General features: G+C 53.6%; 88 protein-coding genes and 1 pseudogene (2 of these 89 only partly in view). 42 read left to right on the top strand and 47 right to left on the bottom strand.

The window, feature by feature from the left end:
* Window positions 1-1,192, bottom strand: the 5' portion of a protein-coding gene (locus HG15A2_RS07020; RefSeq protein ID WP_145059164.1) for a hypothetical protein. The gene continues 461 nt to the left of window position 1, outside the view; only the first 1,192 of its 1,653 coding nucleotides appear in the window; its start codon is at window positions 1,190-1,192; its stop codon lies beyond the left edge, outside the window.
* Between the two features lie 332 nt (window positions 1,193-1,524).
* On the opposite strand from HG15A2_RS07020, the pseudogene HG15A2_RS25065 reads away from it, so the two are divergent.
* Both HG15A2_RS25065 and HG15A2_RS07030 read left to right on the top strand, forming a co-directional pair.
* A pseudogene (locus tag HG15A2_RS25065) lies at window positions 1,525-1,611 on the top strand (hypothetical protein); the annotation flags it as partial.
* Window positions 1,612-1,911: 300 nt separating this feature from the next.
* Window positions 1,912-3,234 (top strand): glucuronyl esterase domain-containing protein, encoded by a 1,323-nt coding sequence (locus HG15A2_RS07030; protein WP_246117902.1) that lies wholly within the window; start codon window positions 1,912-1,914, stop codon window positions 3,232-3,234.
* Window positions 3,235-3,373: 139 nt separating this feature from the next.
* Here the strand turns inward: HG15A2_RS07030 and HG15A2_RS24790 are convergent, their stop codons facing one another.
* Together HG15A2_RS24790 and HG15A2_RS07035 are read right to left on the bottom strand one after the other, a co-directional pair.
* On the bottom strand, window positions 3,374-3,502 hold the full coding sequence (locus tag HG15A2_RS24790) for a hypothetical protein (RefSeq protein WP_261342156.1): 129 nt from the start codon (window positions 3,500-3,502) through the stop codon (window positions 3,374-3,376).
* 82 nt (window positions 3,503-3,584) lie between these two features.
* Window positions 3,585-5,003 carry an alpha-L-fucosidase gene (locus HG15A2_RS07035; protein WP_145059165.1) on the bottom strand — a complete coding sequence of 473 codons (1,419 nt, stop codon included), beginning with the start codon at window positions 5,001-5,003 and terminating at the stop codon, window positions 3,585-3,587.
* Window positions 5,004-5,500: 497 nt separating this feature from the next.
* Between HG15A2_RS07035 and HG15A2_RS07040 the strand changes: the two genes are divergently transcribed.
* A complete protein-coding gene (locus HG15A2_RS07040; protein ID WP_145059167.1) occupies window positions 5,501-5,704 on the top strand; it encodes a hypothetical protein in 204 nt (67 codons plus the stop codon).
* 948 nt (window positions 5,705-6,652) lie between these two features.
* Window positions 6,653-7,423 carry an HpcH/HpaI aldolase family protein gene (locus HG15A2_RS07045; protein ID WP_145059169.1) on the top strand — a complete coding sequence of 257 codons (771 nt, stop codon included), beginning with the start codon at window positions 6,653-6,655 and terminating at the stop codon, window positions 7,421-7,423.
* Window positions 7,424-7,648: 225 nt separating this feature from the next.
* On the opposite strand, the gene HG15A2_RS07050 is transcribed toward HG15A2_RS07045, so the two are convergent.
* The 14 genes from HG15A2_RS07050 to HG15A2_RS07110 all read right to left on the bottom strand — a co-directional run bounded on the left by HG15A2_RS07050 (window position 7,649) and on the right by HG15A2_RS07110 (window position 24,967).
* A complete protein-coding gene (locus HG15A2_RS07050; protein WP_218932377.1) occupies window positions 7,649-9,796 on the bottom strand; it encodes a GDSL-type esterase/lipase family protein in 2,148 nt (715 codons plus the stop codon).
* 175 nt (window positions 9,797-9,971) lie between these two features.
* The gene (locus HG15A2_RS07055; protein WP_145059173.1) at window positions 9,972-11,090 is read right to left on the bottom strand and encodes an amidohydrolase family protein; all 1,119 of its coding nucleotides are present in this window, start codon (window positions 11,088-11,090) and stop codon (window positions 9,972-9,974) included.
* Between the two features lie 36 nt (window positions 11,091-11,126).
* Complete coding sequence (locus HG15A2_RS07060) at window positions 11,127-12,542, bottom strand: xylulokinase (RefSeq protein ID WP_145059175.1); 1,416 nt, start codon at window positions 12,540-12,542, stop codon at window positions 11,127-11,129.
* Between the two features lie 3 nt (window positions 12,543-12,545).
* A complete protein-coding gene (locus HG15A2_RS07065; protein WP_145059177.1) occupies window positions 12,546-13,577 on the bottom strand; it encodes an amidohydrolase family protein in 1,032 nt (343 codons plus the stop codon).
* Between the two features lie 134 nt (window positions 13,578-13,711).
* Entirely contained in the window at window positions 13,712-14,665 is a 954-nt protein-coding gene (locus HG15A2_RS07070; RefSeq protein WP_218932378.1) for a sugar phosphate isomerase family, read from the bottom strand.
* A 93-nt stretch (window positions 14,666-14,758) separates the two neighbouring features.
* On the bottom strand, window positions 14,759-15,568 hold the full coding sequence (locus HG15A2_RS07075; RefSeq protein WP_145059179.1) for a class I fructose-bisphosphate aldolase: 810 nt from the start codon (window positions 15,566-15,568) through the stop codon (window positions 14,759-14,761).
* Between the two features lie 14 nt (window positions 15,569-15,582).
* Window positions 15,583-16,362: a DeoR/GlpR family DNA-binding transcription regulator gene (locus HG15A2_RS07080; protein WP_218932379.1), complete on the bottom strand. Its 780-nt coding sequence runs from the start codon at window positions 16,360-16,362 to the stop codon at window positions 15,583-15,585.
* A 225-nt stretch (window positions 16,363-16,587) separates the two neighbouring features.
* Entirely contained in the window at window positions 16,588-18,984 is a 2,397-nt protein-coding gene (locus HG15A2_RS07085; protein ID WP_145059183.1) for a sodium:solute symporter family transporter, read from the bottom strand.
* Window positions 18,985-19,146: 162 nt separating this feature from the next.
* Entirely contained in the window at window positions 19,147-19,302 is a 156-nt protein-coding gene (locus HG15A2_RS23840; protein ID WP_218932380.1) for a hypothetical protein, read from the bottom strand.
* A 40-nt stretch (window positions 19,303-19,342) separates the two neighbouring features.
* Complete coding sequence (locus tag HG15A2_RS07090; RefSeq protein ID WP_145059185.1) at window positions 19,343-20,179, bottom strand: class I fructose-bisphosphate aldolase; 837 nt, start codon at window positions 20,177-20,179, stop codon at window positions 19,343-19,345.
* Between the two features lie 48 nt (window positions 20,180-20,227).
* The gene (locus tag HG15A2_RS07095) at window positions 20,228-21,619 is read right to left on the bottom strand and encodes an aspartate aminotransferase family protein (protein ID WP_145059187.1); all 1,392 of its coding nucleotides are present in this window, start codon (window positions 21,617-21,619) and stop codon (window positions 20,228-20,230) included.
* Window positions 21,620-22,056: 437 nt separating this feature from the next.
* Window positions 22,057-22,995 carry a sugar phosphate isomerase family gene (locus HG15A2_RS07100; RefSeq protein WP_145059188.1) on the bottom strand — a complete coding sequence of 313 codons (939 nt, stop codon included), beginning with the start codon at window positions 22,993-22,995 and terminating at the stop codon, window positions 22,057-22,059.
* Complete coding sequence (locus HG15A2_RS07105; protein ID WP_145059190.1) at window positions 22,992-24,212, bottom strand: N-acetylglucosamine-6-phosphate deacetylase; 1,221 nt, start codon at window positions 24,210-24,212, stop codon at window positions 22,992-22,994. The genes HG15A2_RS07100 and HG15A2_RS07105 overlap by 4 nt, the downstream gene beginning before the upstream one ends.
* A gap of 5 nt (window positions 24,213-24,217) precedes the next feature.
* Window positions 24,218-24,967, bottom strand: a complete 750-nt coding sequence (locus HG15A2_RS07110; protein ID WP_218932050.1) for a GntR family transcriptional regulator — start codon at window positions 24,965-24,967, stop codon at window positions 24,218-24,220.
* A gap of 110 nt (window positions 24,968-25,077) precedes the next feature.
* Here HG15A2_RS07110 and HG15A2_RS07115 point away from each other — a divergent pair, with 110 nt between their 5' ends.
* From HG15A2_RS07115 to HG15A2_RS07125, 3 genes are all read left to right on the top strand, one after another.
* Window positions 25,078-25,926, top strand: a complete 849-nt coding sequence (locus tag HG15A2_RS07115; RefSeq protein WP_218932381.1) for a neutral/alkaline non-lysosomal ceramidase N-terminal domain-containing protein — start codon at window positions 25,078-25,080, stop codon at window positions 25,924-25,926.
* Window positions 25,927-26,589: 663 nt separating this feature from the next.
* Window positions 26,590-27,069, top strand: coding sequence for a trypsin-like serine protease (locus HG15A2_RS25070; protein ID WP_145059195.1), 480 nt, complete (start codon window positions 26,590-26,592; stop codon window positions 27,067-27,069).
* A gap of 9 nt (window positions 27,070-27,078) precedes the next feature.
* Complete coding sequence (locus HG15A2_RS07125) at window positions 27,079-27,540, top strand: hypothetical protein (protein WP_145059197.1); 462 nt, start codon at window positions 27,079-27,081, stop codon at window positions 27,538-27,540.
* Window positions 27,541-27,573: 33 nt separating this feature from the next.
* Here HG15A2_RS07125 and HG15A2_RS07130 read toward each other — a convergent pair whose 3' ends face one another.
* From HG15A2_RS07130 to HG15A2_RS07140, 3 genes are read right to left on the bottom strand one after another with little or no spacing between them, the layout of a single operon-like run.
* On the bottom strand, window positions 27,574-28,275 hold the full coding sequence (locus HG15A2_RS07130; protein WP_145059199.1) for an ABC transporter ATP-binding protein: 702 nt from the start codon (window positions 28,273-28,275) through the stop codon (window positions 27,574-27,576).
* Between the two features lie 2 nt (window positions 28,276-28,277).
* Window positions 28,278-29,492 carry an ABC transporter permease gene (locus tag HG15A2_RS07135; RefSeq protein WP_145059201.1) on the bottom strand — a complete coding sequence of 405 codons (1,215 nt, stop codon included), beginning with the start codon at window positions 29,490-29,492 and terminating at the stop codon, window positions 28,278-28,280.
* 42 nt (window positions 29,493-29,534) lie between these two features.
* A complete protein-coding gene (locus HG15A2_RS07140) occupies window positions 29,535-30,302 on the bottom strand; it encodes a hypothetical protein (RefSeq protein ID WP_145059202.1) in 768 nt (255 codons plus the stop codon).
* A 280-nt stretch (window positions 30,303-30,582) separates the two neighbouring features.
* Here HG15A2_RS07140 and HG15A2_RS07145 point away from each other — a divergent pair, with 280 nt between their 5' ends.
* The 5 genes from HG15A2_RS07145 to HG15A2_RS07165 all read left to right on the top strand — a co-directional run bounded on the left by HG15A2_RS07145 (window position 30,583) and on the right by HG15A2_RS07165 (window position 34,702).
* Window positions 30,583-30,930 carry an ArsR/SmtB family transcription factor gene (locus HG15A2_RS07145; protein WP_145059204.1) on the top strand — a complete coding sequence of 116 codons (348 nt, stop codon included), beginning with the start codon at window positions 30,583-30,585 and terminating at the stop codon, window positions 30,928-30,930.
* Window positions 30,931-30,989: 59 nt separating this feature from the next.
* Entirely contained in the window at window positions 30,990-31,427 is a 438-nt protein-coding gene (locus HG15A2_RS07150; protein ID WP_145059207.1) for an arsenate reductase ArsC, read from the top strand.
* Entirely contained in the window at window positions 31,420-32,514 is a 1,095-nt protein-coding gene (arsB, locus tag HG15A2_RS07155; protein ID WP_145059209.1) for an ACR3 family arsenite efflux transporter, read from the top strand. The genes HG15A2_RS07150 and arsB overlap by 8 nt, the downstream gene beginning before the upstream one ends.
* 556 nt (window positions 32,515-33,070) lie before the next feature.
* Complete coding sequence (locus HG15A2_RS07160; RefSeq protein WP_145059211.1) at window positions 33,071-34,207, top strand: DUF1559 family PulG-like putative transporter; 1,137 nt, start codon at window positions 33,071-33,073, stop codon at window positions 34,205-34,207.
* 78 nt (window positions 34,208-34,285) lie between these two features.
* Complete coding sequence (locus HG15A2_RS07165; protein ID WP_145059213.1) at window positions 34,286-34,702, top strand: hypothetical protein; 417 nt, start codon at window positions 34,286-34,288, stop codon at window positions 34,700-34,702.
* A gap of 280 nt (window positions 34,703-34,982) precedes the next feature.
* Here HG15A2_RS07165 and HG15A2_RS07170 read toward each other — a convergent pair whose 3' ends face one another.
* The 5 genes from HG15A2_RS07170 to HG15A2_RS07190 form a co-directional block, all read right to left on the bottom strand.
* On the bottom strand, window positions 34,983-37,001 hold the full coding sequence (locus HG15A2_RS07170; RefSeq protein WP_145059215.1) for a formylglycine-generating enzyme family protein: 2,019 nt from the start codon (window positions 36,999-37,001) through the stop codon (window positions 34,983-34,985).
* The gene (locus HG15A2_RS07175) at window positions 36,998-37,546 is read right to left on the bottom strand and encodes a hypothetical protein (protein ID WP_145059217.1); all 549 of its coding nucleotides are present in this window, start codon (window positions 37,544-37,546) and stop codon (window positions 36,998-37,000) included. Before HG15A2_RS07175 ends, HG15A2_RS07170 begins: the two co-directional genes overlap by 4 nt.
* Window positions 37,543-39,333, bottom strand: coding sequence for an OPT family oligopeptide transporter (locus HG15A2_RS07180; protein WP_145059218.1), 1,791 nt, complete (start codon window positions 39,331-39,333; stop codon window positions 37,543-37,545). Before HG15A2_RS07180 ends, HG15A2_RS07175 begins: the two co-directional genes overlap by 4 nt.
* 9 nt (window positions 39,334-39,342) lie before the next feature.
* Window positions 39,343-40,494 carry a M20 family metallopeptidase gene (locus HG15A2_RS07185; protein WP_145059220.1) on the bottom strand — a complete coding sequence of 384 codons (1,152 nt, stop codon included), beginning with the start codon at window positions 40,492-40,494 and terminating at the stop codon, window positions 39,343-39,345.
* A 261-nt stretch (window positions 40,495-40,755) separates the two neighbouring features.
* Window positions 40,756-41,646, bottom strand: a complete 891-nt coding sequence (locus HG15A2_RS07190; RefSeq protein ID WP_218932383.1) for a helix-turn-helix domain-containing protein — start codon at window positions 41,644-41,646, stop codon at window positions 40,756-40,758.
* Between the two features lie 183 nt (window positions 41,647-41,829).
* Between HG15A2_RS07190 and HG15A2_RS07195 the strand changes: the two genes are divergently transcribed.
* The 13 genes from HG15A2_RS07195 (at window position 41,830) to HG15A2_RS07255 (ending at window position 57,380) form a co-directional block, all read left to right on the top strand.
* Window positions 41,830-42,681 carry a hypothetical protein gene (locus HG15A2_RS07195; RefSeq protein WP_145059223.1) on the top strand — a complete coding sequence of 284 codons (852 nt, stop codon included), beginning with the start codon at window positions 41,830-41,832 and terminating at the stop codon, window positions 42,679-42,681.
* Between the two features lie 13 nt (window positions 42,682-42,694).
* Window positions 42,695-43,807: a hypothetical protein gene (locus tag HG15A2_RS07200; protein WP_145059225.1), complete on the top strand. Its 1,113-nt coding sequence runs from the start codon at window positions 42,695-42,697 to the stop codon at window positions 43,805-43,807.
* Window positions 43,804-44,550: a PEP-CTERM sorting domain-containing protein gene (locus HG15A2_RS07205; RefSeq protein ID WP_145059227.1), complete on the top strand. Its 747-nt coding sequence runs from the start codon at window positions 43,804-43,806 to the stop codon at window positions 44,548-44,550. Before HG15A2_RS07200 ends, HG15A2_RS07205 begins: the two co-directional genes overlap by 4 nt.
* A 188-nt stretch (window positions 44,551-44,738) precedes the next feature.
* Window positions 44,739-45,452 carry a hypothetical protein gene (locus HG15A2_RS07210; RefSeq protein WP_145059229.1) on the top strand — a complete coding sequence of 238 codons (714 nt, stop codon included), beginning with the start codon at window positions 44,739-44,741 and terminating at the stop codon, window positions 45,450-45,452.
* 297 nt (window positions 45,453-45,749) lie between these two features.
* On the top strand, window positions 45,750-47,249 hold the full coding sequence (locus HG15A2_RS07215) for a zinc metalloprotease (protein ID WP_145059231.1): 1,500 nt from the start codon (window positions 45,750-45,752) through the stop codon (window positions 47,247-47,249).
* 4 nt (window positions 47,250-47,253) lie between these two features.
* Window positions 47,254-48,795: a PEP-CTERM sorting domain-containing protein gene (locus HG15A2_RS07220; RefSeq protein ID WP_145059233.1), complete on the top strand. Its 1,542-nt coding sequence runs from the start codon at window positions 47,254-47,256 to the stop codon at window positions 48,793-48,795.
* 71 nt (window positions 48,796-48,866) lie between these two features.
* Window positions 48,867-50,246: a PEP-CTERM sorting domain-containing protein gene (locus HG15A2_RS07225; protein ID WP_145059235.1), complete on the top strand. Its 1,380-nt coding sequence runs from the start codon at window positions 48,867-48,869 to the stop codon at window positions 50,244-50,246.
* Between the two features lie 949 nt (window positions 50,247-51,195).
* Entirely contained in the window at window positions 51,196-53,211 is a 2,016-nt protein-coding gene (locus tag HG15A2_RS07230; RefSeq protein ID WP_145059237.1) for a hypothetical protein, read from the top strand.
* Window positions 53,212-53,420: 209 nt separating this feature from the next.
* Window positions 53,421-53,882, top strand: a complete 462-nt coding sequence (locus HG15A2_RS07235; protein ID WP_145059239.1) for a hypothetical protein — start codon at window positions 53,421-53,423, stop codon at window positions 53,880-53,882.
* 37 nt (window positions 53,883-53,919) lie between these two features.
* On the top strand, window positions 53,920-54,930 hold the full coding sequence (locus tag HG15A2_RS07240; protein WP_218932384.1) for a DUF1559 domain-containing protein: 1,011 nt from the start codon (window positions 53,920-53,922) through the stop codon (window positions 54,928-54,930).
* Between the two features lie 174 nt (window positions 54,931-55,104).
* Complete coding sequence (locus tag HG15A2_RS07245) at window positions 55,105-55,308, top strand: hypothetical protein (RefSeq protein WP_145059243.1); 204 nt, start codon at window positions 55,105-55,107, stop codon at window positions 55,306-55,308.
* Between the two features lie 228 nt (window positions 55,309-55,536).
* Window positions 55,537-56,592 (top strand): N-acetylmuramoyl-L-alanine amidase, encoded by a 1,056-nt coding sequence (locus tag HG15A2_RS07250; protein WP_145059245.1) that lies wholly within the window; start codon window positions 55,537-55,539, stop codon window positions 56,590-56,592.
* A gap of 140 nt (window positions 56,593-56,732) precedes the next feature.
* A complete protein-coding gene (locus tag HG15A2_RS07255) occupies window positions 56,733-57,380 on the top strand; it encodes an EF-hand domain-containing protein (RefSeq protein ID WP_145059247.1) in 648 nt (215 codons plus the stop codon).
* A 14-nt stretch (window positions 57,381-57,394) separates the two neighbouring features.
* Here the strand turns inward: HG15A2_RS07255 and HG15A2_RS07260 are convergent, their stop codons facing one another.
* The 5 genes from HG15A2_RS07260 to dapF all read right to left on the bottom strand — a co-directional run bounded on the left by HG15A2_RS07260 (window position 57,395) and on the right by dapF (window position 66,104).
* On the bottom strand, window positions 57,395-58,546 hold the full coding sequence (locus HG15A2_RS07260) for a DUF1559 domain-containing protein (protein ID WP_218932385.1): 1,152 nt from the start codon (window positions 58,544-58,546) through the stop codon (window positions 57,395-57,397).
* Window positions 58,547-58,868: 322 nt separating this feature from the next.
* Window positions 58,869-59,804, bottom strand: coding sequence for a PEP-CTERM sorting domain-containing protein (locus HG15A2_RS07265; protein ID WP_145059251.1), 936 nt, complete (start codon window positions 59,802-59,804; stop codon window positions 58,869-58,871).
* 79 nt (window positions 59,805-59,883) lie between these two features.
* The gene (locus HG15A2_RS07270) at window positions 59,884-61,185 is read right to left on the bottom strand and encodes a PEP-CTERM sorting domain-containing protein (RefSeq protein ID WP_145059253.1); all 1,302 of its coding nucleotides are present in this window, start codon (window positions 61,183-61,185) and stop codon (window positions 59,884-59,886) included.
* Window positions 61,186-61,628: 443 nt separating this feature from the next.
* Window positions 61,629-65,006: a golvesin C-terminal-like domain-containing protein gene (locus HG15A2_RS07275; protein ID WP_145059255.1), complete on the bottom strand. Its 3,378-nt coding sequence runs from the start codon at window positions 65,004-65,006 to the stop codon at window positions 61,629-61,631.
* Between the two features lie 210 nt (window positions 65,007-65,216).
* Complete coding sequence (gene dapF, locus HG15A2_RS07280) at window positions 65,217-66,104, bottom strand: diaminopimelate epimerase (protein ID WP_145059257.1); 888 nt, start codon at window positions 66,102-66,104, stop codon at window positions 65,217-65,219.
* 155 nt (window positions 66,105-66,259) lie between these two features.
* Here dapF and HG15A2_RS07285 point away from each other — a divergent pair, with 155 nt between their 5' ends.
* Complete coding sequence (locus HG15A2_RS07285) at window positions 66,260-68,011, top strand: Na+/H+ antiporter NhaC family protein (RefSeq protein WP_145059259.1); 1,752 nt, start codon at window positions 66,260-66,262, stop codon at window positions 68,009-68,011.
* A gap of 83 nt (window positions 68,012-68,094) precedes the next feature.
* On the opposite strand, the gene HG15A2_RS07290 is transcribed toward HG15A2_RS07285, so the two are convergent.
* Window positions 68,095-69,153 carry a S66 peptidase family protein gene (locus HG15A2_RS07290; protein WP_145059261.1) on the bottom strand — a complete coding sequence of 353 codons (1,059 nt, stop codon included), beginning with the start codon at window positions 69,151-69,153 and terminating at the stop codon, window positions 68,095-68,097.
* Window positions 69,154-69,281: 128 nt separating this feature from the next.
* Here HG15A2_RS07290 and ggt point away from each other — a divergent pair, with 128 nt between their 5' ends.
* The gene (gene ggt, locus HG15A2_RS07295) at window positions 69,282-70,982 is read left to right on the top strand and encodes a gamma-glutamyltransferase (RefSeq protein WP_218932386.1); all 1,701 of its coding nucleotides are present in this window, start codon (window positions 69,282-69,284) and stop codon (window positions 70,980-70,982) included.
* Window positions 70,983-70,993: 11 nt separating this feature from the next.
* Here ggt and HG15A2_RS23845 read toward each other — a convergent pair whose 3' ends face one another.
* From HG15A2_RS23845 to HG15A2_RS07340, 9 genes are all read right to left on the bottom strand, one after another.
* Entirely contained in the window at window positions 70,994-72,694 is a 1,701-nt protein-coding gene (locus HG15A2_RS23845) for a Na+/H+ antiporter NhaC family protein (protein ID WP_218932387.1), read from the bottom strand.
* A gap of 86 nt (window positions 72,695-72,780) precedes the next feature.
* A complete protein-coding gene (locus HG15A2_RS07305; RefSeq protein WP_145059266.1) occupies window positions 72,781-74,823 on the bottom strand; it encodes a serine hydrolase in 2,043 nt (680 codons plus the stop codon).
* Between the two features lie 25 nt (window positions 74,824-74,848).
* Entirely contained in the window at window positions 74,849-75,871 is a 1,023-nt protein-coding gene (locus tag HG15A2_RS07310; RefSeq protein WP_145059268.1) for a dipeptide epimerase, read from the bottom strand.
* A 27-nt stretch (window positions 75,872-75,898) separates the two neighbouring features.
* A complete protein-coding gene (locus tag HG15A2_RS07315) occupies window positions 75,899-76,948 on the bottom strand; it encodes a DUF1611 domain-containing protein (RefSeq protein ID WP_145059270.1) in 1,050 nt (349 codons plus the stop codon).
* Between the two features lie 224 nt (window positions 76,949-77,172).
* Window positions 77,173-77,916 carry a PEP-CTERM sorting domain-containing protein gene (locus HG15A2_RS07320; RefSeq protein ID WP_145059272.1) on the bottom strand — a complete coding sequence of 248 codons (744 nt, stop codon included), beginning with the start codon at window positions 77,914-77,916 and terminating at the stop codon, window positions 77,173-77,175.
* A gap of 185 nt (window positions 77,917-78,101) precedes the next feature.
* Window positions 78,102-78,521 carry a carboxypeptidase regulatory-like domain-containing protein gene (locus HG15A2_RS07325; protein WP_145059274.1) on the bottom strand — a complete coding sequence of 140 codons (420 nt, stop codon included), beginning with the start codon at window positions 78,519-78,521 and terminating at the stop codon, window positions 78,102-78,104.
* Window positions 78,514-79,590, bottom strand: coding sequence for a DUF1559 domain-containing protein (locus HG15A2_RS07330; protein WP_218932538.1), 1,077 nt, complete (start codon window positions 79,588-79,590; stop codon window positions 78,514-78,516). Before HG15A2_RS07330 ends, HG15A2_RS07325 begins: the two co-directional genes overlap by 8 nt.
* Before the next feature lie 185 nt (window positions 79,591-79,775).
* Window positions 79,776-81,053 (bottom strand): hypothetical protein, encoded by a 1,278-nt coding sequence (locus HG15A2_RS07335; RefSeq protein WP_145059278.1) that lies wholly within the window; start codon window positions 81,051-81,053, stop codon window positions 79,776-79,778.
* 267 nt (window positions 81,054-81,320) lie between these two features.
* Window positions 81,321-82,487 (bottom strand): AraC family transcriptional regulator, encoded by a 1,167-nt coding sequence (locus HG15A2_RS07340; RefSeq protein WP_145059280.1) that lies wholly within the window; start codon window positions 82,485-82,487, stop codon window positions 81,321-81,323.
* Between the two features lie 300 nt (window positions 82,488-82,787).
* On the opposite strand from HG15A2_RS07340, the gene HG15A2_RS07345 reads away from it, so the two are divergent.
* Window positions 82,788-83,864 (top strand): anhydro-N-acetylmuramic acid kinase, encoded by a 1,077-nt coding sequence (locus tag HG15A2_RS07345; RefSeq protein ID WP_145059282.1) that lies wholly within the window; start codon window positions 82,788-82,790, stop codon window positions 83,862-83,864.
* 30 nt (window positions 83,865-83,894) lie between these two features.
* Here HG15A2_RS07345 and HG15A2_RS07350 read toward each other — a convergent pair whose 3' ends face one another.
* Both HG15A2_RS07350 and murQ read right to left on the bottom strand, forming a co-directional pair.
* The gene (locus tag HG15A2_RS07350; RefSeq protein ID WP_145059284.1) at window positions 83,895-84,866 is read right to left on the bottom strand and encodes an N-acetylglucosamine kinase; all 972 of its coding nucleotides are present in this window, start codon (window positions 84,864-84,866) and stop codon (window positions 83,895-83,897) included.
* 2 nt (window positions 84,867-84,868) lie between these two features.
* Window positions 84,869-85,768 carry an N-acetylmuramic acid 6-phosphate etherase gene (gene murQ, locus HG15A2_RS07355; RefSeq protein ID WP_145059286.1) on the bottom strand — a complete coding sequence of 300 codons (900 nt, stop codon included), beginning with the start codon at window positions 85,766-85,768 and terminating at the stop codon, window positions 84,869-84,871.
* A gap of 131 nt (window positions 85,769-85,899) precedes the next feature.
* On the opposite strand from murQ, the gene HG15A2_RS07360 reads away from it, so the two are divergent.
* Both HG15A2_RS07360 and HG15A2_RS24505 read left to right on the top strand, forming a co-directional pair.
* On the top strand, window positions 85,900-87,423 hold the full coding sequence (locus HG15A2_RS07360) for a sodium:solute symporter (RefSeq protein ID WP_246117903.1): 1,524 nt from the start codon (window positions 85,900-85,902) through the stop codon (window positions 87,421-87,423).
* Between the two features lie 12 nt (window positions 87,424-87,435).
* The gene (locus HG15A2_RS24505) at window positions 87,436-89,787 is read left to right on the top strand and encodes an exo-beta-N-acetylmuramidase NamZ domain-containing protein (protein ID WP_145059288.1); all 2,352 of its coding nucleotides are present in this window, start codon (window positions 87,436-87,438) and stop codon (window positions 89,785-89,787) included.
* 21 nt (window positions 89,788-89,808) lie between these two features.
* Here the strand turns inward: HG15A2_RS24505 and HG15A2_RS07370 are convergent, their stop codons facing one another.
* Window positions 89,809-91,410, bottom strand: a complete 1,602-nt coding sequence (locus tag HG15A2_RS07370) for a SpoIID/LytB domain-containing protein (protein ID WP_145063962.1) — start codon at window positions 91,408-91,410, stop codon at window positions 89,809-89,811.
* Between the two features lie 806 nt (window positions 91,411-92,216).
* Here HG15A2_RS07370 and HG15A2_RS07375 point away from each other — a divergent pair.
* The 3 genes from HG15A2_RS07375 to secE all read left to right on the top strand — a co-directional run bounded on the left by HG15A2_RS07375 (window position 92,217) and on the right by secE (window position 94,088).
* Window positions 92,217-92,657 (top strand): hypothetical protein, encoded by a 441-nt coding sequence (locus HG15A2_RS07375; RefSeq protein ID WP_145059290.1) that lies wholly within the window; start codon window positions 92,217-92,219, stop codon window positions 92,655-92,657.
* Window positions 92,658-92,832: 175 nt separating this feature from the next.
* Entirely contained in the window at window positions 92,833-93,318 is a 486-nt protein-coding gene (locus HG15A2_RS07380; RefSeq protein ID WP_145059292.1) for a transposase domain-containing protein, read from the top strand.
* Window positions 93,319-93,770: 452 nt separating this feature from the next.
* Window positions 93,771-94,088, top strand: coding sequence for a preprotein translocase subunit SecE (secE, locus tag HG15A2_RS07385; RefSeq protein ID WP_145059294.1), 318 nt, complete (start codon window positions 93,771-93,773; stop codon window positions 94,086-94,088).
* 585 nt (window positions 94,089-94,673) lie between these two features.
* Here the strand turns inward: secE and HG15A2_RS07390 are convergent.
* Window positions 94,674-95,741, bottom strand: a complete 1,068-nt coding sequence (locus tag HG15A2_RS07390; protein ID WP_145059296.1) for an IS110 family RNA-guided transposase — start codon at window positions 95,739-95,741, stop codon at window positions 94,674-94,676.
* Window positions 95,742-97,787: 2,046 nt separating this feature from the next.
* Entirely contained in the window at window positions 97,788-99,209 is a 1,422-nt protein-coding gene (locus HG15A2_RS07395; RefSeq protein WP_145059298.1) for an IS4 family transposase, read from the bottom strand.
* A gap of 525 nt (window positions 99,210-99,734) precedes the next feature.
* Here HG15A2_RS07395 and HG15A2_RS07400 point away from each other — a divergent pair.
* Both HG15A2_RS07400 and HG15A2_RS25075 read left to right on the top strand, forming a co-directional pair.
* A complete protein-coding gene (locus HG15A2_RS07400) occupies window positions 99,735-101,345 on the top strand; it encodes a carbohydrate-binding protein (RefSeq protein ID WP_145059300.1) in 1,611 nt (536 codons plus the stop codon).
* A 267-nt stretch (window positions 101,346-101,612) separates the two neighbouring features.
* Window positions 101,613-101,699, top strand: coding sequence for a PEP-CTERM sorting domain-containing protein (locus HG15A2_RS25075; protein WP_391483920.1), 87 nt, complete (start codon window positions 101,613-101,615; stop codon window positions 101,697-101,699).
* Window positions 101,700-102,031: 332 nt separating this feature from the next.
* On the opposite strand, the gene HG15A2_RS07410 is transcribed toward HG15A2_RS25075, so the two are convergent.
* Complete coding sequence (locus HG15A2_RS07410; protein ID WP_145059302.1) at window positions 102,032-102,397, bottom strand: hypothetical protein; 366 nt, start codon at window positions 102,395-102,397, stop codon at window positions 102,032-102,034.
* A gap of 619 nt (window positions 102,398-103,016) precedes the next feature.
* Here HG15A2_RS07410 and HG15A2_RS07415 point away from each other — a divergent pair.
* On the top strand, window positions 103,017-105,590 hold the full coding sequence (locus tag HG15A2_RS07415) for a glycoside hydrolase family 9 protein (RefSeq protein ID WP_218932388.1): 2,574 nt from the start codon (window positions 103,017-103,019) through the stop codon (window positions 105,588-105,590).
* Here the strand turns inward: HG15A2_RS07415 and HG15A2_RS07420 are convergent.
* Window positions 105,584-107,578 carry a glycoside hydrolase family 10 protein gene (locus tag HG15A2_RS07420; RefSeq protein ID WP_218932389.1) on the bottom strand — a complete coding sequence of 665 codons (1,995 nt, stop codon included), beginning with the start codon at window positions 107,576-107,578 and terminating at the stop codon, window positions 105,584-105,586. The two genes, HG15A2_RS07415 and HG15A2_RS07420, sit on opposite strands and share 7 nt — an antisense overlap.
* 265 nt (window positions 107,579-107,843) lie before the next feature.
* Here HG15A2_RS07420 and HG15A2_RS07425 point away from each other — a divergent pair, with 265 nt between their 5' ends.
* The 6 genes from HG15A2_RS07425 to HG15A2_RS07450 all read left to right on the top strand — a co-directional run.
* Window positions 107,844-108,869 (top strand): DUF1559 domain-containing protein, encoded by a 1,026-nt coding sequence (locus tag HG15A2_RS07425; protein WP_218932390.1) that lies wholly within the window; start codon window positions 107,844-107,846, stop codon window positions 108,867-108,869.
* A 71-nt stretch (window positions 108,870-108,940) separates the two neighbouring features.
* Complete coding sequence (locus HG15A2_RS07430; RefSeq protein ID WP_145059307.1) at window positions 108,941-110,500, top strand: glycoside hydrolase family 10 protein; 1,560 nt, start codon at window positions 108,941-108,943, stop codon at window positions 110,498-110,500.
* A gap of 30 nt (window positions 110,501-110,530) precedes the next feature.
* Window positions 110,531-111,862 (top strand): MFS transporter, encoded by a 1,332-nt coding sequence (locus tag HG15A2_RS07435; protein WP_218932391.1) that lies wholly within the window; start codon window positions 110,531-110,533, stop codon window positions 111,860-111,862.
* Window positions 111,859-112,806, top strand: coding sequence for a GNAT family N-acetyltransferase (locus tag HG15A2_RS07440; protein ID WP_145059309.1), 948 nt, complete (start codon window positions 111,859-111,861; stop codon window positions 112,804-112,806). Before HG15A2_RS07435 ends, HG15A2_RS07440 begins: the two co-directional genes overlap by 4 nt.
* Window positions 112,803-114,362 (top strand): glycoside hydrolase family 3 protein, encoded by a 1,560-nt coding sequence (locus HG15A2_RS07445; protein ID WP_145059310.1) that lies wholly within the window; start codon window positions 112,803-112,805, stop codon window positions 114,360-114,362. Before HG15A2_RS07440 ends, HG15A2_RS07445 begins: the two co-directional genes overlap by 4 nt.
* Before the next feature lie 25 nt (window positions 114,363-114,387).
* Window positions 114,388-115,343: the 5' portion of a dipeptidase gene (locus tag HG15A2_RS07450; RefSeq protein WP_145059312.1), read on the top strand. 319 nt of this gene lie beyond the right edge of the window; the window shows 956 of its 1,275 coding nt (coding positions 1-956); the start codon lies at window positions 114,388-114,390; its stop codon lies beyond the right edge, outside the window.

The following is a 115,343-nucleotide window of genomic DNA, read 5'->3' on the forward strand; positions in this document are numbered from 1 at the left end:
TTCCCATGTACCCCAGGGTCGAGTTGCGGATGGTTGCGTTGGCAACTCCCATGTGTGCGTCGAACCGGGATAAGGTGCAATTGTCATAAAGAAGGTTTTTGCAGTAGTTGGAACCCATGATTCCCCAGAATGTGCGGTCGTTTATGTCGTTTGTCTGGCTGCAGTTCACGAATGATACATTCAGGGCGCGGGTGACCTGAATATCGTAAGTCCCCATACCGACGGGTTTCCCAGCAGGCCCAATAGTGCGATATGTTTTGTGTCCGCTCAGGACCGTGTTCTTTACGGTTACGGTAGAGCAGTCACGTATACTTATAAAGCCGCCATAGGGCGCGCCATGGTCTCGTTCGCCGGTGACGCGATGTTCCAAGTGGTCCACTACGACATTGGAACGCATGATCGCGATATTTCGGCTGTAATAGTCGTACTTCGATTCAGCTCTATTTGCGATTGTGGTGAAGCGCCCTCCGGTAATTGTCAGCGTCCGCTCGTCAATGGGAAGCGCGGTGATTCCCGTGATCTGATCGAAGTCCCAGATGATTGGAGCATCCCTATCCAAATTACCGTTCTTATCGACGACGAAGATATCTGTTTGCGGAGTCCCATTGGTTTGGTTCAGGCCATAGCGTATATAGCGTCTTTTCTTGGAATTGGTGACGGTGATCAGGCAGGGGCCTGGTAGGGGGACGTCAATTTTTTCCTGATTTCGCTTGAGGGACGTTATCCCCTCCAGCTTGAGCGGTTGCAAACTGGATCTGACCATGAAAACAGAAGCTTTGTGATTTTCGACTTTGGTATCGTCAATGACGAAGGCCGCCGTGCCGAAGTCGGTGTCGGTCATAATGATCGCGGTGCGTGCCTTACCACCAATGTAGTATGTGGACTCATCATCGGCTCTCACCAAAAGGCCATGCTGGTTAGCGTAGGCATGGGTCGCAGCGATCGCGTCTATGTCATCAGTTTCACCGTCGCCTTTGGCTCCGAAATCACTGTAGCGAACCAATCCTGCCGCTTTGAATTTCACGGCATCCTGTGGGGATACATTTCCTTCTGATCCCTCGTTTTCATTGGTATCTTCTTGGGAATTCGTACTGTTAGATGTTGTCTTTGGGTTTTCGAGCGGGATTTCAGCCTTCCCTTGTGACGCAATCACAGAGGAGAGAAGCAGAAATAGTATGGGTATATATTTCATTGCGATCGTGTTTTGGTAGGTAAACGGATAGGGATTTGAATTATACGTAGTCTATCAGGACGATCCACTTACACTAGCGATATGGGGTCTATCTGAGCACAGAAGGAACGTCAATGATCGCAAAATATAACTTGATCGCGAAGCTTCTGCACACCGTCCCATGCCGACGCATATCAGTGATGAATAGAGGCTTAACAGGAACGTGTTGATATCGACGTAGGTGATCCTTTACTTGACGTAAGCTGACTTCGATGACTTCACACGAGGGGTGGTGGGTTGTTAGCTGCGTGGGAGGCTGAGCCTAGTCTCCATGTCGTTTTCGTCATTCCGAACCGTCAACTATCATGTTGCTCGCGGGACTGGTGGCCATCTGCCTACTCACCTCACGGAGGTTCAGGCAAATCACTCCTCCGCTATAACGATTTGGTCGCGGCTACAGTTCCTGCCAGGCACTTCGCTGGCTAATTCTTCTTGGTTTGCTCATCCTGACCAAACTGATCACTCGGTTTTCGCAACCTCTTTGGCATATGGTTCCGCAGGTGAGTCAGACTCGCGTGACATGTCGTATTGGTACACCGGTTAGGGGGATGACATCAGCGCACCACAGCCGTAAAATTGTTAGATGTCAAACGAAACGAGAACGCCGCCCCGAAATTCAACAGGCGAACGCTCAATCAATGATGTGGTGCATGCTTCTATTTCTACCCAAGAAACTATTTATGGAACATCTAGTCAGCCGTGCTTTTTGCATCAGTATTTCCGCAATACTCGCTTCGACGACGTTGTCGCAAACTGTATTTGCTGACAAACCCTCCGCCAATTATGACGAAGCGAAGGCGCCATCATATACCCTACCTGATCCACTGATCGACAACAGCGGCAAGAAACTTTCCGACGTCTCCGAATGGAAATCGCGACGGCGGGAAATCCTCAACCTCTTCGAAGATCAAGTCTACGGACGCATTCCGGCTGAAGCGACCACGTGCGATGTTGAGGTGCGTGTCGTCGAACAGACGGACGACGCGTTGCAGGGCAAGGCTCGTCGCATTCAATTTGAAGTGGCGCCGCTCAGAAATGGTAAGCCGCTGTTTCGCATTGGCGTTCTCACCTACCTGCCATTGACCGACCATCCGGCTCCTTGCTTCCTTGCGCTGAATTTTTTCGGCAATCAGTCAGTACATGCCGATCCCGAAATCTTGCTCAACAAGAACTGGATAGGCAACAAGGTAGACGGCGTCGTTGATGGGCGAGTCACCGAAGCCGCCCGCGGAGTTCGGTCCACTAGGTGGGACGTTGAAGAGATTATCGGGCGCGGGTACGGGCTCGTGACAGCCTACTATGGAGACATTGATCCCGACCGCCATGATTTTACCGACGGTGCACATTCCTACTTCTATTCAGAAGGTCAAACTGCTCCGGCGGCGGACGAGTGGGGATCGATTGCCGCTTGGGCTTGGGGACTAAGTAAGATACGCCAAGCGATCGGAGAAAACCCTAAATTGCTTGCTGAAATCGATTCCGAACGCATGATTGTCTTCGGGCATTCGCGACTGGGCAAGACGGCGCTTTGGGCGGGCGCTATTGACCCGAAATTTGCGATGATTATTTCGAATGATTCAGGCTGCGGCGGAGCCGCGCTGTCGAGTCGGGCCTTTGGTGAAACCGTCGGACTAATCAATCGTCAGTTTCCCCATTGGTTCTGCGACAACTTCAACAAGTACAACGAGAATGAATCGGCACTGCCGGTAGATCAGCACGAACTCATCGCCCTTTGCGCGCCGCGTCCCGTCTACGTCGCAAGCGCTCAAGGAGATCGCTGGGCAGACCCACGCGGTGAATTTCTTGCCTGCCTTCATGCCAGCCCAGTCTACGAACTGCTAGGCGTAGCCGGACTTCCGGCTGACAAGATGCCTATGGCTGGAACCACGATGTCCACCGGTCGACTCAATTATCATATTCGCCCAGGCGGGCACGACGTGCAGGCGTTCGATTGGCGAGCCTACCTCACCTTTGCCGATCGACTGCTGCCAGAACGTCGTTAGCAATATGCTGCAATCCATAATACGCATAACTAGAGTCGCCAGACTTCAGCTTCACTTGAACGCGCTGAAAGCTGGCGACTCCAGCTACCCTAAGAGCAACCTACAGCGGACTACATTTGCCTTCCCCACTAACGACATCTCAACGGTGAACGTCCGATATGTTCGATCCGATGTCGACGATCTCCTTCCCAAACCCGTGACCAACAACCATCGGCACACCGGTGGACTTCTCGCCTGCCTGCGATTCTTGCTGGGCAGTTGCTTTCACTCGTGCGAGCTGCTTTCAACTTGATCGAGCAGTTTCCCATGAATATGCTGAGAACTGGTTGGTGATACTCACGTTGCTTTCGCTAATCCGCGGAGCCGTCTAGCTGCAAGCGAATGACTGTGGCGATTGCATCAGGGGCGGCTTTCGGCAGTTCGAGAACGACATCTGCTCCGGATTGAGATGCAGGGATTTCTACGCTATTGCTGAGTAGAGTCGCCTTGGCAACTGCCCCAGGAATTCCCTCGACGGTAAGTTTGCCGTCACTCGGCCAGTTGAAGACGTGTAAGTAAAGCGAGTTGGTCTTCGTGTTTTGGGTGACGCATCCCCAAGAGGGCTTACCAATCGGGCTAGCCGTCGAACCGTAAATCGATTCACCATTGACATCCATCCAGCGGCCCATCGCTGCGAGCCGCTCAACACTCTCCGCGGGCACCGAACCGTCGCCCAAGGGACCGATGTTGAGCAAATAGTTGCCGCCTTTGCTGGCGATATCGATCAACGTACGAATCAGCTTTTCGGGAGATTTCCACTGAGCATCGTAACGGCTGTATCCCCAGGTCGTGTTCATTGTCATGCAGGTTTCCCAATCGACGCCGGGCAGTCCGTTCTCTGGGACGTGTTGTTCAGGCGTAATGAAATCGCCATATTGTGAGTCGAGTTGCGGAATGCTGGCCTGCATGCCCTGACCTTTCCAGCCCGCTTCTGGAATGCGAAACAGTCGGTTGTTCATGATCACCTGCGGCTGCTTGTCGCGGACGTTGGCCATCAGGTCGAAGGCTCTCCATGCTTCATCGCCCTGAAAATCGACTCCACTGTAATCCCACCAGAGGATATCCACCGGGCCGTAATTGCTGACCAGCTCGTCAACCTGCTCGTGCAGATACTCGACGTACCTTCCGTGATCACGTTCGCCGTTCGGATAGGGTTTCGAATTCCCGGGATGAGGTAGCTGTTTCGATTCGAGGTAGCAATACTGGTCATGATGCCAATCGATCACTGAGTGATAGAACCCGACTCGCAAGCCTTCTGCCCGACACGCGTCGACAATCTCCCGAACTAAATCGCGATTGAGCACTGACCCCGCATCGAATTCAGTGACCGCAGAATCATGCAACGCAAAGCCATCGTGATGCTTGGTCGTAAACACGAGATACCGACAGCCTGCCTGCTTGGCGAGTTTTGCCCAAGACTGCGCAAAACCCGGCGTGGGTTTAAACAGCGGCATCGCGCGTTCAGCATAGGTGTCGGTGTCCGCGCGAACGCGAAACTGTAACCACTCCATCCCACCTTCTTCCCCAACCGGCTTGTTCTCCCAGGTTCCGGCCAAGCCTGAATAGAGTCCCCAGTGCACAAACATCCCAAACCGTGCCTCTCGCCACCACTCCATTCGCTCTTCGCGCTCCGGAGAGGTCGACGTCTGAGCCTGTGCGCTACAGCAACTCACAAGCGAAAATAACGCGACACAAACTAGAATGAGTGTTGTTTGCTGCAATTTTTCCATGCTCTTTTCCTACTACAGAAGTGAATGAAGTGTGTAACTCGCCCTGTTTTATAAACTACGCAGAAATCCATGTGACTGCATTTTCTTTTGGACGCAATCGGTCGTTAAAGGTCGAATGTTCGATTGTCTCATATCTCCACGGCGTTCGGACTAAGAGACTCTCCAGCCCGCTAGGCAGAGGAGTCGCCTCCTGCTCAATGAGTAGCTTACCGAGCAGTTTTTCGTCCACAGCATCCATTCCAGCATCGCTACGGAATTTGCCTTGGTATACCTGGAGTCCACCCTAGAACCCCACCCATGCTGGGAGTGGTCCAGGCGAAGGTGAATTGTAACATGGCGAGGTAGTTCGCGGCATTCTTTTCCCAGCGGACATGAAGTCTGAGGAATTAATTGACCCAAAGGTGCGGTCGTTCGACGCCCCAGAGTCGTGCCTTGAAACAGAAGTTCTTCCTCCGCCGTACCACTTCTTGGCTACGCCATTTGAGGTGAGGTTCATAATGGCTTCAGCGGAGGAACTGGCGAACGTTCTTCGAGCGGTAGTCTTTGTCGAGACACACGTGCGGATGCCGATCAGCGGCCGGCTGAGGACGGTCAATGGGAACGCTACCGAAGGTCGCTTTCAACAGAGTGATATCATCCGTGTTTTACCGCTTACCGCCCCCCAAGGACACGCCACGGCCATCGGATTCGGCCGCTGGTAGTTCAGTGTGTCCTTCCACAATTGCGTAAGCCAAGAATGCTTGAAACAGCATTGGTTCTTGAACTTGGCAGTTGCGACCGAGAACATGGAGGCTTGAATAATCGTCTACAATCAAGTTCGGCCGCGCAAGAGTCTGGGTGGTCAGACGCCCATGGAGTACGCAGCTTCAACCCTTTCCACTAGCCAGAGAATTGAAGCCGAGAACTCACACTCCAACTTGACCTATCTTTCTAGATAGAAAATCGAAAAAAGTCTGGGAAGGAAGCAGGGCCTGCTGTCTCTGCTGCGGCGGACGAACTATAATCGCGAGACAGGCTAGGAAGACGTCTACCATGCCGACCGCTAGTGAATCGATCACGAGATACGACATATCCTGGGTAGCAGGGCCATCTGGAGCATCACGCGGCTTCGGTGAGTGATGTTGTGCGGCTCGAAACGTAGGTTCTCACGGCTTTGATGCACCTCACAGGCAAGCAGATCGACTAGGACCGGGCGACATCCACTAAAGCAATTAAGGAGAGATCGATTGCCAACACAAGAGTGGTGAGCAGGTCGGCGAACGAGGAGTTTGCTTTCGGCTGTTACCCCCGACCCTCAAGAGGTTGACAGTTACGGTATCCGTCCTTCGCAGTCAACGATCAGCGAGCGGAACAAGATCGCCACAGGTGTCATTCCCTCGAACTCAATTCTGATGATTTGCTGCTCCTCCTCGAAGCCTAGATGCTGCTTGTAATCATGGGAGCTGACCTTTATGATCGAGCACTGACCGCATTAAGAGGTCATGCCCACTGCGGCGATGGCACGCGTCAAGAGAAGGCTTCACATGCTCCACACGGGGACGCAAGTATCGATAGTGGCCACTTTCAATGCCGAGAGTGTTGCGAGAGCCAATCGAAACTGAAACTTTTGAGTTACTCCATAGAGTGAGAAAGTATATGAGAGAAAGTATATGAGAGAAAGCAAGACTCTTAGTCGTTTGAAAACTGGTAAGGTAGTACGGATTTGCGGCCTAGGACACTTCCTTCCTTCTTTTATTCGCCACGCTGCGCACTTTGGTTTTGACTGTATATGGCTCGACCTGGAGCATCGGTCATTTGATTATCGCGAGGTACAGGCCCTACTGGCATACTGCCACTTGTACGATATCGATTGCCTGATCCGTCCCCCCACTACTCAACCCACACAGCTTTATCGTTACTTGGAAGACGGTGCGGCCGGCTTGATGATTCCCCATGTAGCGACCAGCGAAGAAGCTCGGGAAATTGTAGACGCGATCAAGTTTCCTCCACTAGGTAACCGTGGGGTCGATGGGGCTGGCTTGGACAGTGACTTCATGTTGCATGGCGGCCCTTCTTATCCCGGACGTGCTAATGAGGAAACCTTTCTTTTGGTACAAATAGAATCACCTCAGGCAGTTGATCAGATCGATTCCATCGCTGCAGTAAGTGGTGTTGATGGGTTGTTCATCGGCCCAGGCGATCTAGGATTGCGGCTCGGCAATGAGGACGCTTCCTTGTCTGTTGCCCAAGCTATTGAGGCCGTTGCGGTGGCTGCAACCCAACACAAGAAGGCTTGGGGATGTCCGATGGCAACGGTTGAAGAGATGAGAGCTTTGACCCAACGCGGGGCTCAACTTGTCGCTCATGGTAACGACTTCGTAGGGCTCAAATGCCACTTGGAAGCGATGGCAGGAGATTTTGAGAACGCTGATATCCGTTAGTACTACATGCAGGCAAATGATGATGCGGTCGATGATACTGACGAATTTCTCCAATTTGGGCATGGCCAAAACTACATTCGTCGATGGTAATCTCTTCAGCGAGGTTAGCCAGAACGACCTGGCAATTGGCGTTCGCACCTATCCAGCCGGAAGGGCAGTTTCTTGGGCTCCAGCAGTGCGAACATCGCAACGGAGGAAATACTGGTCCGCCGATTAGGCAGTGCCCTACCTCTTCAGCACGCCCTCAAGTTCCTTCATCCACGTTTCTTGTCCACTACGAGTAATGTGCACTGCATCTTCGCTCATGTTCTGATTGAGAGTGCCATCACCATTTAGAAAGTGTGATCTTAAGTCTAGATACTGGACACTCGGATCTGAAGATAGACGGGCAATTATCCGATGAAGATCATCAACTTCTTCTCGTAGTGGATCGGAGGGCGTTTTTCCAGTTGGAAAGCACCCGCACAGGATGATCTTTGAATTGGGCTTGTGGTCACGCAACCACCTAACAATTTCAATGGTACCTTCTGCCGTTTCTTCTCCGGTATGCCGTGCCGAGTTGATATTGTTGACACCAATCATTAAAACGACAAAGTCGGGAGTAAGCTCCGCAAGCTGACCATTCTGAAGGCGCCAGAGAATGTGTTCGGTCCGATCTCCGGAAAGACCTAAGCACAGAGCTTGTTGGTTTCCTAAGTATCTATCGACGGCTCGTGGTCCGTCGGGCTGAGCCATTCGGAGGTTGTGACCGGTAAGTCCTTGGGTAATTGAGTCTCCAAGCAAAACAACCTTACTATCTGGCTTAGCTGCGGCGACACGTTTCAGATACCTGAAAGCAGTTTGCCAGTCCGATCCCCAGCCGGCCCCTGCCCGATACTCTACGGAGGGAACGGACTCGACGGCGGGGTTTTCCATGAGACACACAGTGCGCATCAAGTAGCGACGGAGAGAATCCGGAGGGTGCAGGCCATGGGGGTGATGCCCGCTTCCGGGCTTTCTCCAAATCTTGACACGCCCACCTAGCTTTCTGTATTCACGGGCCAGCGGGAGCGCATTGTCAGACGGAGGCACAGTTGTATCGGCCATCCCAAGGACGAGCGCAATGGGAACCTTCGCTTTGGCGATCGGTTCAAGGATCTCGGCGTGTCGCGGCTGGGGAAGTTTCTCTGCCTGATCCTCCACCACGCCATATGCCTCCAGGAGTTGCTCCCAATTTTCGCTCGAACGAGTCCCATTTTGTCCGCCTGGCCAGGAGAGACTATTGCACACGGGATTGTCGCCGTAGATTGCGGACACTTTTTCTGGATTTCTGGAAGCCCAGAGGAAGATCGGAAGACCACCTCGTGACATCCCTTCGAGAATAGGCTTGTGAGAAAGGGAGAGTTCATTAGTGGCAAGAGCATAAAATTTGTCCCAGCGAGCAATTGCTTCCTCGGATCCATAAAGATTGGCAACGTCACAGTAAGCAACATGAAACCCTCGGTCGAGCAGCGAAAGGTCTAACTCTGGCTCGTGGCCGAAAAACCTGGCTCGCAAAATCCACTGTCGATTCTTCGCAACCTGATGCGGTGATACCAAATGGCAAGTTGCTTTCCCTAAGGCGAACGTGAATCTCCGAAAACCGTGCCAATGGTCCTCCCGGACAGAGAGGTTCAACGAAGCCAGTTTCGCCTCTAGACCACAGGATTCCTCATAGGCGATTACCAATCGATCGTGGATCTCGTGTGCCAGCGACTCGTGCCCAAAGTTGTCGGGATGAACGCCATCGATGGTTGAGCTAAAGCTCCGAGACAGATCGTGATAAAAGACTTGCGGCTCTTGGAGAGCTAATTGACGATAGACTGCTGCAATCTCTTTGATTCGTGCAGCCCGAACTTTCAGCCGTTCAATTGTCTCATTATCTTCCATGTTGTCGGGGAACACAGGAGGAGGACCAAGTAGATGTACCTTGACTTGTGCATTATTTGCTCGAAAAGATTGAATGAGGCGAAGAACATCACCTTCAAGATCCCCGTGATGTTGCCAGTTGTCCCGAGGCTCCGAGATACTGTCGCTTGTGCCGAGCATGATCACAATGACATCAGGAGCCCAGCTTAGAGCTGCTTGATACTCCGGGGTTGAAATGTAAGGGAGCTCTGCCTTTTCTAAGACACCCACGGAAGAGCGAGCGAAGTTCCGAGTTTCGTATTCTGGAGCTAAGAACTGCGCCAATAGAGCAGAATACACATTCAAATCATTTGGTTTAGCAGCAGCATCAGCAGTAAGGGAGTCACCGATAACCGCAAGTCTGATAGGTTCTGCTGCCCCTATGAGACCGGAAGTTGAAAGTAGAAAGAATGTCGAAAGAACAGTGGCACGAATGAGGATTTGCATGAGATGTAACCTATTCGTATTGTTTTTCATTTGACAATCGATCCCACTCCAATGATGAAAAAGTTGACTGATTTTTGACATGCATAATACCTTGTGTAGATCACCCGAGTTACGAATTCTTGCCTTCAGAAAGGCCTACTTTGACCAGTGTTCCTATAGATGACATACACTGCTTCTATGGCTGACACGAACCGTTTGAAGGCAAATCTCCTGAGCAGCTGCTTCTCAACTCTTTCTTGCAATTGGCTCTAGCTATCAAGGACTCAGCATTCTTAGAAAACATCCTTTCTATCGAAAGTCGATCCAAAGCTAAATCATCGCAGCCAGACTTAAATGCTTTTAAAGCTTCATACATGTAAAGTGTGTAATTCGCTTCAATCTCAGGGGCTTCTCGCTGTTGATTGAAATGAAATGGGTAGTTCGTGTAATTCTTATAAGTTGCTCCCGACCAACTTCGCCTGCCTCGCATATAAAAAATCGGGTTGTCCGTTCCATAAAGAATCCGTTCCGGCTCCACTGTCTCCAAAGCGAATCGTAAGACTGCTGGATTAAGAACGGCCGAAGTATCAAAGTACAACCCGTGGTCGTTTGCTAGTTGAGGCAACGCTTCTTTGGCATGCTCTAAGGTGTAGCACCTCCCGAGATGAGCGATAACTAACGCAATATCAGGGTATTTCTCGCGAATTGTCTGTACTTCACGAATGTTCTTGGGATCACACAACCGACCTGCCCGGGGAACGTGAAGGGTGACCCAAGCTTGCCTCGTATTTAGTAGTTCTAGTTGGTGGTGGGGTAGGAAATCAAAAATACTAGCCTCTAAATGCTTGTCGCGGCTAGTTGGGTCGTGGCTGATTAAAGCGTAGTACGGTTTGGCACCAACAACACTTGGTCGATCCAATTCTTCCGAGAGCTCAGCTGCTGACATCGATGGAAGAGTTACGGCAAGCGATTTCCACCCTCTTTCATCGGCATCGGAAGCAAGTTGTTTATTTCCAGCTTCTACATCAAATTCCAGACTGGGGACACCAAACGCAAGGCATGAAAAACTACGGTCTGGAAAGACTTGCTCGTAGCAACGCTGCGCATCTGCTGCACTTATGGGCTCGAAAACTTCGTTTACCCAATACTGCTTCCGCATGGCATCGGTCATAGAAATGATTCGATGCTGCGGCTCTTGCACATGCGTATGGGCATCGAAGATTCGTTCGGGCAGCCATGCTTCAAGATGTTCTTCCCAGAATTTACGATCGGTGTTGCTGTAGTCCCAGACGTGGTATAGCGGAGTAGCAGTCATGTGATCCCTTGCGTCGGTATCCTAGATAAATGCGATTTAGTTCTTCAGTAATTCTTGGTAGAGCGGAAAGTCTTCATCTCGACGGACTACTATTGATTCGGGGGCTAGTAGTTTGGCGCATGCTTTCAAGTCATCACCTACAACCAAAGACCGTGCCAACACGGCCGCTCCTCGTGCGCTAACAAAAGGTTCTGTTACACAATTGACCGGCATACCTGTCGAATTAGCTATGACCTGCCGTGTAACGGGGCTATGTGCTGCTTCTCCACATAGGACCAATTCTTGAATCAGCATGCCGGCCTCACGGAGTCGCCCTATGTATCGAGCCAATTCCAAAGCCAAACCCTCTACCACAGCGCGAAGTATGTGTTTGAATGAATGGTGCAGCGAGATTCCGGTTAGACTAGCACTGGTATCTTTTCTCTCCGATAAATCAAGCAGCAGTGAAGGCTGGAAACGTAGACCGTCGCTTCCAACGGGCACTTCTGACAAATACTCATCGAGTTGTTCGCGATTTACTGGGCTCTCATTTGACAAGTTCCACGCCCACTCAATGGCAACACCTCCCGTGCCCATAGTGAGCAGTTGTCCGTAGAGTTCCTCAACGAGATGGCGACATACAAACGTACTAGGAATAACTGGCTCAGTAAGCGCTTCGCAATTCGCCAACAAGACCCACGAAGAACCAGTTCCTACAGAGACACTGCCGATTTCAATAGAGCCAGCCCCTAGTGCACTTGCGTATTGGTCGTGAACTGCTGGAGAGACAGGTGTTCCATCGGGTAAGCCTGTCGCCTCTGATGCAGGACCGCTCAGCACCCCTGCGATCGAACTTGCGGGTAAGAGATCTGGGAGTTGTTGCTCGGAGAGAGACAATCGCTGAAGCAGCTCAGGATCGGCAGCCTGAAGCCAAGGGTTGTAGAGCATGGCAATCGCTAGCGAAGTAGCATCGTGTGCTCGCCGACCGCACAATCTCCCGGTAACTACATCGCCTACAAATGCAATATGGTTGTCGCGATTCAACATTACCGGCGAAGTGCTCTGAAGTCGCAAAATTTGTCCTGCGGCCAAGCAGCTCTTTTCGTGGCCAAGCCTTCCAGAAAAAAATTGGCTGCCTAGCTCTTCAGTCAACTGCTGGTCGTAAAGGAATCCACGACTATCGAGCCAGCTGATAACTTTGCCTAATGGCTTCTCAAGAGCATCTAAGACTTGTATCGCAGCACCCTGACTAGAAACGCCTACAGCTTGAATAGTGTCTCCGGCAACTTCACAGGTGGCTTCTCGAATACAATGGCAGGTAGCATCCCAAATCTGCTCAATATCCTGCTCAACACTTCCATTGGTCGACCTCTCTCGATCGACAGGGCAAAGATGGCGAGCTGCGACTTTGCCATCCTCATTGACGACAATCACTTTGACATTCGTTGTACCTAGATCTAGTCCTAAATACATTCGTTAGCTCGTCGGTTCCAAAGTATGACCAAAAAGAAAATCGAGCGTATTGCTATTGGATACCTTGCGGCGTAGAGTCGGTGACAAGGCGTTCAGAGCACCCACTTCATCCTCGTAGCGACCCTTTAATCCAAACTCCTGAAAGATGCCGTCCCCCTGTTGTCTTCGACAATGATAGGTGTAAGCAGGCGCATCTGATCCCCAAAGAATCAAGTCGGGGTACTCTTCGCAAATATTGACCATCACCTCGAGGTGGTCTGAATAGTTGGCTTTTAGCAAGGAGTCTCTGCTTATCATTCCCTCAGCAACACACTGTAACGCTAGGTCAACTTGAATTTTGATGGCTGAAGTATCAACCCAAACATTTGCAGCCGAACTAGCTGCATCTAACATTTGTCGATTGAATATCAGGCAGTGGGCTAGGCAAAAGCGTAACTTTGGCCTTTCGGCTGCGATGTGCAGCAGATCGCTCGCCTGCGAATACTCATCGTTAGGCAAAGTGGTCGCGTGAAAGAGGAACGGAATATTACGCTCCTCAGCAAAATCCAGGAACTTGTTCCCCGTGCTGAGGATTCCTATGGCATGCGACAAACAACCCACGGGATGAATCTTAATTCCATAGATTGGATAATCATGTTCTAAGTTCTTGAGGGCACGGAGTTGGGGCTCCACGTCTCTAACAGGATCCAAGGAGACGAAAGGAATAAAGCGATTTGAAAGTTCGGGGCAAAAATCGAATATCTCACGCATCAACATGAGATTCTCTATCGAGTAGGGCGGATCGGAGAGCGGGCTTTGAACTCGCACTCTTTCACCGTGCTTCATCTTTGCCAAGTCGAAAGAAAGGTCAGGCAGCAAGGGGAAGACAACGTTAACGTCAACCTTGCCAGCTAGCTGGCGGTAATAGAGACTTTCGGCCGACTGAGCATAGGGATACTCTCCGCAAATATAACTGCCGACCCCCACGCCGACATGGGAGTGAACGTCGATGGTCTTGTTTTGCAGGTCTTTTATCTTGAGATGCTTGTTGGCCATTTTAAACCGTCGATCTCGATACCTAAACGGATCGTTGCTTAACAGTGAACCATTGTGTCAAGTAGAAGCGAGAATGGGTCGAGAGAGTAACGCAGCCTGGTAGGTTCACTTGTTGCGCAGGACATCCGTTAGCATTAGATAACCATCTCAGTACGTCTTTCGCTCGTTTCGGTACTGCAATCAGCAGCTACCGAGCCTGACAAAATCAATTCACTGTTAATCACCTGCAAAATACTTGCCGGTACCAAAGGAGTTACCGGGCCATGCGCGGCTAAGCGGGTGATGTATCGTTGCCATACCGACTCACCTGCACCAAAACCATTCCAGAAGCTTACTAGCTTGGAATTCTTGAGGTCTTTGGGGCCAATAGTAGCAGCTTTAGGAGGTACCCAGGACCAGTCTCCCGCGCTACCTGCATCAGCATACAGACTGTTTTGGCACACTGTGATCGGACTCAAATCGACGATCCTACTACCCTGTTCCAAGTAGCCATCCAGATCATCGGCGAATTCACGTCCTAAATGCGGTTCAAAGAATGCGATGTGCCCACACCACCCGATACCACCATAGCAAACGTCTGCACCGCCTTTGTCTTCCAACATCTTGCTATAGTCGTTGACATTCTTGTCATTCGGAAAATGTATCTGCTCGTCAGGCATTCGCAGTTCGGGACGGATTCGGTCGAACAAGTCGTGATACATCCAGTACTGAAAGCCCCCTTTCCAGTTCTTAGGGGCTGTCTTGCCATCTTCGTTGGCATATTCATCCATGTTAAAAGTATGCACATGATGGCAAGGAATATTCAAATCATTGATCATCTTAGCGACGAAGGCATAGTTTGGGTTCGGCGCTGGAAGAATGAGGACATATTGCTTCGAGCCTTCATCCAAGGCTCGCTTTATTCCGGAGACAATGTCCATCAAGAAGCTAAATTGGAAGGCAGTCTCATGCTCTATCACACGGATCTTGAGCTTGTCGGAAGGCGTATTCGTTATATCTTGCCGCTTGATCTGTCGCACACGTTGGCAGACTTCCTTGTCGCGAAACTCTAGATATTGTGACAGCTCATAATCAAACGAATTGGCCATAATGACACTTCATCCCTTTTCTGTTCACTGCTAGTTAATTATTCCGATTTGCTCACGAATTCCCCGTATTGCCGCAACTTCACTACGCCGGCTCTAGGCGAGTTTATGCTTGTTTACGACATCATCTACCTCAGCTGAGTCCTTCACTACCTCACATAAGGCAGCTTGAAATGACATTGGACTCGGGACTTGAATTGCATTTCGACCGAATACCACCCCTCGGGCCCCTGCCTGCACTTCGGAAGCAGCAAGCTCCAAAGCCTCTCGCTGTGTAGAGGTCTTTTCTGCCCCGAGTCCAAAAACCGGAACGGGACAGCTACTCGTCACTTCTTCAAATTTACAAGTATTGAATGTTTTAATAGCATCGGCACCTAGTTCAGCGACAACTCTACTCCCAATCAGAATGTCTTCGTGCAATTCTTCGCTGGACATATTCGCGTGACCTGTAGGGAAATACTCACCTATAACTGGAATTCCTAGTCGGTGACAAGCAGTTGTCAGCGAAGAAAACACTTCAACATTGGCTGCGTCTCTTTCCTCGGATCCGGTCTGCAAGGTTAAGGAAACTAAGGCAATATCCATTCCCTCTCGAAAAGCATCCTCTGGCGAATAAGAATAGACACTCTTGGCGCTGAGGTAGTTGAATTTGAAGCAATAAACGGTATTCCAGTTTAAGCGGACCACCGATAGGGGACGTTTTGGTGAAGCAAAAATGCTGTGGCAGTGCCGCAACATTCCAGGTGCAAGCAATACCGCATCCACTATAGGATTAACGTTTGCAGCAGTCTTTCTTAAATCCTGCATTCCCGGAATGGGGCCATCGAAGAGTCCATGGTCAAAAGCAATGATGACCGCCCGACCATCGCCCAGCATGCGTTGCAACCTAATTTCACGTCCATCCATTTGAGCTATTTCCCTTAAACTTTTTTGATTTTCAAGCCTCGACTCGTCAATTGCCTTGCCACGTTTCGATTAACTTTCTTGTCGGTAATCAAGAGATCGATATCGGACAAAACTGCATATCGTACGGGGCCATTTCGACCTAGCTTTGAACTATCGCATACAACCACGGCGCGATCGGCACACGCCACCATTCGCTCAGCGATACGAGCAGTCTCCAAGTCACCAGCAAAACTGCCTCTAGAGGCACTAACACCATCGCTTCCAAGGAATGCCACGTCCGCAGTTATTTTCTCCAACATCAACTCCGTCAAAGGCCCCGCCAAGTCTGGATTCCCCCCTCTGACTTGACCGCCGAGCAGTTGCAATCTCGTATTTCCTCTCGCCCACAACTCGCTTGCTATGACTAAGCTTGCCGTTACGACTGTTAACTCCATGCTTAGATTTGCTAACACCCGTGCCAATTCAAGTGTCGTGGTGCCTGTATCCAAGAATATCGTTTGGCCCGGTTCGATCTCCTCAACAGCCGCTTTGCCAATACGCTGTTTTTCAACGAGGTGAGAGCGACGATGCTCCTCAAAATCAAATTCAAAAGTAATTCGTCGGGCCACCATCGCCCCCCCATAGCATGGTAGGGCAATGCCTTCCTTCTGAAGCTGCTTCAAGTCACGCCGAACGGTCATTTCACTAACATCCAGCTGAGACGCCAACTCGGAAGTTGAGACATTCTCGTGGTCTTCTAGCAATTTGGCTAGAATTAATCGACGTTTCTGACCATCCGCTGAACTACGAGGCATTGTCCTTGATTCTCCCATTGCTTGCGTTGTGTTCGATTATGGTACAATACAACATTACGTCAAGCCCCCCGCTCGCGCCGTTTTGTTGAATCGCCTAGAGGGCGTTAGTGACAGGAATAAAATGCACTGAAGAAATCCTTCTGCACACCAGCAGTCGAACACATTCGAGTTTGACAGCAAGCCACACCGCATTGAGCGATAGAGGCAAATCAGAATCGAAAGACGTTACTTCTTGTTTCTCGTATCTGGAAGGAGGCTCAGAAGCATTCCTGTGACGATTCCCGCCAAGAGAGAGCCTGGCATGATCCACAGGAATCCTAGGTCAAAGATTCCGTAAAACGCGATGCCGATGGCCGTGGCAGTGCTCGCTCCGGCAGCTAGTAGTGTACCGAGCGACGTAGCCCAGGGAACGAACATGGCCATGAAGAACAACACGAAGAGCGGAGCGACCAGCAAGTTGGCCACCTTGAAAGTGGCCTCCAACAAATTGCCTGGAACGAGGCCGGCGTAGCAACTCAAGACGACGACCGCCGCCCCTACCAGCCAAGAGACATATTTGGCCAATCGCACATGATCGGTCTCCGATTTTTTGTCTCTCCGAAAACGATCGACGAGATCGACGGTGATGACCGAGCAAGACGAGTTTATTCCAGAGGAGAGACTACTCATCGCCGCAGCCAGCAGTGCGGCCACGACAAGACCACTGATACCGACTGGTAGCCCTAGAAGAATGAAGCGAGGCAAGAGCATATCGGCGCTGGACGCAATTGTTTGGCCGTCGGCAAGCATCCATGGACGGCTTTGAAAGTAGGCCAGCAAAGCAAAACCGAGAATCCCCAAGAAGGCGGTAACCAAGCCGCTCGTGCCCACCGAGATGGCGAACATTCGTCGTGCCGCTTTCACGTCCCGTGTCGCAAGATAACGCTGGATCGCCATTTGATCTGAGCCGGCGGTGCAAATGTACCAAGTAAATGAAGCGGTAAAAGCCGCTGCAATGGTAACGCGCGATCCGGGATCGAACCAGAGTTTCGGAGGATCCCAAGTGGCTGCCCACTCGGTTGGCCACCAAGCGTCGACCCCACCGAGATGAACTGTGATGATCACCATCGTCAGTACTGCACCGCCAAACAGGATGAAGGTCTGCACGACGTCGGTCAACACGACGGCCCGAATTCCACCCATCGACGTGTAGATTACGGTCACGACCCCCAGCACGGCGCATGCGTAGGGAATGGCAGACGGATCCCAGCCGAGCAATGGAATCAGCACCTTACTCGTGGTCGCATAGATGATCATCGCCATCCACATGAGCCGTAATGATAGAAAGAAAAACGAGCCGAGGAGACACACACCGGCTCCCAATCGCAGTTCCAGGATTTCGTAGGCGCTGGTGACTTGAAGCTTCATGAAAAAGGGAATCATCAGCCATCCGACAACGAGCACAATAAACGGGTAGGCGGCGAGCTGGGCCAGGATCATCGGTCCGTGCTGAATCATCTCGCCCGGCATGGCTAGATAGGTGAGCGTACTCAGCAGGGTGGCAAAGAGCGACAGGCCGACTGCCCACGGCTTCATAGTCCTTCCACCGAGCAGATAGTCGTCCGTCGTCTTCGTTCGGCGTGAGTAGTACCACCCCACACCGATCATCCCGAGGGCATAGCCCGCAATCACCAACCAGTCGAGCGCGGTGATACTGTGGCCGACTCGACGCCCGATACGCAAAATGGCTGCAGCCGCCGCCACGCGCACATCAGGATCGGTGTCATCCAGTAACTCGACCAATGTGGCCACATCTGCCATCGCCCCCCCGTGGGCCAAGCCATGGCAGACCTCCGCTTTTTCATTTGGCTCCCCCGTTCGAGCGATCTGGATCAGTTCCTCTCGAAAGCCTTCTCTCTCATCCTCTTCCACCGATGCGATGAAAGCAGAGCTAAGTAGGTAAGCCCGAGCGGCTGTACCATTAGGTTCAGCCTTGGTGGCATCGATTAGCTTATTTCGACTATCCGCCAACAGATCGGGCAAGAAACGGAGGGCATAAGCAGCGCTTTGCCGAGAGAGTGCATCCTCTGCCTCAATCCGCTGTACGAGTTCCGCCCGATGCTCGCGGTCAGCCGGAGAACCTGCTAGGGCCCAAAGAGTGCATACGGCCAGCGCCGCATCTTCTGATTGGGTCGCCTCTTCAAAAACAGGTCGCATCTGGGGCTCGACCTGATACCCGAGTTTCCCCAGTGTCTCAGCGGCGTTTACTCGGTCGGGACCTTCCAGATCGAGAAACGCCTCGCGGATTTTGCCAACCCAAGACGGACGTTCCTCTTGTGAACTTGTTTGGGCAAGCACGCGCCAGATACCGATGCGATATCCAGGCTCTACTTTGTTGATCTCTAACTCTTCTTCGAACGCCTCACGAACGCCCTGTGGATAGCCAAGTGTCAATAGGGCTTCGGCCGCATGCACTTTGGCCCAACCACTTTCTCCCTCTAGGCCGATCCGCAGTTGGCCGACCGCCCGCTCTCGCAATTCATCGGAAAGAACCTCCCCTTTAGCCTCTGCTCTACCCACGCAGGGCCAAGTCAAAAAAAGAAGCAACAGGCATGCCAGAAGTATGGATCGTTGTTTACGCATAATTGCCTGTTGCGTCCATTCGCAAATGGTATGCAGGGTAGGTAAAATCGCTCGATGGTGCCGACACGTGATCAGGGGGGCAATCAATAATCCCTCTTAAGCGGCCCGGCGGACAGCGTAGTGCCAGAGAACACTGCACGCGCGGAGCTTTCGTAGTTCGCCTCACTCCAGCAGTTCCTTCCAACTCGTATTCACATGGCGCTGGAGTAACTCTTGTGGGCAATCGAACAGTGCCTCATGAATTCCACCTGCTGGTACAGCTAGGGGCCTTCCGTCATCCACACTCATCGGACGTTCACTGGCAACTACAGTATTCATGTTCGCGACCACATCCATTAAGGCTGCCCCGGCAGGTCTGCTATGCCTGTAAGCAAGCGAATGCTTCTTCCACCGAAGCTTCTTCGTGCAACAAAGCCATGAGTGCTTTGGTGATGCCGGCAGGGTTCTCGTGCTGGATCACGTTGCGGCCGTAGACGATGCCCGACACTCCTTGTTCAAGCAGGCCTTGAGTTCTTTCTAGAATTTCCTTATCCGAAACCTTCCCCCCTCCACGTACAAGGACCGGGATGCCTCCCGCCGCTTCAACCACTTTGTGATAAACTGAGACATCGTCGGTTGGGTCGGCCTTGATGATATCTGCGCCCAGCTCGACGGCTTGGCGAACTAGATGCGTGATCTTTGTTTCATCTCCATCTACCATATAGCCACCCGCCTCATGATTGGGACGAAAGACCAGCGGCTCGACCATCATGGGCATTGCATAGTGGTCGCACTCAACCTTGAGCTGGTTGATATTAGCCACACACTGATGATTCACGTCAGGTGCACCCGGGATGAGAAACAAGTTGACGCAGACGCATACCGCATCAAGCTGCACTGCTTGCAGGGCGGCATTCGCGACGATTTCGCTATAGCGGCAATCAGGAAGTTCGCTCCCATAGATATTGGCTGTGTCGGTCCGCATAACTAACGACGGCTTTTGGCGGCCGGGCATCGACTGCAGATGTCTAGCCTGGCCGATGGTAAGCTGAATCGCATCGGGGGCGGCTTCAACGAGCGTAGGTATCACCTTTCGCATGTCTTCAATGCCGCGGAGAAATCCGGGCTGGTTGAAGAATCCGTGGTCAATCGCGACGTCTAAACAGCGGTTCGACTGGGGGTGAAACAGACGATTCAGTCGGTAGGTCTTTGTCATTGTCTTTTAATAGGGATTGGAGATTGATCGTTCACACTTAACAGGCTGCTACATTCCAAGCTCTCGGGCGGTCTCTCCGATTGATTCGTCAATGATGTCGAGCCCCTTCAATAGAGCGTCGTCATCCATCACGACCGGCGGGCTCATCCTGAGAATGTGCCCGGCTGGAATCCACGCAAGTCCCTTCTTAAACGCCTTCTGGTAGACCATTGCTCCCGCTTCGTTGAACGGTTCTTTCGTCGCTTTGTCTTTGACAAGCTCGATGCCCATCAGGCACCCTTTGGCTCGCACATCTCCAACCATGGCGTGCTCTTCTTTCATGCGCTCCATTCTTTCCAGGGCTAATTCGCCCAAGTACGTTGCACGCTCAAGTAAGTTCTCTTCTTCGATAACTTCGGTGGAAGCGAGAGCGGCAGCACAGGCCATCGGATTGCCTCCGTAGCTGCTAGATGCGGAAATAGCCTCGAACGATTCCTTGTAGGGCTCGCGTACTGCTACGCAGGTCACGGGAAAACCATTGCCAAATCCTTTACCAATGGAGACGATGTCGGGAACAACATCCCAGTGCTCCATGCAAAGCCATTTTCCTGTGCGCCCCCAGCTGGTGAGCACTTCGTCGGCCATCAGGAGAATCTGCTTTTCGTCGCAGTATTGCCTCAGTTTTGGGAAGAAGTCGTCGGGGGGCATGATCGAGCCACCCCATCCCTGAATGGGTTCCAAGACAAAACCAGCCACCGACCCTACCGTTCCTTTGTCGATGTACTGGTCGAAGAACTCGATGTATTTGTCCGTATCGATCGTCCCGTCGCCCTTAACCCACATCGGTCGATACGCATCCGGACGAGGGACCATGTGCATGCCTGGTGCCCGCACGGGTCCGTAGACGGATGAACGGATGTGGCCAAGAGAGACTCCGCCATAGGTCTTGCCATGATAATCGTAGAAACAGGAAAGCATCTCGTGCTTGCCGGTGGCGGCGCGTAGTACCCGTTGCCCTGCTTCGACGGCAGTTGTGCCGGAATCGTAGAACTGAAAACCATTGAGATCCCCAGGTAACACCTCGGCCAGCTTCTCTACCAACCGCGTCTTGATGTCGGTTGTAAAGTCATGGCAATTCATCAGAGTTGCCGCGGCTTTTTGTACCGCTTCGGTCACTTTCGGGTGGCAATGGCCGAGGGTTGTCACGTAGATGCCAGAAGAGAAGTCGATGTATCGGTTGCCATCGACATCGGTCAGCTCGCAGCCTTTTCCTGATTCAAACGCAACGGGAAAAAGCTTGACTTGACCGCTCAAGCCCTTGAAGTATTTCGTGCAGCGTTCGTGCAGCTCTTTGGACTTTGGACCCGGCGGCTCGACATTGATGTGGGGCGTTCGTTCTGGATCGATGGCTGCCCATTGAGAACGATAGGCAGGGCGTGTAGTAGTTTTTAGTTCAGGCATATTCAAACCATAAAGTGTGGTAATCTGTTTCCAACTACTGACGTCATGTCCTGCAGGTCAATAAAGCTAAACATGAATCGATTTCGCGAGGCATCACAAAGAACCTTCTCTTGACTTTCCGAGACTCTGGTAATCTTCATGCGCGTATTGCAGGGCAGTCACTCCCGTCATATATGTGGGATTATGTTACATTACAACATTATGTCAAGTAGCATGACTACGACTCTCCAGTAAGGACCAGCAGGACCGACTTCGATAAGAACACGGAACATGTACTTCTGTAAAGCAGCTAAGCCGAGGGAGTTGGCATAGGTGCAGATGACATTAGTTAACCTTGATTAGTGAAAGAACTTTTGAGCTAAGCCTCTCAGCCTTTTCAGGCTGGCGGTTTGGCTACTGTGCATTTCAGACGACCTTTGATGGCACTGTTCGTTACATCAATATCCTTTGTCCCAATCGGGCTGGATGTCGGCTGCGATGGACTCGCCAATGAAGCAATCGGTGCGCAGTTCTTGGTGAATCGAGGATGGAAGTTTTGGGGTGACTGGACCGTGGTAGCAAAGCCGCGCAATCATGCGTTGCCAGCTAGTTGCTGTGCCATGCACGCCAATGGCAGCGACTTCCCAGCGGTGCTTTGCGGCAATCACTTCTTTGGGGCCGACCGTAGCTGCCATAGGGGGCACGGCTGCTAAGTTTCCACTCATGCCAAAACTGCCGTGCATTGAGTTTTGCGCCAGCGTAAAAGGGCTTAGCGTACAGACTCGAGCTCCCATTTGCTTAAACTCTTCCAGAGAACCAGCAAACTCCGGGGCGTCAGGTTCTACAAAAGCTAAGTGTCCCGTCCAACCAGGGCCCGTATAGCTGATGTCAACACCACCCGCTTCCTGCATGAGGTCGTAGTAATGGTCAATGTTCTGCTTGTTGGGTCCGAACACTTGGTCTCTCAGGGGACGCAGCTGCGAATCTATTTGGTAATAGAGGCTATTGAGCATCGAGTGCATAAAGCCAAGCGGCCACTCTTCAGGCGCTATCTCGCCATGTTCGTTGGCGTATTCATCGAGCGCAAAAAACCAGACGTGTTTGCAGTCCAGGCGAGTAGCGTTGATGAGCTTCGCCAGGGGCTCGTAGAGCGAAGGGCAAGGATTAGGCATCATCATGACGCAAGGGCGACCTTCCTCACCTGCTTGCTTGATTCGGGTATACATGTCCGTTACCCACATGAATCCCAGGTCGCTTTCTTTCACCACGCTGATGCGAAACTCCGAGTTGGGATGCTCTGCAATGTCTTGGCGGCGAATAGCGCGACAGCGATCGATTTCCGCCTTGTCGCGAAAAGGTACGTGCTTGGAAGGGCTGTAGTCAAATACTTCGGTCATTGTGTTTCACCTTCAATCACTGGTTGCACCTTGGCGTCGAAAACACAGTTCCCGGCTACCCAAGTCTTAAGGGGGCTTGGTCCGCTCGCTGAATTCTTCCAAAGTACTAAATCGGCATCAGCACCAACTCGCAGGTCACCCTTGGCTGGCTGATTAGCTACCTTTGCTGGATTCGTGGTGCCCATTGCCCAGACCTGGTATTCCGGAAGATCCAACCACCCCAAGAGATTGCCGATCGCTCGGTCCATCGTTAAAGAGCTACCAGCCAGCATGCCGTGTTTGGGATGATCTGCATCAGCGACTCGCGCAGCCGCAGCATGGCTTACTTCAACCGAGTAGCCCCAGGGCGTTTCGTAAACTCCCTCATCCAGGCCGGCGCCGATGTTAGCATCGGTAATTGCAATAATTTTTTCCCAACCTTTGGCTGCCAGTGCGGCGCTGATTGCCATCGGATGAGCGTGCACACCATCGCAAATAAAATCTACTGAGCAACGACTGTCAGCCAGAATTGTTTCGACGGCACCAACGGGTCTCACGCCAGGATCCGTTTCACCCGGAACAGGAAAAACATCGTAGAAGTGAGTCGCATGGCGGGCTCCTGCCTCGATGGCAGCTTGGGTTTGCTCTACCGAGGCGCAAGTGTGCGTGACGAAGACCGCGATGTTCTGTTCGCAGAGTCTCTCTATGACAGGAATAATGTTCGGCGTGTCGGGACTGATCGACATCGCCACAATTCGCCCCTTGGATGCTGACAGAACTTCTTCGAGCAACACCAAGTCACCCGGAACCGTTTCTGCCCCCGCTCCAGGTAACGCCAAGAAAGGACCTTCTAAATGAAACCCCGGCATCGCCGCTCCAGAAACCAGGGGAAGCTGTTCACTCAATTGCTCTAGATGACTGAGCGACGAACGGTTCATGACCGTATAAAGCGTGGGTAAGACACACGTGGTACCAGTGCTCGGTAAGACCGCTGAGGCGTTTTGAAACTGTTCTGGACTAGCTTCATAGAGATATTGGTGAATTCCATGGCAATGAATGTCCACCAAGCCGGGGGTCAGCAAGGCTCCCATTGCATCAACTCGAACTACGGAGCTGTCAATCTGATCCGCTTTCGGATCAATGGCCTTGATGACGCTATCCTTTATCAGGATGCTACCTGCACGGCTCCAGTGACCTGGGCGTACTAGCTGCGCGTTCTCTATAAGGGTGGCCAACATCGCGTTTACTCCAGCCCATTTTCGCTAGACGACTGAAGGCGAAATGTCGAAGTAAGGCGGAACAAATCGCTGCGATAGTAACTCGTGAAAAGTCCACACGCTTCGCCTGATGCAAGAAACATCGTGCTGACTTCCTTGAGTAGCGGGGCACCGACTTTGCCTTTGAGTCGTTTGCGATGCGCTGTTTCGGCGGCTATTGCTTCCACACTTTGTGTCAAATAGTCAATGTGGATCGACTGGACTTTTTGCCAACGTTCGAGGAATCGGATGTCGCTAAGATCTTGCTTGTCCAATTGATCAGCCACCTGTTCGGGAAGGTAAACTTCGTCGAACGCAACTGGATCATCCTTGAGTAGGTCAATCCGTCGCGCGAACAAGACACGCCCGTCAGATTTCATCTGAAGTGATGTGGCGACGTTGTCTGGAGCAGACTGCCATCGCCAAGTTTCCAGACGTCGCCCAAGCTCAGGCGCATGTGCGGCCACCGAACCACTAAAATCCGTGCCAAGAATCGGAATTCTGCGAGAAGGAGTAGGGCTTACAAAAGTACCACTGCCATGCCGTCGCTGAATGAGCGTTTCATCCGCCAGGATCTGCAAAGCGCGCCGGATCGTGATGCGAGATGCAGAGAAATTGCCACACAGTTCTCGCTCGGTTGGCAGGCGCTCACCAGCCTTGAGTTCGTTGGCTAGAATCCGTCGTCGCAGAATATCCGCTACGCTCTTATAGGCAACTTTTGAACTTGTGGCAGTCAATTGGGGCAATGACCTCGAAAGTGGCAAAAAGGGGCTGCAAACCCATCACGCAAAAGGTTATAACCAATATGGTTTGATTATGACCACCTCGCGCAATGTGTCAATCCCTCATGAGTAGCAATTCCAACTACAACGCCTACCTCCACCGAAAGGCTGGGGCGGCCCAAGTGGATGTGACTCCGGACACTCCGCAATTTCTATTTGGGTATCCGCACTGCGAACGAACTAGCACAAGTGTTCATGATCCACTGCTCGCTTCCGCGATCTATCTGAGTGACGGGCAGAGTGGCACTCTATTCGTGGCCGTGGATGTGATTTTCCTGACAAAGGAGCAAGTGGCTGAAGCGCGCGGTGAAATCAGTCAGCAGACGGGTATGCCGGCTGAGCACATCATGATTACTGCAACGCATACCCACTCCGGTCCGATCACGATGAGTATGCTCAGTAATTCTGAAGATAGGGTAGTCCCTAAGCCCGATCCGACTTACCTAAGAAAGTTGATAAATGGAATCGTCGACGCAGGCACTCAAGCATTCAAGTACGCTCAGCCAGCGGAGGTGGGACTGGTCGTTTCTGAAGTGCACGGACTAGGGACAAATCGCCACAATCCCGCAGGGCCTTCGATCCCTGAACTGCCGGTGCTTGTCGCCCGCTCGACTCAAGACCAAAGCTTGATAGGCCTGATGTGCATCTGCTCCATGCATCCCACCGTCCTGCATGAAGATTCGACATGCATCAGTGGCGACTTTCCGTCTCTTGCAAGACAATATCTACAATCCCAAGAGGGGCTCAACGACTTAGTCGTGGTCTACCATATGGGGGCGGCAGGCAATCAAAGCCCGCGGCACGTCACACGCTCAAATACCCTAGAAGAAGCAACGCGATTAGGAACCATTCTTGCTGTCTGCGTCGCATTTTGCGTCACTTTGGTGAAGTGGGCGTCGGTCGTTTGTAAGTAGTGCTTCGCCACGACAGTGGGACTGTTGCCGATCCAATCGCACAACGTGAATTGGGTAAGTCTCAACCATTTCCGTTTCGCGAGTGCTGCGGAGATTCTTCAAGAGCTTGAGCCACGGTTCTAGGCCTGCACGTATGGTCATTCGACAGAGTTGCGTGCGCAGGTACGTGTTTGTATCGCCGTAGCGACGGAAGAATTCCTGACACCGTTCCGCCTCCGAAGTTGGTTGAAAAGTACCTGTAAATCACGGTTCAGTCCCTGGCAGGAGGGGGAGTCAGAACTACTCAAGACATTTGCTCAAAGGAGTTCGAGTTGGAGGTCACGGACAATCCACTCACAAAGTATATTTTGGTTGGAGGCCTCGACCTCCCTGCACTCCTTGTTGTACCCAAATCTCGACTCCCGACACTATTAAGACTAAAATGTCGGTTTGTACACAAGCCACTCTGGCCTTCTCATGCTGACAATGCCCCGTAGAATCCCGTCATCTATCGGATTTGCCCTTGCAGCGGGAATCCCGTCTTCGTTTGTTTATTCTGCAATTGTCTTATTCACCACATTCGTCTTTACGTCGAAAGCGAATGCTGGGCTGATGCACAACGTTTCGACAACACCGGAGTCTGCATACCTTGAATACGCTGACTTCTTTCCAGAAGTCGGTTGATTGGGAACGGTCGATGGAGGAGTTGCAACTTTTGGTGGAAGTAGTGTCCTCATTAACGAGCACTGGGTATTGACTGCCGCTCACGCATTGATTGCTAACGATGGCAAGCTCAAGAGTTTCTCTGAAGGATATCGCGTAGGTGTTACGGACAATTTCCTTAACGGTCTCGGAGAAAATCAGCACGCTACAGAATGGTTCCTTCACCCAGATTACCTTAGCATTGGGAACGGACCTGATTTAGCACTCCTCTACTTCAGTAATCCATTTACAACTGTTATCTTAACTCAAATGTATGAGGGTAGCGTCCAGGTTGGCAATGCCTTGAGCATGGTTGGCTATGGTCAGCCTGGAACTCCTTCTACAGGGTTGCTACCCATAGACGGCAACCGACGTGCTGGAGTGAATAGTCTATCTGGCATCGATAGACCTATTGGATATATCGAGGCAGAGTTTCGAGGGCCTAGTGAATCGGGGTTTTAAACGCTTGGCATGCTTGGGGCTCCGGGAGATTCGGGCGGCGGATGGTTCGTAGATGTAAGTGGCGTTTTCCAGCTGGCAGCAATAACTTCCTTTGCCAACATCTTTCCAGGCTATGGTTCAGATACGGATGCCACGTTCTTAAGTCCAGACAACCTTAGTTGGATTGAATCAACAATCGCACCTAGGCCAGTTGGCGATTACGATTCCGATGGTGGTGTCGATGGGCAAGATTTTCTCACCTGGCAACAAGACTTCGATATGACCGGTTCAGGCCTAGCCGCTGATGGAAACAAGGATGGCTCTGTAGACGCTGCCGACTACACTATCTGGCGAGATAACTTCGGTATGGGAGTTCCTGCGGCCTTTGCTTCGACTACCGTGCCAGAGGCTGCCAGTTTGGTTTTGTTACTGATGGCACTTGCTTGTTGCAATTCGAGTCGCTCATTCCGTCGAGCGCATCGCCAAAGGTGAACCTCAAGTGTTTCATATCATCGGACTGTCACTTCACGCGACACTAACAGCAGTGTTTTGACTAGCCATATCAGCGTGGACGATATGACCTTCCACAATTCTCACAGTTCGGTGGGCCATCTCAGCAACCGCCGGGTCGTGCGTAACGATGACTACCGTTTTGCCCTCGCGGTTAAACTCTTCGAAGAACTCTAAAATTTGGGTGCGCGTGTCGGGATCAAGATTGCCTGTTGGCTCATCAGCGAGAATGATCTCCGGATCATTTGCCAATGTTCTTGCCAGTGCCACCCGCTGCTGCTGGCCGATGCTCAGTTCGCTTGGCTTGTGGTCCATGCGTTCGGCGAGACCGACGCGTTCGAGCAATTCACTCGCACGACTAACCTGAGCGGGGATAGGTTTGCCCGTCAGCGTCAAAGGGAGCTGAACATTTTGCAGCGCTGTAAGGTACGGGATGAGGTTAAATGTTTGAAACACGAAGCCAATTTTGGATCGCCGTAATTGCGTTCGACGAGCGACGCAGAGGTCGTAAACGGAAGTGTCGTCCACGAGAACACGGCCGGCGGTTGGGGACATCATTGTGCCCAACATAAGTAAGAGGGTGCTCTTGCCACTGCCGCTCGGGCCTGTCAACGAAATGAACTCTCCGCTGTTGATAGTCAGGTCGATGCCGTTGAGGCCGACGACTTCACCTTGGCGGTGGCGGTAATGTTTCGTGACTTGTTCGAGTGTGATCATGACTAAACCTCCTGTAAGCAAATGCATGGGTCAAGATTGGCTGCGCGGCGGGCAGGAAAGTAGCTCGCTGCGAGGGCGATGAGTAGTGAAAGCCCCAAGGCCCATCCCATTAAAACGGGCATCGGAAGTACGGGCACGCCCGCGAAATGTGGGCCTACTTTCATCGCCAGCAAAGTCCCAGCGGCATAACCGGTAAGCCCGCCGACGATTCCTAGCAGCGCTGCTTTGATGAGCAACATCCGCAGCACCTGAGAGGGTGTTGCGCCCAGTGCCATCATAGTGCCGATCTCTCGGCGACGTTCCGACACGTTCGAGTACATGTAGTTTGCGATGCTGGCGCCACCGACAACTACGATAATTCCAATAAAGGCCAGCGAGACTTTGCGAAGCATTTCGTTGATCGTGACCTGTGCCTTCGCGATTTGCGTCACGGTTACGACCTTCGCATCTGGAAGCAAGGTGTTGATACCGTCGACCAAACCGGCGGCAATCTGCTTGCAACAGCCGACGACTTCGATGGCATTGACGACTTCTCCCTTGCCCGACAACTCTTGCACGGTATGCAAGTGCGCAAAGACTCGCGAGTCGTCGACCGTACCCGTTTCGGGCAAGACTGCAATTACCTTAAAGGGCTGGCCAAGCAGTTCTAGCGAGTCCCCTTCGCTGATGAGTGTCGCTGTTGCCACCTCAGCTCCGAGAAGCACTTCGTCAGCTTCTAGGGTCTCGATCACACGTTTGCGAATGAGTGTCTGCTTGTCTTCAGGCTGTTCTTCCAATCCTTCGACAACACCGCATCCCAACGGGCGACCGAAAATACCTGCTCCTGCCCAGGCGGACTTCGCCCGGAACTCACTTTTAGGCAGAATTCCCGTGAGGGTGAAATTTCTGTCGCTGAGTTCTACGGGTACACAGAGTTTGGGCGAGAGGTTGTCGACGCCCTCAATGTCCGACATCGTGAGTCGTAGGACGTACTCCTCGGGAATCACTTCGTCATGAAGATCGGCCGAGTAGTAGTCTTGCAACGTTACCGCTTTAGGCAAGATCAAGACGTTGGCACCGAGCGTGTCGAGTTCGCGTTCAACGGCTCTCTCCGAAAAATAGCTGATGTTCTTAATGGCAACCACAGCGGTAATCCCCAAGAAGATGGCGATGAAGCTCATCATCATCTGACTCTTGCGCTCAAGAATTTCACGCATGACAATATCGTAAATTCGCATGATATTACTCTGCTCTCTTTGGGAGTTAGGGAAGGACGGCTATTATTTGGGGCAGCAACCGTTCGGCCCACACGTACCGCCTGGGCAGCAAGCAGATTTCAAAGCGGTGAGAGTTTTGACAAATTCGGCCTTGGTTGTGCTTCCGACGAATTTGCCGAGCGTGGCCCCCGAAGGTGCTACCATCACCGTTGTGGGCGAACACGTCTGCGGATCGATCTTCAGCTGCTTCAAGAGTGTGCCTTCTTTGGGATCAACTGGATCGACGTGCACTAATTGCGTTACTTTGCGGTAGTTTTTGTCCGCAGCGAACTGCTGCACACCTTCAAAGGCGCCATCTTTGGGGCTGGTTCCCTGGCGATGTACGCAGACGAACACAATCTTGCCGTCCTGCATGCCCTTCAGGCAGTCAGCCGACGCGGGACTCACGATGGCCGCGGCAAGCTTTTTGTCATCGAGAGGGTGCATGATGGCTTCGGTTACCGCCCCATTCGGGGCAACTGTCAATACAAGCGGCATCGGTGCTCGGCTGACTCCGTAGTGCTTGACGAGCTTTTGAGCCGCTGGATCGCCCACGCGGATATCAGAGACGATCAATTGCCCGACTCGTTTCGCAGCAAACGCATCCAGCGTCTGTCTGGCTTGTGACGTTGCGGCGTCTGCCTGTTTCCAAAACAGTAAGAACTGATAGCGGGTTTCACTTGACGTTGGGTCGAGATCAGCCGTGTTGACGGCTAAACAATCGCTCGCCAACATCGCGGTCGCAAGAATGCCCAAAGAGAGAAATCCTAGAGAGGTACTTCGCTTACCCATGATCGTCATACTCCTTCCGTTGAAATGACATGAGGCTGGACTAGATCGGTCTGTTGATTTGTCAATCATTCGACCGCCTTTTCATATTCGTCTATCCAGATATATTGAGATCAGCCGAAGTAGTCAACGGGAACGAGATTAAGAAATGGAGAGGAACTGGAGTGCGTAGTCCGATCATTTGCAAGGCATGGCAACTTTCCGGCATCAAGTTAGAATGCTATGAATCGACTTGACGGCAGTCGTTCTGAGCAGTAAGAATGACATATATGGGAAATCGAATATGACAGCAGCGATAGCAGATTCCACAGAAGTGTTTCAGGCGTTTGCAGATGCCACTCGCTTGAGACTGCTAAACTTGCTTGTAGAGCAGGAGTTGTGTGTTTGTGATCTGTGTGAGTTGCTCGAAGAGGAACAGCCCAAGGTCTCGCGTCATCTGGCCTATCTGCGTCGAGCCGAGCTCGTCACGGTCCGTGACGAAGGGAAATGGAAATATTATCGTGCTACTCGCGGCGCGAATGGACTACGGAAAACGCTATTGCGTTGCGTCAAATCATGCCTGCGAGAAATGGAACCGTTGCAGACGGATCTCCAGCGCCTGACCCAACATGAGTGCGACGAGTGCTGTTAAAGTGACTCTCCCTAGCTCTCAGGTCAATAATAGCGAATCGATCAGGAACCTCGACAACAGTGCTTAAAATACTCTTCCTCTGTACCGGCAATTCATGCCGTAGCCAAATGGCCGAAGGTTGGGCGCGGGAGCTCAAATTAGATGTGATCGAGGCCTATTCGGCGGGAATCGAGACACACGGGCTCAACCCAAATGCAGTGAAAGTCATGGCCGAGGCAGGCATTGACATTACAGGCCAGGAGTCGCAGCACGTCGATGATTTGAAGCTCGTCGACTTCGACTACGTCGTGACCGTGTGTGACAACGCGGCCGAATCGTGCCCTGTTTTTTCTGGCAGTGCTAAAGTGATTCACCAGCCTTTTGATGACCCGCCACGCCTTGCCCGCGATTCCGCGACCGAGGAAGAAGGTCTTGCCCACTACCGACGGGTCCGCGACGAAATCCGTGATTTTGTTGCCTCACTGCCTGCCACGCTGGAGAGTGCCAATCATGGATGACGTCAAAACTGCGGGAAGTGAGTCGCTCGGTTGCCCCAATGGCAGGCTCGGTTTTCTCGATCGTTTTCTCACGCTCTGGATATTTCTGGCCATGGCCGTTGGCGTAGCCGCCGGTTATTTTCTGCCAGGGACCGAAGAATTTATTAATCGATTTCAAGTCGGTACGACAAACATTCCGATCGCCATCGGACTGATTCTGATGATGTATCCGCCCTTGGCAAAGGTGAAGTACGAGGAATTGGGCGACGTATTCCGCAATTGGAAAATCCTCGGACTGTCGCTTGTCCAAAACTGGGTGATCGGCCCCGTGCTGATGTTCGCATTGGCAGTGATGTTTTTACGTGACTACCCCGAGTACATGACGGGTCTGATTCTCATTGGGTTGGCCCGATGCATTGCGATGGTCATCGTGTGGAATGATCTGGCCAAAGGCGACACGGAATATGCCGCTGGACTAGTTGCCTTCAACAGTGTCTTTCAGGTGCTGTTCTATAGTGTCTACGCTTGGTTTTTTATCACATGGCTGCCACCACTATTGGGGCTTAAAGGGAGCGTCGTGATGGTCAGCATGAGGCAGATTGCGGAGAGTGTACTTATCTATCTCGGCATTCCATTCCTTGCAGGAATGCTCACACGTTTCGTGCTCCTCAAGGCGAAGGGCCGCCAGTGGTACGAAGAGATCTTTATCCCGCGAATTAGTCCACTGACTTTGGTGGCGCTCTTATTCACCATTCTAGTGATGTTCAGTCTCAAGGGAGATCAGATTGTACGCATCCCCTTTGACGTACTGCTGATCGCTGTGCCACTACTGATTTACTTCGTCGTGATGTTCTTGGTGAGCTTTTTTATGGGCCAACAGGTCGGAGCGGACTACTCGAAGACCACAACGCTGGCCTTTACGGCGGCGAGCAATAATTTTGAACTGGCGATTGCGGTAGCCATCGCAGTATTTGGTATCAATTCTGGAGTGGCGTTTGCTGCTGTCATTGGTCCTTTGGTGGAGGTCCCGGTGATGATTGGCTTAGTCGGTGTCGCGTTGCGATTTCAGCAGAAGCTGTTTGGTATCTCCCTATCGACATCCGACTAGCATCCCCAAGAAGTCCACGGCGTTGGCGCATCCAGTAGTTCGCGGCAGAATTCTCACCTCAAACCGAAAGGAGGCGAAATATGGAGACTCAAGCACACAAAGCGAATTATGAAACGATGCTTCCCGATGCATTGCATTTCCGCAACAACGAGCCTCAGGTCGGCAAGTTGTTTTTTGTTTGAACTTGATTGCACCGGCGGCATGAGAGCTATTCACTCGGCCCGCAAGTTATCCGCAAACATCGACTAGGTTTTGGGGAGCAGGCCACAATCAAGAGGCGACTAGAAGTGAAACGGACGAGTCTCAACTAATTGGGCAGACGCTCCAACTTTGCTCGGTTTCGCGCTCTGACTGTTTGGTTCAGGTGGACGACTCAAGTCCCCGGGTGGATTGTGGTTAGACTATGGATGTATAGTTTGACAATATTTCCTTGGTGCGTTATTCTGTGTTTAGTCAATCCTGATAGGCCCGAATTGAAGCCTTCTTGGCGAAATTCCGGCTCAAAACGATTTGCCTGACTTTCAAGCTGTAAAGCTTAAGAGGGAGTAGAGTTGTTATGCGTCGCACATCTAGCTTGGCAAGCCGAGCGTTTACTCTCGTTGAACTCTTGGTGGTGATCGCAATCATCGGAGTTCTGGTTGGGTTACTTCTGCCTGCGGTACAGGCTGCTCGCGAAGCGGCTCGAAGGACGCAGTGCGTCAATAACCTGCACAATCTTGGCTTGGCAGTGCATAACTACGCCAGTGCCCGAGAAGCATTGCCACCTGCAGACGTTAGAAGAGGGGATATGAGCATCTCACCCTCGTCGCGCGACGTAAAAAGCGTGCTGAGTTGGGTAACGTTGTTGATGCCCTACATTGAAGAGACCGGTGTGGCTTCTGCAACCGATTGGAGCGTCCCACACTTGGGCCGATTCAATCAGGGGGACAAAGCACACCACCTCACTCTTAATCTGTTCAGCTGTCCTTCGGAAGCGTATCAGCCGGCCGAGATAGGTATTGTCAACGACTTCTATGGTGCACGAGGAAACTATGTAGCCAATGCTGGTCGCGGATTCTATTACGCCCAGGACCTCTCACCGAGTGAAGCATTGAGAGGGTGGGAGGCAGAGGTTGCCGGCAACTCGAGCGCCAATCCGTTGTTAGTTCGAGGCCACCACAACGACGCGGCTGTGCACATGACTTCGCTCGGAGCGTTTGTCGTTGCCGGCTTGCCGTCAGGGGCAGGGGACTCCGATGACAAGCCCATTACCGGAAATATTGAGGGACGGTCTTTCGCTCAGTTTACCGATGGAACGAGCAACACGGCAGCAATCTGTGAGTTGAGATTAGTCCCTGAAACGGATACTCGTGGAGCGATGCACTTTGGGCCGGCTGCCTTGTATATGCACGACTGGCCGCCGAACATGCCATTGCAAGCACGAAACCCGTTTAATCCCGCGTGGAAGATCGAAGATTGGACACGGTATTGCGATCGGAATGCTGCCTCGGAAATTTCTCCCTGCCGAGGAACCTCGGCGGGTAACTGGAGCGGTGTCTGGCAGCAACTCGCGCGCAGCTACCACCCGGGTGGCGTCAACTTGGCCATGGCGGACGCCTCCACTCGCTTCATCAACGATTCGATCGACCGCGACGTATGGCATGCCCTAGCCACCCCTGATGGTGAGGAAATCGCCTCTTCTGGCCAGTTCTAATTTTTTAGCTTGGCAAATGGTCAAAACTTTATGGTGTGCGATAGGCTTCTTCTTTCAGCAAAGTTTCTAACCGTAGTCATGGCCGTTTGTCCGCTGATCGGATGCGGTGGTGACGGTGCCGAGGGTCGGTTTGCCATCAGCGGCAAAGTCACTTTCGACGGCCAGCCGGTAACCAATGGGAACATTGGCTTCGTTTCCACGAAACCTGGCACAGTTGAGCCGGCGGGTACTGATGTTGTCGACGGCCAGTACAGTGTTCCTCAATACGAAGGTCCTACCGAAGGAACTTACAAAGTCGTCATCTACGCCGATCGCCCCAGCGGACGTAAGATCGAGGCCGACGAGGGTAGCACGGAAATGATGGATCAGATGGAGCAGTACATCCCCGAGGTTTACAATGCTCGCTCGACGTTGACGGTAGAAATCTCAGGCGATCGCGATGATCTGGACTTTGATTTGAAGAAACAGAAACAGACAAGACGTCGCCGTCGATAATGGCATTCTTTACCGTGGGGAATCGTAGGTCTGAAGCGATTCCTGGGGTTACTCACGCCAGCGCGGAAAGTGAGGAATCAGCTGCGATGCCGTGGATCGTGAGAAAGCTCACAAGCCCAACGTGTTGGTATTCTTGACGGCACTTGTCGCGGCGTTGGTTATTCGAGCTCACACAGATGCGCCCGTGACAGCTCCTCCTCGACAACAGCCCGACACACATCTGGCCAAAGTCCCCTTGCTGATCTCTTACTGCCTGCAGTGGCTATTGCGGAAGAATGCTCTAACGATCTCCTTGAGAACGTGACAAACGAAATCCTACGTTTGGCAATGCTTGATCTGGACTAACACCCAAGCGGAATGAAGGGGTTGCTGTAGAACGTTCAGTATCCCAGCCCCCCCCTCGAATGACCTTCATCGACCCATCGGAGGGGCCGGTCGGATCATGCAACTCGTTACCCGCTTCGGGGTAACCAGCAAGCCAATCCGTGGTCCACTCCCAGACGTTTCCCGACATGTCGTAGCAACCGACGGGCGACTTGCTTTTAGCAAAAGAGCCAACAGGACATGTCGAAGGCGGAACGTAATTTTCCGAAATATGCCCGCTGTTCATCAACGACGCTTGAACAGTCGACCGGAAGCCTGGCATCGAGAGCCCTGTGCGGAACGGCCGGCTAGTTTCTGCTTCCCACCCCGCGGCCTTTTCCCATTGGGCTTCACTCGGCAGTGATGCGTTGTTGGCTTTCGCCATCGCCATCGCGCCATGCCAGGTAACGTAATTGACGGGATGGTGCTGACGGCCACTTCTCCAGGTGACTCGATTGGCTTCCTGTTGGAGCATGGACAGCACACCTTGAGGCCATAACACACACCAGAGCTTTCCATCGGTTTTGCTAAGTACTCTCGCGTCTCGAATCTCAGCTTGGCCAGTAGCGAGCGATCGATTGACGAACGCAGCGAATTCGCCGCATGTGACCTCGGTTGTCCTCATCTCATAGGCACTCAGATTGACCCAATGTTGCGGTCGTTCGATGCTCCACCCCTCGTCTCCTTCGGGCGCGCCCATAGCAAATTCGCCTGTGGGCACCGTGACCCATTGGTCCGAGTCATTCTCAGCAGCTGCTTCAGGAGGAGTCACGGTTTGTCGACTGAGACTAGCCGTCAGGATGTCATCTCGTATGACTTGCATGAAGTTGCCTAGTACTTGTGATGTCCGAGGTCGAACCGAGGGATTGATTCTCATGGAATCTGGAGACTCAATGTGAATTCCGCGGCTAGCAACATCGCTGGCTAGGACGCCATAAACTCTGGCACCCGAGCCCGAGTAAAAGAAACTCGTTGGAATCCCTGCAACCTCATACTCGCGATCTTCTGGGAGGTTCCCCCAGTAACTTGGTGGAGCAGCATCGCCGTATTCTTCGGACACGCACTGATCAAAAGCCGCTTTGAGCAAACGCACTTCTTCCTGGCTAAAGCCACGGGCCATGCATTCGAAGACATTGCGGTAAATGCTCTCACCCGCATCAGATTTAACGGTAAGGTCGTGTCCGTGAAAGTCGAGGTACAGTTTGAGCGGAACGGTCCCTTCTGCCAGATCTGGTTGCCGGCCGACGCGTAATACGTTTTCCTGAAACTCAGAAAAGATGGATGCGGCTTCGGTAGTCCAGTCTCGGTAGGGCAAGATCCCGAAAGAAGACTCATTCGGTCGACGCTGCAGCGGGCGGTTGACATCGATCCATCGCCCGAGAAAACTATTCCGCGAACCGTAGGCGCAGACTGACGGAACTTTGCGAGATTGGGTTACCGCTTCAACAATTTCACCGGTGTACATGTCACAATCGCCATGGGGTGCCCCCATGGCAATTCCAGGCCACTGTTCTGACGAACCTGCGTGAGCTTCAATGCGGATATCAGTTCTGATGGGCTCTAAGGTGCGTTCGCTTAGATCCAATAGGCGCAGCGAAATGTTTGCTTTGCCCGGTTCGACTCCCAGGCGGTCTCTCAATGATTTCTTGATTGAGACCTGTTCCTTGGCCCGATTGATTGGATAAAGAACCACCTCGATGCGTTTTTCTCCGCGAGACAATTCAGCGGCCTGACCTGGCTGGACCGCTAGGCTCTTGAGTACCTCGGGAGCCACGAGCGCAGCATCCCCTAACTGCAGGGCACTCAAGGGGGCCATTTCAACCGAGTTGAAACTGTGCGAGTCGACGTCCTCTTGCGCCCGCAGAGGTTCTCCCAGCACCAAGCACACGCAGAAGGTAGCAAGCAAGAGAGTTGAGTGAGACTTAATTCGTATCATGTGAGACCTTTGAATCTGTGCAAAGCTGCCAGACAATGCTCCATTCGCTGACTGGCTTGTAGTAAACAGGCTCGAGCTTCTTCGCCGGCACCGTCTGCCGACGCCGAGAGAGTCCGGTTCATTGCTCGCTCGACACTGGCGAAGTGTATCATCAACTCTGCGAAAAATTTGAACCCGTAGGCATCGAGAAGCGATTGCCGAAACCGGAGAAAGTCTCTAGCTGGCGGCTGTGTCGCCGCTTGAACCAAACCGTGGAATCGTGTCATGTCCTCGATGGAAATACACTCGCTGACCGTCTGCTGTAAGGCAAGGTGAAGTGACTTGAGTGCCTCCAAGGCCTGGCGAATTTCTCCGTCGGCCGATCCCGCCAAAGCGTCCTTCCGTGCACTGAGGCGTCGCATCACCACGCCGAAAGTAAGCAGAAGAAGGGCAGCCCCAAAAAGCAATTGGAAAACAAGCGACGTAGCAAGCGGACCTGCCGCTAGGACCAGCGCCAATACGGCACCAACGGTCATCAAAACGTAACTGGCGATTGGTGAGTTCATTCGAGTACTCCCAATACCGTTAACAACGCAAATAATAGTGTTGTTAGTCCATCTCCGACAATGAGTCCCACGGCCAAGGGAATCCCTTTGGCTTCACACCACTCGATTCCCTTCGCTCGTTGAAGCGTCTCTCTGGCAACGGCGCCAACACCGTAAGGAAGAATGATACTGAGCCCTAAGTACATGGAGATGCCGACGATCACTCCAAGACCGGGTAGTCCGCTCAGCGAGAGCAATCCTCCCACCATCGCTCCAGATCCATAGCGGACCCAATCCATTTGCCCGGTACGAACCTGTTCGATAACGGCTCGCAGCGCATCTGCCTGAGGCACAGCGATATCCGTCCCTGGACCAAATCCGCCCTGTCCACCGGGGCCCGTTTTCCAGATCAGCATCATGACACTCATGGCGACAAGCGGACCAAGCCCACAGAAAACAAGTTGCACCAGCTGTTGGCTTGCCGGTCGACTGCCAACCAATTGTCCGGTCTTGAGGTCCTGCATCATATCGGCGCTCAGCGAACAGGCCACACTGATGGCCGCACCTACCACGATAGCAGGCACTACGGATTTTCCCGTCAAGTACAACAGGACGACCACCGCCAGCAGAGCCAATCCAGAAAGCGGAGTCCAGTCAGTCATGCCGGTTGCCTGAGCAATAATGACACCGGAAAACCAGAGCCATAGCGAACCAATAATCGCGACGACGAGCGAGCGAACTATTGCAGCGATCGGATCTTCGCCTAATCCCAATCCTGACAGCGTCACAAAGAATAGTACGACGAGTGCCAATGCGACGGAGGTATATAGCACTCCGATTGGCATTTCTTCACGTTCGCCTGCAACGGCTCCCTCTCTGTCGCCGTTACGCTGCGAGGGTGTGCTCTTCAAACTCGAGAGTGCCGCCTTGATCGCGGGAAACGTCAACACGACGCCCATCAATGCGCCCCCCAGCAACATACCTATCCCAAGTGGGCGTGTCGTCTCAGAGTGAATCATGTCGCCAACCGTAGCTGGATCGAAGGCGCCGCTTGCGGGCCCCCAACCGAAAGCAACGACTAGTGGGGTGATGACCCAATAGGAGACTGCACCCCCGGCAAGAACAAACAGCCCGTTTCGCCCAGCAATAAAACCAATGCCCACTGCAAAAAGCGACAACGACACGGTCATTGCAATGTACGGTGGCAGATGCAACCAGCTTCCAAGATCAACCGTACCGGGCAACGACTTGCTGATGCCGGGGAATTTGTCCATGTTCTTGAGGACAAGAACCAGGGCGGAAAAGAGTGCTCCAAAAAGCATGAGACGTGCTTTGGCAATTCCTTCGGTTGGCGAGCGCAGAATCGTCGCCACGGCCGTGCCACTGGGGAACAGTAGTCGCTCGATGTCGATCATTTGTTTGCGAATGGGGATCACAAATCCGACACCGAGAATTGCTCCAGCCACGCATGCCGCAGTAACTTGCCAGAAATTGAATTCCACATCGGGCAGGAGCAGCAGAACCGGAACGGTGAAGACGACACCGCCCGCTGTCGTGTTGAGACTCGAGGCAATGGTTTGGACAATGTTGTTCTCAACGATCGTTCCGCGACGTAGCAACCCGCGCAAGACTCCCCAGCCAAGAATGGCTGCCACCGTCGAGCCGCTCGTGGAGAATCCCAATGTCATGCCCGCGTACGTAAACGTCGCGGTCATTCCCACTCCGATCAATACACCCGAGACGATCGCGGCCAGCGTCACCTCACGATAGGGTGTGACGGTGTTGGATGACGATGGAGGCTGGAGCATGATTCTTCATCACGGCTGTTCAAGAATGACTGGGGCGGCAAGATCGCTTTCCTGCGCTTCACCAGATTTCTCGGTAATGTATTGGTGCAACGTTTGATACATCGGCTTCAACGCCGTAACGTCCAGCCATTCATTGTCGGTATGGGCTCCGCAGCCGGGCATCCGCAGGATGAGTATTGGGATTCCCAGTGGCGCAAACCACTTGGCGTCGGACGAGCCATTATCGGCGCGGATACCAATAGGTCGCCCCAATTGTCGCTGCCACAGATCGCGAAGATGCAATAGATCGGGATCGCTAGGCGAAAGGTAGACACGTTCCGCATCGACTCTGCCCGTAACTTTGAGCGGTTGAAACGCCTTGCGTGCTAACTCGATGACCTCTGCCCCGGTGTGATCGTCAGCCCAATAAACACGGATCGACGCGCTCGCTTTCCGCGGAGGGAGACTACCATTTTCCTTCGTTTCGACAGATAAAACACAGGCAGTCGAACCCCAGTTGCTTTCTTCGGCGAGCTCATTTTGTTGAGGGCACAGTTGTTGCAAACCTTCACTCACGGTACGCAACAAGACGTCTGCAGCCCCTAAACCGTTCCAAGGAGCGTAACGCAAACCTGGCTCAACGAGTGCCTCGACGGTGAGCTGAATGATCCCTTTTTGCGCAAAGGTGACAGCGTCGCCGTAGCCACCATCTCCATTGATAAGTTGCTCAGCGGACCACCCTTGTTGGACCAAGTGTTTCGCGCCACATCGACCGCCCACCTCCTCGTCGGTGTTGATCATCAAGCCCACGCTTGGAGGATACGGGCTAAGGGCCAAATCACGGATGACATGCATCGCTACGGCCACGAACCCTTTCATGTCCACAGCCCCGCGCCCATGAAGACGTTCGTCGGTGACTTCTGGGCGGAATTGCTCTGGCTTGCCGGGCACCACATCGACGTGGCCGTGCAGCATGATCTTGGGAGACTTCGATGCGCAAGTTGTGATGACGATAGAAGGATATCCGCCAAATTCTTCCTCGTGCACTTCCACGGGAACGTCGTGAAAAAACTCGCGGATTCGTCGCACCACTTCTTGAAGTGCCGCCCGATCTCCGTCGATCGAAGGAACCTCGATCAGAGAATTGCACGTCTGCACAAGTTCGGCTGCCGTGGGTGTCATTAAACTCGCACTCCCCGCCTGGGATTTGTATCGTAGTAGCTTCGCTCGCTGAAGAAGCTTGCTGAAGTAGTCTGGAACCTATACCACTCGATCAATGTCGCCGGTGGTACGACCTTATCTCCAATTGTATTTGAGCGATGATTGTATGGGCAAGCCATATTCTTATGGAGATACCAAGATTCGGATATTGGCCCTCTCCCAGAGCTGCTTTCTCGCCTCTAAGGGAGCAGGTTATTTGCAGTGCTGCTATTCAGGTCCCGACTAGGCTGACGAACCGCACTCGTCGGCAATGGGTACCGAATTGAGCTGCGATCCTGCTTTAGCCAGGGTCTTTTGGAGAAACCGGATGACTTTGCGGCGCTCGTCGAGGGCATCAGGGTGGCTACGGAAGCTCTGGATTTCGCGAATGAAATGCTGCACGAGGTTGGCGTGGCTTTGCCTCATGAAGATATGCCCTAAGTCAAAGACGATGATTTCGCGGTTGAGAATCTCGTAGTTGACAAGAAAGAGCTGTCGCGGGATGAGTGTCAGCTCAAAGCCGATCTGATCCTCCCGAAGCCGCGTGATGATTGCTTCGACAAACTCTTTAATGAGCTCGAAATCCAGTCGATCCCATGGTGGACGCTGGAGGATAAAGTCCTCAACCTCTTCTTTGACAACCACTTCGAGTCGCCGTCGCTCATACTCGTCAATGGCTTGCCGGCGATGAATGAATGCGTCGAGTGAGACGTTGATTTGCTTCTTGGGCAATTCATAGATCCGCTTGAGCACTTGCTCTCGCAAGCCAATCGGCTGGTGAACGATCGAAAACCCGCGCGACACGCTCAGCCGCTCGCCGTTTCCCTGGCTCAGCCAAAACTCCTCGAGGTCGGCATAGCTTTGGCTCTCGTGCCCTAGCTCGGGCCGGAGATAGAAGGAATCGCTCTCGATGTCGAGTAGCCAGTCGACAGACAAATTGAGCACCCGGCAGAGCTGCCGGATCTTATCGAGCGACGGCAGCTGATGGCCATTCAAGATGGAATAGACGGTACTGACGCCAATGCCAGATTGCGCTGCCAGCCACTTGGGGGTCTCGCCTGTTCGGTGGAGAGCACCGCGAATCTTCCTGCCCAGCGATTCGGCATCGATTCCGTCGTCAGATGAGTCGTTCATGCCCATGATTTCCTTGAGAAGATGCCGATTTGATGGCAGGAAGCAATTCGTGGTGCCACCATAACAATATAGTTTGACGGCAGGGGGGCGTCAATGATATCGTGAATGTCAGCGCTAGTATTGTGCCCGTACGGGAACGCTATGTCGCACACGAAAACCTAAGTTGATCAGAGGGATTCAACGATGATTCTTAAGACCGCCGATCTCAAGACCGCCTGGCTGTGCCTAGCGGCGATGCTCACTAGCATGGTGCTGCTCTCGCGTCCTGCTGATGCAGTACTCGTCACTTATACCACTGAATCATCGTGGCTGGCAGCAGTCTCTAGCTCGACTCTGGAAGACTTTGAGAGTGCGGATATCGGCAACGACGGCGACGATAACGGAGGGGCAGAGGATCTAAATTTTGGCTTTTCGGATGTCACATTCGGTGAATTCGATGACCTGATATTTTCCTCAAACGCCGCAAGCTCTGCCGGCAGTGCTGAAATAAACAATGGACAAATTGACGTCCGAGATTTCACTAATGTTAGAGGTGGTATCAACGGAAATGTTGTGGTCGATATCAATTTTCTCAATCATGGTGACGAGTATGTCGAGGTGACTTTTCCAGCTGGAATTTCGGCAGTTTCATTTATTTATCGAAATGGCGATAGTGTCGGTGATCCGACTTTGCTCAGTGTCGATGGTGTTGCCGTTTCTGATTTTGACGCAGAGGACCCACGCTATTTCGACCCCGCCGACTCTAGCAATATCCCAGGAGGCGGTACAGGTACGGGGCCCGGTTTCTTCGGATTGGTGAGCGATACTGGAACGATTTCAACACTCCGTTTTGCGGCAGCTGACGGAACGCTTGAAGCAGGCGGTGGCACTACCTCGTTTGGCTCATTCGACGATGTTCGATACGGCGTCGCCGCAGTCCCTGAGCCCTCCGCGTTCGCTTTTCTGGGCTTAGTATCCACACTGGGCTTAGGTGTAACCGGCCTGCGGCGTAAATGGAATCGCACTGAGCAGCCCCAAACGGGAAATCCCGAGTAAGGGCGGTCTTGTGATGCGGTTCTGGATTCTTAGCGTCACGATTTTGCTCGTGGCGGGGGGGGAGGCTGTTGCGCAGCTGCCGCCTTCAAGCTATTTCACCATCGTGCCGGGCGATGTGCCCATTCTTCTGACGGCGCCGCACGGTGGAACGCTTAGCTATCCGTTCCCTCCGCGATCCTGCACGGGCAGCGAGACTTGCGTGCTCGATACCAATACACGCCTGCTTGCACCGCAGGCAAGTGACGACTTCTTTGCTCTGACGGGTAAGCGACCTTACCTGATCGTTGCCCAAGGGCACCGCGAATACATTGATCTCAATCGAGACAAAGCGGCTAGCCCCAACAATGCTTTTAGCAACCCAGCGGCTGAGCCTTTTTACGACTTCTATCACGATGCCGTCCAGGGGTTTATCGACGATATCCAATCCCAATATGGGCGCGGACTGCTGCTAGATATCCACGGTCAATCCGCGCAGCCGGGTGACATCTTGCGAGGCACGAAGGATGGATTGACAGCCTCTGACTTGATCCAGGAATTCGGCTCTGATCCTTCCTTGAACGGCCCCAATAGCATCCTCGGATCGCTGGATGCACTAGGCTATTCCGTAGATCCGGACGCCAGTATTCCGTTTGCCGATCAAGTCGAGGTTCCAGGGTACAACGGTGGATACACGGTACAAGCGTACGGAAGCCATCAAGCGAGCGGCATGGATGCGATCCAACTGGAGTTCGGAATTGACTATCGAGGTGGGAGCGCTTGGGAGGCCACGGCTGCTGATCTGGCAATCGCGATGAGAGATTTCTACGGGGCCTACCTCGCACAACAGCCGGGCGATTTCAACGGAGACGGCGCAACCGATGGGAGCGATTTCCTCACCTGGCAACGCGGCTTCGGGCTCTCTTCTGGAGCGACAATCACCGATGGCGATGCGAACGGCGACACCCTGGTCAACGGCGATGATCTTCCCATCTGGAAGAACCATTTTGGCAGCTCTGCAAGTGGCTTGGCGAGTGCCGCCGCTGTCCCAGAACCAAGTTCGCTGGTTCTCTTGTTCTGTGGGCTCATTCCCAGCCGGCAGTTCGGGCGAAGGAATTTGCTGCCAAGTAAGCTAGGGAGAGGGAAATGATCTACAAAACGATCATCCGTAAGAGCGTTCCGGCCGCCCTCCTGGCGATTGCGGGAGTCGCGCTATTGGCTATGCCTTCCTATGCCGCGATCGAAACCTTTACCGACTTGGCTGCGTGGCAAGGAGCGGTTTCATCCTCCACGCTGGAAGATTTTGAAGGCGCACCCTCCGATAGTTTGTTTGGACTTGCCTACCTGCCGCGAACCAGCCCCAACGGCGATCTTGGGTTGTTCGCCAACGCCAACTTGCTTGACCAGGCATCGATCGATGCTTCTCCTTTCCTCAGTTCCGGCGCAGGAATCAATGGAAATGTCGTTATCAACATGCGCTCGATCGATAATGGAAAAGGTACCAATTCTCAAGAATCCGTCATTGTGACCTTACCTGCCGGCATCACAGCGTTCGCATTCGAGTACAACAATTACGATTTTCAAGGCGATGGAACGTTCCTTAGCTTTGCTGGAACCAACGGCCAAAGGGTTGTCGATTTTGACTCCTCAGCTGATGGTTTTTTCGGTGTGATCGATACGGGCTCCGAGGCGTCGATAGCATCGTTCTCATTCACGGGCGATCCAGCAACAGGCATCGGGAATAGCGCATTCGGCTCGTTCGACGATGTTCGGTATGGCGTAGCCGCACCGCCAATACCAATTGGCGTGATCCCAGTGCCGGAACCAGCAAGTACTCTACTACTTGGAGCGGTCGGCTTTGCGGCTCTTCACCTGCGAAGAAGGGCCGATTGAAGCCATGCTTTCTCTACCAGCCCTACGGCTCCGCGCAAGATTGTCGGATTGTGGTGTCACCACAGAAATATAGTTTGACAGTAAGAGAGTTCCGTGAAATCATGGCATGTAGGCGGCCGGCATAACTGTACATAGTGATGCGCGTTGCATCGTGAGTTACGTTTTTTTGTGAAAAGGGAGAAAGTCTAATGAAGAAAAGAAATTCGAAGCGAGCAAACGCCCCAGGCGTGCTGCTAGCGATTGCCGTTCTAGCGTCAATGGCGATGCCAACGTCCGCCGCTGTGCTGACATTTACCGATTTGCCTTCTTGGCAGGCAGCAGTCGCCAGTTCGTCACTGGAGGATTTTGAAGGTGCGACAGCTGATGATGACTTCACGTTTACGGCCATAACCAGCCCGAACGGCGATCTTGGGTTGTCTGCTGTTGAGGAATCTACCTTCACAATCAATGCGTTTATCGATGTCGCAGACGGACTCGGAAACTATGAATCTATTGGTGCCGGAATCAACGGAAGCGCCATCGTCAGTATGCGTTTCCTTTCACACACTTCGACTCCACCCGATTCGGTGACGGTCACCTTGCCTGCTGGATTATCGGCATTCGCTTTTGATTACAACAACTACGATACTCAAGGCGATGGGGCAGAGCTTAGCTTTGCAGGAACCAACGGCGCAACAGGGCCAGTATTTAGCACAGGTACCGGCTTCTATGGTGTTGTCGATACCGGCGTTGGAGCGACCATCTCATCGTTCACGCTGACTGGTCACGATGCAGGCGGTGCTGGGACGAGCGCGTTCATGTCATTCGACGATGTTCGATACGGCACAGCAATTCCAGAGCCAACCAGCCTGGCACTGCTTAGCTTGTTTGGACTCACCGTTCTCGGCACGCGACGAAGATGAGTATTGATTTGCTGAGGTCGTTTAGCTGACCTGATGGTGTTCGGGGCAGCAGTCTGGCGGCAACTGCGACATTGCATTGGTCGTAGATAAGCTGATCTCAGGACGATTCCGGGGCTTCGCCCAGTATTGCGAAGCCCCGGACTTTTGACACACATGAATTGTATGACTCGTAGTTTCAAAACCTCTCTCCACCGCCAACAAAGTAATCAGAGCAATGGCCGCTGCTGGTCTCTCCGAACTCCTTCCCAGACGGGGGAAGTTTTGACACAACTGCAGGCCTTTTGGGAAGTTTGTACCATGCGCAGAACTGTCCGTTCTACGTTCCTATTTCTGTTTCTAGCCATACTGCTGGCTGGGCGGGCGACGACTGCCTTTGGCACGTCTCAGTTCCCGGCGTACATCGATGGCGTTCTCGATTTGGGGGACGACACGGCTCAGGCACCCTATGCGCTTGCCGACACCTTCAATCTCGATAGTAGTACCACAGCGTCCAAGACCATCTATCTCGACTTCACCGGCTATCACAGCGTCAGTAACTCGTGGGGACACAACATCGTGTTTCCCGCTTACGATCAGGACGGAGATGACACGGTTTTTTCCGACGGCGAACTCGAAGAGATTCAGAAGATCTTTCAAAACGTTGCCGAAGATTTCCTGCCTTTCAATGTCAATGTGACCACTGAATTTCCTGGCGCTGGAGCGCTGCAGAATTCAGGTGGCGCGGACACCACCTGGGGAGTGCGGGTGGTGATGACCCAACCGACGGCTGGGTTTGGCGTAGGCATTGGTGGCAACTCGGGTTCAGCCGGATTCGACGACGCTGGTGACAATCCTGTGTTTGTCTTTAACAAAGGAAATCGTAAAGCGGGTATGACGGCTTCCCATGAGGCCGCCCACACCTTTGGTCTGACGCATGACGGGATCAGCGGCGGCGCAGACGAAACCTACGACGGCACAGGCTCTGGCTCTACGAGTTGGGGGCCGATTATGGGATCTCCCTTTCAAGCGAACGTCACTCAATGGAGCGATGGCAACTACACCGGAGCGACAAATTTTGCCGACGATATTGACTTTCTTACCAGTCGAGGGTTTGGCTTCCGAAGCGACGACTACCCGACAAGTGTTACAAGCCCTCACGTGTTGAACGAGGTGAATAGTTCGATTTTTGAGTGGGGAATCATCGAACAGCAAACCGACGTGGATTTCTTTCAGTTCACTTCCGCTCCTGGCGAGGTATCGATCGATGTCAGAGGCTTCGGTCAAGATCCAAATCTCGACGTGAAGTTGACGCTTTACGATGGTAGCGGAGCGGTAGTGGCCGTGGTCGATCCGACGGTCACCGTGAACGCTCCACTGAATATGATCCTAGAAGCGGGCAGTTATGTTATCTCGGTCGAAGGAGACGCAGGCCCCGGACATTTTGACGACTATGGCAGTCTTGGCTTCTATACGATCGATATCGAGGTTCCACTGTTTGCAGACCTGAATAATGACAGCCAACTCGACCACCTCGACTGGCAGCAATTCCTGGCTGGCTCAGGAACTGACTTGAGCGGATTGACATCGCTTGAGGCCTACCAAGCAGGCGACCTTGACGGCGATGGTCTGAATAACGCTGCTGACTTCGGCTTGTTTAAAGACGCCTATATCGAGGCATTCGGTTTGGCCGGATTCGAGGCACTGTTCGTACAAGTGCCTGAGCCCACTTCGCTTCTCTTGGCCACCCTAGCTCTGACCGCTTGCCTCAGACGAAACAGATTTATTTTGAATAATCAACCATCTTGTGTTGGAGAATGAGATCATGTGCAGAAAACCTAGCCTAGCGATCATGACACTCGCGGCAGTCGCACTGTTGTCTTGGAGTGCGAAGCCTACCCTCGGCGCCGATTTGGAATCGTTTGAATTCGACGACCCAAATTTCACCGAATTGCTTGATGTGGCTAACACGGCCAATCCGTTTAACCAGTGGTCCATTGGGGAATTCACTGGGGGCGGATTCACGTTGGTCGACTCATTCGTAAACAATGGCGTCTTTGATATCAGGAAGTTCAGTAACTCCTTCGCACCTAGTTACTTGGACGTCGCCGATATCGCAGCGGGCAAACGCTACTTTGTTGCGGAGATGTCGGGTTGGGATATTCGTGCAGCCGATGCAATCAATAATCCTGAACAGATTCGTTTCGGATTTATCGACGAGAATGTTGACGGAAGCACCGTAACCTCGGGAAATGCGGTCACTGCCCAAATGCAAATCACCAGTAGAGATCTGGGGGATGGTCCTATCGTGCAACTTGAGGGAAGTGCCTTAGGGGCCGGCTCAACGAGCTTGGTGCCTGCAGTCACTCTCAATACCGTGCAGACTGACCCGTTCCTTATGGTGCTGGAATTGGACAAGACGAACAACCGATATGAAGTGTTCTACAAGGACGGCACAAACCCATCCCAATCTTTGGCCCAAGGTTTCGTTTCGCCTGATCGCGATGGCAACTCAATCCGGTTTGTCGCCAACTACAACTTTGGATCAAGCAGCTTTGATCAAGAAGGAGTCCCCGTAGCTGATCCAGACGAATTCTTCGCAATCGAACGTCTGGCACTTACGACCACCAATCCGCTAACCGATCTACTGACCGTGGAGGTCGATCGCGACTCAGGTCACATCAAACTGATCAACACATCGGGCGAGGCACTTAGTGGGCTCGAGTCGTATTCCATCACCTCCTCTTTGGGGGCGTTGGATTCCAGTGGCTGGAAACCGATTACCGACAACTACGACAATGTTGCCGGCCCAGGGAATGGATCGGTCGATATGGACGATGATTGGATGATCGACTCTACCTCAACGTCCCTTTTGAGTGAGTCGGTAGTTGCTGGCGATGGCGGTGATTTGAGCATCGGCCAGGAAGTTCTGCTCAGCACCGGCGGTGGGACCTGGATCAAGAGCCCCACCGAAGACCTCGAAGTCGAGTTGAGTTTTGCCGGTGGTGTGACGCGACGTCCCAGCGTTCACTTCGTTGGCAACGGTGGCTCACAGTTCGCCGTCGCGGATCTGGATTTTGATGGTTCGATAACCGTTGACGACTGGACAATATTCGTTGCCGGATTCAACGCGGACCTTTCAGCACTATCGGCTGCCGAAGCTTACCAAATGGGCGATTTGAACTTTGGCGGTGTGAACGGGGTTGCGGACTTCGCAATCTTCAAGGCTGCCTATGAGGCTACGAATCCGCCCTTGTCATTCGAAGCAATGATAGCCGGCGTCCCTGAGCCGGGAACCTGCATGCTGCTAGCCATCAGTTGTTTGGGGCTGGTGTCAGTCCGACACCGTCGCAACACGCCTTGTTAATTTGCATTCAACATACCTTGCCTCATTTAGTTTTTGTCACTTAGGGATTTCCCAAAAAAGAGGAAGCTTCCATGCATTATAGAATTAAACAACTAGCTATTCGTCACGGCCTAGGGACGAAAAAAGAGCGGAATCGAACTAACTCTCGGGTCGCTCTGCTTGCGGTAGCGATAGCCATGCTGATGACGACCCCCTCGTCGGCTGTGATACAAACCTTTACCGATCTGGCGTCGTGGCAAGCAGCGATATCCGGTCCAACTTTCCTGGAAGACTTCGAAGGGCAGGTTGAGGATGATTTTTTTGGTACCGGGTCTGCGACTAGCCCCAATGGTCAGCTGCAGCTGTCAGCGAATGCAAATTTCAATGACAACGCGATCATCGATGTCTCTCCTTTCGTTAGTACGGGTGCTGACATCAACGGAAATGTCGTAGTCAATATGCGTTTCCTCGATGGTGGTGCCGGTGCAAATCCCCAAGAGACAGTGACGGTTGGTTTGCTTCCTGGCATTTCGGCTTTCGCCTTTGAGTTCAACAATTACGATTCTGCCGGCGACGGGTCTTTCCTTAGCTTTGAGGGTACCAATGGCGGTACCGTTCCTGCTTTTGACTCGACGGTCAATGGCTTTTTTGGCGTCGTCGATACAGGTGTTGGAGCGACCATCGACTCGTTTTCCTTCACCGGCGATCCAGCAGTGGGAACCGGATTTAGCGCGTTCAACTCGTTTGACGATGTTCGCTACACGGAGCCTCACTTGCTGAAAGCGCGCATTGATATCGGCACGGGATTAACAGAAATCGTCAACGACTTCGCTACTTCTCAAGACTTCGACTACTACAGTATCGATAGCACAACCGACGATTTGAATTTCGCCAGTTGGAATAGTTTCAGCGACCAAGCGATTGACGCCATCGATGGGCCTGATCCTGACGCCACCGTCGGCAACGGCACGGGTGAAAAGTGGGACGAAGCCGGAGGTGCGGACGACGGTGCCCTATCAGAGTTGTTCTTACTAGGTAGCTCTGTCTTCGGTGCGAATAGAACTGAAACTTTGGGCAACGCGTTCAAAGTTGGAGGTGATACGGATTCGCTCTCATTCGAATATCGCAGGGCGAGCGACGGAGCATTATTTGATGGAGTGATCGAGCTTGTAGGCACTGCAGCAGACGCTGATTTCGACGGCAGCGGCACCGTCGATGGCAATGACTTTCTCACGTGGCAGGACAACTTTGGCCTTGCCGGACAAACAGACAACAGCAATGGCGATGCAGACGGTAGCGGCACCGTGGATGGTCTCGACTTGGACGCCTGGGGAGCGCAGTACGGTAGTCCTTCATCGTTGGCTAGCTCGGTGGCGGCAGCAGCGTCGGTGCCGGAACCGACAACAGGGTGCCTACTTTCCCTGGCGTTGGCCGCCACAATGCTGAATACACGCAGGCGTGTGACTTCGTAGGATGCAATTGAAGACCCTGTTGTACTGCATTTCTTATGCAAACATCCTGTTCGAATAGATTGTCGCATTCATAGAGGATTGATTGTCGTCCTCAATCCACTTCATAGTCTACATGGCATCCGTCGGCGGGTTCGATCCGTCGGCGGGCTAGATCTGTAAAAATATAGAACTAGTGTTTACTCACTTCGGTCGATGTTGCCGAGTGTAGATAAGATTCTTCAACAGAACTGCTTTCATCCGCGAGAGCTCAGTTTCTCATCCGGTTGGGGTATCGATTGCGTTGCGGGTTTAGTGGCACTTTCCGGTCAAGCATTTCCTGAGACCCAATCCATAAAGATCAACCTTCAGCAGTATGTCCAGATCTCGATTCGACGCTACGGATTCCATCTGATGAGGTGATCGCCAAGGCTGGTTGTTGCGCAGAGTAATCCGAAGAGGAGGCAAGGCAACCGAATCGACGTTCTCCATGTCGCCTCGATCGCCGTTCGGTGAGCCTAGCGATTCCTGGTCCCGCTTGCACAACCTCCCGTTCTATAAGCGAGGGCAACCTGTTGACGGCAACCCTAACTTCGCAGCAGCGGAGAAGTTGGGGGAGAGGACCTACCAGCAAGGGCAGACCCTAATAAATGAATGTGCGCAGGCTGGCGGACACTACCACTTACTGCAGTACTTAGCCGAATGTCAAATTTAGCCCGCGGCTGCCTGCATCGCCGCGACTTAGCACGCAGAGAATTCGTTGTTTCCAGCGACGGTGGCAATAGCCTTTTCTGCTCCCTTTTCTACTCTAATACCAAAAAAACAAGTTTATTCCCACATTTCTTCGTAATTGCGGCATAGGAGCACGGATGTCTACTGCGGGAGTAGATCCGTGAAGGCAAAACCGTCGGTGGAGCCAATCAAGCAGTTAGCTCACTATCCTAATGTTCTTATGAAGTAGGGTCCAAAGAATATGTCGACTTCTTTGAAGAGTCTTCACCGCTCACCTTTCACAAGCCGGGCTGTCTACACAATCCTGGCCGTTTTCGCGCTGCTCCTCTCTGGCCGGACCACACCATCCTTCGCACAGTTTGGCATTTGGAGTCCTGATAATGGTGGCGGTGCGGGCTCCGGCACGGGTGATTTCTTAGATCCCAACAACTGGGACAACGGCGTTGTTCCTATTGGTAATAACAGGGCACCGGCGATTCGAGGCGGAGGTACGGTGATTCTTGATGATCCCAACGCTAACATCGATACGGAAGGCTTACACCTTGGTGATGATCCGAATACCTCCGGTACCCTGCAGATTGATAGTGGCTCCCTGACGGTTTATGACGCGGCCAGTTCGGTTCTGGGGCTTAATGCCGGCTCAGAGGGCACGCTGATCCTCAATGGCGGAAATCTTCAGTTCGGCAATGTCGATGGCAATGGGCCAGGATCGGGAGGCGAGAAAGATTTAGTGATCGCTAATGTACCTGGCACGACCGGCAGGCTGGAAATGCACAACGATGCCGTGCTTCGTAGCTTCGCAGGATTTCAATTTGCCAACGGCAGCTCATCCGATGTGGCTCAGGGCACTACGGGTCTGCCTGCGATTACGGTTGTCATGGATGGAACTTCTCAGGTATCCATGGCAGGTGGCATCACTCTCAGAGGGGGTAATATGAGCATGAATCTCTCAAACGATGCGGAGATGACGCTTGGCAATAGTCACGGACCAGCGGACCCGAACGGCCAATTTGCCGTACAGAATGGTCACTTCAATGTCGGCGCTCGGTACGGAGCTACAGCAGATATCGTCGTGGAGGACAATGCAGTCTTCAATTTGGATGCTCTCTACAACGAAAAGTCGGAACTGACACTTACCGTGCGAGACAATGGTGAATTCAATATTTTTAACACGGCTACTGGTGGGACAGAGACAGATTTCGGAATGCAGAGTTATCTGTCGCGTGAAAGTCACGGCACTTTTGGACCGTCCAGCAGCATCGTCACCCTGGAGGGCTCTGGCAAGTTTACGGTTGATAGCCAAGCACAAACGTTTAGTGTACCAGGCAACAAAGATCATGTTTTTCCAAATGGGCATGCTGACTTGATATCTACAGATGGCCTGATCCTATCGGGTGGAGACTTATACCCCATCACGTATTGCGGCCAGGCATGCAACGGGCGATATAGTGGAGGCGAAGCTTTAGTAGATGTTAAGGATAGCGCTGAGTTCTCAGTCGTGCAGACGCTCTGGATAAATTTAGGCTCACGTTCGAGTTCTACTGCCACCTTGAAGATTACAGGACCTGATGCGACGGTTTCGGTTGGTGACTTGGTGATGGGAGAAGCGATTGACCAAGAGGTTGTGGGTGGGCCGACTGGTAGCGTTGTATTTGGCAGCCCTCTGTGGATAACACGCCCCGGCACGGCAACCTTGCATAGTGTCATCACGGGATCGAGCCATTCGATAATCCAGGTGACCGACGAAGCCCGTATTAGCAATGGCGAGCTGGTCATTGAGTTAGATGGCTATAGCCCCGTGTCTGGAGACAGCTTCACACTGTTGCAGACAGGCAACAGCAGCGGTGTTGACGGAGAGTTTAAGGCGGTCGATCTTTCCCTCGCACCATTAGGTAGCGGCTTGTCTTGGGATCTGGCGTACAACGCGGACAGCGTAGTCTTGTCTGTGATCGGTGGCTTGCTGTTTGCGACGGCCGATTTTGACGAGGATGGCGACGTCGACGCAGCCGATTTGGCCGCTTGGGACACCAACTTTGGCCTCACTGGCAGCGCTGCGAAGTCGCAGGGGGATGCCGACCTTGATATGGACGTCAGTGGTTCAGATTTCCTGACTTGGCAACAAGAATTCACAGGACCTGCATCGACAGACGCGAGCATTAACGCCGTGCCTGAGCCAGGGTGTTTCTTGCTCGCTTTGATTGGCGTCCTCGGCGCAGGGAGACGCCACCGCGAGTTACAGGCGGCCATTTCCAGCTAGCTTAGCGTTGCCCAAATGGGCGTGTAACGGTATCCATTGGCTCTGTTCTCCTCTCTTTTCATTGCGAACTAAACGATGTTCATAAGCCTAGATTGAATGTGTATCCGGGAGACCAGATTCCGACTTGCTTCATGAAAATGCGAAAAAATCGTTGCCCTATGCCTCTCGCCTTCTCGTCCAACTCATCAGTTTACCGAGGCCTGTCTATATTGTGCGCCGCCTGTCTGCTAGTTGGTGCTGCAGGATGTGGTTCTGGCACGCGTGGTCTGGCGCCAGTCTCGGGGGTCGTCACTCTCGACGGGGAGCCAGTCACGACGGGACGCATTGAGTTTCATCCCAGTTCAGGTCGACCAGCCAGCGGAGAGATCAAAAGCGATGGCCGCTACCAGTTGACGACATTTCAATCGCACGATGGGGCAAAACCTGGGAAGTATCGAGTGACGATCACTTCGCAACGGATTCCTGAAGTAGGCCCTGTCTACAAGAGTTTTGAAGATGAATTGGCTGGCAACATGGTAGAGTCCGGCCAATCGCAGCAGTCCGGCAAGCAGTCGACTCAGATTACCTGGCTTGTGCCGCAAAAGTTCTCCATTGTGTCCACTTCAGGCTTGGAAGCTGAAGTGGGTGACGACGGTGGAGAGATTGATTTCGAGTTGCAAACGAAGCCCTAACGACCAGCCAGGGCATAACAGTATGGAGAGACATACAATGGTTACTTGGATGAATACAGATCGCGGAGCAGATGCGGTTCGACGTCGGGGGTTCACTCTGGTCGAGCTTCTGGTCGTCATTGCCATTATCGGCGTACTGGTTGGTCTCTTGCTGCCTGCGGTTCAGGCAGCGCGTGAAGCGGCGCGCCGTAGCCAATGCACGAACAACCTCAAGCAAATGGGGCTGGCTCATCTCAACTATGAGGCGGCCACTGGCCACTTCCCCGATGGGATGACCCTCGATTGGGAAGGCGTCTGCAGGTTGATGCCCATAGACGGCTGCCGCGGCTGGAGCAACATTCACCACACACTGGCCTACTACGAACAAGGGGCGGTCTCGCAGCAGATCGACTTTGACTTCGACGGCGGTTGGCTCTATTTCTTTCGGTCGTTGTCTGCTGCTGAACGCGACATAATCGAGAATGCAGAGATCTCCGTGCTCATGTGTCCGAGCGTGGTCAAATGGGAGAAAACCAACCGTAAAGACTACTATGGATGTTTTGGCGGACGCGGGCACAGCGAAGCGCAGCCGCCACTTGGTCAGCCAAATACCGGGGATACTTTGCTCCCGGCCAGGGGCGCCTCCAGGGTCGCTGATGACGGCGTCCTCTACGCCAACAGCAGCACGAAATTTTCGGAGATCACCGACGGCTCCTCCAACACCTTCCTGGCGGGTGAAAGTGTTCACGGGAACCGGATCTCCTCGCCTGGCTACAATACCTGCGAAGGGGGTCAACCCGAGTGGTACGTAGGCGGGCGATCCTGGCGTAACGTCGGGGACTTGTCCTATAGTCGTATCTTACGGAGCACCATCAATCCCATTAATTTCGAGTTCGAGTGCCGGGAGTCAAGGTACGAGAACGAAATCCCATACGGCAGCGAGCACACGGGTGGTTGCAACATGGTGTTTGCCGACGGCCATGTCGATTTCTTGTCCGAGGATATTGATTTCACCCTGTACCAGTCGCTCTCCACGCGGGCGTATGGAGAAGTCGACATAAGTTACTAGGATTTCCACAACGAACTTTTCACCCTGGGCTCCCAGCCTATGTCGGCTTCCTTCAGTGATTTGCTGCTGGGACAGACTTGCAGAGGGGCTCTATGAGCTGTTCGCTCACTATCCTGATGTTCTCATGCCTAAAGTTCTCATGAAAATGGGGTTCCAGTAGTAACTAAGTCTTCTTTGAAGAATCTTCGCCGCTTTCCCTCCACAATCCTTGCCGTTGCCGCGCAGCTTCTCTCTGGCTGGGCCACACCGTCTTTCACCCAGGTGCTTGCTTGGACTGCTGATGATGGTGGCGGTGTGGGTTCCGGTGCGGGGGATTTCTTTGATCCCATTACTGGAGCATCGGCGTTGTACTTATTGGTGATAACACCGCACCGGTGATTCGTGGTGCTGGCGCGGCTTTTGTCACCGCCGCCGGCACAGGAGCTTACCCTGGTGTCCATGCAGCTCTTGGGGTCGGATGTCGTTTGCCGCGTAGTTCAAGCACTCAGATTGTATTCAAGGTTGCTCAATCGCTAAGCCTAGCGAAACTCTTTGCGCGAGGTATATTTGAAGAAGTGGTTGGTAACCTCTGGATGTCCAAGAAACAAAGTGAGTTCGATAATGAAAATGAGCGACGTTCGAAGTCAACTAAGACACAGCCTCCCTAGCGTCAGCCTCACTATCACATTGGCAGTTGCCGCGCTTGCGGCATGGTTACCAGCAACGGCAATCGCCGCTGAAGTTGGTGACAAGCTGGTGCGTACCGGCGATGAGATTATGGTGTGCGGACAGCTCTTTCACACAACAGCTCCCGTGGTGCTGTGGACTGATCCCAAGGGCTACGACGCCTACCGGGTCGAACGGCGATTTAGCGAGTATGAAAGCTCCTCGTGGGAAAAGTCAAAGCTGCAGAATCCTGGGCTCGACACGCCCAATCGCTATAACTTGCGAAAGGACAAGCTCACCAAAGAGCAGATTGAGCAGGTACGCGGCGGAGGTTGGACACTGCCGTTGTTGGAACAGGTGGTCGACCAGTTCGTCATGCATTACGACGTGTGCGGTGTGAGCCAGCAGTGCTTCAAGATTCTGCACGATCATCGTGGGCTGAGCGTGCACTTCATGCTCGATATCGACGGCACCATCTACCAGACGCTCGACCTCAAGGAACGCGCTTGGCACGCGACGATTTCTAATACGAGGTCAATTGGTATCGAGATCGCCAGCATTGGTGCGTATCCCAGGGATAATAAAGCCGTGCTTGACCGCTGGTACTCGCACAAGGCCGAAGGCACGATCCTGCATCCGCCACGTAGCCTGGGGCATCTCGGGCTCCGTAGGGATCCGTTCCAGGGCCAGCCCGATCGCCCTGAACCTGTGGTTGGTACCATTCAAGGAAGGGAGCTTACTCAATACGACTTCACGCCTCAGCAGTACGACTCGCTCATCAAGCTCACAGCAACGCTGTGCCGCATTTTCCCCAAGCTCGACTGCAAGTATCCCACCGACGAGCAAGGCCAGCTGATCCCCCACAAGCTGACTGACGAGCAGTGGCAGGACTTCGGCGGCGTATTAGGGCATTATCACGTGCAACTCAATAAGATCGACCCCGGGCCTGCCTTCAACTGGGAGAAGGTTATCGGCGGGGCCAGCGAGTTATTAGAGAAACAAGTGAGCAAGCAGTAACGCGCTGATCGCATTTAGCATTTCAGGTATAATGCGCGAAACAGAGAACTACCTGCGCTCAGTTCGCTTCCGGCTTGTAGTCCGGTGGGCTAACGTGGAGTAATTCGTCCAAAAAACCGTCATCCTGAGAGAGATCCTTCATGTCACCAACTAGACCATGTGGCTGGTGCTACGCTGTCCTAGCCCCCCTTTCATTAGTCCTGGCTGGCTGTGGCGGCCCGGAAACATTATCGCTACCCAGCTATAGCCCAAGCGGTTCTGCCGCTAAGGCGATGGAACTCTACGACACGAACAGCGATGGATTCGTTGGCAGCGAAGAGCTCGAGAATGCGCCCGGTCTGAGGGCGGCGCTGAGGAACTTGGATCAAGACAAAGATGGGAAGGTGTCGGAGGAAGAAGTGGCTGAGCGGGCGCAGTCGTGGGAAGACATGCGTATCGGCATCATGAGATTCAATGCAACGTTTCTACTAGATGGCAAGCCGCTTGGGAACGCAGACATCGTATTCGAACCTGAGGAGTTCATGCTAGATGCCGTTCAGCCCACGGCCGGACAAACCGATCTAGGGGGTTATATCACCCCGAGGGTTCCTAAAGAGAAGCGGCCCACGCCCGACACGCCTCCTGGGATGCAAGCGGGTATCTACAAGATCAGGGTTTCGAAGGTAGAAGCAGGCAAGGAAACAATCCCAGCTCGCTACAACACGGATACTGTCCTAGGTCAAGAAGTCTCTTCTGACGACTATGCAATCGTGAACAAGAAAGTGATCTTCAAGCTAAAAAGCAAATGACACCCGGGTTGCTTCTACTCGGCAATGACTCTTCCATCGTTGCGGCTTGCTGAGTAGCTATGCGTGAAGGGATCGACATCGTAGCTGATGTTGTGAACCGATCCATCAGCATAGACCATCTGGAAACCACCAGGATGAGCGCTACCAAATAGCTCGGTTGCTGGGTCTCCTATGGTATCACCTTTCGGTTGAAAGTCCTCTTGCGTGCTCTCCGAGCCCCAGCGAAAGCTCCAGGCTACTTTCTGGTTGTCCCACTCGTAACCGCAATAGGCAGCTTGGTTCGTATTCAACGAGAGCTCTGGGTCGCTAGTGCTTGTCCCTCCCGCGTACTCATCGGGATTAATGTGTTTCTCTCCAACCAGATAGGTATTCGAGGTACCATCTTCAATTTGCTGCACTTTAACTTCGCTGCGTACGAATGACATACCATCCTGGCAGCGTTTGATCTTGTTGAGGTGGGACCCACTTGTTGGCACCGAGTCGCAGATATCTATCGGTAATACCGCGATCTTCGATTCGTATCCAGCTTCGGCACCTGAGTAGTCCCCGTTGAGCGCTGATGTCGCACCGCCGAACCAAATGCTACCATCGTAGTAAAATGTTGTTCCGGAGTTCGCTGCGTAGTCGGTACGAAAGAGTCCCTCGGTTTTGCCGAGTGTATCCACCCAACTCCCTAGATTCTTAACCGGACTATTCCAGATAGTGAGCACAAGATTTGGCGTGCCACGGGAAGGACAGAGGTACGCGGGAACTGGCGTCTGCAGCAGTTGAGTCAGCGCAGCCTGTCGCTGACTAGATCCGTAGGGCATACCGCTTCCCAAGTCACGTAAGTTCTGCAATTCCATGTACGGAAGTAGACTGTAAGCCCAGCCAGCTGGTTGGTCTTCTCCAAATCCGCGATCTGGATCCGGTCCCCAATCGAAGGTCCAGCCCCCCGTTGGATAAAAACCATGTGCGCTTTCGTGACTCAGGGCAGCTAAACCCATTTGCTTGAGATTGTTTTGGCATTGAACGCGGCGGGCCGCTTCGCGGGCTGCTTGCACAGCTGGGAGCAACAGGCCTACGAGCACACCAATGATGGCGATCACCACTAGCAGTTCGACGAGGGTAAAACCAGCTCGACGATGTGGTTGGCCAAGAGCTGTTGGAGGGCTGTACTTAGGCACGATGGAACTCGCTGGAAGTGAAGACAATATGGATATTACATCTTTAATATTAGCTGCTACCGGAATATCGGCAATGCACGTAAACGCAACTTTTACTCGGTTTCGCGCACGGTCAATCAGTGTTGTAGCTACAGAGCGAGGTACGCATTCGCTCGGGAGGAATTCTTGACGACGCTACGGGACATCAGGCATGTTTCGATCGAATTCATATTACTACAAGAGTATCAAAAAAAAGCGACTCAGACCGGGCCGAACGCCAGGCCTGAGCCGCCAATGTTGCAACACAATCTTCGGCATCCCATTGGACACCGCCGGTCAAAGATTATCGTCGACGACGCAGGAGTGCGACGCCACTGAGGCTCAAGAGCAGCAAGGAGCTAGGCTCAGGGATGCTAGTGACGAGGACATTGTCGATTAACGTAACATTCAGTAGCGAATTGTTGGGGTCGGACGATGTACTGCTATTCGTATCACTGTGTCCGAACAGGATATTGCTTCCACCAAGCCCAAGGGTCAGCCCATTGGTATCGATCGTGCCCATAGGCAAGCCATCGATTGTCCATGTAGCAACACCACCAACGACATCGATCGTGACCTCTCTCCAGGCAAAGCTGGTTTCACCGCTATCGGTCGTGCCCGTTTGACCTGGGAACAGAGTCAACTGATCTCCGGGGGCAGCTTCACTACCGAACTGGTTGTAGTAAGCGTCGCTGCCATTCTTGCCAGCAAAGTAGTTAGCGCCAGCAGCGTAAGAGCCTGTCGCATCAGGAGAGTAGACACGTACGTCGGATGCCGAACCACCGTCGAGGGTGGTGGCGAACAGCGCGCTATCAATCACGCCTGGGTAGTTGACGGAGCTTCCTGAGGTGCCAATTGCGGCGTACGAAACTTGTGTCGTACCACTGCCTCCAGGCCCAATTGGACCGACGTAGTTTTGCCACATGTTGAAACTTAGTTGATAGTCGCCGGCGAAGCTCTCGCCGGTTGGAGAAACACTCAATCCGCCAAATACACCGTCGGTATTGTTAGCAGTCATCTTCAGGCCAACTGTGCCTGCGCTACCCGGTGCGGCGGGTACTCCAATTGCTGAATAGTCGTAAAAGAAGTCAGCGATCCCATCGGTAGGTCCGGTGTTTACCGTCCAGTTAGCCGTGTTATCGACGTCGAAATCCTCGGAGTACAGGACTCCGGCAAAGGCTGGTTGGCAGACAAGCACTGCGAGCATCGCAGAGGCTGCCAGGGTTAGATGTTTCTTCATTAGTCAAAAACCTTTCCAGTGAAATCCAAGGGTGAAGTGAGTTGTTGGTCCTGAGTTGTAATATCGAAAGCTTTTGAGATTAAATGAGTCGGCTCCGGCGGATACCGGCAAGAGCAGTGAGACCAATCAGAGAAATTACCAACGTGGTTGGCTCAGGCACTGCACCAATAGACGCAGGCACAGGGCCGTACTGGTCTTGCCAAATGGTCAGGTCGTCTCCGTTGACGAATGTATCGCTGTTCGCGTCACCATCGGCGAGCAGGGCATCGACAGCGCCGTCGTTAGCTTGCCACGTGAGGAAGTCGTCGCCATCAACCACGCCACTACCATCGAAGTCAGCATTGTCCGCACCAGCGGTGATTGCATTGACTTCAATGTTGTCGATCAGTGTAAACAGGAAGTCCACTGCTTCGTCGACACCGGAGGAGCCATTATTAACGTCCTGGTGGCCAAAAGAGATATTTCCGCCTCCCAGATCCTCTTTGAAGGGAGCGGTATCAACATCAATTAACTTGAAACCATTGACGTACCATTCGACCAAATCTCCCGTTTTGCGAATCTCATGCTCCTGCCAAGCGAAGCCAGCAGCTCCCGATTGAAGCGGTCCTGGGAGAGCTTCTGCTAGTGGCCATGCGAGAGCAAGTGCATCTTTCATTGCTTGAGGCGCTTCGTTGGCCGTGCCTACAGCTTGTCCATACAATTCACCGGGAGCATTGCGTGTGGGGTCGCCATTGACGTCAACAGCATAGTGGGTTGCATTGGGCTCGGCGGGCACGGGAGGGTCTGACACATTATCGGCCAAATTATAACTATCCGACTGATCGACTGAGTAAGCGCGGTAGTCAGCGCTCGAACCTCCGTCACTCGTGTAACTGAAGAACACGCCGTCCGTATTGAGTACGGCGTTGCTTGAAGTGCCGGCTGTCAGTAAACCAAACGTCGAGAGGTTCGTTCCACCAGAATTTATAGTATTAGACCAAGCATCGAACGTCATCGAATAATCGCCAGTAAGGTTCAGACTGTTTGGCGAAACACTGAAGCCTCCAAAGAGGCCAGTAAAGAGATTAAACTGCAATTTGAGTCCGACAGTCGTCGCGCTAGAGGAGTTGGGAGCCAGAGGAATGCCAACCGTGCTGTAGTCGAATGCGAAGCCCGAAGTATCGTCGGTAACACCATCAACGCCAGTAAATGGTGCCGCGTCAAAGTTCGTATCTATGGGAGTCGCTGCCCCTGCAGCCCCAACTCCTGCATGTGCTGTCCAGCGAGTGGACGCATTGCCATCGTCGAAGTCTTCTGTGTAGAGTTGAGCCGATGCAGTACCGGCTGCCAGAGCGACGAAAAGCGTACAAAGGACGCTGCTTCTGATAATTCTCATACTCATGAGTCTTTCCTTGAGGCGGACGTATGGTTGCTGATTCACGGGAGAGTCCGAAAACGCTCAGCTACGTGTCTCGCCAAGTTGCACAGACTTGCCCGCTCGGTATTCAGCGGCGCAAGTTCTTGTGACTGTTAAGCCATGGCGGTCGTAACGATGAGATTGTTTAGCAGTACCCTCTCACCCTATGTTAATAAGGAAATGCAAAAACGCCAATTGTTGGAGCGCATAAAACCCTCCGATTTGCGCAGGCATTTGCAGTATTAACTCAAGTTTTGAAGCCTGCCTGGGAATCTCCGACTATGTGGCGCAACACAGGTTTTCGTGCAAGAAAAAGCGTTATTACAGCGTCTCTTACACCTCGATACCTGCCACTTCACCCAATAGGAGCCCGCTAGGAATAGTGAACCTAGGCATGCCGCTTCGGTGATCCACACCCTCAGGTTGAGTCAATTTACAAAGAGCGCCGAGGATCGCAAACCCGCTTCAGAGATAAGGTCGAACACCTGGTCAATAATTTCTTCAGGCGAAGAGACTGAAGCTCCAACGCCGTGAATTACCCGGATTGAGGGGGCTTGGCCAGTGGCCGATTCGAACACTTCGCTCTCTCGAGGGTGGCCGTCCTGAAGGGTGGAGTCGGCAAAGAATTCATGGACTGCGATCAATTCATGATGCGAAGCATTACCGGATGAATTGCCAGTTAAGTAAAACTGCGTCGCTGCCTGTGATAAGGCCGATGCATCTGCGGTGGTAAGTTTGCTCGCAGACGAGGGACTCATAGCCGCAGCGACAGCTGCAACTGAGGAGTCGGTAGTGCTGCCATATTGCGTGTTCCAGATGACTAGATCCGCGGCGTCAACAGCTTCATCGGCGTTGGCATCACCCTGCGGTAGGTCGGCCCCCGAGGTAGTGCCGAAGCTTTGCTGCCAGGCAAGGAAATCCAGCCCGTCCACAGCGCTGTCTGAATTGAAATCGGCGTCGTCGGTGGAGGGGGCGGTCAGCACCACTTTGACGGCATCGGCGATGACAACCGATCCGCCGGTACTTGCCGCGGCATCCAGCACCACGGAGTGATTGCCTGCTGTGAAATCGAACGTTCCTAGCGAAACCCAGATGAGGCTATTGCTTGTCTGATCGACACTGGAGGACTCAACGCCGTTGCCGGTGTCGATTTGGAACGATGTATCCGTGGTGCGGTTAGAACTGCTTAGGTACTGGGCAAAGACTTCCCCTTCGCCCGCGTACGGTAGGCTGAAATCCCACTGGGCGGTTGCTGCGGTGCCTGCCACCGCGAAGCGATAGGTGCCGCCGTTGAAACCAGCGCTGCTGGAAGTAGTCCAACTGCCTGTTTCCGAGTAGACCGAAGGGCCGTCGTCGTTGTCGAGGATCAGTTCGACATCGCTGAGAGTTACGTCATATTCGAAGAAATCAAGGACGCGGCCGAAGACGGCATTGCGGGTGGCTTCGTCGACAATAGTCTCAAAAGGAAAGCCAAAGTTCACCACCTTGGTTGAGGCGCCACTATCGTATTGCACCGCTGCCGTGCCGCCGGTTCCGCCGACATAGCTCAAGGCGCTGGTCGCTCCTGCCGAGGGGGCAATGACATCGGGAAAATCGACGTTATAGAACTGCGAGCCGTCGTCGAAGCTCAGCGATAGCCCCTCGAAAATCGAGCCGGTAACCCCCTGAGCATTGTAAGTACCCGCGTCGTCCGATGAGTAGCTGGCACGCAGTGAGTTATTATAAAACGACTCCCCATTGCTTAGGGCGTCGAGATCCCAAGCGACTTCCGAACCAGAGAGGAAGAGTTTGCCCCCGCCAGACAGGAAGCTAGCCACCAGTGATTGTTCTGTCGAGTTGAAGGTGTCGTCGGCAGAAGATTCCTCGCCAAGAATCCAAACGACGCTCTCGTAATCGGTGAGCTGTATGTCGCCGGAAATAATCATCTCGTTGGAGGCGGTATCAACGACCAAACCTTCCGTGTTCGCCTCGATGGCGGCACCGACCTGGGCAGCATAGTCATACGAATTACTTTGGCGCGGTCGCACGCGATCCGCACCAGCTTGTACAGGGTTTTGCGATTTCTCGAGTCGGTCGAAGCCGTTCACGATCAGGATGTTCTTGTCGGTACCGTTAGGCAGCACAGCCACCACTTCGGAGGAAAGTGCTTCTCCCCCCGCATTCACGGCAGCCACTTTGAAATAGTAGGCTCCCTCGTTCGGATCGAGTCCGTGAAAGGTGTGGTTGGTAGTTGCTCCGCCGGCAACGAAGGTACCTCCGTCGAAGCCATAGCCGTTGGTCGAGCCGTAAACCATGTAACCTGTGGGTGCATCGCCATAAGCGTCGCTTACTAACGGAGCGCTCCAGGAGACCGTGGCACTGCCCGAGCCGACTGCCTCGGCACTTAGCTCACTTATTCGACCGGGAAGCATCACGACGGGAGTAGCCCCACCGTCAACGCTATTGAAGTATTTCACCGTGCCCTGATAGGTGGCACGAGCCAGAGCGTCCCGGACCTTGGGGTCACGTAACAGGTCGGCATCCTGGGCATTGTCGTGGAAACCGGTTTCGATGATCGTGGCGTCGAACTCGTTGTTGATGCGTGAGTTGTTGATCTCGCCGAAATCGATATCACTGCGGTCCAGCGTGACAATCGAACCGCGATCGAACCAGTTGTGCTCGAACTCGCCATTCTGATCGACGAGATCGTCGTTCACTTCGCGAGCAAGCGTATCGGCTAGCAGGAACTGGTTGGGAGTCGCTCCTGAGGGGCTGTTGTAGAGTCCTAAAACTCCACGGTTGCTGCCCGATCCGGCATTGGAATGGAAGCTTACAAACACGCGGTCCGAGAGAGAACCGCTCTGCTCGCGATTCATATATTCCGAGTAGCGAGGTGAGAGCGAGACGGTCGCGGTTCGGTCGTCACTGGACGATCGATATTCACTGGAGGAGATCCCTTGGGAATGGTCAACGTGCCACTCAACCCAGTAGAGGCCCGCTTCGTCCGTGCGATCCCGGCCAGTGATGGTACCGCTTTGCTGGACGTCGCCCACACCGTTACCAAAGCGAATCATATCGGCAATCACGACAGTTCCTGCGTCGTCCGACCGGTTGCTGATGTCTACTGAGCCCGCGGTGCCGGCCTCGAAGTGATAGGTTCCCAAGTAGACGGTACCGTTGCCCACGCGTGTGTGGTCTACCGTCACCTCCGTAGTACCGCCGGAGTGATTAATTTTATAGAGAAAATCGCTTGCGCGATCCGATCCATAACGCGTCCAGGAATAGACTGGATAGAAGCCGTCCTCTGGGATGTCGGGCCGGTAGTTGGCCGTGGCGGTTTCGGTGACGGAGGTGCTGGCAAATCGATAAGGCACGTCGCCTGGATCGCCGAAGTAGATCGGGGAGGAACTGTCGCTCCATGCACCTGTGAAAGTGACCTCCGTATCGTCGTTGTCGAGGACAACTTCGTTGGGTTGGTGACCCACAGGCCGCAGCGGTACGACCGTTGCTCCGGCTTGAAACAAGTACTCGCTGAAGAATGTCATCTGATCTTGATTGCCAAGATCTTCGATCATGTTGAGCAGCAGGGGGCGCTGGAAGCTCCAATCCCCCGCATCTGGGTAATCACCGGTGATGCCGTGGCCGCCGTGGGTATAGACGATCTTCCCGGAGAGGGCCCCCTCAGGCTGTGTACCGACATCTACCAAGCCGGCCGCTGACAGCGCAATGCGAGGCTCGAGAGGTTCGTAGGACAGCGATTTGCCGCGGGCCGGGCGCTCCGCGTTTTTACGTGCGGACGGCAGTAGACTTTTCCAAATGCTCTTCATCGGTTCCGTTAAGAATTCGCCGCACGACCAGAATCGTTTCTCGCGAGGAATAACACGCAAGAAACGTCAGCGGCTAGGTATCTGTTCTCATAAGTCGGCCTCTCGACCAACCTCTATTCTACACAGACGGCAACAATTCTAAGTAGACTTTGGCGCGAGTCTGCGCGAGGTAGAGAGCACTCTGCGCGAAACCGATGGAATGCGAGGGTATTAAGGATTGTGGTCTTCCACGACGAGAAATTGCGAGTCTGGGTTCGCCAGCCACTCCAAGCACTCTGCTGCCATCTCACCGTTGCTCACCTTCGTAACAGGACCGGTCATGGTAGCGGCGAAATCTGCATCGAAATCAATCGCCAGCTGCCCACCTGGCATATGCACTGTGATTTTAGAATCGCAAAGACCCAGCCGATGGGCCACTCCTGCAGCGGCCGTGCTGCTGCTCCCCGAAGCAAGCGTGTACTCAGCGCCGCGTTCCCAGATTTCAATGCGAATACTATTGCGATCAATGACTCGCATGAACTGGACATTCGTGCGTGCAGGGAATCGCGAGTCGACTTCAATCAATGGGCCAAAGCGATGAGCCTGTGCAGCGGAGGGGGCCTCTGAAAGAACTACACAGTGCGGGTTACCAACGGTTGCCGCGCAAAACTTGAACGTCGCGCCGTCGATCTCCATTTTCTCGTTGAGCACTTCGCGCGGCGGACCCGAAACAGGTATTGCTTCGCTATCGAAGCGAACCTTCCCCATCTCGACTTGTACGCTCTTGCCCGCACCGCCGACCTGACAAGTAACCATGCCGCCAGCCGTTTCGACGGTAAAAGGCTCTTGCGCTACGAGCTGCTCGTCCCACAGAAATCGGGCGAATATCCGCAGCCCGTTGCCGCTTTTCTCTGCTTCGCTGCCGTCTGGGTTGAATATCTTTAGGCCGAACTGGCAAGAACCGCTTGGTAGGGGACCTAAGAGAATCCCGTCCGAGCCTAACCCGTAGTTGCGATGGCAAATCCGCTGGATACTCTCCGATGTCAATTCCTCGGGCAGGTCCTCGGGGCGAATCACAAGGTAATCGTTGCCGAGGGCATGGTACTTTGAGTAATGCATATCGTGTCCGGGCTAAGGGAATAGCAATTGAAGCCGTTTGAGACGGTGTAGGCGAGCAAAGCTACTTCACGCTAATCTAGCTACTTATCAATGATCGATACAATCGCCCTTTATAACCAGCTGCCACTCAGCAGTGCCAATGAAAGAAACTCGCAATGACCGCTTCCGCCCGAAATCTCAACTTCGGAACGCTATCGGTATTTCTTGTGGCATCTCTCGTCGCCGCGCTAGTTGGCCAGATGTGGGGACCCACTTGGACGGTAGAAACCACCCCACTTGGAGTACAGACCGACGAAGACGGTAAACAAAGCATCACTTTCGACGGCGAACCCCGTTCGCTCGAGGACGCCATCCCGTTGGAAGAGATTCAACTAACCCCAGAGGAGCTCAACGACTCAAAGCTAAGGTGGGAGGCTGAGCCATTGAATCAGTTGGGCTTTGAGGATAACGGAGCGAGCGAACGTAGTTTCTTTCAGATAGAGTCCCAGCGGCATTGGGGCGTGTGGTCGTTCCTGCCCGCAATCATCACAATCGGGCTCTGCTGGGTAACCAAGGAGCCGATTTCCTCATTGCTGGCAGGAATTGTCGTCGGCGCGCTGCTCATGGGGCAATTCGATATCCTTGGCGGCGTTCTGATCCCCTCGATCAGCACGACCACAGCGGCAACGATTCTCATCCTCTACCTATGGCTGCTGGGTGGACTCATGGGAGTTTGGGCAAAAACTGGAGCATCGCAAGCCTTTGCCGAATACATGGCCAAGAACTATGTACGTGGCCCTCGCTCCGCCAAGTTCGTTGCATGGCTACTGGGCGTGATTTTCTTTCAAGGCGGCACGATCAGTTCGGTGCTCGTGGGAACAACGGTCAAGCCGCTGGCCGATAAAGAGCGAGTTTCGCACGAGGAGCTCTCCCTAATTGTCGATGCCACATCTTCACCAATCGCCATATTGTTAGCCTTCAACGCCTGGCCAATTTACATCCAGGCATTCCTGGGTGTTGCCGGAGTGTCCTATCTAGCGACTGAAAAGAGTCGATTAGAGTTCTTCTTCGGTGCCGTGCCGTTGAGCTTTTATGCCGCTTTTTCTGTGTTAGCGACACTGTTACTAGCACTCGACAAGCACCCGCTGATGCCGCGTAAGCTCAAACTGGCTCGACAGCGGGCGCGAGAAACAGGCGAGCTGAACGCTCCGGGCTCTGAACCCCTGGCAAACGAAGCCTTTCAAGAAAGCGACGTAACAATACTTCACCCGGCGACCCCGCTCGATTTCTTTCTCCCGCTGATCGCACTACTAGGGATCGCTATCGGAACGTACAAGGCACTTGGTTCGCCCAACGTATTGTGGGCATTTGGCGCGGCACTTCTTCTAGCTGCGTGTATGGCATGGGTTAAGGGCATGACGCTCAGAACAATAATCGGCGCAGTTTTGGAAGGGCAGAAGAGCGTCATCCTCGGCAGCGTGATTCTCTTGCTTGCCATCACGATAGGAAAGATCTCGCAGGACGTCGGTGCGGGGCACTATTTAGTGTCGTTGCTTGGTGATTTTCCTTGGCATTGGGCACTGCCGGCTGCGGTATTCTTGATTGCCGTGGTCATTGCGTTTTCAACGGGTACGTGCTGGGGCACCTATGCCGTGACTTTCCCGTTGGTTATGCCGCTCGCCTACGCGGTAGCCACAAACCAAGAGCTAACTCACCCCGATCTCTTCATGGCGATCTGTTTCGCCGCTTGTCTCAATGGGGGCGTGTTCGGCGATCAGTGCTCGCCGATCTCCGACACGACGATTCTCAGCTCGATTTCTACCGGGGCTGACCTGATGGATCATGTGACGACACAGATCCCCATCGCCTTGCAAGCCGCGGGACTCGCGCTCGTGCTGTGGACAGGGATGGCGTACTACTGCGCGTAACATGATCTGCCGCTTGCGACTTAGCTGCAGATCTTTGCAGTTCCATCACTCCAAGCAGGTGTTAACTCGCTGCAACCCCGAACTCAAGGTTCAGTTTCCGGCGGCAACACACGCAGCGCAACCGCATCTGCATCAACCTCCACCATCCCGCCCAGTGGCAACGTGCAGTTTGCCCTGTGATGCCCGATCGGAAAATTGATGAGCACGGGAATTCCAAGATCGTCGAAGTACTGATGCAAAACGCCATTCACCGAAAAACGCTTGTCGTCTGTGAGTTGATCCTTCTCGCGATCATAGTTCTCGGTGAACTGCCCTAAGACAGCGCCACGCAGCGTGTCGAGCTTACCCGCCAATTGCAGTTGGCAAAGCATACGGTCGATACGATACGGCGCTTCTCGTGTGTCTTCGATCAAGAGAATGGCATCACGGGTATCAATCTCGTAGGGCGTACCCATCAGTGAAACTACCAGCGAGAGATTGCCGCCCACGAGTTGCCCCTGTGCTTTCCCGCTGCCAATCGGCGCTGGCTGCGGCACGCCATCGGGGACTTCGATGATGTAGCCCTGTTCGGGTTCCTGCTGCTGTTCTACCACGCGGAAGAAATACTTCGCTGCAAACTTGGGGAGGTGCTTCGCGTCGTCCGAGCCCCAAGTGGCATTTGGCGAGTGGAGCGTCACGAGCTGGGCCTTCTTGTTGAGTGCCATATGCAGGCAAGTAATATCGGAATAGCCGGTGACAAGTTTGGGGTTCTTGCGGATGACTTCGTAGTCTAGGAGGTTGAGCATGCGCATTACTCCATAGCCACCACGGGCCGCAAAAATTGCGTCGACCTCAGGGTCTTGGAAGGCCTGCATAAGTTCTTCGGCTCGTCGTTGGTCGCTGCCCGCCAAGTAGCCGAGCTGGCTAAACATATCGTCCCGCATTTTCACTTTGTAGCCGCGCTGCTCAAGTCGTTTCTTGGCGAGCATGATCGAGCTGCGTTGGACCTCACTCGCCGACGCGACAATCTGAATGGTGTCACCAGGCTTGAGTTTTTTTGGCCAGATCATTTCAAGCTCGGCTTTGCGTGCAGCCTCTTTGGCTTGCAATGGCATCAGTGAGAAAGCAAATAAAAAGAGGAATGAGAGCGTATAACGGATCATAACTTGTCACTTTTAGGGGTTCATTGCTTGAAGTTCCACGACAACGATAGTCTATTGGATTTTGCTCACTATAGTGGCAAAAGATACGCAATTTATGTTTCATGGTTTTACGCGAGAGAGTCTTTAAGATGCGCAATCCCTCTTCCTTCAATGCTCTAGTCACTGGGTTACTTTGTGCGTTCATGGCGACACCCACCCTAGCTGAACAGCACAAATGCGTGGTCGCCGCCGTTCAGCCACTTGCCGTTGATGCGGGGGTGCAGGCTTTTGAGAGTGGTGGCAACGCCGTCGATGCGGCGATTGCTACAGCGCTCACTTTGGGCGTGGTCGACAATCATAACTCAGGGCTTGGAGGTGGGTGCTTTATTCTCATCTGCAAGCCTGATGGAACGATTCTTGCCATCGACGGCCGCGAAATGGCACCTGCCGCGGCTACCGCGGACATGTACATATTCGACGGCAAGGTCGACACCCAAGCCAGCATGCGCGGTCCGCTGGCTGTGGGCGTTCCCGGAGCGCTGGCCGCTTACGACAGGGTACTCAAGGAGTGCGGTAAAAAGAAATTGGCTGATCTCGTGCTTCCCGCTGCTGAAATTGCCGAGCACGGCTTCCCGATCGACCGCATCTATGCACGCAAGCTCAAAGACAAAGCGCCCGAGTTGGCGATGTTTCCCGGCAGCAAGGCCGCTTTGCTGAAAAAGGATGGAGCTCCCTACGCGGAAGGAGAAACACTCCGACAGCCCGATTTAGCACGATCCTATCGCAAAATCGCCGAGTACGGGCCGGAGTGGTTCTATCACGGCGAGTTCGCTGAGACCATCGGCAAGTGGATGGCAGAGAACGGAGGGATTCTTACGGCCAATGACTTCGCAAATTATAAGACCGTGCAACGTAATCCGATCGTGACAACTTATCGCGACTGGCAGATAGTCGGGTTCCCGCCACCCAGTTCGGGCGGCGTGCATGTGGCCCAGATGCTTAATATTCTCGAGCCGTTCGATCTCAAGCAGGAGTTTGCGGAAGACGAAACTCGCGGCACGCACATTGTGATCGAAGCGATGAAGCTTGCGTTCGCGGATCGCGCGTTTTGGCTGGGCGATCCCGACTTCGCCAAAGTACCGAGGGGACTCGTGGCGAAAACCTACGGACAAGAACTCTCTTCGAAGATCGATCCCACGAAAGTAACGGAGGTCGCCAAGCACGGAGAGCCACCTGAGGCAAAGGCTTCAGTTTTCCAAAGACACACTACGCATATCGCAGCGGCTGATACCGAGGGCTATTGGGTGGCGATTACCGCGACGGTCAATACGTCGTTCGGTTCGAAAGTTATCGTGCCGGGCACAGGCGTCGTGTTGAACAACGAGATGGACGACTTCTCCAGCGCCCCGGGCGTGGCAAATGCGTTCGGCCTGATCGGCGATGAGAACAATGCCGTCGCCCCGGGTAAACGCCCCCTCTCTAGTATGAGCCCAACTATTGTTCTGGATAAGCAAGGAGAACCCGCGCTAACGGTCGGTGCAGCGGGTGGACCGAAGATCATCACCCAAGTATTGCACGCGCTGATCCGCACGCTTGATCTTGAGCAAGATCTAGCAGCAGCTATTGCCGGGCCACGCTTTCATCATCAGTGGCGGCCTGACTCGGTATTACTTGAATCGGCTATGGACGAGAATGTCATTGATGGTCTCAAGTCGCTGGGGCACAAAATCACGACCGTCGAAGGCAGCGGAATCACCCAGGCGATTGAGCTCGATAAAGACGGGACGCTGCAAGGTGTCCACGATCCGCGAGTGCCGGGCAAAGTGGGCTACGGCCAACGAATCGATTGACTGCGACCCAATCAATCGCCGGTCATGTCTTCTGTCTTCTTACCGAATGTCATAACGATGACGACGAGTGCAACCACTTGTAAAGGCAGTAGCAGCCACACGCTCACACCCCAACCGAGTGGTAAAGTACCGAGCAAGATGCTGAAGCCTCCCGCGACCAGTGCATACGGCATTTGCGTAACCACGTGTGCCATATGATCGCAGACGCACGCCTGGGAAGAGAGGATGGTCGTATCCGAGATCGGCGAACAGTGATCACCGAAGATTGCTCCAGCCAGCACGCCGCCAACGCAGGCGAGTAAGATGGGGTCCGTGGGCGAAGCGGCACCCGCGGCTGCATTGAGTAGCGCATGTGTTAACGGAATAACCATCGGCAGCATAATGCCCATCGTGCCGTAACTCGTTCCCGTGGCAAACGCCAACATGGCTGCCAGTACAAACACAATCGTAGGCATCAGCCGCAGCGTCATCGTTGGCGAAGCGGCCTCTTCCTCTGTCAGTTCCCCTGCCGGAGATTCAACCGAGTTGCCCAGTATTTTACTGGCTAGAAAATCACCTGTGTACAATCGATGGTCTTTGAATTCGTAGGGTGTTTTCGTTGGCTCGCCCTCGACCGACTTACTGCCCGTCATACGCGACAATGAGGACGCGCACCACAGGATCGCAATCGCTGGGAGTACCATCTTGGCTCCCTTGCCGGCAGCCTGTAGGAATTGCGTCCAGCTCATCAGGCGTTGTACCGCCGAGAGCAAACCGGCAACAATCAGTCCGACCAGGGCACCGTACTGCAGACTGAGACTCGAACTAGCCGCACCGAGAATGTTCCGCAAGGGGAACGGCTCCACTGCGCCCGAAGACTTTAGGTTCTGCAGCCCAGTCGAATACATGAGCCAAACCACAACGCCGAGAGTAGCGAAAATCGGCAAAACGGCGTTAAACCAGCGAGCGGGCACATCGGTAGGGAGCGCATCTAAATCGGCCTCTTCGATTGTCTCTTCGGCCTTGGTCTGCTTGAGTCGTCGACGTTCGGCGCGGAGCATCGGACCGAAATCGCGCCCGGAGAATGCGATCAGCGGAACCAACACGAGCGAGGCCAACACGTAGAAGCGATAGGGGATACTTCCCAGAAACAAGTCGATGGCACTCCAGCCTTGTGGATTGTTCAGCGCCTCGATTCCCTGGTTCACGTAGTCGATTTCAATGGCGACCCAGGTGGAGAGCAACGACAAACCGGCCACCGGTGCGGCGGTTGAATCCACCAGGTAGGCCAGCTTCTCTCGCGAAATTTTCAAACGATCGCACAATGGTCGCAGAGTACCTCCGAGCAAGATTGTATTCGCATAATCATCGAAAAAGATCAGCAGCCCCAGCAGCCAGGTGGTGAGCTGTCCTCCGCGGCGTGTGCGTGCCAAGGGCGAGATCAGCCCGATGAAGCCCTGCATTCCACCGCTGCGACAAATGACACCAATCATGGCGCCCATAAGCAGAGTGAAGCTAAACACTCGCAAGCGGCCTTCGTCAACGAAGGTAGGCCACATCTGGACTTCGCAAGTATCGTATGTCGCCTGCAGCAGGCTACCACCTGTTGTGAGTAGCGCGCCACAGAACACACCTGCTAATAGCGAAATTGCTGCCTTGCGTGTGACGATGGCCAGCGCAATAGCTACCACAGGTGGCAACAGGCTCAACCAGCCGTACGGATGTGGTTCCATTGAGCAATTTCCAAAAGAGAATGTGCGGAAGATTCATCAGGTTATGCGCTTTGAAGATACCCAAGGTCAGGATATTCAATAATGGGTCACTCGCCATTCGCCAATTGCTGCCATGCCCAACGATAGAGATTCTTTGAGTCCGCATAGCGGGCGTCGGTACAGCAAGAACCAAGTACGACGACAATGAGCGAGCGACCGTCGCGCGTACCTTGCGACACCAAGCACGAGCCAGCTGCGTTCGTCGTACCAGTCTTCACGCCGCCGTAGCCTTCGATCTTCAGCAGCCGATTCGTGTTTTTCCAGAGCAGATTCCGCTTGTAACCGCCCTCGCCGGTCACGGTGCAGCCGTGCTGCGGCGTGGAAACAACCTTGCGAAACAGCGGTTGCTGCATCGCGCGCGATCCGAGCATTAGCAAGTCGGCAGCCGAGGTATGGTGATTCTCTTCGGTCAAGCCGTGTGTATTCTTAAATTGCGAGTGTTTCATGCCAAGTCGATTGGCTGTCTTGTTCATTGCAGTAATGAAGTGATCGTAAGAATCGCCGTCCTGGGCTTCTGCTAAGCGTTTGCCAAAGTGTTCGGCAAACGCCACTGATGCGTCGTTGCCCGAGGGGAGTAGCAACCCGTACAGCAGTTCATTGATGGTAAGACTTTCTCCCGCACGAATACGCGCTGACGAGCCGCTCGTTTCGTCCGCTCGCTTGGAAAACGTAATCGTCTCATTGAGCACTTCGGGGTGCTTTTCGGCATAGCTAGTGACGAGGAATGCGGTCATGATTTTTGTCGTACTTGCCATATCAAGCGACTTTTCCGCATCGTGACCCCAAAGTAGTTCCCCCGTGGTTGCATCTCCAATAGCCCACGCTTTTGCGGTCACGAAGGGAGGCCCCTGTAGATCGTCTGCGGGTTGCTTCTCAAAGACTTCGGCATTTACGATCTCTGGGTTGGGAACAACCTCTTCCTCGAGAAGTGTCCCAAGCGCCTGCCAAGTCTCTGGACCAACTTGGCCTCGCTCGGTTAGATTGTTGGCCGTCTGAAAAGCAATAATCGCCTTCTGGGTTCCCGGACCGTAGTCTCCATCGACACTAATGCCGACCGAGGGATTGGTCCTCGCATTGAGCGTTCGTTGTAAAGCTTCGACTAACAGGCCGTTGGCACCTTCCTTCAAGACCTTCTGATCGTCCGAGGTCGGCTGCTCATCGGGATTGAAAAGGTCGTAAACTTCCTTGGCAATGTGGGAGCAAAGCATCTCGCCAGCATTGTCGTCGGCCCAGCGTTGGTCCTTATTCTTCTCGGTCAGCACACACAGCGCAATTGGGCCGTGGGGGCTGAGAATGATACCGGCGTCGGTACGAGCCGCGGATACGGAGCCCGTCTTATGAATGAGCTTCACGCCGTCGGGCAATAGTCGCGGAAACTTGGCCTGAGAGCCGATGGCTGACATCTGTTCGCGCATCAGCTTGCTCGCTTCCTGGCTAACCAGTTCGCCGTTTTGCAGCGATTCCAAAAGCTTTACCATCTCCGCTGCCGTTGTGCTGCCAAGCCCATATCTCTGGCTGCGCTCCGGGGCAATCGAGGTATCGCGGCGGAAGACCTTCGCATGAAGCTTGGTATTTGGGCAGCCAAGTGACTCCATTAAATCGTTGGTCGCTTCCAACCCCAATTGGTCGATTACCAAATTGGTAGCCGTGTTATCGGACACGGCCATCATCAGATGAATCGCATTCTTCAAGGGCATCTGCGTACCTGCCTCAAAATGCTCAGTGAGGATGCCGGAACCAGGGACTTTGTCTTCCTCTTGGAGAGTGAGCTTTCGGTCGAGTTTCAAGTCGCCTCGCTCGATGGCCTGGTAAGTGGCGATCATGATCGGGAATTTAATGAGACTCGCCGTCGGCATGGGCTCGTCCACACGGTGGCGAAACTCGACTCCAGTTTTGAGGTCCTTCACCATGACGCCGACCACCCCTTGGTGGGCATCGATGAGCGGCTGCAACTGCGCGGCAAGGGCGGCTGAAACTTGCTCGTTTGCCGGCTCCTTTGCGGTTGTTGGGGAACTGGCGCAAAGTACCGCAATCGTCCCCATAGTTAGCGCAAGAATGGCTAATTGCTTTGAACGTGGGTTGAGAATCATGACAAAGCCTGTTTCGATAGATTGGTTAATTGTTGCCAAGAAGTGTCACGCCATTGCCTGGTACCTTGGGATAATGGCAGACGCCGTCCTCGACGGCCGCTCCCGCAGCAATGTCTTTCGAGAGCAGTGCTGCTCCGTCCATGTCCACGTAATCTAACAGTGGTAGCAACTGGGCGATTGCGGAGATTCCTACCGACGACTCGGTCATACAGCCGACCATGACTTTCATGTTTAGCCGACGTGCATGGTCGATCATGCGGCGGGCTGGGGTGAGTCCCCCGCACTTTACGAGCTTGATGTTGATCCCGTGAAACCTGCCTTTGCACTGGGCAACATCCGCCTCTGAAATACAGCTCTCGTCGGCGATCACTGGCAATGCCGATTCTTGAAAAACCTTGCGGGCTCCCTCGACATCCTCACGGGGGAGTGGCTGCTCGATAAATTCAACACCCAGTTTCTTTAATTCTTGGGAATTTTGGATTGCTTCATCCGCTGTCCAACCGCAATTGGCGTCCACTCGAAAAGTTGCCCGCGTGTGTTTGCGCAGTTGCTTGATGATCTCCAAATCGTGTTCGGTTCCCAACTTGATCTTGTAGATCGGCCAGTCAGGCATTTCCTCGAGCTTCTCGACCATCACATCGATCGAGTCGATCCCAATCGTAAAGTTTGAGTGTGGCACTTCCTTGGTGTTCAGCCCCCACAATTCATAGACCGGCTTGCCCTGCTGCTTGCCCCATAGATCGTAGGCCGCCTGATCGATTGCGCAGAGTGCGAAGGGGCAGTCAGCTAACGCCACAGCGAGCTCTTCCCAGAGGACGCGTGGTTGGAGTTCGCTGGTGTTCTCCACGATTCCGCGTACCGACTCCAGCGCGGCTTGCATGCGATCAAGCGTCATGCCGTAATAGGCATTCGTCGTGGCCTCGCCATAGCCAGAGTGCGTACCGTCTGTCAATTCGACGATCAGTGTAGGCTGAACGTTGGTCGACTCGCGAGATATCGTAAAGGTATGACGCAGCGGTAAGTCGAATGTATGAGCAATTAGCTTCACGAAAATCTCTTATTTCATCAGCTTGAGTTATTGTTTGACCAGTTGCTGTCTGAGATTGATGACAGCCTCAATCAAGTCATCGGGTCCATGTCGAATCACGTCGCACACGGGCACGCCTAGCTCGGCCCGCACGCGTTCACGTTCTTTCTCCGCCTCTTCAGCGGTCACCAAGCGGCTGTTCATTGCTACGCCGATCACTTTGGAAGGCAGCATTAAGCCGGCTACGTGTTCGTAAGTGTCGCGAAGTTCAGCAAGCGACTTGAGCGGCACCTGTTGCATGTGACTTACGGAAGTGCGGCCTACTTCGTAGCACAAGATCATGCCGTGGGGCCGACAGCCGTGCAGAAGTCCTAGTGTGACGGCTGAATAGCGTGGATGCGCGAGACTGCCCTGTCCTTCGATGAACATAACGTCGTGGTGCTGGTTGGCCAGAACGAGCTTTTCAGCTGCTCCGCTGATAAAATCAGAAACAACACAGTCAATCGGACATCCATCCCCTTCGACCAATATGCCCGTCTGTCCCGTGGCTACAAACTTTGAGTCGACTCCTTGACGTTTCATCGCTTGATCGAGCTCGATACACACGACCATTTTTCCCACGCAGCAGTCTTGTCCCACGGCGTGAATGCGCAAGCAATCTTCGCTCACACCTTCCCAGTTAGCCACATCTCGCTCTGAGTTCTGTCGCACATCGATTAGATTTGCGTTGTGCTTCTCTGCTGCCGCAACGAACTCAGCATCGTCGGAGAGGAATTGGTGCAACCCGGAGACCACGTCCATGCCTTTTTCTAAGGCCTCCAGAACAATCTTCCGCCAAGCCTCGGGCAACTTTCCGCCGGCCGGCGCGATGCCTATCATCAGGGCGTCTGCACCTTTCGTCTCTTTAAGACTGGCAACAAAGGGCGTCTTGCCACCGACGGCTAACACTTGGTCGGTGGTCTTACCAACTTGCGTGGAGTCGATCAGCGCGACGACTTCCTCGGGGCGATAGCGCAATACACTTACCGCCGTCTTGGCAGTAATCGGCTCGGATTGCCCCTCAGTGAGGATCACGAGTTTGCGAGTTTCGGTTGCCATATGCTTTTCTTCGCTTCGGAAACTGTGATTGAAGTTTGCGCTAACACGAGTGCATGAACATGTAAGTTCTTTACTCGTCAGTTTATCGTGAACACATTCGCTTGAGAAGTTGAAGCGATCAACTAATCAGTCGCGCCGCCTAAGGAAAAAGCCCCTCGGGAATTGCAAACCGTGTGGGTTCAGCAATTGCCCAAGGGGCTTGGATGGTTTCGTCTAAGAGCTGTCTAGTCAACGCGACGACGTGTTACGGCCAGCGCGCATCCACCTAAGCAAAATAGCAAGAGGGAAGTAGGTTCAGGTACCGCCAATTCCCACATGACGCCGGCGAGGCGTTGGGAGACGAAGGAGTTCACGTTGGCTTCTACCGATACCGTGTAAGTATTCCCAGCAGTGAGGTCGACCGTACCGACCAAGAGCCAAGCATTATTCACACCACCCACGAAGGCGGGACCCGAGTCTAGATCGGCTCCTGTACCACCGCTATTAAAGTTAACCATGGGGGTGATCACGGGGGCACCGTCACCGGTGACCGTAACTCTCGAACCGGCTGCATTCACGTTCAGCGATTCTGGCGCTGTGATGTAGACATTGTAAGTCCCCGAGCCACCACCGACTTGTCCGCTGGCTGTCTCGGTGCCGAAACCGGTCGTTGAACCCAGAAGAGACCCAGCAGCGGGAAAGAAGTTGTCGGCATCAGTGCCTGGCGTATAGGACATTACATATGTGTCGGGAGCTGCAACGCCGTCACCTCCGAAGAGACTATCATGCTCGGGCAGACCTACGGCAAAGCTTTGTCCGCTTTCGCTGGCGGAGGTAGTATCGCCACCGTAGCTAAAATTCGGATTGAGCGATCCAGGAGTGGTGCCGGCTTCAGGATCGAGATCGACCGCTGCGGTGAACGCTGCGTGGGCGCTCCCACTCAGAGAAATCGCCATGCAGGCGACTGTTAAACCAATGATTCGTTTCATGAGACTGAACCCTCCCAAACTTATAGTGAAAAGTTCGCAGGCTACGATCGCGCGCGACAAAAAAACAGAATCTAGGCAACAGAAGCTCAACGAACCCTGCTGCCCTATCCACCTATGTTAAAAAACAGCATTGAGTTTGCCAATGAAATCGGCGCAGAAAAGTGTTGATTCTGCGCAACAAACGCTCATTTCAATTCAAAGTTGACTTCCTGGACTTCCGATTGCTTGGCAATACTAGCCTTGAGGCCCGATTTCTTGTGGAGTTGGTATTTCACAGGCACCGCGTACGGATCGGGCGGAGGGAGTGGGTCTCCTTCTTTAAAACCCTCAGGCAGATTCGAGCTGGACTGCACTGCAACGGTATAGTCGCCCGCTGGAAGATTGGCCTCGTAGTGCCCTTGGTCATCAACGATGCCTGCGATGGGACGACCTCCCGTGGCAGGAAAAAAGTTGACGACACCGCCAGCGATGGGTTTGTCTCGGTAGGATGCTTGCCCTGATACCTGAGTTGTCTCGACCTCTGCTGCGCAGCCTAGCGTGAATACTCCGATTGCCAGAACCAACGTCCAGCGATGCCGATAGTGATCGTGCGTCGCACTATTCATTAACAATCTCGCCCCCATTGCGCGAAGCCAATGCAAGATAAGTATCCGTATCGATTGACTCTTGAAGGTAACTCACACTCGCGTCACCGCGTGCGAAGTTAACTCCTCCTGGGTGTCTGCTGGCAAAAGGAAGATCGTTAACGGAAATGACCTTCGGGGTGGTGTCCGCGATCTCAGGACGATCCCCTTCGGCATTGCTGTGAGCCTGGTAGGCTCCTGCGTGGGGATCGTGGTTGAGCGGGTATAAGTCAGTGACATTCTTGCTAGAAAAATGAGCCGTAGATGGCTGTGGTCCTTGGGGGGGGACAGCCGCTTGTCCACGGACTTGAGGAGGAATCGTACTACCCGTCCAATAAGCACCGATCATCCAAGCACGTATTTGATAGGTTCGCTCGCCTAGTAACAGCGTATTGGTTTGCCCATCGGAGGCTTCTCGCAGCTCAACACCCGAACCTTGAATCATTAGTCCGTCGTAGTTGTTCGGACCGAATAGACCTGTAGTGCTGGTTGCCACACAGTAGTCGTCGGTGTCTCGATTACTTGGGCAAAGTCCTGTACGAGCGAAATAAGATCCTGCCACTCCAGAATAACTCATTCCTTTGCGATCTGCGTTGCCGAACTTCTCTTGCTGATCAGCAAGTTCTGGGTCACTAGGACAGAGGTACATTGGCTGCAGTAGCTTGTTCAAACCGTCCATTGCTGAGCCGTAGGCATCTGGGTCATCACCCTGGTCATCGATAATGGCTAGGGCTTGTTGATTGACAGCGCCTTGTTCAAGGTAAGGTAAAATAAGCACCGGCCAGCCGAGGCCACTACGTTGACTCTTCAGAGCAAGTGTCGAAGAAGGGGGCAGCTCACCTCGTGCGGATTCGTAGTTGAGACACGAGAGTGCAATGTTCTTCAGGTTATTTGTACAGCTCAGTCGGCGTGCCGACTCACGGGCTGCTTGAACGGCCGGCAACAGGAGCCCCACCAGCACACCAATGATGGCGATCACCACGAGTAGTTCGACGAGCGTGAAGCCAGTGGTAGACTTTTGTTTATTTCCTGGCTGACTGGTGAATGCCATGACTGTTCTCCGGCTGAGAAAGCGCTGAGTAGATATTTCCATAGTAGGAATAAGCGGCAGAAAAGCAAAGTAAAAGAAGCGCAGGTTTATCTCCGTGTTGCGCAAAGCTGTGATATGCAAAATGCCGCGTCACGTGCTGCCCCGCAACGTGACACGGCATGGTTTCTCGCGTGTAGTTGCTTGAGCTAGACCACTGGCTTGCTGCTTCGACCGAGCGAGCAAGCACATAGTGCGAATAGCAATCCCAAGACAGCAGTCGAAGGTTCGGGCACCGCTGCGGCACTAGCTACAGCATTGGGGTTGGTGCCGTACTGCGTTTGGAATATCCCAACATCGAGATCATCAATGAACCCATCTCCGTTCGCATCGCCATCGGCGAATAGAGGGTCAGCCGTGCCAAAGTTCTGCTGCAAGGTGAGGAAGTCCTCTCCATCGACGAGGTTGCTTCCATCGAAGTCGGCGTTGTCACCGGCGACGACGAGATCGATCAGATCGATGCTAATATTGTCCACGACCGACTCGTTGTTGCCAGACACACCAGAGGGGCCACCGATTCGTAGGCTGTTGAAGGGATCGTAATCGAAAGCGTCGGTGTCGTTTCCGTCTTGAGGGGCAATGGTCCAAGTAACTGAAGAGTCTACTCCTGGTGTGCCCACACCTTCGGTGGCCTCCGTATTGGCCAAGCCATCGCGAAATAGGTCAAGTTCAAAGGTGACAGTGGTTTCGGTGATCGTCGCCGTGTAGCGATGCCAGCCAACTCCAATGTCGACGGGAGTGACCAAGCCGTCTGGATTGGGCTCTGCTGCCGAATCCTTCGTATCCAAGATGGGATCAAGCGGAAAATACTGCCAATTTGGCGTCTGAATCAGGGGAGCTCCAATACTTGAGCTGTCAAACAAAACCACGCGATACGCGTAGCCGGTCACATCTGAAACAGGAGTTCCATCGGTTGGGTCAGTCATGCTCTCTACTGAATTCCAGTGGCCTAGTTCGATGACGTTAGTTGTGGTTGGGGTGAACACATCGCGATCGTACACGCTACGCAGCCCAATCGAAGCCCGCTTGTTGCCCGCAGTATCGTCGAACATGTCTCCCGACAAACGCACCGCTTGAGTGCTACTGGGGACGATCTCAAACGAGGGTGTTTGAAAGTCATTGTCAGGGTCATGTTCATTGATGTTGTCCAAAATATTGACACCTTGGCCTTGTATTCCCGGTGGGTTGTCATTGGGAGGGTCGATCACTAAAGCCGTATTTGGTACCAACAATCCCTGGGTTGGTAATGTAACTTTTCCCGATCCGTCAGCCGGTCGCCACACCGCTTCAAAGGCTGCCTGATCAGGATCGTTATTTACACCAGTTACATAGCTGTCGAAGTTTTCGCTCAGAATGTTCGTATCCGCTCGCAGGTCTGTGACCAACAAAGTCAAAACAACCAGCAGGGGAGTTAGATAAGATCGCATGGCCTTTTTCCTCAATGTTCGCTAAGTGGTGACTTGCCAATAAGAGGGGCTTCAGCCAAATGGCTTAACAAGCCCAACGCGAGCGCATTCGTTCACTCTGCGTAGGCCTACCCTTCTTTTTCCATCGTAACGAGAGAAAGTCGAATAGCTGCGTAAATAGTGCGCATTATTTTGTCGGTTAAGCGCAGAGAGCGTGGGTCAAAACTGGTGGTTCTGCGCACTTCCCCTTGGACGGAATGGAACGTGCGGTCCTCAACCCAAGGAGGGTCAACCCTCAAACGTCTGCTTGCGATAGGAAAGTGGCGTTTGACCTTCGCGTTTTCGGAACGCCACGCCAAACCTTGTCGCGTTGGCAAACCCGCAAGCCGTGGCGATTTCTCTAATCGACATCGTGGTTTGCGATAGCAATTCTCGCCCCTTCTCTAGTCTTACGCGGCGGATTTCTTCAGCCGGTGAGCGGCCTAGATAGTTTCGGAATTGAATTTCCAGGCAGCGCCGCGAGACGGGAATCTCTCGCAAGATGTCTTTCACGGCAATATCCTGAAACGCGTGAGCGCGAATAAACCTTAACGCTCGCACGACCGTCTCGTCATCGATAGAGAGGATGTCCGTAGATTGCCGGCTGGTGACTCCCTTGGGCGGTATGAGTCGTGGCTCGGGGGAAATTTCCTCCCCCTGGGTGAGTCGATCCAACAGCGCCATCGCCTCGTAGCCAATCCGCTGGCCAGCAACGGCTATCCCCGAGAGCGGCGGCGTGGACACGTCGCACATGAGCTCGTCGTTATCGCCGGCTAGGATTGCGATTTCGTCCGGTACGCGAATCTCTCGCAGGTGACAGATCTCTGCCAGTTGCCGGCCCCGTTGAGCATCTGCCGTGAGGATAGCAACGGGAAATTCCAGAGAATCGAGCCAACTGCTTACACGGCGTTGCTGTTCTTCCCAACCGATCTTGCGTCCTACCCGATAGCCTGGCTTGTACTCCTCGCAGGGGAATCCCGCCTCACGCACAGCCGCGACGAATTCCAGACCGCGTTTCGCAGAGTACACATGGCTAGGAGGTGCGAAATAGGCGAACCTTTCGAAACCGCGATCGCGCAGATGCTCCAGCGCGAGTTGGGCGCGGGCAGCATCGTCGGTTACGACGTCGTAGATACCCTCTTGCTCCTCATAAAGGGTATCCACATTAACAGTGGGCAATTTTCGCTTGCGAATCTGTTCCAGTTGTAGGCGGCTACCGATGCGTGCGATGATGCCATCTCCGGACCAGCGATCAGGCAATGCCGAACGCAGCTCATGGTCGCGAGGGTCGATTAAGAGATGCCAATGGCTGTAGGTCTGTGCGTAATCGGCGATTCCGCGGATCACGCTGGCTTCCCAAGTTCCTTCGGTCTCTATCAGAACGGCAACTTGTCGGACTTGAATTTGATTTGTCATGGCCGTGTCGCATTTCTAGTTTTTATCTTTTACCCGGATGGTGTCCTGATGATGACCTTTTTAGTATAGTCTGGGAATGCGCAATTCCGAGAAGATTTAATGCATTTTTGCCTACCTCTGTTGATTACACTTAGGAAGCTTAGAAATGCTTTAATGCGTAGTTCCCACACATTCCCCCCTGCTTGAGCCGCTATTGCCACGCCGCTATGTTGTGTTGGAGCTGTTGCGCGGACGGTTCAACGAACACACGAATCCCCCCCCCCATTTCTCAGAAAGCTTTAATCCACTGTGAGCGCTAGCATGAAGCGAAAAGTTGCGGTTGGGCTTATGAGCGGAACTTCCGGCGACGGGGTGGATGCGGCCCTGCTGAACACCGATGGCGACAGCAAAATTGAGTTCTATGATGGTCTCACGCATCCCTTTGATGAGGATTTGCGAAGCCGCCTTCTAGAGGCTTCGCACCACGATGTACCGACTTCAGAGCTGCTGCGTCTGGAGAAGGATGTGACTCTGCATCACTCACAAGCGGTGAGAATTCTGTTAGAGCGACACGCCAAGGAAGCCAAGAAGGTGGAGGTTATTGGTTTTCATGGTCATACGATTCGCCACATGCCTGGCGAAGGAATCACGATGCAAATTGGAAATCCCTGGCTGCTGGCCAGAGATTTCGATTTACCTGTCGTCAGCGATTTCCGCCGGTGCGACATGGCTGCCGGAGGCCACGGCGCACCGCTGGTGGCTCTCTTTCACCGGGCGCTGTTCCTGAAAGAACCACATCCGCTAGTTGTTTTGAATATTGGGGGTGTGGCCAATGTAACGTGGCTTGGTGCCAAGGATGAGATCATTGCAGGCGACACGGGCCCCGGATGTGGTTTGCTGGACGAGTGGGCACAAGCCATGGCCGATTTGCCCCATGATCGCGACGGGCAACTCTCGTCATCAGGTACCGTTCACGAAGAGACAGTCGAGAAAGCACTGGCCGCAGATTTCTTTGAGCAGCCGTTGCCCAAGGCGGCCGATCGCTACGACTTCGACCACGTGGATGTTTCGCGATTGAGTATCAACGATGGTGCGGCCACCTTGTGCGCAGTGACCGCCGAGGCAGTTTACCGTGCGGTGAAAAAGCTCCCCAGTATGCCCAAGAAAGTGTGGGCTACAGGGGGAGGTACCCATCATCCGATTCTCATGAAGATGTTAGCCGACCGTTTTGGTGAAATTAGCAACGTCAGTGAGATGGGGCTTAACCCTGACACGCTGGAAGCAGAATGTTTCGCCTGGCTAGCTGTGCGGCATCAACAGGGCTTACCGCTTACGATTCCCGAAGTGACAGGCTGTGAGAAGCCTGTCGTGGGTGGCGTGCTGGCACAATTCAAGTAAGTCCCATCGCAATTGCGATGGCCTAGTACCCTAGCCGAGTTCTTCACAGGCTACCTTCAAGCAGCCAATTGAAGGCTCTTTGACGTACTCAAGCGAATTGGGCTCGATAGCTAACTCACTCAGCCTTTGTGCGAAATCCGTGCGTACGACCTCACTACCGCAAAGCACTCCGCCAGCCAGTGCCAAGGGAAACCCGCTTCCTAAGGAGAGCTTCATTGCGGTTGCTTCGACGAGCTTCGCCAAGTCTTCGCCCGCTTGCTTCGAGATTTGCATGGCGACTTCATCACCAAGCTCTGCTGCGTGAGTGACCTCTTTCGCGAGCTTCGCGATCGCGTATCTCGTGCCGTCGGCTTGTGAAAGAGCCGCTAACAGCCCGCGGGGATCTGTCACTTGCACCTGCTCGAGGAAAACCTGGGTGAGTTGAGTTGTCGGGCCTCGACCATCGGCTGCCTGCGTCACGGCGCGGAGCCCTGCCTGGCCGATGGCGAAGGCACTTCCCTCATCCCCAAACCAGTAACCCCACCCCCCCGTCACCTCAGTCTTGCCCTCGATGTTTCTGCCCATCGTGACCGAACCGGTTCCCGAAACTAACGCCACACCGATACCCTCTGGAGTACCGGCAGCGAGAACCGCTTCCGCGTCGTGAATAAACCGCGGCCGTTGAGCGATCTCTTGCTGGATAGCCCAGTGGGAAATTTGTTCTTGGACTTCGGTGAGCGAGGCTCCTGCCAGGGCAAAGATGGCCGCATCGACTGCTCGGGCAGCTATGCCCGACTTGGCCCAGGCGGCCTGGATGGCTGACTTGAGATTAGTGGTGGCAGTGTCGAACCCGACGGCCATGACATTCGCAGACCCAGAGTGACCCCGCCCGATTATTTCGAAGTCGCTAGGAGAGGTGCAGCGTGCCAGCAGAGCGGCTGTTTTTGTGCCACCACCGTCGATGCCAAGTACCAAGCGATCTAGCGACTTGCCTGCGACAGGTGGTTTCGACTCACTCGGCACAGTTACTTGAGCCCGTTATTTAAGGCATTGCGGAGATGTCCGCGGGCGGCAGCGAGATGCTGGCGCGCGACTTCGGGCTTCTTGTCGAGTCGATAACTCACGATCGCCGTTTTCAATTCCCCATCACATTGAGTGAGCAAATCGTCCGCTTGTTCTGGCGACAGGTCGGTAAGATCGCAGACGATGCGTTTCATGCGTTCAGAGAGCTTGGTGTTAGTCGCTTGCAAATCGACCATGAGATTGCCATAGGTTTTACCCAGGCCAACCATCGCCCCGGTGGTAAGCATATTGAGAACCATCTTTGTGGCGGTTCCCGCCTTCATACGTGTCGAGCCGCTCAGCACTTCTGGTCCTACGACCGGCGTAATGTTCAAGTCGGCTCGTTCGTTGAGTGCAGCGTCAAGATTGCAACTGAGGCCAATGGCATAGGCGCCTTGGCTGCGAGCATAATCAAGCCCGCCAATCACATAGGGGGTTCGCCCGCTGGAAGCAATTCCCACGACGACATCTTTCGCAGTGAGGTCAATGTTCTGCAAATCCTCAGCCGCCAAGGTGGTGGAATCTTCCGCGCCTTCGACCGCTTTGAGCATCGCCCCGGGCCCACCGGCGATGATGCCAACGACTTGTGATGGGTCAGAATTAAATGTCGGCGGACACTCTGCGGCGTCGAGGACGCCCAACCGCCCTGAGGTGCCCGCACCGATGTAAATTAGTCGTCCACCCTCGGACAAGCGGTCGGAAATCACCTCGATAGCCTGCGCGATAGCCGGGGCCTGTTCACCCACGGCGGCAGCAATTTTCGCATCCTCAGCATTGATCAGCTCGACGATCGCAGCCGCGCTGAGACCGTCGAGTCGTTCGGAAGCTGGGTTGCGCGACTCAGTGGTAAGATTTTCCAACATATCTGCATTCTACACGCCATCGTAGCAATAGACAGTTTTGTTGCGCGAAAGAGAGAAACAACTGCGCTGCCCATTTCGGTTGAGAATACCTCTGGAGTCATAGTATAGTTCAGACTCCGGATTTTGGTTTAGTGCTGTTGTGGACACAACTTGCGCGGCCATTCCCCATAAGGAATATTGCTATTCACCCAATCGATTCAGGCATCGTCGTACTTTATCTACTTAGCGCCGTCGGTCTGGGGCTGTGGGTAGGCCGTGGGCAGCAGAGTACCGTCGAGTACTTTTTGGGGGGGCGATCTCTGCCCTGGTGGGCGTTGCTACTTTCGATCGTTGCGACCGAAACAAGTACCGTAACTTTCCTGAGCCTCCCCGGGGTTGTTTTCGCTGCGAATGGCGACATGACCTTTTTGCAGATTACACTCGGCTACGTGGTGGGGCGCGTGTTGGTGGTCTACCTGCTACTCCCGTTATTCTTCCGCGGAGAGTTCTTTACGTCTTACCAAGTGCTGGAAACTCGCTTCGGGGTCACCTCGCGTCGCGCGACTTCGCTGCTGTTTTTAGTCACGCGCAACGTGGGCGACGCCCTCCGGCTTTTTCTCTCGGCACTGGCATTGCAGGAAGCCATCGGGTTGAGCCTTACTACCTGCGTAGTAGGTTTGGGGATTATCACGATTGCCTACACCTATTTTGGTGGCATGAAATCAGTTGTTTGGAACGATTGCATACAGTTCGTTATCTACATGTTAGGTGCCCTTGTCGCACTCGCCGTGATCGTCAATCGCTTGCCCGGCGGCATGGAACAGATCCTGCAGTTTGGTAGCGAAGCAGGCAAGTTTCAGGTATTCGACTTCGATACGAGCCTCACCACATCGTCCATGACCTTCTGGGCCGGACTCGTTGGTGGGCTCTTTCTGACAGCTGCCACTCACGGCACCGATCAGATGATGGTGCAGCGTTATCTCTCGGCCACTTCGCAGCGCTCTGCAGGTTTGGCGATCGTCTTGAGTGGTGTGCTTGTCATGGCCCAATTCGCGATCTTCCTCTTCATCGGCGCGGCATTGGCTTGCTTTTACTCAGAGTTCCCCCTCCCTGAGCATCTAGCCGATAAGGGCAACGACCGCGTGTTCGCCTACTTCATTGTGAATAGTTTGCCCGTGGGTGTCGTCGGACTCACCATTGCCGCGGTGCTTGCTGCCACGATGTCAACACTTTCAAGTTCGTTGAATTCCTCCGCCACCGCGCTCATAAACGACATTTACCTGCCGTTAAGAAAACGCGAGTTGAGTGAAGCGAAGCAGTTTCAATTCAGCCGCATAGCGACCGCCGGCTTCGGCGTACTGCAAATTGCAATCGCCCTGCTGAGCAATCAGTTCGGGGCTAGCACGAGCATCGTGAATAAGGTCCTCGCGGTTGCTGGCTTTGCATTGGGACCTATGCTGGGTCTCTATTTTGTCGCCGTATTGACCCAGCGTGTTTCTCAATTCTCGGCTCTCTGGGGATTTGCCGCTGGAGTTGCAGTACTGACGGTTGTCACAAATACCACGGCCCTGTACTGGCCGTGGTACGCGGCAGTCGGAGCCCTCTCGACATTTGCAATTGCTTGCCTCATGAGTCTTGTGATTGATGTCGAGCCAAACCAATCCCTTGAAGATTAACTGGAGCACCTGATGCCCAATCTGAAGCAGATAACCCTACTGTTTGTACTTGTACTCTTGGTGAGTACGAGCTCGCTAGCCAAGGAAACTCCGTCCACAATAGCGGCACCCTCGCCTAAGCGATTGAAGATGGATGCCAGCCAACTTGAACGCATTGACGAGATAGTCAACCAACAGATTGAAAAGGGGAAACTTCCCGGTTGCGTTGTCGCAATCGGCCGCCGAGACGGCATTGCGTTTGCTAAGGCGTTCGGGAACCGACGACTTGAGCCGTCTAAGGAGAAGATGACGCTCGATACCGTCTTTGATATGGCATCGATCACAAAACCGGTCGCGACGGCGACTAGCATCATGATTCTCGTCGATCGTGGTCTGATCCGCTTGCGTGATCCGGTGGCCGAGTACCTGCCTGAGTTTGGCAAGAACGGCAAAGCGAAGATTACCATCGAGCAACTCCTTACGCACCAAGGAGGGCTCGTTCCTGATAATCCGCTGGGGGACTACCAGCATGGAGTCGAGCAGGCATGGGAGAATATTTGGGAACTCAAGCCGAGCGACGCGCTCGGGAAACGCTTTGTCTACACCGATGTTGGGTTTATCGTACTAGCCAAAGTCGTAGAGAAAGTCACCGGGCAAACCGTCGCAGAGTTTGCAGCTAAGAACACTTTCCAACCCTTAGGCATGAGCGAAACGGGTTATCTCCCCGCCGAGGCTCTCCGCGCACGTGCCGCCACGACCGAGCAACGTGAAGGCCGCTGGATGCGGGGTGAAGTCCACGACCCGCGTGCTTACTTGCTAGGTGGAGTGGCGGGGCACGCCGGGCTGTTCTCTACGGCAAGCGATCTTAGTCGTTACGCACGCATGATGCTCTGCGCTGGTAGCTTCAATGGGTCGAAAATCCTCAGCCCGGCCACTTACCAGGAAATGATCAAGCCGCGCGACATCGCCGGGCAACTTCGCAGTCTGGGCTGGGATAGTCGCAGCAAGTATTCCAGCAACCGCGGCGAGAATTTCAGCGCGCAGGCTTTCGGGCACGGCGGATTCACCGGCAACGCCCTGTGGATCGATCCGCAGTTAGACCTGTTCGTGATTTTCCTTTCCAACCGCGTTCACCCCGACGGCACAGGCAGCGTTAACGGACTCGCTGGGCGCATCGGCACGATTGCCGCCGGATCGATTATTGGTAAGCCCTTAGCAAAGGTACACGGGGAAGTTTCTGCTCGACCAGTGTCGGAGGTGCTCAACGGAATCGATGTACTCGAAAAGAGCGACTTCAAGCAATTGGCCGGGAGTCGAGTAGGACTGATCACGAATCACACCGGATTGAATCGCACAGGGGTGAGAACGATCGACCTGTTGCATGCGGCTGAGAACGTGGAACTGGTTACGATCTTCAGTCCCGAGCATGGACTGCAGGGCAAGCTCGATATCGCGAACATCGACCACACGACTGACTCAGCCACCGGCTTGCCGGTTTACAGTTTGTACGGCGAGTCCCGCAAACCGGCGAAAAGTCAGTTGCAAGAGATCGACACGCTCGTGTTCGATATTCAAGACATTGGTTGCCGATTCTATACCTACATTTCGACGATGGGTCTCGCCATGGAAACGGCGGCAGAACAGGATCTCCGCTTTGTGGTACTCGATCGGCCGAACCCCCTGGGCGGTGTGATTCTGGAAGGACCGCTGCTGGACGAAGGAAAGGAGTCATTCGTCGGGTTCCACACCATACCATTACGCCACGGGATGAGCGCTGGAGAACTGGCAACCATGTTTCGTAAAGAACGTGACTGGGGACTCGATCTTGATGTCATCAAAACCAAGGGCTGGCACCGCCAGGACTACTGGGACCGCACCGGACTGACCTGGGTGAACCCTTCGCCCAACATGCGTAGTCTCACCCAAGCCGTGTTGTACCCCGGTGTGGGATTCTTGGAGACCACAAATGTGTCCGTGGGACGCGGCACCGATACACCTTTCGAAGTGGTCGGTGCGCCCTGGATCGACGGTCAACAACTAAGTCGAAGACTCAACGAAGCACATCTGCCCGGTGTGCGGTTTGTGCCCATCCGGTTCACACCAGACTCAAGTAAACACGCTGGGCAAGAGTGCGAAGGCGTGAATATTATTTGCGTGAATCGCCAGGTATTCCGTTCGGTCCCTGTGGGACTCGAATTGGCCATCGCGTTGCACGAGCTTTACCCTGAAGATTGGGACACAGCTCGACTCGACCATTTGCTCAACAGCGACCGCTTGCTGAATGCCATTCGCGAAGGAAAGAACGCTGCGGAAATTCGCGAGCTCTACCAGGCAGACGAGAAGTCGTTCCGATCGCGCCGTCAGCCGTTCCTGCTTTACCGCTGAGTAGTGGACTCGATTGGTCGCTCAATCGATGAGCCGCTTGCGGCTTAGCAGCGTTGTGCCGGCGAGAAGGATCATCGCCAGCGAACTCGGCTCAGGAACCGCGTTCGACGCTGCTGTGCTCGATGTGAGGGCGTAGTTCTGCTGCCAGATGAGGAAGTCCATGCCATCGGAATCGTCATCGTCGTCTGCGTCCGAATTGCCGTTTACGCCATAGTCGCCTTGCCATTGGGCGAGATCGTCTCCGCCGACGTCGCCATCTGCGTCGAAGTCCCCCGGAGTTGGCGGGACGAAGACTGCCTGGGGATTCCAAAACACATCGTCAAGGAAAATCTGGGCATCACTGGACCCAAAAAACTGAATCGAATCAATCGAGACGTTCTCACCATCGATCTGGCCGTTGCCTCCGGCGATCCATGATTCCCAATCGCTGTCTTCATCGAGAAACCATTCGTACTTGTGCCACAGGTTGTCAGCGATCACGGAGCGTTTGCTGCCCCGATCGGCCGTGGTGGGATCGTCGATAGCGATGCTGACCTGCATGTCAGGGTCGTCCGTCTTGAGCCAGAAGCCGACCGAGCCAATCGATTCGAATTGCAAATTAGCGATCCGCGAAGCGACATTGGTGCTGCCTCCGAAGTCGCTGTATTGGGCCCCCGAGATATGCCGCACAAAGAAATCGGTGCCCGACTCTTCGTCATAGGTGATATCCAATAGTTGCGAATGCCCTCCCGAGTGGGACTCGACATTTGACCGGACAGCTGTCGACCCGCCGACGTTGGCAGACGTACTGCCAGAAAAAGTCGGTGCCCAGCCAAAAGTTCCTTCGTGGCCGGAAAACGTGGTCCCCGAGCGATCGCCGTAGTCGTCGAAGTCCACTAGCGTCTTCGTGCCGAAGGCAATGCCCGTGCCGGTGGTGGTGGCGGTTCGCAATTGGATATCCGCGCCGTAGTAATATTTGAGGATGTCGAGATACGAGGTGCTATTGTCTGACAGATAGTCGGCACCGTTTTGGCTCTTCGCTCCTCGGTTGGGCCAATTGGGGTTACTGACCGTCCCATTAAATCCCAAGGAGGTTCCCGTATTGAACCCATCCACCAGCCCATCGGCGTAGGTATAGGTGACGAACCTTTCGGTATTCGTCGGGTCATTGTCGCCCGGATCCACAATCACCCCAGGATTCGCTGGATTGAACGGCCCCGTGGGGATGGCACCCGCGACATAAAACGAGGCGATCAGCACGTCTCCCTGGGTGGCGCCAATATTGTCGAAGACATAGAGAATTTCCCCTTCGGTCGCTGCTGCCGCCGCCTGTTGGAGTGAGCCGGCGCTGCCTGCACACGAATAGACCTGGTCGCTGGTGCCATCGTTAATGAACCCTTGCAGATCCATCTTGTAGTACGCAAAAGTACGGGCCGCCACAGCCTGGGCCTTCAAAGCCTCGAAGCTGGCTGCCCCATTCTCACAGTTGCACACATTGGGCACGTAATCAGTCTCGGTCGCCACGTTCCCAGAGCCCGTGACATTGATCGTCGACAGAGCCGTGAACTGCGCCCAGGCCGGCGGACCAGCGATGCCCAGGATGATAAGGGAGAAGGCAAGCACTCGTCGTGGTAGGTGGGGCATGTCTTATTCTTGGAAAGGGCAATTTGATTCAGGCATCCTCCCGGTCGCAACGGCGTGCGAGTCTCCCGGGCGGAATACATTATAGACACAATAAACGAATCGCGAGCTGTCCCAGCACGACGATGCGGGTAATTGATGATCAATCAATCTTCATAGTTTGGTTGTGGCTTCTGCCAACCGGCTCTGCCATTGCCGGTCGCTTGGAGGCAGCAGGGGCAAAACGGCCCCTAAAGCCCGCGATGCACTTAGAGAAGTGCCGAGACGGGCCACTCAAAACGAGATGGTCGAACAAAGAACCGTAATTGGTGTGCTGCACGCCACCTGCCTCAAGCAAGCGTTATTTGGAACTCTTCCGCGCCACGGAGGACGAGCTTGTTGAACGTCTACCCAGGAACGAATGAGAAAAGAGCATGCCAACAAGTTACTGACTACTGAGATAAGAATACCACGCTAGTTCAGCTACTCAAACGCAGCCCGCGACTGACTTCCGCTTTTGGGGGTGTTAACAGGACGCATGGCTACCGTCCGTTTCGTTCGGCGGTCAGATGTACCTCCGCATCGAAGCAAAAGCCAGTTACTGCGTGAGGTCATCGACACCGCCGGTAGTAAATCTGCCCAAACCGCAGCCAGTTTCGACGCACAGGACGATGAAGCTGACGCAGTTTCGGGAATTATGCGATATCCAGAAATTAAGCACTCAGTCGCAAGAAATACCATGATGCTTTCCTTGAATTAACGCGACATCGGCAACTAAAATAGGGAGGTCGAAATGTCGTTCAAAGAACAAGTTCCACAAGGGACAGATAATGGGCTGGAAGGCTAGAGTCAAAGAAATTGCTGACCGAAACCCTAACGCGGTACCTCCTGAACTGCTAACGGATTCCTCTAAACATGATTCTCGACGTTGGCCAGAAACGCTGAAGAACGTAGCACGTAACGCAGTCGTCGCGGTGGTATCGATTGCGACTATCTTCTACGGTTTGCACATACTTTCCGTCAGCTATGAGTTGGATGCAGCACAAATACGCTATGCTCTCGCAATAGCTTCATTCTTGTTTGCTAGTCTGTTTTGCCTGATGAGTGAGTCACTAATCGAAGACGGCGTAAAAACAGTACTAGTTTTGGCTATCGGTTTGACTCTCGCTTTCTCGATTCCACTGCCTTGGTGTGTCATGCCTGGGTTTGGTGCTGCCGTGGGTAGCATTGCAAATTGGACGGTCAAAGCGACGATGGGACAGCATTATTAGTCATTCAGTCCGAATTCGCGTCACCATTGCATGCATAGTTGTATGCGTCGGACGATGAATCGAATGGCACGTAGATTTCTGTAAGTGTTTACGCCGAACTGACCTAGGCAAAAAAGGCCTCACTTGCACAGATGGTGTTGTCTAACACAACCATCGCTAGCAAGGAGGCCTTCTGATGGGCAATTTTAACCAAGATCGTTTTCGACAACAGGTCAGTTTTCTGCGACGCCAGTTTCTTCAAGACGGCGACTTGCCTTTCACGAACGTCCTCTCGGAACAGATTGTTTCGCAAGCACTGACAGCGTCCAAGGTCGTTTGGAACGATAGCATCTACCCACCACTAGTAACGCTGTGGGTTTTTTTGAGCCAAGTTTTGAGTGCCGATCATTCCTGCCGTGCAGCCGTCGCGCGCTTACTTACTCATCGCCTGTCTCAAGGTCAAAGCGAATGCTCGCCAGAAACTGGCGCGTACTGCCAAGCGAGAAAACGGTTGCCGGAGGAGTTTTTCTCCGATGTCGCACAAGAGACAGGACAAGCCCTTGATAAGAGTGCTCAATCGGACTGGCTTTGGAAAAACCGTCGCGTGTATTTGTTCGATGGCTCTACGGTAACGATGCCCGATACGCCTGAGAATCAGAATGCTTACCCCCAACACGGTTAGCTTCAAAGGAGCTCTGCAATTCCTTGAAGAGTTTCAACGGCTGATTGATTACCAAGCGTGTCGAGGGGGTGCGCACCGAATGATCCTTTATCAACAGTTGCTGGATTGCGTCGCCAGCCATCGTGTTGCCGATCGACCCGACCGATTCGAGCCACGCCTATTAAAACGAAGGCCCAAGCACTTTGCGTTTCTAAGAAAACCACGTCACGTGATCAAAAGCGAAATGGTGAAAGGAGTTAGGTAAAGCTACGTGCCATTCGCCGATGAAGCTGACGCAGTTTCAGCTGTGCTGTAATTTTTTGGTCCGTGTGTAACACTCCCCATAGTAAAGTGCTGGCTGAAATCAACAGTTTTTGCCAGCACGGACCGGAATAGTTACAATGCGGCCTGTCGGAGAATTGGCGATTTAGCCTGTTTCTCGCATGAAACCTGTTAGACGGTAACAGCTAAAAATGATTCGAATAACTACTTTTGCGATTCTGGCGGTGGTTGTCGCAACGGGACTATTTCTTCTTGCCCATACTGACGGCAGCGTAAACGTGCTGCTATATGCATGCCTACTTACCGCGTGGATAGGTATTTATGATATGTGTGACCGTGGTCGATTCGCAAACTATTTGGGAAAGGTTGACGAGGAAACCAAACAGCTTGCTTGGCCCAATCGTATACAGCTACTTCATGGGGTTAAGATTCTCGTTTCCCTAATGGCGATATTGATTCTTGCATTCGGTTGCATTGACACACTCATCGCGTACCTCCTGGGTATTTGAGGTCATGTGGACCGACCGTCGCAAAGGCGTGAAGTTACGATTCGTCAGAGTAAAGATTCGACGCGTCGAACGATGAAGCCGTTCCTGTAAGAGTCTGTCAAGTTAGAAAAGGAAAAAGCGGTTTCCTCTCAGGTTGCTGCGTACGGGGAGTGGTTTGCGTAGTCGCCTGTTTTGTGACTTCAGTGGTGGTTTCTTGTGAGTAATTGCTTAATTTGATTTGGCTTGGTCGTCGTTGCCGCTACGGAAAGTTGCGATCGTTCTTTTCAAAGGCGATTGCTCCCAACACATTCCTTCGCGTGTTTACCGCTCACGTTCACCGTAAGTGGCTCTGCCCGGTTGTGGCAGACGCTGAATTATCTAGTGCGAATTCCTCGCCGCAAGGCCACTCCATTCAACGCAACGTGCGGGCCGACATGAGCCATGCTCATGTCACCGCATCCACGGGTTTATTCGAGTTGGCTCTAGCGAGAGGGATCTCGAGTTGCCGTAGGCAACTCGGATCGAACAACCTTTGCCGAATCGTGCTCAGGGGTCTCCTGGGTGAAAGTGATTGTTTCTATTCGTTTTCGTCGCCTCAGCGACTACTCAGTCGGTAGCGAATGCTCGACACTCAGCATACGTTTTCTTCTTGGTCAGCATATGCCAGATGAGCGTGGCTAGCTTGCGCATCACCGCCACGCGGGCGATGCTGCTGCCTCGTCGGCGTTTGATTCGCTTGTACCACTCCCGCAACTTCTTGTCCTTCTTCAAGGCCTGGTGAGCCACTTGCGCTAGTAACCAGCGGGCCATGCCGCTGCCCGCTTTGGTGATACTGCCCAAACGTTGGCTCTTCTCACCACTATTGCGACAGCCTGGAGTAAGCCCCCAATAGTTGGCCAGACTTCGGGAGCGAGGGAAACGTTCCACTCGGCCAACCCGGCACGCTAAGGCAGTGCCACTGTAGTAGCCAATGCCTGGCATGGAGACGAGCAACGTAGCTGCTTCGCTCAGGCCGCACCGCTGGGCGAGCTTCTCTTCCAATTCACGCATGCGCTGCTGAGCGTGTTCTAAATCGATGAGTAGGTGATTCATTTCCAACTGATCGATCTCGGGCAAGACCAACTTCTTCAGCCAGGCAATGGCCGCTTGGGTGGGGAACGTCTTGGTTGGCAGCTCCCATTGCAGATTGTGACGCCTGAGCATGTGTTTGATCATGTTGATGATGCGTGTTCGTGCTCGACCGGCGTCTTTGCGGAGTGTGGTCAGTCGTCGGTTTTCTTGATCGCTGGTGGAAGAGATATCGACCTGCCGGAGCCCACGGACCGGCTTGCCTGCCAGCAGGCGATCGCGGTTGACCCAGAGCAGTTCGCTCAGAGCTGCGGCGTCTCGCCGGTCCGTCTTCAGCTTTTTTCGTTCTTCCGGTTGGATCAGAATCACCTTGTGGCAGCGATAGTCGCGGAGCATCTTGATCAACCAATCGTTGAAGCCGCACACTTCCCAAGTAGCGACGAACGATTCGTCGCCACCCAGTCGCTCGCGGGTGAGCCGTTCAAAGAATTCGTTGATCTTCTCCGGCTGCGTCGAAACCTGTCGAGCGAGCACTACGTCGCCCTCGTCGTTACGCAGTGAAATCGTAAGCCGACGTGCATGTTGGTCGATTCCAAGGTACAACATAATCGTGGTTCTCCCGTGGTAGTGGGAAGTGTTGAACAGCATCCCTAAGCGATAGGAGAACCGCTTCTTCTTTTCAAGCCTTCAAGACTCTTTCATAGATATCAACGCGTTTTCGTGCTACGATAATTTCATGCATTCTCATCTCTTGTTTTTGTTGCACAGTGACCGCTCAGCTCGTATTTGGGCAGCCGCGAATATGGCCCTCTTGGCGACTTTCCAATCGGTCGCGATTGTCGCTTTGGTAGGTTGCAACCCAGATTATCAAACCTCTGTTTCGATTGACCACTCACTCAAACGAGGCGTACTTAGAGCAAAGTATGCCGTCCCCAGGGATAGTGAGCTTGGCGACTATAGTGTTCTTGAAACTTGGTGCGAGATAGACAATGAGTCGGGTGAGGAGCAAATAGTCGTTCGACTGAAAGGTCCCCATCACGGTGAAGAGCCTAGAGTCAAAATAATTGAACCTGAAGGAATGCTCTATCGGTCAGTTTGGTCTCAACGCGATGGGCCTCCCTATGAAGTGTGGGCTGCTCCAGTCCCTCTTCCTGACGTACTCAAGTTGCGGAGGGGAAATATGGAAATCGAGTTACTACGTCGCCATGAATAACGCCTTCTAGGTGGCAGCTAGCCTGCGTTCGGAGTGAATCTTCGACGCGTCAGCCGATGAATCTGACGCGTTTTCGTGGTAGGCTGTATTGGCAGTCGGGTGACTCAGTTTCTGACTAGAACCAGCCTGTTACACGCACAGGTTCCGGCACATGAGATTCCAATTCTCCCTACTCCGTCTATTCTTAGCGGTGGCAATGTTCACCGTTCCGCTCGCACTGCTTCGTTCTAATGAAGCTGTCGCATTGATAGTCGCAATTCCGTTCGCAAGCTTGGCATTGACCGCAGATAAGGAACAACTTGGCTCTAATTTGTGGAGCGTCCTTAAAGCCTTGTGCTACCTAATTCCGCCCTCGCTTCTTGCTCTATTTCTATCAGCTGGTTTTCAAAACGCTACACCACCAGGTGGAGTGGCCTGGCCTTACTACGTTTGCATGCTGCCAATACCCATTGCTACCTACTGGTACGCAGTAAACCTGTCTTTTGCAATTTGCTATGGTTTTACCTGCGGTATCTTTCTCGCTCGGCCTATCTTCATTGATGGCCGAACAGGAATGCGAATAGTATACGGGCTGGAGTCCGAAGCAGAACTATTGGCGAAGATTCTTGCATTTGCAGTAGCAATGACGTTGGCATGCATGCTTGGCTATCGCCTTCGTCTGTGGCGAGAACACCGCTTAAGAGAGCATTGCAACAGACCGGCCTCATAGTCTAGACGACTCGGATTGAGTGAATGGAGTTGGATATTTTTAGTAGGGCACATCGACCGACCGAAGAAATGGAGTGAAGCTACGACGCGTCAGCGTGAAACTTTGACGCAGGCTAGGAAGCTAGCGTCAGCCGATGAATTTGAGGGAATTTAGGCATTCAAAGCTTCTTACGTTTCAATCTGAATTGTAGCGATTCCTCAGGTCGACCAGTGAACCAATGAACGCCCCTGTAGCAGCAAAGCAAAGGACCAGTACGAGACCAGCTATAGGAGCCACCATATAGACTCTTGGCCTCGGGTAGTTCAGAAGGACTGCTGGGACTAGGCCTATCACACCCAATGCAATTGCGAGTCTCCGGCAAAACAGATAGCTGCGTGCTACCCGTCTGCAAATAAACTCAGCCGAGATACCCATTGCGAATGGGTAGCATACGAACGCAACAATTAAGAGAATGCTCCTGGTATCCGGTCCAAGCAGCCTGGGAAGAAAGGCTGTAGCCAAGGCAAGCAGCACGCAAATGCCAGTTACCAACAACAGGAGTCCTTTAAGACTAACCTGCGGATTGGATGGCTCAATTGAACCGTTATCGTTGTCTGCCATCCGCTTATTGTACAATAAAATTTGAGCGTTCGATGTCAGTTTCAGGTTACTCCGAACTCCCTTAAGGCTGTCAATCCAGAGGCTGAAAGGCAGATTGCTACGACGCGTCGGCGTGAAACGCGAATGGCACTTACTTTTCTTTAACTCCTTTGAGCATATCGAGTTTGGCCTCGTTCCTTGGTTTGTCGAGGAAGTCGTAGAGCTTGAATCGCCGTTTTCTTTTTCGGGGTTCGAATCGATCGGGTCGATCAGCAACTCGATGGCTGGCAATGCACTGCAGTAGCTGGTCGTAGAGTTCCTGGCGCAATTCTGCATTGCGTCCAACCATGAATTCAATGACCGGTTGAAACGCCTCCAGAGTCTGCATGGCTCCTTTGAAGCTGATTGTTCTCGGCTGAATGTCGTGCTCACTTGCCGCTTGAGCCATGACTGTCCGGATGAGATTGTAGGCCAGCACATGCGTCCAGATCTCTTTACGAACGAGTTCCGGAGTTTTGCAACGCAAGTCGTGCATTTGCATCGTCGATTTGATAGACCTCAGATCGAGCTCATTATTCCACCTCTGGCGGTAGATAAAAGCCAGATCTGGTTTGGTGGTTTGCTCGGGGTCAAGTAAAGTTGTGACGACGATAATACTCTTCGTCCTAAAGCCTCGTGTTAGAACGTGAATGCGCGTCTCTCGCACGGTGATGAAGTCAGGAAGCGACTGATAGGTCGCCCGATCCACCGCTCGAATGGAAGAAGGCTTTTTCCAGCGAACGATATGATCGTCTTTGCCCAGTCGTTCTCCTTTGCGAAAGTCGGCTTTACGGTTGGCTTTGTTGAGCCGGCTAACGAGATCGAGACCACGTTGCTGGAGCATCGCGATGTTGGCCCAATTGGCCATCAGCCGATCACCTAGCAGAATGTCTCCGGGCGACAGGATATCCCAGAGCTTGCGGAGCAAACTGACTTCGCCCTGTCCCTTGCCGGCGTAACGGCATACCCCCAGACCAACAATTGACCCACAAGAAAGAGAAAGGATTGCTCCAACCCTGGCGATCGGAGATCCTAAGCCAGCCCTCTGGGTTGGAATCTGCGGATAGGCCTGTTGGTTCGCTGGCGTATCTGCCATGGTGACCGTCGTCCCATCGAACATATAAACGCGGCGTCCCTTCCAAAGCCACTTCGGATCCACCTGAGAATCTAATACGCGGCCAACCTGGCAAGCCACCGCTGAGAAGAACCTTTCAGGCAAACGCCTTCGGGCTCGGCAGTAGCTGCCGGTAAGAGCCGAGCATTCGCTCTGTCCGTGAGCAAGTCGATGAGCGATGAGTCGAGCAACGGCCCCTCGGCACGAATGGTCTTGGCTGAGCACTTGGCTCAGGAAGACCCAGAGGGTAACCAGCGGCGGGTAGACGCGGTCTTTCCAGGTCACTTCCGCGTCTGTCAGTGCCTGTGAAATGTGCTCCATCGACAAAATATTCGTGAAAGGTAAACCGCCTTCTTGCAGAAACTGTCGCTGCAGAAATCGGACTTGTCGACGAATGCATACTGGATTAGAAAGACACATCGTAAGGCCTCCTTGCTGGTGATGGGTTCTTTGACAAAACCATCTGAGCAAGCGAGGCTTTTTTTGACGACGTCAGTTCAGCAAGGACTAAAGAAAGCACTGCTGCGATAGCGATGCTTAGGAGTTGGGGTGAAAGGACTTAAAGAAAAGTAAGTGCCATTCGCGTGAAACGCCGAGGGGAGTTAAGATGCGCCGGTCTCTTGCTCTCCGCAGTTTAGCGGCCCGCGGTTTCGCCGTCGGGTGATGCAACCGACGGCAGGTCGGTGTTCGTCAGCCGGCTTTCCGATAGCGGGCTGACGGGGGATCGCTTGCCACTGTCCGGCTTGTCCAGTAGAGGACAACAAGTAACCGATTCACCCTGGGTGGACATGCCTTCGCCGCCATCGCCCGCCTGTTACAGAAACCCCCCGTTTTAAATGGCCCCCCTTTCAACGGGCTGCTAGAATAGGACAGCAAGACCACGCACAGCCCAAAGTGTATGCGTGCGGCCTTCTCAGACGTCCTTTAGTTTCAGGTAGTCCCTTGATGTTTGCAGCACCGGTTAGCTATCGAGTTGTGCTATCGCAGCTCATTACGATTGTCGCAACGCTGCTCTTTTGTGGTGCTGTCCAAGCCCAAAGTGTCTATTGCTCGGGTTCCATTCAAAGTTGCATGGATGCAATGTCAGCGGCTGGCGGTGGCAGCGTGATCCTTGAGGACAAGACCTACTTCCTCACCCAATCGATCATTCCCAAGAGTAACGTCAACTTGATCGGACAGGGCACGGATACGGTGATCACTTGGGCCCCGTCGGTAGCAGATTCAATCAATGAGCCAATGATTGTCGACGACGGGAACACCGCCTTGGTGAATATTGGTTTTTCCGATTTTCGGATGTTAGGCACCGTTGACACAAGCGACCCGAATGACCGCGACCGCAGCGACCACATGGCAATCTTCTTCAATGGCCCCGGGGACCCCGCGGTTGCCAGTTCCCTACGACACCATAATATCACAGTCGCTAACCTTGAAGTCAGCCAGTTCGGTGGCACGGGCATTCACATCAAGGGATCGAACAACCTCACGACGTTCGATCTGAATATGTACGATAACGGTTGGTTTCCGACAGACTTATTTCACAATCTCTACCTTCTGCGTGTCCGCAATGTGACAATGATCCAAACAGATTCAGATGCAGGCTTTCGCGAGAGTCCTTCTGGACACGGGCTGCGTATGAGCTCTTTGGAAAACGTCTACTTCGAAGGATTGATCGTTGAAGGTAACGCTGACCATGGCATCCATATGAACAACGTTACCAACATGACGGGTTACGACATCACCTCTGAGGACAACTGCCAGGATCTACTGGGATCGTGTGGCAATGTCAGGTGCTACGGGGACCAGTGCGATTTCGATTTCAATTTGTCTCAGCCCCAAGACCCGTACTACTTCGCTGAAGTGCAAGCGCCTTTCATGGCCCATCAGATCCCAGGGGTGATCGAAGCGGAGGCGTTCGACGTTGGTGGCGACAATTTTGCCTACAGTGATACAAGTAGCGGGAACAGTTTTGGCGACGGCGCTGGGAACCGCAATACCGACGTCGATCTCGTCGAGCTCAACGCAGGCAACTACAAAGTTGGCTTTATAGACGATGGTGAGTGGCTCGAGTATACGACGGATCTTGACGCGGGAAACTATCGCGTTGATTTCCTTGCTTCATCCAACCAAGCGGCAGGCGGTGAAGTCGAGCTCGTGATTGACGGGATCAGCTACGGTACGACCGACATCTCCTCGACGGGAAGTTGGAACAACTTCCAAACGTTTTCCCTAAATGATGTAACGATTGCGAATGACAGCACATCGGTGATTCGTCTCAATATGGGCGGAGACGGTTTTGATCTGGATAGCTTCACCTTTGTGGAAACGTTAGCGGGTGACTATGACCTAGACTTCGACATTGATGGAGCTGACTTCCTCATCTGGCAGAAAGAGCTTGCAACGGAGGAGGGTCTCACTGCATGGCAAGGTGGTTACGGCACCGGAGCACCACTAAGCGCGATTCAAGTGCCTGAGCCCATGAGTGGACTACTGCTTCTGGTAGTGGCAGCTTGGTGCCAATCGGCTCGTATTCCACGAACGGCTACTTGCAGTCGGTGACAACGGCCGACGGCTCGAACCGCACGTCGCAAAGTACATCGCTACCCACACCAGCCGCTAAAACGGAGCAACGCTAAGTCGCACGAGCGTGAGACGCCGAGGGGAGTTAAGGTGCGCCGGTCAATGATGCCGACGTAGATTCGGATTCTCCACATAATGCGTCGGACTGGTACGCGAATGGCACTTACTTTTCATTAAGTCCTTTGTTTCTGCGGGGGGATCACTGGGTATACGAGCCTCTTCGAAAACCGTGCTTGGATTGCGGATATTACCTCAAGCGTCCCGGAACCTTCGTCACTGCTGTTGGCTGGTCTTGCTGGACTACTTTTTGGCTCCCGAAGACGCCGAGTTTAGGTGCGGCGGCGTGCACAGCCGACGCCAGGAACGGACTGAAGCTAACCCGCGTCGGAGTACCAGTCCTTATAGCATCGCCCGTATCTCGGCTTTGTGCGTCTGGCCAGAACGAAAGCCTCTTCGAGGGTCTGTAGTTTTGGCGATGTGCGTTCGGCGAGAAACGCCGAGGCAGATTGGCGACATTAGAAATCACCCGCCAAGTGACAGAGATTGTCCAAACCGCTGTCAAGTAGGGCAGCTAGCCTAGTGCTGGCGATGTTCCCGCCCGACGGTTTGAACCACAGTTAGTAGAATCAGGTCTTGCGACAATAACGATTCGATGGTCAATCGACTCACTTAGAGCGATTGAATGGTAGATTTTGCATGACGAACAGCCGCTGCTCGTCCGTCTCCACCGATTCAAGCTGGTCGCCAAACTCCTGCATGATGCACTGCCAGCGTTCTTCCCGTTCAAACTCCTCTTCTGTCTGAAGAACTTTGGGAAGGCTCTTGCGAAGCTCGACCGCTTCATGGAACAGGTACTCAATCCACGAGTACTTTGCCGTGTCAGCTCCCCAGACGTTTTCTAAGTGCCACCGCCAGCCGCTAGAGCAGTCGGGCGAGTGGCGTGGATTGTTCGCGACGCTCTTTGAGGTTTCTTGGTAGAGTTGCCAGAAACGGCCGCCTGTCTCCAAGTCGTTTGGCTTATAGTCGTCCAATTGGGAGCCTCGTTTCTATGACGCGTTTTGGGGTCGGGCCACGGCTCGGAGGACCGCAGGCGGCAAATCCGAAGACTAGTACTACCGGTTAACACAATTTTCCTCGTAGTCACTCGAAAAGGCAAGCTTTATTGGGGCTGCAATCAGTGAGCCCTGCTTCTCGGCAAGATTGTTTTTCGTACTGTAACCAGACAAAAGCGGCAGATTGCTGGCTTCCTCGGGATTCGCAACAGGCCACAAGACAACGAGGAGCTGTGCTTCTTAGTGTTTGGTAAAGTAGGTCAAAGACTCGCTGCTTGGCAATCTGGCGAATAATGGTTCTCGCTTCAGCGAGCCGCTCCTCCGCATTGGAGTAATTGACAACGATTATGACCTTGTCGAGCAGATAGAAACCTACATAGCTTCCTGACCTCTATCCCCGGCTCGTTTCTTGAAATTCTCTTCGTGCGTAGGGAGTGCCCGACTTGGCCAATAGATACAGCTCCCAAAACCGGGCCAATTCACCGGGTTGCATATCGGGGGGCGTATTTCGACGTAAATTCTTGTCGAAGCCGGTAAGGTCTGCGGTTGCTGTGACGGATTCTGTACCATGGTACGGTTTCACCCTAAGAGGAAAGCGATGACCCAATTTTATAATCTCCACCGCCTCCAATACGTAATCTTTGCCACCCTGTTCTGGGGAACCGCAAACCCCTGCTTGCTCAGGGCCGAAGGCACCGTTCATGTGCGCGCTAATCAAGTGGGATATCACTTGGCGGACAATAAAGTTGCGATTGCCTTTTCCCACGAGCCGGTTGAAGGAAAGTTTTCATTGCTGGAGGTGCCCTCCGGCAAGGTGGTGTTTTCAGGGCGAATTGCTCCCTCGGAAGCACCAAGCTGGGGGACTTTCGAGCATCACTATCAACTCGACTTCAGTAAGTTTTCAACGCCCGGGCGCTATCGCTTGAGAATAGACAATTCGGGTGATACTTCACGCTCCATTACCATCGGTGATGATGCCTACGGAGACTACGTTGAAGACTTGATGCGGTTCATGCGACAACAGCGGTGCGGCTACAACCCTGTACTGGACATGGTCTGTCACAAGCGAGATGGTAGAACTGCTTTTGGACCCAAGCCGGCTGGAACTTTTGTCGATGCCAGCGGAGGATGGCACGACGCGGGCGATCAACTGAAATATTTGCTCACTGGAAGCAATGCCACAGCACGTATGTTGCTGGCGTACAAACTCGAACCGGACAAGTTTGATGATCGCACCGATCGGCTCGGGCATTCCTTACCCAACAACATACCCGATGTGCTCGACGAAGCTCGCTGGGGCTTAGATTGGCTGTTCAAACTGCATCCTGGTCCTGATGAGCTCTATCACCAAGTTGCCGACGACCGCGATCACAACGAGTGGAAGATGCCTGACAGGGATACCTCCGACTACGGTTGGGGCGCTAACAGCTATCGGGTTGTTTATGGTGCCGATGGCAAGCCTCAAGGCTTGCGAGAGTTCAAGAGCGAGTCCACGGGCCTCGCGAACCTCGCTGGTCGATGTGCAGCCTCCATGGCAATGGCCCACCAAGTCTGGAAGCAAGATCTAGACGACCCGACTTTTGCCGAGCAATGTCTTCAGGAGGCTCGAGAATTCTATGCCATGGGAAAAGCGAAAGAAGGCGTCCAGCAAGGCAACTCCTACAAGGCGCCCTATCGCTACGCCGAGACAACATGGGCCGATGACATGGAGTGGGCTGCCGCTGCGCTGTACGACGCTACTGGCGAAGAGTCGTATCTAACCGACGCGATCCGCTATGCTCGCCTTGCGAAAGACACCTCTTGGATGCCTCTGGAAACCGCCGGCCACTACCAATACTACCCATTCGTGAATGTAGGCCACTTTGCTTTGTATCCGCATGTCGACACGGAGTTGCAGCAAGAGTTGACAGGCTACTATCGCAATGGGATTGAAGCCACGATTGCTCGAGCCAAGAAGAATGCGTTCGGTGTTGGAGTTCCATTCATTTGGTGTTCCAACAACCTGACAGTGGCGCTGATCACGCAGATTTTGCTTTACGAGCGGATGACAGGAGACCTGCAATATCACGACCACATGCTGGCTCAGCGAGATTGGATCTTTGGCCGCAATCCTTGGGGTACCACCATGTTCACGGAGATCCCACACGATGGCGAATACCCCGAAGATGTACACACCGCGATCTGGAAACTCACTGGCCGCGCAGTAGCAGGGGGGCTCGTCGATGGCCCAGTCTACACCAAGGTTTACGAGAGCCTGCTAGGTTTGCATCTTGAAAGCGAAGACGAATTCGCCGAATTCCAGAACAAACATGTCGTCTATCACGACGACATCGGCGACTACTCGACCAATGAGCCGACGATGGACGGCACGGCCGATGCTATCTTTATGATGGCCCATTTTGGCGTCGCACCCGACACGATCAGGCAAGTTGCAAGCCGTCGGGTACCCAACCCCTCCGCAGATTTTGAAATCGATGCAGGCGCGATCCGTAGAGCGTCCCTCACTGAAAAGAAGTTAGCTCTCTTGTTTACTGCTGACGAGCATGTCGACGGAGCAGGATCGGTTCTCAATGCGCTGTCCGAGCACAAGGTCCCCGCTGCTTTTTTTCTGACGGGCAAAGCACTTGATGCTCCCAATATGCGTCAGTGGACAAGGCAGGCCGTGGAAGCTGGCCACTATGTCGGACCCCATTCCGACGGCCACCTGCTCTATGCTCCCTGGGAAGATCGCGAGAAATCTTTGGTTTCGCGGGAACGATTCCAAGCCGACTTGTATCGCAACCTGGCCGAGCTTGACGAGTTGGGTGCCAGCCGAAGCAAGCCCATTTATTTTGTGCCTCCCTACGAGTGGCACAACTCGGAGCACACCGCATGGGCCAAAGAACTTGGCTGCCAGATGATTAATTTTACCTCCGGCACAGGTTCCAATCGTGACTATGCACCTGAGGGGCATAAGGCTTTCGTGCCAGCCGAAGAGATCATCCAAGATATTCTACAACACGAACAGAGTTCTGAGTCGGGACTCAACGGGCATCTACTCTTGTTGCACCTAGGCACTATTCGCAAAGACAAAGTCTATTCTAAGCTCAGCGGCTTGATCGAAGAGCTTGTTGCACGCGACTATTTAATCGTTGGCGTTGAAGAACTTCTGAGTAAGAAATCAAATCAATGATTGAATTTCGACCGGCGACAGCGAGGCATGAGCGTGAGCCCAATCAGCAGCGCCAGCGTACTCGGCTCAGGAACTGTGTTCGCAGCGGCTGAACTGGACGCGGGAGCGTAGTTCTGTTGCCAGGTGAGGAAGTCTAGTCCGTCCGAATCGTCATCGTTGTCTGCATCCGAGAGGCCGTTCACGCCGTAGTCGCCTTGCCATTGGGCCAGGTCGTCGGCATCGATGTCGCCATCGGCGTCAAAGTCCCCTGGGCCCGCCGCTGTTAACCCTGCTAGGTAGCCATCCGGGTTATGCGACACGGAATCCAGGTAGATCGTGGCATCCCCTGCACCGAAGAATTGAATCGAGTCAATCGTAACGGTCGAGCCCGTGATGCTGCCCTCTTCCGAGGCCCATGCCTCCCATTGACGGTCATCTTCGAGATTCCACTGGTACAGGTGCCACTCGCCATCGGCCTGCACAGGCTGTAAGAAACCTCGATCCGCTGAGTTGGGATCGTCTAAGGCGATTTGCACGGTAAGGCCTTCGTCTTCAGTCTTCAGCCAGAACCCGATGGAGCCCGTGGACGCGAACTCTTGATTTGCGGCTACTGAGCCTCCGCCGGACAAGTGACGCAGAAACCAGCCACCGTTGCTGCCATCGATGACCAATTCTTGTGAGCCATCACCGGCTTGAGCCTCGGTTGTAACCCGCTGGGCGGTAGCGCCGTTAATTCCCTGGTTCGAGCCAGAGAGCGTAGGCGAGGAGTTGAAGTGTCCTTCATCGGCATCGAAGTTGTCGATGGAGCTACCCGTGGAACTAGCATTGGCGATCTCGTTGAACAAGTCGCGTATCGACTCCCGCTCGGCATTGTTGTAGGCAGGGTTGCTATTGGTGTCGAAGTAAGTCGGGAAATCATAAAAACCCACTCCATCGGCGCCCATGAAGTAAGCCCGTTCGATTTGGCTTCGTGTTAGCGCTGCCCCACCTCCGCCGCTCGCCGCGTGCAAATAGGTAGCGAAGGTTGGCATCACACGTGAATCTGTCGACGTGCGCATCGTATTCAGTAGATTGTCATTGAAATAGGTTCCGTCATTACTCGCACTCAGATAAATCATGGGCATCACAATGTCGAGCAGATCGTTCTCCAACCACGTGCGATAATCTTGCATATAGTCGTTCACCGCGACATCGGGGTCGCGCCAAACGCTGGCTGAGAACTCCATAGCTCTGCCAGTGCTCGTCTCCGCAGCATCGACCGTTTGCCCAACGGAGCCCACTAAATCAGTAATCCGGCTCGCGATGTAATTCTCGTAAGCCGCAGCGTTGGAGGGATTCGATCCGTCTAATCCCGTGGCCGAATTAAACATCGTGTGCGAGAGCGTATCGTGCGGCAGGCGATCGAAATCCGACGTGCCGGGAATGTAACGGATGTAGTCGAGATGGATGCCATCGACCGCATAGTTCGCGGCAACGTCGTTCACTACGTTGTTGATGTGAGTGTGAACCTCCGGGAGGATAGGATTCACGCTCGAGTAGCTACCCCAGCCGTCCTGCGGTTCTAAATTGCCGCTCAACTCTTCGAGGCGGAAGCTGGGATTCGTATTGTTGAAGATGTGGCCACTGGGCGGGTTCAGATTGTTTGTATTCCAAAGCGTTGTCGAATTGAACCAAGCGTGCACCTTGAGACCTCGCGAATGCGCCGCGTCGAGCGCTGTTTGCAACGGATCAAATCCTGGAGTGAGATTGCTGATCGCAGGCTCGAAGTTACTGTTGTACAGGGCATCGCCGCGCCCGCGCACCTGCCACACGATATCTGTGAACCCCTCGTCGGCCGCACTCTGCATCATGCCATTAATCTGGTTGGTCATCGTGCTGATGTTGCCGGAGTAGTTAAAATCATACCGATCGACGAAGATGCTGCGTCGCTCGCTGAATTCCGCCGAAGTGGAATTCGCCAGCGAAAGCGCGAAGATCGCGGAGAGCAAACAAAGGGAAACCTTGAGCATGGGCCAACTTATCTGTTCCAGGAGACGGGGGACGTTTCTCATTCATCATAGGCACGCATTGGTAAGTGAACAACTTGCGGAAGAAGGTATGTTGCCTGACCAGCGGCACTGCGCTAGCGGTTCAACGATAGCGGTACGCAAAAGCGCTACGAGTTTGCGCAAGCCCGAGGTGTCCACTCTCCATCTTCACCTAGAATCGGCTATTGGCGCGGAGGTGCCCATAGAGGGTCATCTCGCAACGGATTCATTCCAGGAGAACCAAGTGATGCAAGTCAGGAAGCAATCGATAGTGAAAAGCAGCGGCTTTACGCTGGTCGAATTACTGGTCGTCATTGCGATCATTGGCGTGTTAGTGGGCCTACTTCTGAGCGCAGTGCAATCGGCTCGTGAAGCATCGCGACGCATGAGTTGCCAGAACAACCTCAAGAATGTATCGCTGGCATGCCTGTCCTACGAATCGGCTCGTGGAGCGTTGCCACCTGGCTCTACGATCAATCGCGTGCAGCAACGCAATGGCCTGAGCTGGCATGTTAGTTTACTCCCCTACGTTGAGAAGAACGCCCTGCTAGGCACGATTGACCGACAGGTGCAACAATTCCGTCGCGACGATGCCCAACACCAGCCTCCAAATATTTATGATCTCGAGCAGGTCAACGAGGTGCGTGTTGAACTCTTTAGCTGCCCGAGTGATGGTGAGGGTGTGGATAATCGCAACGGGATAGACCTTGCCGCCGCCAACTACGCAGGAGTCGCGGGATCAGCAGCCAGCCGAGAAGTCCAGGACCAGTTTGTTGGTGAGGAGGATACGCTGTGTGGAAAGGCCAACTTGGACGGGGTGCTCTTCCCCGGTAGCCGCGTGCAACTACGGCAAGTCGAGGATGGCACGACTTCGACTTTGCTGATCGGTGAGCGGTGGTATCAACTCAGGGCTTGGACGGCCGGAGCATTCGTCCCGGTAGGGACGGATTCTACCCCTGCAAATCAGCCAGTCCCTGATACGTGCATGACCGCGTTGAAAAACGTGAGCGCCGCAACTCCGCTGAATGCTTCGTTCGCAAATGCTGGCTACTATAAAGACCACAAAGTAAACGATCGCCCTGGAGAAGCACCGGCGGAGCTGAAAATAATCAGCTACAATGATCTTCCCTTCGGGAGCTTCCATCCTGGTGGAGCCAACTTCAGTACCGTTGATGGAAGCGTCCACTTCATGAGCAATGACATTGCGATCAAAGTCTATCTGGCAATTGCCTCACGCAATGGTGCTGAGATCAATGATTCGCCTTGGAATTAGATATCCCCAATCTGCGCGGCAGTAAGGCCAAGAGTCATCGGCTGTCAATCGCTTACAAGAACTAGCACGTCATGACGAGCAAGCCAACGTTTATGTCTCAAACCGGATCGCAACTAGTTGCTTCACTGCTATTGATTGCGGCTTTGGCAAACAATGCGTACTGCCAGCAATCAAAATCTGAGACTCCTGCACCGCGTCGTGAATTCCGCGCCGCCTGGATTGCTACCGTCGCAAACATCGACTGGCCCTCGAAACCGGGGCTCAGCACGCGTGAGCAAAAGGAGGAGCTCCTTTCGCTGATCGAACGCGCTGCGGAGTTAAACTTGAACGCTATCGTGTTTCAGGTACGACCCCACTGCGATGCTTTGTACGCCTCGGAATTGGAGCCGTGGTCAGAGTATCTGACAGGCACGCAAGGCAAAGCGCCGGAGCCTTTCTACGATCCGCTGGAGATGGCGATCGAGGAGTGTCACCGTCGGGGCATCGAATTGCACGCCTGGTTCAATCCCTACCGGGCTTCGCACCCCTCGGGCAAGAGCGAGCTCTCCGATAGTCACATTAGTAAAACGGTACCAGAGGCAGTTCGGGAATACGGCAAGCACTTATGGCTCGATCCGGGTGACAAGTCAGCGGCTCGTCACTCGTTGGAGGTGATTCTCGATGTGGTCCGCCGCTACGACGTCGATGGAATTCACTTCGACGACTATTTCTACCCGTATCCTATCAGCGACAAAGAAGGCAAACCGGTCGATTTTCCCGACGATGCCAGCTGGCAAGCAGCCCAGGCCGCGGGAGAGAAGCTCTCGCGAAATGATTGGCGGCGGCAGAATGTCGATCAGTTTATTGCCCAAGTCGGGCAAGAAATCAAAAAAGTGAAGCCGTGGGTGAAGTACGGTATCAGCCCGTTCGGCATTTGGAGACCTGGGCACCCAAAGTCGGTTGTCGGGTTCGATGCATACGAGAAACTGTACGCAGATTCGCTCAAATGGTTTCGCGAGGGAAGCGTCGACTATCTCACACCGCAGTTGTATTGGCGAATGAACAGTAGCGGCCAGTCGTATCCGCGGTTGCTGAATTGGTGGCACGAGCAGAACGAGCAGGGACGCCACCTCTGGCCGGGGCAATACACGTCCAAGCTTTTCGCAGGCGGTTCCGCCCGTTGGCCGGCCGAGGAAATTGTCGCGCAGGTTTGGGCAACCCGCGCTCAAGAAGGCGCCAGCGGCAACGTCCACTTCAGCATGAAAGCTCTTGCCCGCAACAGCGGTGGTATCGCTGACGTGTTGAAAGCGGGCCCCTACCACGAGCCGGCCCTTGTGCCGGCCAGCCCGTGGCTTGCCCCATCAAGTGAGGCGCTGGCAACGCCGGTCGTGTCAGTAAAACAAGATGGCGAACTTGCTGCTATCAGTCTCTCGTCCGACGGTGGGCAACTGCCTTGGCAATGGGCTCTGGCTGCGAAGTATGGCGAGCATTGGCAAATCGATGTCCTTCCCGGGCACGAAAAGAGCACGCAAATTCCGACGACTCTTACTCGTCACGGAGTGACCTACTCGCTGGAGAGCGTTGCCCTTTCCGCAGTCGATCGTCTCGGCCAGCAGAGTGACTACTCAACAACGAACTTTCCCTTTCCGTAGCTCACAAGAGCTCAGCGAAATTTGGCTCCCTTGTCCGAAGCAACCTCAACGACCCCAAGTGAAGTTCCACCTGGTGGCACGGATTCCCGCGGCAAACCTTGGTACTGGGTGCCGAGCCTGTACTTTGCTGAGGGCATTCCCAACGTAATCGTGGTCACCGTTTCGGTGATCATGTTCAAGAAGCTTGGCATTTCAAACACCAAGATCGCGCTCTATACAAGCTGGCTCTATCTGCCGTGGGTAATAAAACCCTTCTGGAGTCCGTTAGTCGAGCTCGTGCGCACCAAGCGTTGGTGGATCGTGTCAATGCAGTTGCTCATCGGCGCAGGTCTAGCAGGAGTAGGCTTGACTTTGCCCAGTGACAACTTCTTGCAATACTCGCTTGTGTTTCTTTGGCTGCTCGCCTTTAGTTCGGCAACGCACGACATTGCGGCAGACGGATTCTACATGCTGGGCCTCTCCGAGCACGACCAAACTTGGTTTGTAGGCATTCGCAGTACTTTCTACCGCGCGGCCATGATCACCGGCCAAGGCTTGTTGGTTATTCTTGCCGGCAATCTCGAAGGACCACTCGGCATCGCGTCTGCTTGGGCGATGACTTTTTACATAGCAGCCGGCTTCTTTCTTGCTTTGGCTGCGTACCATGGGGTCAGTTTGCCAAAGCCTGCGTTAGACCAGCCGAGAAGAACAACTGAAGGGGGCGACTTCCTTTCAGAGTCTCTGGAGACTTTCGCCGCCTTCTTCCGCAAGAAGGAGATCATTTCAATTCTCGCCTTCCTGCTACTATACCGGTTTGCAGAGGCCCAGCTGGCAAAAATGGCGTCGCCCTTTTTACTTGATAAGCGATCACTTGGCGGACTAGAACTCGGAACCACTGAAGTTGGTGTCGTCTACGGAACCGTCGGCATCGCCATGCTTACGCTTGGTGGAATCCTCGGGGGGCTGGCAGCTGCGCAGAAGGGCTTGCGATTCTGGCTCTGGGGAATGGCTTTCGCAATCAATTTGCCCAATGTCGTCTACGTTTTCTTAGCGTACGCACAACCGGAGAGTCTTGCCGCTGTCAATCTGGCGGTAGTCCTTGAGCAGTTCGGCTACGGTTTCGGCTTCACGGCGTACATGCTCTTCTCGCTATACATTTCTAAGGGCAAGCACGAGACGGCCCACTACGCACTTTGCACCGGCTTTATGGCTCTGGGGATGATGTTGCCCGGAATGGCTGCAGGCTGGATTCAGGAACGGCTCGGCTATCAACATTTCTTTCTCTGGGTCATGCTCTGTACGATCCCCAGCTTTGTTGCGTGTTGGTTCATAACAGTTGATGCCTCGTTCGGGCGACGAGAAGATGCGGAGCAGGCTGCGTGATCCGTTTCTCTCCACTTCATCCCAGGGACACTCCCGAGCTACTCGAACTTTGGAATCGCTGTGCTCCGTACGATCCGCTTACCGAGCAACTCATGCGGGAGAAAGTTTGGGGGGACTACGACTTCGATGAAGAATTGTCGCTCCTTGCTTTAAATGGAGATGCTCCGGTCGCGATAGCCCATGCTGTGGTGAGGCAACTTTCCGCCGAACGCCGGGGTTACATGAAACTGCTGGGCGTCGCTCCTGAGTTCCGTCGGCAAGGAGTGGGGCAGGAGATTGTCCTCAAGCTGCACGGAGCGCTAGTTCGCAGAGGGGCCGAAACCATTCGCGTGGGAGAATCGGCCCCCAACTACTTAGTTCCCGGTGTGGACACACGTTATGACTGTGCAGCAAAGTTTTTCGAGTCACTCGGTTATACCAAGATCGGTGAGGCGACCAATCTGACAGCTCCGCTTGCCGGTCGAGACTTCACTACGGACATCTCCGACAGCGCTCTCGGTGCAAACGGGTTGGCTATCCGACGCGCCGATGCAAACGACAGAGAATCACTGGAGAAGTTGCTTAAAACCTACTGGCCCACGTGGAATGCTGAGGTAGCTACCGCCATGTCATGCGATCCACGTGCCGTACATATTGCACTGAAAGGCAACCAGGTGGTTGGCTTTTCCGCCTACGACGGCAACAATCGAGGCACTGGCTGGTTTGGTCCGATGGGCACTCACCCAGAGTTTCGTGGGCTTGGCATCGGTAAAATCCTATTGCGTTGTTGCTTGCACGACTTGCAATCGCAAGGTCACGCCCGCGCGATCATTCCTTGGGTAAGTCCCACCGGATTGTATGCCAACCAAGTTGGAGCCACCGTAGACCGCACCTTCAATCGCTACGAGTTTTGCCTCGGTGAAAGAACCTCAACTGAAATGTCCCAGAAAGCGACTACCGAATGACGGACGCGAAGCTTAAGAAGCGACCAACAGAACTGCGAGAGAAACTTGCACAATTGATGTTTGTGCGGATCGGTTCTAATCTTTCCCCAGTTCGCACCGTCGGAGACGATGCCGCCCGTATTGAGAACCTGCTCAAGGAGTGCCCCGTTGGCGGGCTGATACTCTTCAACGGGCGCCGGGGAGAAACTGCCCAAACACTCGACCGTTTGCAATCGCTCAGCGAGATACCTTTGCTCGTTGGCTCTGATATCGAGCGCGGCGTGGGGCAGCAGTTGCTGGGGCACGTAGTATTTCCTCACGCCATGGCGTTTGAAGCGATGGGCGACCAAGCCGTACAAGCGGTTCGAGAATTCGCTGAGGTCACGGCCAAGATGGCACTCGCCAACGGCATACACATCACCTTCTCTCCCGTGGCGGATGTAAACTCCGAGCCACGCAACCCGATCATCGCCACCCGAGCCTATGGTACTACTCCGGCCCGCGCTGCAGAACTTGTCAGCGCCTTCGTCGAAAGTACGCAGGCAGCTGGGCTACTCTCGGCTGCCAAACATTTCCCTGGTCACGGTGATACACAAGACGATTCGCATAGCGACCTGCCCGTTGTTGATAAGTCTGCGGAAGAATTACATGCGTGCGAACTGGTGCCATTCAAGGCGGCAATTCGGCAAGAGGTCAGCCTCATCATGACCGCACATGTGCAGTATCCACAGCTTGATGATAGCGGGCGACCGGCAACGCTTTCTCAGCCAATTCTCACCGACCTTTTGCGCAAAGAGATGGGCTTTGCTGGGGCTATCATTTCAGACAGCCTGCTCATGGAAGGCGTCAAACAACAATCCACAGACGAGGGCTCCCTGGCGATTGACGCTCTCACTGCGGGCGTTGACATTTTGCTCGACGTGGCTGATCCCAAGGACACGCTTGATGCACTCGTACAAGCGGTAGGCGACGGCCGGCTCACGACTACACGTGTGGAGGAAGCGTTTGAAGTTGTCTGGCAGCTGAAAGAACGCATTTTTGCTAAACCGGCAATCGCTGCACAAGGAACACCAACAGATCGCGGTGAGAGCCAGGCAGAACAACTCGCTGCAGACTATGCTTCGCAAGCAGTGACACTCGTCAGGAATGATAAGACTCTGCTGCCGCTGAACCCTGACAAGAGTTTGTTGGCCGTGCTCCTCAAACCGTTTACCACCAGCCTCGACGATCCAGAGCAAGCACTGGCCGGTGCATTGAGAACGCAGTTTCCGAGTCTGAGCTATTTCGAGCTTGGCCCTGAGAGCAGCCAAGTCGACAACGAGACTATCCTCCAGCAAGCCGCTGCGGCAGAACAAGTGCTAGTGGCCATGATTGTCAAACCGGCGGCTTGGCATCGATTTGGGCTGAACGAGCGACACCAAACGCTCGTACAGAGTCTCTCCGAGCACCAGCATTGCGTACTTGCTTCTTTGGGTACACGCGAGGCGCTCGACCCGTTCAGCCAGGCTAAGGTGCAAATCTGCACCTTCAGTGACGTGCCGGTCTCCCAGCGTGCGTTGGTCGAAAGAATCGTATAAACAGCACCCCTTTCGTGAGATGGAAATGAAGAGACATTTTCAGTCGCAGCGTTTCTCTACTGCCGTTTCCTGCGTAATCCTCTTTTACGGCCAGGCAACAATCATCGCTGAAGAGACCGTCCTAGCTGCCGAAGAATCCAGAAAGCCGGTCGTTCTCACTGAAGCGGCCAAACGAATCCATTCCACGGCAATTCTCATCGATGGTCATAACGATTTGCCTTGGGAGTTGCGCAAAAAGGGATCGATTACTTTCGACAAACTCGACTTAGCAAAACGTCAGCCAGGCCTGCACACGGATATTCCTCGCTTGCGCGAAGGGGGCATGGGTGCTCAGTTCTGGTCGGTCTATGTTCCCGCTAGAACAGCCGGTGAGGGCAAGGCTCTGCTTATGACCTTGGAGCAGATCGACATGGTGGAAGCCATGGTCGAGCGTTACCCCCAAGCCTTCGAACTGGCCTACACAGTCGACGACATCCTGCGCATACAAGCCGAGGGAAAGATAGCCTCGTTGATCGGCGTCGAAGGGGGCCATTCCATCGAGAACTCGTTGAACGTGCTACAACAATTGTACGAGCGTGGCGCCCGTTATATGACCCTCACGCATTCAGACAACGTCCCCTGGGCGGACTCCGCAACCGACGATCCTGAATCCAACGGTCTCACTCGATTCGGTGAAGAGATTGTCGCAGAAATGAATCGTCTGGGAATGCTCGTCGACCTGTCTCACGTCTCCCCAGCGACGATGAAGCACGCATTGCGAGTCACCAAAGCCCCCGTCATTTTTTCCCACTCTTCGGCCCGCGCAGTAGCCGACCATCCTCGCAATGTTCCTGATGATGTCCTCAAACTGGTCTCTGAAAACAACGGGGTCGTGATGGTCAACTTCTATTCGTCGTTCATTGAACCCACGTCCGCCGCTCGTGATGTCGAGCGTAGCGCCTACCGCAAGGAACTACAAAAAGTAGTCGAGGACTCCAACCA

It is taken from the genome of Adhaeretor mobilis (assembly GCF_007741515.1).
GTDB lineage: Bacteria > Planctomycetota > Planctomycetia > Pirellulales > Lacipirellulaceae > Adhaeretor > Adhaeretor mobilis.

Coding starts and splice junctions, on each gene's coding strand:
- HG15A2_RS07030 (WP_246117902.1), top strand. CDS start 1,912: ATGGAACATCTAGTCAGCCGTGCTTTTTGCATCAGTATTTCCGCAATA.
- HG15A2_RS07035 (WP_145059165.1), bottom strand. CDS start 5,003: ATGGAAAAATTGCAGCAAACAACACTCATTCTAGTTTGTGTCGCGTTA.
- HG15A2_RS07040 (WP_145059167.1), top strand. CDS start 5,501: ATGGCTTCAGCGGAGGAACTGGCGAACGTTCTTCGAGCGGTAGTCTTT.
- HG15A2_RS07045 (WP_145059169.1), top strand. CDS start 6,653: ATGAGAGAAAGCAAGACTCTTAGTCGTTTGAAAACTGGTAAGGTAGTA.
- HG15A2_RS07050 (WP_218932377.1), bottom strand. CDS start 9,796: ATGCAAATCCTCATTCGTGCCACTGTTCTTTCGACATTCTTTCTACTT.
- HG15A2_RS07055 (WP_145059173.1), bottom strand. CDS start 11,090: ATGACTGCTACTCCGCTATACCACGTCTGGGACTACAGCAACACCGAT.
- HG15A2_RS07060 (WP_145059175.1), bottom strand. CDS start 12,542: ATGTATTTAGGACTAGATCTAGGTACAACGAATGTCAAAGTGATTGTC.
- HG15A2_RS07065 (WP_145059177.1), bottom strand. CDS start 13,577: ATGGCCAACAAGCATCTCAAGATAAAAGACCTGCAAAACAAGACCATC.
- HG15A2_RS07070 (WP_218932378.1), bottom strand. CDS start 14,665: ATGGCCAATTCGTTTGATTATGAGCTGTCACAATATCTAGAGTTTCGC.
- HG15A2_RS07075 (WP_145059179.1), bottom strand. CDS start 15,568: ATGGATGGACGTGAAATTAGGTTGCAACGCATGCTGGGCGATGGTCGG.
- HG15A2_RS07080 (WP_218932379.1), bottom strand. CDS start 16,362: ATGCCTCGTAGTTCAGCGGATGGTCAGAAACGTCGATTAATTCTAGCC.
- HG15A2_RS07085 (WP_145059183.1), bottom strand. CDS start 18,984: ATGCGTAAACAACGATCCATACTTCTGGCATGCCTGTTGCTTCTTTTT.
- HG15A2_RS23840 (WP_218932380.1), bottom strand. CDS start 19,302: ATGAATACTGTAGTTGCCAGTGAACGTCCGATGAGTGTGGATGACGGA.
- HG15A2_RS07090 (WP_145059185.1), bottom strand. CDS start 20,179: ATGACAAAGACCTACCGACTGAATCGTCTGTTTCACCCCCAGTCGAAC.
- HG15A2_RS07095 (WP_145059187.1), bottom strand. CDS start 21,619: ATGCCTGAACTAAAAACTACTACACGCCCTGCCTATCGTTCTCAATGG.
- HG15A2_RS07100 (WP_145059188.1), bottom strand. CDS start 22,995: ATGACCGAAGTATTTGACTACAGCCCTTCCAAGCACGTACCTTTTCGC.
- HG15A2_RS07105 (WP_145059190.1), bottom strand. CDS start 24,212: ATGTTGGCCACCCTTATAGAGAACGCGCAGCTAGTACGCCCAGGTCAC.
- HG15A2_RS07115 (WP_218932381.1), top strand. CDS start 25,078: ATGAGTAGCAATTCCAACTACAACGCCTACCTCCACCGAAAGGCTGGG.
- HG15A2_RS07125 (WP_145059197.1), top strand. CDS start 27,079: ATGCTTGGGGCTCCGGGAGATTCGGGCGGCGGATGGTTCGTAGATGTA.
- HG15A2_RS07130 (WP_145059199.1), bottom strand. CDS start 28,275: ATGATCACACTCGAACAAGTCACGAAACATTACCGCCACCGCCAAGGT.
- HG15A2_RS07135 (WP_145059201.1), bottom strand. CDS start 29,492: ATGCGAATTTACGATATTGTCATGCGTGAAATTCTTGAGCGCAAGAGT.
- HG15A2_RS07140 (WP_145059202.1), bottom strand. CDS start 30,302: ATGGGTAAGCGAAGTACCTCTCTAGGATTTCTCTCTTTGGGCATTCTT.
- HG15A2_RS07145 (WP_145059204.1), top strand. CDS start 30,583: ATGACAGCAGCGATAGCAGATTCCACAGAAGTGTTTCAGGCGTTTGCA.
- arsB (WP_145059209.1), top strand. CDS start 31,420: ATGGATGACGTCAAAACTGCGGGAAGTGAGTCGCTCGGTTGCCCCAAT.
- HG15A2_RS07160 (WP_145059211.1), top strand. CDS start 33,071: ATGCGTCGCACATCTAGCTTGGCAAGCCGAGCGTTTACTCTCGTTGAA.
- HG15A2_RS07165 (WP_145059213.1), top strand. CDS start 34,286: ATGGCCGTTTGTCCGCTGATCGGATGCGGTGGTGACGGTGCCGAGGGT.
- HG15A2_RS07170 (WP_145059215.1), bottom strand. CDS start 37,001: ATGATACGAATTAAGTCTCACTCAACTCTCTTGCTTGCTACCTTCTGC.
- HG15A2_RS07175 (WP_145059217.1), bottom strand. CDS start 37,546: ATGAACTCACCAATCGCCAGTTACGTTTTGATGACCGTTGGTGCCGTA.
- HG15A2_RS07180 (WP_145059218.1), bottom strand. CDS start 39,333: ATGCTCCAGCCTCCATCGTCATCCAACACCGTCACACCCTATCGTGAG.
- HG15A2_RS07185 (WP_145059220.1), bottom strand. CDS start 40,494: ATGACACCCACGGCAGCCGAACTTGTGCAGACGTGCAATTCTCTGATC.
- HG15A2_RS07190 (WP_218932383.1), bottom strand. CDS start 41,646: ATGAACGACTCATCTGACGACGGAATCGATGCCGAATCGCTGGGCAGG.
- HG15A2_RS07195 (WP_145059223.1), top strand. CDS start 41,830: ATGATTCTTAAGACCGCCGATCTCAAGACCGCCTGGCTGTGCCTAGCG.
- HG15A2_RS07200 (WP_145059225.1), top strand. CDS start 42,695: ATGCGGTTCTGGATTCTTAGCGTCACGATTTTGCTCGTGGCGGGGGGG.
- HG15A2_RS07205 (WP_145059227.1), top strand. CDS start 43,804: ATGATCTACAAAACGATCATCCGTAAGAGCGTTCCGGCCGCCCTCCTG.
- HG15A2_RS07210 (WP_145059229.1), top strand. CDS start 44,739: ATGAAGAAAAGAAATTCGAAGCGAGCAAACGCCCCAGGCGTGCTGCTA.
- HG15A2_RS07215 (WP_145059231.1), top strand. CDS start 45,750: ATGCGCAGAACTGTCCGTTCTACGTTCCTATTTCTGTTTCTAGCCATA.
- HG15A2_RS07220 (WP_145059233.1), top strand. CDS start 47,254: ATGTGCAGAAAACCTAGCCTAGCGATCATGACACTCGCGGCAGTCGCA.
- HG15A2_RS07225 (WP_145059235.1), top strand. CDS start 48,867: ATGCATTATAGAATTAAACAACTAGCTATTCGTCACGGCCTAGGGACG.
- HG15A2_RS07230 (WP_145059237.1), top strand. CDS start 51,196: ATGTCGACTTCTTTGAAGAGTCTTCACCGCTCACCTTTCACAAGCCGG.
- HG15A2_RS07240 (WP_218932384.1), top strand. CDS start 53,920: ATGGTTACTTGGATGAATACAGATCGCGGAGCAGATGCGGTTCGACGT.
- HG15A2_RS07250 (WP_145059245.1), top strand. CDS start 55,537: ATGAGCGACGTTCGAAGTCAACTAAGACACAGCCTCCCTAGCGTCAGC.
- HG15A2_RS07255 (WP_145059247.1), top strand. CDS start 56,733: ATGTCACCAACTAGACCATGTGGCTGGTGCTACGCTGTCCTAGCCCCC.
- HG15A2_RS07265 (WP_145059251.1), bottom strand. CDS start 59,804: ATGAAGAAACATCTAACCCTGGCAGCCTCTGCGATGCTCGCAGTGCTT.
- HG15A2_RS07270 (WP_145059253.1), bottom strand. CDS start 61,185: ATGAGTATGAGAATTATCAGAAGCAGCGTCCTTTGTACGCTTTTCGTC.
- HG15A2_RS07275 (WP_145059255.1), bottom strand. CDS start 65,006: ATGAAGAGCATTTGGAAAAGTCTACTGCCGTCCGCACGTAAAAACGCG.
- dapF (WP_145059257.1), bottom strand. CDS start 66,104: ATGCATTACTCAAAGTACCATGCCCTCGGCAACGATTACCTTGTGATT.
- HG15A2_RS07285 (WP_145059259.1), top strand. CDS start 66,260: ATGACCGCTTCCGCCCGAAATCTCAACTTCGGAACGCTATCGGTATTT.
- HG15A2_RS07290 (WP_145059261.1), bottom strand. CDS start 69,153: ATGATCCGTTATACGCTCTCATTCCTCTTTTTATTTGCTTTCTCACTG.
- ggt (WP_218932386.1), top strand. CDS start 69,282: ATGCGCAATCCCTCTTCCTTCAATGCTCTAGTCACTGGGTTACTTTGT.
- HG15A2_RS23845 (WP_218932387.1), bottom strand. CDS start 72,694: ATGGAACCACATCCGTACGGCTGGTTGAGCCTGTTGCCACCTGTGGTA.
- HG15A2_RS07305 (WP_145059266.1), bottom strand. CDS start 74,823: ATGATTCTCAACCCACGTTCAAAGCAATTAGCCATTCTTGCGCTAACT.
- HG15A2_RS07315 (WP_145059270.1), bottom strand. CDS start 76,948: ATGGCAACCGAAACTCGCAAACTCGTGATCCTCACTGAGGGGCAATCC.
- HG15A2_RS07320 (WP_145059272.1), bottom strand. CDS start 77,916: ATGAAACGAATCATTGGTTTAACAGTCGCCTGCATGGCGATTTCTCTG.
- HG15A2_RS07325 (WP_145059274.1), bottom strand. CDS start 78,521: ATGAATAGTGCGACGCACGATCACTATCGGCATCGCTGGACGTTGGTT.
- HG15A2_RS07330 (WP_218932538.1), bottom strand. CDS start 79,590: ATGGCATTCACCAGTCAGCCAGGAAATAAACAAAAGTCTACCACTGGC.
- HG15A2_RS07335 (WP_145059278.1), bottom strand. CDS start 81,053: ATGCGATCTTATCTAACTCCCCTGCTGGTTGTTTTGACTTTGTTGGTC.
- HG15A2_RS07340 (WP_145059280.1), bottom strand. CDS start 82,487: ATGACAAATCAAATTCAAGTCCGACAAGTTGCCGTTCTGATAGAGACC.
- HG15A2_RS07345 (WP_145059282.1), top strand. CDS start 82,788: ATGAAGCGAAAAGTTGCGGTTGGGCTTATGAGCGGAACTTCCGGCGAC.
- murQ (WP_145059286.1), bottom strand. CDS start 85,768: ATGTTGGAAAATCTTACCACTGAGTCGCGCAACCCAGCTTCCGAACGA.
- HG15A2_RS24505 (WP_145059288.1), top strand. CDS start 87,436: ATGCCCAATCTGAAGCAGATAACCCTACTGTTTGTACTTGTACTCTTG.
- HG15A2_RS07370 (WP_145063962.1), bottom strand. CDS start 91,410: ATGCCCCACCTACCACGACGAGTGCTTGCCTTCTCCCTTATCATCCTG.
- HG15A2_RS07375 (WP_145059290.1), top strand. CDS start 92,217: ATGGGCTGGAAGGCTAGAGTCAAAGAAATTGCTGACCGAAACCCTAAC.
- HG15A2_RS07380 (WP_145059292.1), top strand. CDS start 92,833: ATGGGCAATTTTAACCAAGATCGTTTTCGACAACAGGTCAGTTTTCTG.
- secE (WP_145059294.1), top strand. CDS start 93,771: ATGATTCGAATAACTACTTTTGCGATTCTGGCGGTGGTTGTCGCAACG.
- HG15A2_RS07390 (WP_145059296.1), bottom strand. CDS start 95,741: ATGTTGTACCTTGGAATCGACCAACATGCACGTCGGCTTACGATTTCA.
- HG15A2_RS07395 (WP_145059298.1), bottom strand. CDS start 99,209: ATGTGTCTTTCTAATCCAGTATGCATTCGTCGACAAGTCCGATTTCTG.
- HG15A2_RS07400 (WP_145059300.1), top strand. CDS start 99,735: ATGTTTGCAGCACCGGTTAGCTATCGAGTTGTGCTATCGCAGCTCATT.
- HG15A2_RS07415 (WP_218932388.1), top strand. CDS start 103,017: ATGACCCAATTTTATAATCTCCACCGCCTCCAATACGTAATCTTTGCC.
- HG15A2_RS07420 (WP_218932389.1), bottom strand. CDS start 107,578: ATGCTCAAGGTTTCCCTTTGTTTGCTCTCCGCGATCTTCGCGCTTTCG.
- HG15A2_RS07425 (WP_218932390.1), top strand. CDS start 107,844: ATGCAAGTCAGGAAGCAATCGATAGTGAAAAGCAGCGGCTTTACGCTG.
- HG15A2_RS07430 (WP_145059307.1), top strand. CDS start 108,941: ATGACGAGCAAGCCAACGTTTATGTCTCAAACCGGATCGCAACTAGTT.
- HG15A2_RS07445 (WP_145059310.1), top strand. CDS start 112,803: ATGACGGACGCGAAGCTTAAGAAGCGACCAACAGAACTGCGAGAGAAA.